The 115,093-nt window shown below is 40.7% G+C and carries 121 protein-coding genes and 1 pseudogene (1 of these 122 cut by a window edge); 57 read left to right on the plus strand and 65 right to left on the minus strand.

All coding sequences use genetic code 11. The features are described from left to right. The 14 genes and pseudogenes from CQA49_RS09940 to CQA49_RS00065 all read left to right on the plus strand — a co-directional run. Positions 1–714, plus strand: a pseudogene (locus CQA49_RS09940) (hypothetical protein); the annotation flags it as partial. A 102-nt stretch (positions 715–816) separates the two neighbouring features. Further along, positions 817–1,317 (plus strand): Panacea domain-containing protein, encoded by a 501-nt coding sequence (locus tag CQA49_RS00010; RefSeq protein ID WP_115573916.1) that lies wholly within the window; start codon positions 817–819, stop codon positions 1,315–1,317. Beyond that, a complete protein-coding gene (locus CQA49_RS00015) occupies positions 1,307–1,579 on the plus strand; it encodes a hypothetical protein (RefSeq protein ID WP_115573917.1) in 273 nt (90 codons plus the stop codon). Before CQA49_RS00010 ends, CQA49_RS00015 begins: the two co-directional genes overlap by 11 nt. A gap of 105 nt (positions 1,580–1,684) precedes the next feature. Next, positions 1,685–2,779: a DUF3519 domain-containing protein gene (locus CQA49_RS00020; RefSeq protein ID WP_115573918.1), complete on the plus strand. Its 1,095-nt coding sequence runs from the start codon at positions 1,685–1,687 to the stop codon at positions 2,777–2,779. Between the two features lie 45 nt (positions 2,780–2,824). Next, positions 2,825–4,816 carry an LPD23 domain-containing protein gene (locus CQA49_RS00025; protein ID WP_115573919.1) on the plus strand — a complete coding sequence of 664 codons (1,992 nt, stop codon included), beginning with the start codon at positions 2,825–2,827 and terminating at the stop codon, positions 4,814–4,816. Positions 4,817–5,105: 289 nt separating this feature from the next. Continuing rightward, on the plus strand, positions 5,106–5,420 hold the full coding sequence (locus tag CQA49_RS00030; protein ID WP_115573920.1) for a hypothetical protein: 315 nt from the start codon (positions 5,106–5,108) through the stop codon (positions 5,418–5,420). Then, positions 5,417–6,268: a site-specific DNA-methyltransferase gene (locus tag CQA49_RS00035; RefSeq protein ID WP_115573921.1), complete on the plus strand. Its 852-nt coding sequence runs from the start codon at positions 5,417–5,419 to the stop codon at positions 6,266–6,268. Before CQA49_RS00030 ends, CQA49_RS00035 begins: the two co-directional genes overlap by 4 nt. Before the next feature lie 65 nt (positions 6,269–6,333). Next, complete coding sequence (locus CQA49_RS00040) at positions 6,334–6,750, plus strand: hypothetical protein (RefSeq protein ID WP_115573922.1); 417 nt, start codon at positions 6,334–6,336, stop codon at positions 6,748–6,750. Positions 6,751–6,758: 8 nt separating this feature from the next. Beyond that, positions 6,759–7,211 carry a hypothetical protein gene (locus tag CQA49_RS00045; protein ID WP_115573923.1) on the plus strand — a complete coding sequence of 151 codons (453 nt, stop codon included), beginning with the start codon at positions 6,759–6,761 and terminating at the stop codon, positions 7,209–7,211. Between the two features lie 9 nt (positions 7,212–7,220). Next, on the plus strand, positions 7,221–7,415 hold the full coding sequence (locus tag CQA49_RS00050) for a hypothetical protein (RefSeq protein ID WP_115573924.1): 195 nt from the start codon (positions 7,221–7,223) through the stop codon (positions 7,413–7,415). A 12-nt stretch (positions 7,416–7,427) separates the two neighbouring features. After that, positions 7,428–7,862 (plus strand): hypothetical protein, encoded by a 435-nt coding sequence (locus tag CQA49_RS00055; RefSeq protein WP_115573925.1) that lies wholly within the window; start codon positions 7,428–7,430, stop codon positions 7,860–7,862. 8 nt (positions 7,863–7,870) lie between these two features. After that, positions 7,871–8,020 carry a hypothetical protein gene (locus tag CQA49_RS09945; protein WP_181882560.1) on the plus strand — a complete coding sequence of 50 codons (150 nt, stop codon included), beginning with the start codon at positions 7,871–7,873 and terminating at the stop codon, positions 8,018–8,020. A 173-nt stretch (positions 8,021–8,193) separates the two neighbouring features. Continuing rightward, positions 8,194–8,436, plus strand: coding sequence for a hypothetical protein (locus tag CQA49_RS00060; RefSeq protein WP_115573926.1), 243 nt, complete (start codon positions 8,194–8,196; stop codon positions 8,434–8,436). A 28-nt stretch (positions 8,437–8,464) separates the two neighbouring features. Next, on the plus strand, positions 8,465–10,102 hold the full coding sequence (locus tag CQA49_RS00065) for a hypothetical protein (protein WP_115573927.1): 1,638 nt from the start codon (positions 8,465–8,467) through the stop codon (positions 10,100–10,102). A 1-nt stretch (position 10,103) separates the two neighbouring features. Here the strand turns inward: CQA49_RS00065 and CQA49_RS00070 are convergent, their stop codons facing one another. After that, entirely contained in the window at positions 10,104–10,379 is a 276-nt protein-coding gene (locus tag CQA49_RS00070; protein WP_115573928.1) for a hypothetical protein, read from the minus strand. Further along, positions 10,376–10,810 carry a hypothetical protein gene (locus CQA49_RS00075; RefSeq protein ID WP_115573929.1) on the minus strand — a complete coding sequence of 145 codons (435 nt, stop codon included), beginning with the start codon at positions 10,808–10,810 and terminating at the stop codon, positions 10,376–10,378. Before CQA49_RS00075 ends, CQA49_RS00070 begins: the two co-directional genes overlap by 4 nt. Positions 10,811–10,946: 136 nt before the next feature. On the opposite strand from CQA49_RS00075, the gene CQA49_RS00080 reads away from it, so the two are divergent. The 5 genes from CQA49_RS00080 to CQA49_RS00100 all read left to right on the plus strand — a co-directional run bounded on the left by CQA49_RS00080 (position 10,947) and on the right by CQA49_RS00100 (position 16,145). Beyond that, on the plus strand, positions 10,947–12,599 hold the full coding sequence (locus CQA49_RS00080) for a hypothetical protein (RefSeq protein WP_115573930.1): 1,653 nt from the start codon (positions 10,947–10,949) through the stop codon (positions 12,597–12,599). A gap of 12 nt (positions 12,600–12,611) precedes the next feature. Then, complete coding sequence (locus CQA49_RS00085) at positions 12,612–13,184, plus strand: hypothetical protein (protein WP_115573931.1); 573 nt, start codon at positions 12,612–12,614, stop codon at positions 13,182–13,184. Continuing rightward, positions 13,177–13,602 (plus strand): hypothetical protein, encoded by a 426-nt coding sequence (locus tag CQA49_RS00090; protein WP_115573932.1) that lies wholly within the window; start codon positions 13,177–13,179, stop codon positions 13,600–13,602. Before CQA49_RS00085 ends, CQA49_RS00090 begins: the two co-directional genes overlap by 8 nt. A 10-nt stretch (positions 13,603–13,612) precedes the next feature. Next, the gene (locus CQA49_RS00095; protein ID WP_115573933.1) at positions 13,613–14,155 is read left to right on the plus strand and encodes a hypothetical protein; all 543 of its coding nucleotides are present in this window, start codon (positions 13,613–13,615) and stop codon (positions 14,153–14,155) included. 256 nt (positions 14,156–14,411) lie between these two features. Then, positions 14,412–16,145 (plus strand): portal protein, encoded by a 1,734-nt coding sequence (locus tag CQA49_RS00100; RefSeq protein ID WP_115573934.1) that lies wholly within the window; start codon positions 14,412–14,414, stop codon positions 16,143–16,145. A gap of 153 nt (positions 16,146–16,298) precedes the next feature. On the opposite strand, the gene CQA49_RS00105 is transcribed toward CQA49_RS00100, so the two are convergent. Beyond that, positions 16,299–16,904: a hypothetical protein gene (locus CQA49_RS00105; RefSeq protein ID WP_115573935.1), complete on the minus strand. Its 606-nt coding sequence runs from the start codon at positions 16,902–16,904 to the stop codon at positions 16,299–16,301. Positions 16,905–17,846: 942 nt separating this feature from the next. Between CQA49_RS00105 and CQA49_RS00115 the strand changes: the two genes are divergently transcribed. The 3 genes from CQA49_RS00115 to CQA49_RS00125 are packed head-to-tail and all read left to right on the plus strand — an operon-like array spanning position 17,847 to position 20,491. Further along, a complete protein-coding gene (locus CQA49_RS00115; protein WP_115573937.1) occupies positions 17,847–18,842 on the plus strand; it encodes an iron ABC transporter permease in 996 nt (331 codons plus the stop codon). Positions 18,843–18,851: 9 nt separating this feature from the next. Beyond that, complete coding sequence (locus tag CQA49_RS00120) at positions 18,852–19,610, plus strand: ABC transporter ATP-binding protein (RefSeq protein ID WP_115573938.1); 759 nt, start codon at positions 18,852–18,854, stop codon at positions 19,608–19,610. Beyond that, complete coding sequence (locus tag CQA49_RS00125; RefSeq protein WP_147288636.1) at positions 19,589–20,491, plus strand: energy transducer TonB; 903 nt, start codon at positions 19,589–19,591, stop codon at positions 20,489–20,491. Before CQA49_RS00120 ends, CQA49_RS00125 begins: the two co-directional genes overlap by 22 nt. A gap of 26 nt (positions 20,492–20,517) precedes the next feature. On the opposite strand, the gene CQA49_RS00130 is transcribed toward CQA49_RS00125, so the two are convergent. Both CQA49_RS00130 and CQA49_RS00135 read right to left on the minus strand, forming a co-directional pair. Further along, positions 20,518–20,832 (minus strand): competence protein TfoX, encoded by a 315-nt coding sequence (locus CQA49_RS00130; RefSeq protein ID WP_115573940.1) that lies wholly within the window; start codon positions 20,830–20,832, stop codon positions 20,518–20,520. Between the two features lie 58 nt (positions 20,833–20,890). Beyond that, positions 20,891–22,276: an NTP/NDP exchange transporter gene (locus CQA49_RS00135; protein WP_115573941.1), complete on the minus strand. Its 1,386-nt coding sequence runs from the start codon at positions 22,274–22,276 to the stop codon at positions 20,891–20,893. A 162-nt stretch (positions 22,277–22,438) separates the two neighbouring features. Between CQA49_RS00135 and CQA49_RS00140 the strand changes: the two genes are divergently transcribed. Continuing rightward, positions 22,439–23,071 carry a superoxide dismutase gene (locus CQA49_RS00140; protein ID WP_115573942.1) on the plus strand — a complete coding sequence of 211 codons (633 nt, stop codon included), beginning with the start codon at positions 22,439–22,441 and terminating at the stop codon, positions 23,069–23,071. 108 nt (positions 23,072–23,179) lie between these two features. On the opposite strand, the gene selD is transcribed toward CQA49_RS00140, so the two are convergent. The 7 genes from selD to CQA49_RS09950 form a co-directional block, all read right to left on the minus strand. Further along, positions 23,180–24,247, minus strand: coding sequence for a selenide, water dikinase SelD (gene selD / locus CQA49_RS00145; protein WP_115573943.1), 1,068 nt, complete (start codon positions 24,245–24,247; stop codon positions 23,180–23,182). Between the two features lie 73 nt (positions 24,248–24,320). After that, positions 24,321–24,614, minus strand: a complete 294-nt coding sequence (locus CQA49_RS00150) for a DUF3240 family protein (protein ID WP_115573944.1) — start codon at positions 24,612–24,614, stop codon at positions 24,321–24,323. 25 nt (positions 24,615–24,639) lie between these two features. Next, complete coding sequence (locus tag CQA49_RS00155) at positions 24,640–27,699, minus strand: efflux RND transporter permease subunit (protein ID WP_115573945.1); 3,060 nt, start codon at positions 27,697–27,699, stop codon at positions 24,640–24,642. Next, complete coding sequence (locus CQA49_RS00160) at positions 27,689–28,783, minus strand: efflux RND transporter periplasmic adaptor subunit (RefSeq protein ID WP_115573946.1); 1,095 nt, start codon at positions 28,781–28,783, stop codon at positions 27,689–27,691. Before CQA49_RS00160 ends, CQA49_RS00155 begins: the two co-directional genes overlap by 11 nt. A gap of 13 nt (positions 28,784–28,796) precedes the next feature. Continuing rightward, positions 28,797–30,128, minus strand: a complete 1,332-nt coding sequence (locus CQA49_RS00165; protein WP_115573947.1) for a TolC family protein — start codon at positions 30,126–30,128, stop codon at positions 28,797–28,799. 28 nt (positions 30,129–30,156) lie between these two features. After that, positions 30,157–30,627: an RNA pyrophosphohydrolase gene (locus CQA49_RS00170; protein ID WP_115573948.1), complete on the minus strand. Its 471-nt coding sequence runs from the start codon at positions 30,625–30,627 to the stop codon at positions 30,157–30,159. Between the two features lie 35 nt (positions 30,628–30,662). Next, on the minus strand, positions 30,663–30,812 hold the full coding sequence (locus CQA49_RS09950) for a hypothetical protein (protein ID WP_181882561.1): 150 nt from the start codon (positions 30,810–30,812) through the stop codon (positions 30,663–30,665). Between the two features lie 37 nt (positions 30,813–30,849). Here CQA49_RS09950 and hemW point away from each other — a divergent pair, with 37 nt between their 5' ends. After that, a complete protein-coding gene (gene hemW / locus CQA49_RS00175; RefSeq protein ID WP_115574057.1) occupies positions 30,850–31,938 on the plus strand; it encodes a radical SAM family heme chaperone HemW in 1,089 nt (362 codons plus the stop codon). A gap of 18 nt (positions 31,939–31,956) precedes the next feature. On the opposite strand, the gene fliR is transcribed toward hemW, so the two are convergent. Genes fliR through pyrH form a run of 5 tightly spaced genes read right to left on the minus strand, consistent with a single transcriptional unit; the run spans position 31,957 to position 36,626 of the window. Then, positions 31,957–32,730 carry a flagellar biosynthetic protein FliR gene (fliR, locus tag CQA49_RS00180; RefSeq protein WP_115573949.1) on the minus strand — a complete coding sequence of 258 codons (774 nt, stop codon included), beginning with the start codon at positions 32,728–32,730 and terminating at the stop codon, positions 31,957–31,959. Between the two features lie 19 nt (positions 32,731–32,749). After that, positions 32,750–33,028: an exodeoxyribonuclease VII small subunit gene (xseB, locus tag CQA49_RS00185; protein ID WP_181882562.1), complete on the minus strand. Its 279-nt coding sequence runs from the start codon at positions 33,026–33,028 to the stop codon at positions 32,750–32,752. Next, positions 33,021–34,466 (minus strand): IMP dehydrogenase, encoded by a 1,446-nt coding sequence (guaB, locus tag CQA49_RS00190; protein WP_115573951.1) that lies wholly within the window; start codon positions 34,464–34,466, stop codon positions 33,021–33,023. Before guaB ends, xseB begins: the two co-directional genes overlap by 8 nt. Before the next feature lie 33 nt (positions 34,467–34,499). Next, positions 34,500–35,855 carry an Asp-tRNA(Asn)/Glu-tRNA(Gln) amidotransferase subunit GatA gene (gatA, locus tag CQA49_RS00195; RefSeq protein ID WP_115573952.1) on the minus strand — a complete coding sequence of 452 codons (1,356 nt, stop codon included), beginning with the start codon at positions 35,853–35,855 and terminating at the stop codon, positions 34,500–34,502. 60 nt (positions 35,856–35,915) lie between these two features. Continuing rightward, positions 35,916–36,626, minus strand: a complete 711-nt coding sequence (gene pyrH, locus CQA49_RS00200; RefSeq protein WP_115573953.1) for a UMP kinase — start codon at positions 36,624–36,626, stop codon at positions 35,916–35,918. 228 nt (positions 36,627–36,854) lie between these two features. On the opposite strand from pyrH, the gene CQA49_RS00205 reads away from it, so the two are divergent. Next, the gene (locus CQA49_RS00205) at positions 36,855–38,093 is read left to right on the plus strand and encodes an ammonium transporter (protein WP_115573954.1); all 1,239 of its coding nucleotides are present in this window, start codon (positions 36,855–36,857) and stop codon (positions 38,091–38,093) included. A 117-nt stretch (positions 38,094–38,210) separates the two neighbouring features. Here CQA49_RS00205 and CQA49_RS00210 read toward each other — a convergent pair whose 3' ends face one another. The 9 genes from CQA49_RS00210 to CQA49_RS00245 all read right to left on the minus strand — a co-directional run bounded on the left by CQA49_RS00210 (position 38,211) and on the right by CQA49_RS00245 (position 46,173). After that, positions 38,211–38,405: a hypothetical protein gene (locus CQA49_RS00210; protein ID WP_115573955.1), complete on the minus strand. Its 195-nt coding sequence runs from the start codon at positions 38,403–38,405 to the stop codon at positions 38,211–38,213. 37 nt (positions 38,406–38,442) lie between these two features. Further along, the gene (gene rimO / locus CQA49_RS00215) at positions 38,443–39,807 is read right to left on the minus strand and encodes a 30S ribosomal protein S12 methylthiotransferase RimO (RefSeq protein ID WP_115574058.1); all 1,365 of its coding nucleotides are present in this window, start codon (positions 39,805–39,807) and stop codon (positions 38,443–38,445) included. 44 nt (positions 39,808–39,851) lie between these two features. After that, the gene (fabI, locus tag CQA49_RS00220; protein ID WP_115573956.1) at positions 39,852–40,676 is read right to left on the minus strand and encodes an enoyl-ACP reductase FabI; all 825 of its coding nucleotides are present in this window, start codon (positions 40,674–40,676) and stop codon (positions 39,852–39,854) included. Positions 40,677–40,766: 90 nt separating this feature from the next. Continuing rightward, the gene (locus CQA49_RS00225; protein ID WP_408938893.1) at positions 40,767–41,849 is read right to left on the minus strand and encodes an NAD(P)-dependent alcohol dehydrogenase; all 1,083 of its coding nucleotides are present in this window, start codon (positions 41,847–41,849) and stop codon (positions 40,767–40,769) included. Between the two features lie 335 nt (positions 41,850–42,184). Further along, complete coding sequence (locus tag CQA49_RS10350) at positions 42,185–42,616, minus strand: class I SAM-dependent methyltransferase (RefSeq protein WP_309544502.1); 432 nt, start codon at positions 42,614–42,616, stop codon at positions 42,185–42,187. Between the two features lies 1 nt (position 42,617). Next, positions 42,618–43,079, minus strand: coding sequence for a class I SAM-dependent methyltransferase (locus tag CQA49_RS10355; protein WP_258864124.1), 462 nt, complete (start codon positions 43,077–43,079; stop codon positions 42,618–42,620). 10 nt (positions 43,080–43,089) lie between these two features. Then, positions 43,090–44,715 carry an aldolase catalytic domain-containing protein gene (locus CQA49_RS00235; RefSeq protein WP_181882563.1) on the minus strand — a complete coding sequence of 542 codons (1,626 nt, stop codon included), beginning with the start codon at positions 44,713–44,715 and terminating at the stop codon, positions 43,090–43,092. Next, a complete protein-coding gene (locus CQA49_RS00240; RefSeq protein WP_220271715.1) occupies positions 44,699–45,367 on the minus strand; it encodes a cytidylyltransferase domain-containing protein in 669 nt (222 codons plus the stop codon). The genes CQA49_RS00235 and CQA49_RS00240 overlap by 17 nt, the downstream gene beginning before the upstream one ends. Then, entirely contained in the window at positions 45,364–46,173 is an 810-nt protein-coding gene (locus tag CQA49_RS00245; protein WP_115573960.1) for a cytidylyltransferase domain-containing protein, read from the minus strand. The genes CQA49_RS00240 and CQA49_RS00245 overlap by 4 nt, the downstream gene beginning before the upstream one ends. A gap of 191 nt (positions 46,174–46,364) precedes the next feature. Between CQA49_RS00245 and CQA49_RS00250 the strand changes: the two genes are divergently transcribed. The 7 genes from CQA49_RS00250 to CQA49_RS00280 all read left to right on the plus strand — a co-directional run bounded on the left by CQA49_RS00250 (position 46,365) and on the right by CQA49_RS00280 (position 53,350). Further along, the gene (locus tag CQA49_RS00250; RefSeq protein ID WP_115573961.1) at positions 46,365–47,153 is read left to right on the plus strand and encodes a cytidylyltransferase domain-containing protein; all 789 of its coding nucleotides are present in this window, start codon (positions 46,365–46,367) and stop codon (positions 47,151–47,153) included. After that, a complete protein-coding gene (locus CQA49_RS00255) occupies positions 47,150–48,847 on the plus strand; it encodes an aldolase catalytic domain-containing protein (protein ID WP_115573962.1) in 1,698 nt (565 codons plus the stop codon). Before CQA49_RS00250 ends, CQA49_RS00255 begins: the two co-directional genes overlap by 4 nt. Then, entirely contained in the window at positions 48,844–50,130 is a 1,287-nt protein-coding gene (locus CQA49_RS00260) for an HAD-IA family hydrolase (protein ID WP_115573963.1), read from the plus strand. Before CQA49_RS00255 ends, CQA49_RS00260 begins: the two co-directional genes overlap by 4 nt. Positions 50,131–50,144: 14 nt before the next feature. Further along, positions 50,145–50,918 carry a cytidylyltransferase domain-containing protein gene (locus CQA49_RS00265; RefSeq protein ID WP_115573964.1) on the plus strand — a complete coding sequence of 258 codons (774 nt, stop codon included), beginning with the start codon at positions 50,145–50,147 and terminating at the stop codon, positions 50,916–50,918. Next, a complete protein-coding gene (locus tag CQA49_RS00270; RefSeq protein WP_115573965.1) occupies positions 50,915–51,649 on the plus strand; it encodes a cytidylyltransferase domain-containing protein in 735 nt (244 codons plus the stop codon). Before CQA49_RS00265 ends, CQA49_RS00270 begins: the two co-directional genes overlap by 4 nt. After that, the gene (locus CQA49_RS00275; protein WP_115573966.1) at positions 51,646–52,398 is read left to right on the plus strand and encodes a 3-deoxy-manno-octulosonate cytidylyltransferase; all 753 of its coding nucleotides are present in this window, start codon (positions 51,646–51,648) and stop codon (positions 52,396–52,398) included. Before CQA49_RS00270 ends, CQA49_RS00275 begins: the two co-directional genes overlap by 4 nt. A 139-nt stretch (positions 52,399–52,537) precedes the next feature. Further along, complete coding sequence (locus CQA49_RS00280) at positions 52,538–53,350, plus strand: TylF/MycF/NovP-related O-methyltransferase (protein WP_115573967.1); 813 nt, start codon at positions 52,538–52,540, stop codon at positions 53,348–53,350. A 94-nt stretch (positions 53,351–53,444) separates the two neighbouring features. On the opposite strand, the gene CQA49_RS00285 is transcribed toward CQA49_RS00280, so the two are convergent. The 4 genes from CQA49_RS00285 to CQA49_RS00300 all read right to left on the minus strand — a co-directional run bounded on the left by CQA49_RS00285 (position 53,445) and on the right by CQA49_RS00300 (position 62,351). Continuing rightward, a complete protein-coding gene (locus CQA49_RS00285) occupies positions 53,445–54,890 on the minus strand; it encodes a hypothetical protein (protein WP_115573968.1) in 1,446 nt (481 codons plus the stop codon). Positions 54,891–54,972: 82 nt separating this feature from the next. Continuing rightward, positions 54,973–55,857: a hypothetical protein gene (locus CQA49_RS00290; protein WP_115573969.1), complete on the minus strand. Its 885-nt coding sequence runs from the start codon at positions 55,855–55,857 to the stop codon at positions 54,973–54,975. Between the two features lie 135 nt (positions 55,858–55,992). Continuing rightward, the gene (locus CQA49_RS00295) at positions 55,993–56,877 is read right to left on the minus strand and encodes a hypothetical protein (protein ID WP_258864125.1); all 885 of its coding nucleotides are present in this window, start codon (positions 56,875–56,877) and stop codon (positions 55,993–55,995) included. Positions 56,878–57,059: 182 nt separating this feature from the next. Next, the gene (locus CQA49_RS00300) at positions 57,060–62,351 is read right to left on the minus strand and encodes an autotransporter outer membrane beta-barrel domain-containing protein (protein ID WP_181882564.1); all 5,292 of its coding nucleotides are present in this window, start codon (positions 62,349–62,351) and stop codon (positions 57,060–57,062) included. A gap of 295 nt (positions 62,352–62,646) precedes the next feature. Between CQA49_RS00300 and CQA49_RS10360 the strand changes: the two genes are divergently transcribed. Next, positions 62,647–62,781 carry a hypothetical protein gene (locus tag CQA49_RS10360; protein WP_258864126.1) on the plus strand — a complete coding sequence of 45 codons (135 nt, stop codon included), beginning with the start codon at positions 62,647–62,649 and terminating at the stop codon, positions 62,779–62,781. A gap of 237 nt (positions 62,782–63,018) precedes the next feature. Here CQA49_RS10360 and dcd read toward each other — a convergent pair whose 3' ends face one another. Continuing rightward, on the minus strand, positions 63,019–63,591 hold the full coding sequence (dcd, locus tag CQA49_RS00305) for a dCTP deaminase (protein ID WP_115573971.1): 573 nt from the start codon (positions 63,589–63,591) through the stop codon (positions 63,019–63,021). 97 nt (positions 63,592–63,688) lie between these two features. Between dcd and accB the strand changes: the two genes are divergently transcribed. The 14 genes from accB to CQA49_RS00375 all read left to right on the plus strand — a co-directional run bounded on the left by accB (position 63,689) and on the right by CQA49_RS00375 (position 78,214). Continuing rightward, on the plus strand, positions 63,689–64,165 hold the full coding sequence (gene accB / locus CQA49_RS00310; RefSeq protein WP_115573972.1) for an acetyl-CoA carboxylase biotin carboxyl carrier protein: 477 nt from the start codon (positions 63,689–63,691) through the stop codon (positions 64,163–64,165). Between the two features lie 44 nt (positions 64,166–64,209). Further along, on the plus strand, positions 64,210–65,574 hold the full coding sequence (locus tag CQA49_RS00315; protein WP_115573973.1) for an acetyl-CoA carboxylase biotin carboxylase subunit: 1,365 nt from the start codon (positions 64,210–64,212) through the stop codon (positions 65,572–65,574). A gap of 55 nt (positions 65,575–65,629) precedes the next feature. Then, complete coding sequence (locus CQA49_RS00320) at positions 65,630–66,301, plus strand: hypothetical protein (protein ID WP_115573974.1); 672 nt, start codon at positions 65,630–65,632, stop codon at positions 66,299–66,301. Between the two features lie 170 nt (positions 66,302–66,471). After that, a complete protein-coding gene (pseC, locus tag CQA49_RS00325; RefSeq protein ID WP_115573975.1) occupies positions 66,472–67,623 on the plus strand; it encodes a UDP-4-amino-4,6-dideoxy-N-acetyl-beta-L-altrosamine transaminase in 1,152 nt (383 codons plus the stop codon). 34 nt (positions 67,624–67,657) lie between these two features. Then, positions 67,658–68,533, plus strand: coding sequence for a hypothetical protein (locus CQA49_RS00330; protein WP_115573976.1), 876 nt, complete (start codon positions 67,658–67,660; stop codon positions 68,531–68,533). A gap of 351 nt (positions 68,534–68,884) precedes the next feature. Next, on the plus strand, positions 68,885–71,677 hold the full coding sequence (gene napA / locus CQA49_RS00335; RefSeq protein ID WP_115574060.1) for a nitrate reductase catalytic subunit NapA: 2,793 nt from the start codon (positions 68,885–68,887) through the stop codon (positions 71,675–71,677). A 5-nt stretch (positions 71,678–71,682) separates the two neighbouring features. Continuing rightward, entirely contained in the window at positions 71,683–72,432 is a 750-nt protein-coding gene (gene napG / locus CQA49_RS00340; protein ID WP_115573977.1) for a ferredoxin-type protein NapG, read from the plus strand. Then, a complete protein-coding gene (gene napH, locus CQA49_RS00345; RefSeq protein WP_115573978.1) occupies positions 72,432–73,355 on the plus strand; it encodes a quinol dehydrogenase ferredoxin subunit NapH in 924 nt (307 codons plus the stop codon). Before napG ends, napH begins: the two co-directional genes overlap by 1 nt. Continuing rightward, positions 73,352–73,855 carry a nitrate reductase cytochrome c-type subunit gene (locus CQA49_RS00350; RefSeq protein WP_115573979.1) on the plus strand — a complete coding sequence of 168 codons (504 nt, stop codon included), beginning with the start codon at positions 73,352–73,354 and terminating at the stop codon, positions 73,853–73,855. Before napH ends, CQA49_RS00350 begins: the two co-directional genes overlap by 4 nt. Before the next feature lie 78 nt (positions 73,856–73,933). Continuing rightward, positions 73,934–74,920: a WD40 repeat domain-containing protein gene (locus tag CQA49_RS00355; protein ID WP_115573980.1), complete on the plus strand. Its 987-nt coding sequence runs from the start codon at positions 73,934–73,936 to the stop codon at positions 74,918–74,920. Continuing rightward, positions 74,917–75,258 carry a chaperone NapD gene (locus tag CQA49_RS00360; protein WP_115573981.1) on the plus strand — a complete coding sequence of 114 codons (342 nt, stop codon included), beginning with the start codon at positions 74,917–74,919 and terminating at the stop codon, positions 75,256–75,258. The genes CQA49_RS00355 and CQA49_RS00360 overlap by 4 nt, the downstream gene beginning before the upstream one ends. Before the next feature lie 74 nt (positions 75,259–75,332). After that, a complete protein-coding gene (locus CQA49_RS00365) occupies positions 75,333–76,313 on the plus strand; it encodes a lipid A biosynthesis lauroyl acyltransferase (protein ID WP_115574061.1) in 981 nt (326 codons plus the stop codon). Between the two features lie 3 nt (positions 76,314–76,316). Continuing rightward, a complete protein-coding gene (locus tag CQA49_RS00370) occupies positions 76,317–77,447 on the plus strand; it encodes an ABC transporter permease (protein WP_258864128.1) in 1,131 nt (376 codons plus the stop codon). A gap of 2 nt (positions 77,448–77,449) precedes the next feature. Then, positions 77,450–78,214 (plus strand): ABC transporter ATP-binding protein, encoded by a 765-nt coding sequence (locus CQA49_RS00375; RefSeq protein WP_115573982.1) that lies wholly within the window; start codon positions 77,450–77,452, stop codon positions 78,212–78,214. Between the two features lie 4 nt (positions 78,215–78,218). Here the strand turns inward: CQA49_RS00375 and CQA49_RS00380 are convergent, their stop codons facing one another. From CQA49_RS00380 to CQA49_RS00390, 3 genes are all read right to left on the minus strand, one after another. Next, positions 78,219–78,794, minus strand: a complete 576-nt coding sequence (locus CQA49_RS00380) for a DedA family protein (RefSeq protein WP_115573983.1) — start codon at positions 78,792–78,794, stop codon at positions 78,219–78,221. A 12-nt stretch (positions 78,795–78,806) separates the two neighbouring features. Continuing rightward, positions 78,807–80,111 carry a hypothetical protein gene (locus CQA49_RS00385; protein WP_115573984.1) on the minus strand — a complete coding sequence of 435 codons (1,305 nt, stop codon included), beginning with the start codon at positions 80,109–80,111 and terminating at the stop codon, positions 78,807–78,809. A 287-nt stretch (positions 80,112–80,398) separates the two neighbouring features. After that, entirely contained in the window at positions 80,399–81,331 is a 933-nt protein-coding gene (locus tag CQA49_RS00390) for a D-2-hydroxyacid dehydrogenase (protein ID WP_115573985.1), read from the minus strand. Positions 81,332–81,437: 106 nt separating this feature from the next. Here CQA49_RS00390 and argB point away from each other — a divergent pair, with 106 nt between their 5' ends. After that, positions 81,438–82,301, plus strand: a complete 864-nt coding sequence (gene argB, locus CQA49_RS00395) for an acetylglutamate kinase (protein ID WP_115573986.1) — start codon at positions 81,438–81,440, stop codon at positions 82,299–82,301. Positions 82,302–82,332: 31 nt separating this feature from the next. Here the strand turns inward: argB and CQA49_RS00400 are convergent, their stop codons facing one another. The 4 genes from CQA49_RS00400 to ileS are packed head-to-tail and all read right to left on the minus strand — an operon-like array spanning position 82,333 to position 87,520. Then, entirely contained in the window at positions 82,333–84,117 is a 1,785-nt protein-coding gene (locus tag CQA49_RS00400; protein ID WP_115573987.1) for a VWA domain-containing protein, read from the minus strand. Beyond that, complete coding sequence (locus CQA49_RS00405; protein ID WP_115573988.1) at positions 84,114–84,461, minus strand: hypothetical protein; 348 nt, start codon at positions 84,459–84,461, stop codon at positions 84,114–84,116. Before CQA49_RS00405 ends, CQA49_RS00400 begins: the two co-directional genes overlap by 4 nt. Then, a complete protein-coding gene (locus tag CQA49_RS00410; protein ID WP_115573989.1) occupies positions 84,449–84,679 on the minus strand; it encodes a hypothetical protein in 231 nt (76 codons plus the stop codon). The genes CQA49_RS00405 and CQA49_RS00410 overlap by 13 nt, the downstream gene beginning before the upstream one ends. A 30-nt stretch (positions 84,680–84,709) precedes the next feature. Then, the gene (ileS, locus tag CQA49_RS00415; protein WP_115573990.1) at positions 84,710–87,520 is read right to left on the minus strand and encodes an isoleucine--tRNA ligase; all 2,811 of its coding nucleotides are present in this window, start codon (positions 87,518–87,520) and stop codon (positions 84,710–84,712) included. A gap of 124 nt (positions 87,521–87,644) precedes the next feature. Between ileS and CQA49_RS00420 the strand changes: the two genes are divergently transcribed. After that, positions 87,645–88,493: a hypothetical protein gene (locus CQA49_RS00420; RefSeq protein ID WP_115573991.1), complete on the plus strand. Its 849-nt coding sequence runs from the start codon at positions 87,645–87,647 to the stop codon at positions 88,491–88,493. Between the two features lie 96 nt (positions 88,494–88,589). Here CQA49_RS00420 and obgE read toward each other — a convergent pair whose 3' ends face one another. The 4 genes from obgE to rplU all read right to left on the minus strand — a co-directional run bounded on the left by obgE (position 88,590) and on the right by rplU (position 90,885). After that, a complete protein-coding gene (gene obgE / locus CQA49_RS00425; protein ID WP_115573992.1) occupies positions 88,590–89,588 on the minus strand; it encodes a GTPase ObgE in 999 nt (332 codons plus the stop codon). A gap of 11 nt (positions 89,589–89,599) precedes the next feature. After that, the gene (locus CQA49_RS00430) at positions 89,600–90,217 is read right to left on the minus strand and encodes a hypothetical protein (RefSeq protein WP_115573993.1); all 618 of its coding nucleotides are present in this window, start codon (positions 90,215–90,217) and stop codon (positions 89,600–89,602) included. Between the two features lie 67 nt (positions 90,218–90,284). Next, complete coding sequence (gene rpmA / locus CQA49_RS00435) at positions 90,285–90,542, minus strand: 50S ribosomal protein L27 (RefSeq protein WP_115573994.1); 258 nt, start codon at positions 90,540–90,542, stop codon at positions 90,285–90,287. A gap of 28 nt (positions 90,543–90,570) precedes the next feature. Continuing rightward, positions 90,571–90,885 (minus strand): 50S ribosomal protein L21, encoded by a 315-nt coding sequence (gene rplU, locus CQA49_RS00440; protein WP_115573995.1) that lies wholly within the window; start codon positions 90,883–90,885, stop codon positions 90,571–90,573. 316 nt (positions 90,886–91,201) lie between these two features. On the opposite strand from rplU, the gene CQA49_RS00445 reads away from it, so the two are divergent. From CQA49_RS00445 to CQA49_RS00455, 3 genes are all read left to right on the plus strand, one after another. After that, positions 91,202–91,633: a MarR family winged helix-turn-helix transcriptional regulator gene (locus CQA49_RS00445; protein WP_115573996.1), complete on the plus strand. Its 432-nt coding sequence runs from the start codon at positions 91,202–91,204 to the stop codon at positions 91,631–91,633. Between the two features lie 17 nt (positions 91,634–91,650). Continuing rightward, complete coding sequence (locus tag CQA49_RS00450; RefSeq protein WP_115573997.1) at positions 91,651–92,214, plus strand: YceI family protein; 564 nt, start codon at positions 91,651–91,653, stop codon at positions 92,212–92,214. A gap of 177 nt (positions 92,215–92,391) precedes the next feature. Further along, on the plus strand, positions 92,392–92,670 hold the full coding sequence (locus CQA49_RS00455; protein ID WP_115573998.1) for a putative Se/S carrier-like protein: 279 nt from the start codon (positions 92,392–92,394) through the stop codon (positions 92,668–92,670). Between the two features lie 75 nt (positions 92,671–92,745). Here the strand turns inward: CQA49_RS00455 and CQA49_RS00460 are convergent, their stop codons facing one another. After that, positions 92,746–94,419: a lactate permease LctP family transporter gene (locus tag CQA49_RS00460; RefSeq protein ID WP_115573999.1), complete on the minus strand. Its 1,674-nt coding sequence runs from the start codon at positions 94,417–94,419 to the stop codon at positions 92,746–92,748. Between the two features lie 313 nt (positions 94,420–94,732). Between CQA49_RS00460 and CQA49_RS00470 the strand changes: the two genes are divergently transcribed. Together CQA49_RS00470 and CQA49_RS00475 are read left to right on the plus strand one after the other, a co-directional pair. After that, complete coding sequence (locus CQA49_RS00470) at positions 94,733–95,995, plus strand: ABC transporter permease (RefSeq protein ID WP_115574001.1); 1,263 nt, start codon at positions 94,733–94,735, stop codon at positions 95,993–95,995. A gap of 150 nt (positions 95,996–96,145) precedes the next feature. After that, on the plus strand, positions 96,146–96,391 hold the full coding sequence (locus CQA49_RS00475; RefSeq protein WP_115574063.1) for an RNA-binding protein: 246 nt from the start codon (positions 96,146–96,148) through the stop codon (positions 96,389–96,391). 166 nt (positions 96,392–96,557) lie between these two features. Here the strand turns inward: CQA49_RS00475 and trpS are convergent, their stop codons facing one another. The 7 genes from trpS to CQA49_RS00510 form a co-directional block, all read right to left on the minus strand. Beyond that, positions 96,558–97,586: a tryptophan--tRNA ligase gene (trpS, locus tag CQA49_RS00480; protein ID WP_115574002.1), complete on the minus strand. Its 1,029-nt coding sequence runs from the start codon at positions 97,584–97,586 to the stop codon at positions 96,558–96,560. 26 nt (positions 97,587–97,612) lie between these two features. Continuing rightward, positions 97,613–97,984 carry a holo-ACP synthase gene (gene acpS, locus CQA49_RS00485; protein WP_115574003.1) on the minus strand — a complete coding sequence of 124 codons (372 nt, stop codon included), beginning with the start codon at positions 97,982–97,984 and terminating at the stop codon, positions 97,613–97,615. A 38-nt stretch (positions 97,985–98,022) separates the two neighbouring features. Continuing rightward, complete coding sequence (gene fliL / locus CQA49_RS00490; protein WP_115574004.1) at positions 98,023–98,583, minus strand: flagellar basal body-associated protein FliL; 561 nt, start codon at positions 98,581–98,583, stop codon at positions 98,023–98,025. Next, a complete protein-coding gene (gene rsmD, locus CQA49_RS00495; RefSeq protein WP_181882565.1) occupies positions 98,576–99,211 on the minus strand; it encodes a 16S rRNA (guanine(966)-N(2))-methyltransferase RsmD in 636 nt (211 codons plus the stop codon). Before rsmD ends, fliL begins: the two co-directional genes overlap by 8 nt. A gap of 11 nt (positions 99,212–99,222) precedes the next feature. Beyond that, complete coding sequence (locus tag CQA49_RS00500) at positions 99,223–99,555, minus strand: hypothetical protein (RefSeq protein ID WP_115574006.1); 333 nt, start codon at positions 99,553–99,555, stop codon at positions 99,223–99,225. A gap of 91 nt (positions 99,556–99,646) precedes the next feature. Further along, on the minus strand, positions 99,647–100,534 hold the full coding sequence (prmC, locus tag CQA49_RS00505; protein ID WP_115574007.1) for a peptide chain release factor N(5)-glutamine methyltransferase: 888 nt from the start codon (positions 100,532–100,534) through the stop codon (positions 99,647–99,649). A gap of 12 nt (positions 100,535–100,546) precedes the next feature. Then, positions 100,547–101,761 carry a M48 family metallopeptidase gene (locus tag CQA49_RS00510; protein ID WP_115574008.1) on the minus strand — a complete coding sequence of 405 codons (1,215 nt, stop codon included), beginning with the start codon at positions 101,759–101,761 and terminating at the stop codon, positions 100,547–100,549. Between the two features lie 183 nt (positions 101,762–101,944). On the opposite strand from CQA49_RS00510, the gene pyrG reads away from it, so the two are divergent. The 3 genes from pyrG to infB all read left to right on the plus strand — a co-directional run bounded on the left by pyrG (position 101,945) and on the right by infB (position 106,498). Further along, a complete protein-coding gene (gene pyrG / locus CQA49_RS00515; protein ID WP_115574009.1) occupies positions 101,945–103,621 on the plus strand; it encodes a glutamine hydrolyzing CTP synthase in 1,677 nt (558 codons plus the stop codon). 61 nt (positions 103,622–103,682) lie between these two features. Then, positions 103,683–103,916, plus strand: a complete 234-nt coding sequence (locus CQA49_RS00520; RefSeq protein WP_115574010.1) for a DUF448 domain-containing protein — start codon at positions 103,683–103,685, stop codon at positions 103,914–103,916. Next, a complete protein-coding gene (gene infB / locus CQA49_RS00525; protein ID WP_115574011.1) occupies positions 103,904–106,498 on the plus strand; it encodes a translation initiation factor IF-2 in 2,595 nt (864 codons plus the stop codon). Before CQA49_RS00520 ends, infB begins: the two co-directional genes overlap by 13 nt. An 81-nt stretch (positions 106,499–106,579) precedes the next feature. Here the strand turns inward: infB and CQA49_RS00530 are convergent, their stop codons facing one another. From CQA49_RS00530 to ccoN, 15 genes are all read right to left on the minus strand, one after another. Then, positions 106,580–107,299: a triose-phosphate isomerase gene (locus tag CQA49_RS00530; RefSeq protein ID WP_115574012.1), complete on the minus strand. Its 720-nt coding sequence runs from the start codon at positions 107,297–107,299 to the stop codon at positions 106,580–106,582. 66 nt (positions 107,300–107,365) lie between these two features. Continuing rightward, positions 107,366–108,196, minus strand: coding sequence for a tetratricopeptide repeat protein (locus tag CQA49_RS00535; RefSeq protein ID WP_181882566.1), 831 nt, complete (start codon positions 108,194–108,196; stop codon positions 107,366–107,368). Continuing rightward, positions 108,126–108,860 carry a uracil-DNA glycosylase gene (ung, locus tag CQA49_RS00540; protein ID WP_115574014.1) on the minus strand — a complete coding sequence of 245 codons (735 nt, stop codon included), beginning with the start codon at positions 108,858–108,860 and terminating at the stop codon, positions 108,126–108,128. Before ung ends, CQA49_RS00535 begins: the two co-directional genes overlap by 71 nt. Next, on the minus strand, positions 108,838–109,134 hold the full coding sequence (gene gatC / locus CQA49_RS00545; RefSeq protein ID WP_115574015.1) for an Asp-tRNA(Asn)/Glu-tRNA(Gln) amidotransferase subunit GatC: 297 nt from the start codon (positions 109,132–109,134) through the stop codon (positions 108,838–108,840). Before gatC ends, ung begins: the two co-directional genes overlap by 23 nt. Positions 109,135–109,138: 4 nt before the next feature. Beyond that, a complete protein-coding gene (locus tag CQA49_RS00550; protein ID WP_115574016.1) occupies positions 109,139–109,366 on the minus strand; it encodes a YdcH family protein in 228 nt (75 codons plus the stop codon). Between the two features lie 65 nt (positions 109,367–109,431). Further along, positions 109,432–109,803: a hypothetical protein gene (locus CQA49_RS00555; RefSeq protein WP_115574017.1), complete on the minus strand. Its 372-nt coding sequence runs from the start codon at positions 109,801–109,803 to the stop codon at positions 109,432–109,434. Next, positions 109,804–110,559 carry a hypothetical protein gene (locus CQA49_RS00560; RefSeq protein WP_115574018.1) on the minus strand — a complete coding sequence of 252 codons (756 nt, stop codon included), beginning with the start codon at positions 110,557–110,559 and terminating at the stop codon, positions 109,804–109,806. 41 nt (positions 110,560–110,600) lie between these two features. Further along, positions 110,601–110,903, minus strand: a complete 303-nt coding sequence (locus CQA49_RS00565; protein WP_115574019.1) for a hypothetical protein — start codon at positions 110,901–110,903, stop codon at positions 110,601–110,603. Next, entirely contained in the window at positions 110,866–111,459 is a 594-nt protein-coding gene (locus CQA49_RS00570) for a hypothetical protein (protein WP_115574020.1), read from the minus strand. Before CQA49_RS00570 ends, CQA49_RS00565 begins: the two co-directional genes overlap by 38 nt. A gap of 8 nt (positions 111,460–111,467) precedes the next feature. Further along, on the minus strand, positions 111,468–112,316 hold the full coding sequence (locus CQA49_RS00575; protein WP_115574021.1) for a hypothetical protein: 849 nt from the start codon (positions 112,314–112,316) through the stop codon (positions 111,468–111,470). Positions 112,317–112,439: 123 nt separating this feature from the next. Then, the gene (locus CQA49_RS00580; RefSeq protein WP_066387173.1) at positions 112,440–112,640 is read right to left on the minus strand and encodes a DUF4006 family protein; all 201 of its coding nucleotides are present in this window, start codon (positions 112,638–112,640) and stop codon (positions 112,440–112,442) included. Between the two features lie 10 nt (positions 112,641–112,650). Next, a complete protein-coding gene (gene ccoP / locus CQA49_RS00585) occupies positions 112,651–113,517 on the minus strand; it encodes a cytochrome-c oxidase, cbb3-type subunit III (protein ID WP_115574022.1) in 867 nt (288 codons plus the stop codon). 16 nt (positions 113,518–113,533) lie between these two features. Continuing rightward, positions 113,534–113,773: a cytochrome c oxidase, cbb3-type, CcoQ subunit gene (locus CQA49_RS00590; protein WP_408938891.1), complete on the minus strand. Its 240-nt coding sequence runs from the start codon at positions 113,771–113,773 to the stop codon at positions 113,534–113,536. 20 nt (positions 113,774–113,793) lie between these two features. Further along, the gene (gene ccoO / locus CQA49_RS00595) at positions 113,794–114,516 is read right to left on the minus strand and encodes a cytochrome-c oxidase, cbb3-type subunit II (RefSeq protein ID WP_115574023.1); all 723 of its coding nucleotides are present in this window, start codon (positions 114,514–114,516) and stop codon (positions 113,794–113,796) included. A gap of 15 nt (positions 114,517–114,531) precedes the next feature. Beyond that, a protein-coding gene (gene ccoN, locus CQA49_RS00600) for a cytochrome-c oxidase, cbb3-type subunit I (protein WP_115574024.1) crosses the window boundary here: on the minus strand, positions 114,532–115,093 show its 3' end. It continues 902 nt past the right edge of the window; only the last 562 of its 1,464 coding nucleotides appear in the window; its start codon lies beyond the right edge, outside the window; it ends in the stop codon at positions 114,532–114,534.

The raw sequence follows: 115,093 nt of genomic DNA on the forward strand, positions 1-115,093 counted from the left end.
CTTTTTAGCGCACATGCAAGAAAAATCCTAGAAACAAAAGCGCTAAGCCAAACAGAACGCCAAGAGTTAGTAAATCTTAGCAATGAATATCTCAAAGAATTCCCGCTAGCAATTGAGGGCAAAAGCGACAAAATGAGCGGGATTGTAGAATCCTTTAACAATGCGCTAGAAAAGTATAAAAGCTACGCTGATAAAGCAAAGGAAAATCCCCTTGTTAAAGATATGAAAATACAAAAAATAGATTTTGAGCAGGCTTTAAAACAAATAAATACTATCACACCAGCTTCAATGCCACAAAAGCTAGATGAAAAAGAGCTTTTAGAGGGATTCCAAAGTTTTGTAAATATAGAGGATTTTTTAAAGCATTTGCATAAAAAAGAGGATTCTAGGATTAAATATTTAAAGCTGGCGCAACCAACTTATGACTTACCCGACTTGACACTAACAAAAGGGGATAAAATAAGCTATTTAAAAGCTTTTAAAAACTATAACAAAACACTTTTTTACATGCTCATTACACGAGAAAAAGACAAACTGCTAATAAGTGGCTATCCAATTAATAAAATAGGGGAAGTAAGGCGGATTCTAAGAAATGCTGATGGAATATACAATGGGCGTGCTACTGATACTCTCGCAACAGCCTCCGAGAAAGGTGTATCATCTCTTGGTAGCAATTCTACCATAAAAGAACAAAATAAACAGGGTTTTGATTAATTTTTTAGCATTTTATGTTATTATAAGATAAGATGAACGGGTTCTAAACCAGCATTAAAAGAAATCTTTTCGCAAAATCAGAAAAGGGACAAAGGGCACAAAATGAACAAGACAAAAGAGGCGATTATTTACATCATTGATTATTTTCAAAAAAATTTCGCCCCAAAAGATTTAGGCAAGGTAAAACTAAATAAAATTTTATGGTTTGCAAATCGTGCCTATATGTATAAGCATTATGAAACAATTACGCCGAATGATTTTATTAAAAATCCACGAGGACCTGTTGTAAAAGGGCTTGATAAGATTTTAAAAGAGCTTGAGGCAAATGGGGAAATTCATAGTTTTAACATACAAAAGGGTGATTTTATCCAGCAAAGTTTTACGACTGCAAGAGAGGCAAATTTAAATATTTTTACTGCTGCTGAGATAAGCGTTATTGACGAGACGATTAATCAATACGCTAAAAGCACAGCAAAAGATTTAAGCGATGAAAGCCATGATGAAAGTTGGGAAGCCACAAAAGATGGTGATGTTTTGCTTGTAGAAAGTGTTTTTCTGCAAGATATACAAAAAGCTACACTGGACAATATAGATGCAAATTAAAACACCTGACGATCTAGTTAAAATTCATAATCTAAATGGTGAATTAAAGACTAAGGTTAATCAATATTTTAATGCTTATAAAAATGATTTTTTAATGCCATGCAATGCCTACTTGCACGCTATCAAGCAACAACTTCAAAATATTTTGAATAATGAGCTAGAACACCCAAAAGGCACTTTTTATGTAAAAACAGATACGCTAAAAATAACATATAAAAAAGAGCCTTTTGAAATAATTGATATTAATTTTAAAAAGAGATAAAAACTTAGAGCAAACTACAAAGCCTACTATGACGCCCACCCCGAGCTTATCAACAAATACCTAGAAAATAAAATTATCAATTGGGACGCATATAGGCTAGAGGATTTGGCGGACGAAGGCTTTCTTTTTAGCGCACATGCAAGAAAAATCCTAGAAACAAAAGCGCTAAGCCAAACAGAACGCCAAGAGTTAGTAAATCTTAGCAATGAATATCTCAAAGAATTCCCGCTAGCAATTGAGGGCAAAAGCGACAAAATGAGCGGGATTGTAGAATCCTTTAACAATGCGCTAGAAAAATACAAAGGCTATCCCGATAAAGCGCCTAGCCTAAAATCCACCATACAAAAGCCACTAAGCAAAGATGAGATTTTAGAGACTATCTCAAAATGGGATTTAAATGCACCAAACAAGCAAAAGCTACTTATTGCAAAAGTAGAGGGCGCGGAGCTAGAGCAACTTAAAAAGGAGTTTGATTTTAAAGGAAATTATGAAATTGCCCGAGAGATTGATAGCGACAAGATAGCCCACACGCTAAAACAGCATGGCAACCAAGCACGCGAAGCAGAGCGAGGACAAGTAGCAGTGGGGCTTGATGATATTGCCAATTATGAAAATATTGTCAAAAACTATGATTTGCGAGTGGTGCAAGATAATAACAGAATCCTTTATGCAAAGCAAGTAAATGGCTTTTATGCAGTGATAGAGGAAGTGCTAACAGGTAGAAATAAACTTGAATATTTCGATATGTGGAAAGGTGCAGGGAAGCTAAATAAAGAGGTTTTGCTATCCCACAGCCAACGCCCTAACACGAGTGCGAACCATATTCCGCCTGCTGATATGCCTAGCAAAACTGCCAAAGATTTTACTACAAAAGACCCTCAAAGTCAAATAAACCTCTACCAACAAAAGCTAGGGCTTGATGAAAGTAGCGCAAAGAATCTCTATGAGTGGCACAAAGACAGCGATAAAATCACTAAAAACGCCGATGGCACACCAAAGGTGTTTTATCATCAAACAGGTGCTGACTTTGAAACTTTTGATATTAAACATAAAGGTGCTGGAACTGCTGATTTTCTTACACCTTTTGGCGTGTTTTTAAAGCCGACAAACAAAGATATAGGCTTGCAAGGTAAAAAACAAATGGAACTTTATGTAAATATAGAGAATCCTATACACTTTGCTAATAGAGCGCAATTGTAAAATTATCTTAATCGTAACGAACATATAAGCGCACTTAAAAATAAGTTGGACACTATAGATAAAACCTACAAAGCTAAAATTGACAAAATAGATGATGATTTAGCAGAGGAGCGCATAGTCAAAGAATGGAATCAAGCTTATAAAACACAAGCTTTAGAGCTAAAAGAGGCAATAAGTGAGCATTTTAAAAATAAAGGTATAGATGGCGTTATACTAGATGCAGATAGCGGCTCTTTTGGGCGCGAAACACAAGCTATAATTGCCCTAAACCCAAACCAAATAAAAAGCATAAATAACAAAGGCACATTTGATTCTAGCAATCCAAATATTATGTATTCTAGCCCAACAGGAGGCAGCGGACTGCTTGGCGGAATGGTAGCAGGAATCGAGCAAGATGAAAATGGCAACTACACATTTAACCCACAAAACTTCATTCTAGGATTTTTAGGCGGTGCAGCAGCGAGTAAGGCAGTAACCAAAGGCTTAGAAATTAAAGCCAAAAAGCTAGCAAAAAGCTATCCGCAAATGATAAAAGACAATCCCGCACTTTTTAATCAAATCTTTGAGCGCACACTAAAAAGCGAAGTGCTAAAAGGCGTGCATAACTCTATCACGCAGTTTTTAAACAAAAACAAGATTTTTGATTTAAACAAGCAGATTCTAGCAGGGGAAAAGGCACTTTTGAGCCAAACCTACGCGCCACAAAAGGCAAAGCTAGAGCATGCAAAAGCCCTGCAAATAGAGGGTAAAAGTGCAGCAGAGATTTGGGAAAATACAGGCTGGTATCAAGACATAGATAAAAATTGGAAGTTTGAGATAAACCCGCAAGGCGGAGAGCTGGAATTTAAGCCTTTTATGGATATGTTTCACGGAGAGTATTTGAGAAAAGAGAGCGTAAGGCTTGGCGAGATTTTAAAAGATGAAAAGCTTTTTAGTGCATATCCACAGCTAAAAGATATGCGCGTATCTCTAAAGACTATGGATTCAGATGGGAGATATACACCACAAAAGGGGATCTTTCTAAATTACCGCCAAATAAAAGAAGCAAAAGCCCTCATAGACAATGAAAAAAACGCAAAAGAAATCACACAGGATATAAGAAGCACACTTTACCACGAGATACAGCACGCAGTGCAAGATATAGAAGGCTTTGATTATGCTAATGCAAGATTTTTAAAATCAAAAACAGGCAACCAAGAGGATTACCTAAAAGCACAAGGTGAAGTAGAGGCTAGAAATGTGCAAACAAGGCTACAAAATAAAGCAGAAATAAGGAATCCACTAACAATAATCGAGGATGGCGCGCTGATTGATGATGAAGTGTATAAAACATATCAGCAAATAGCAAAAGTCCAAGATAACTTGCGCGAGCTACAATCACAAGGCAGACACTCACAAGAGCTAGAAAACTACGAAAAAGAACTGCAAGCCAAAGTAGATAAACTACAGCAAAAGCGACTAGAAAGCCTGCTAGCACAAAAAAGAGTGATAGACAATCCCAGCTCACTGCACCCGCACGAGACGATAGACATTCCGCTAGACCAAATTCACAAAGGCGCAAAGATTGGGGATATAACAGCAAAAAGCCAGAGGCAGGGGGAATTTGGTATAATGGCAAAAAATACACAAGGAAGCCGCATAGTGGAATTGAGAAAAAACTTAAAAGAAAAATTGTCTAAAATTTTCAACAAAGACATAATCAATGATGAAACAGGTATAAGTGCTAGAATATCAGTAACTGGTTTTAACAAAATCGCAAGCTCTAAGGCAGTAAGCAAAAGTGTAAAAAATGGCTGGAGTCGTGATGAGCATTTTTTGGTAGCGCAAAACTTAGAGCAACTCTATAAAATAGCGCATTTAAGAAAAAGCGCACCAGATAAAAAAGGAAGCGCAGATATCAAAGCCATACATAGATTTGAAGCGCCGATAAGATTAAATGATAAAGTCGGAAACGCACTTTTAACAATAAAAGAAAGTGTAGAGCATGGAAATAGAATCTATTCGCTGGAGCTAGAGGAAATATCCCCACCTCTTTAAGTCTGACGCATACCTATCAAACAAAGTGGGGTAATTACCATCACACTAGGTAGCCGATATGCAACGCTACGCATATTTGGTAATCACCTAGCATAATACGCCTATTTTCTTAAAAAGTCAAGTTTGGCTAATTAGTATCTACCTTTTAACCCTTTTTTTATCCCGCACTAGATTCTATACTGCGCCTATCTAAGAACTTTGCCTCGTGAGTGAGGCTTGCTTGCTTTAAAAGGCAAGAGGGTATCTTAGATACTAAACTTCAAACAAAACACACCAAAAAGGCTTATAAATGGAATACGCATTTGCTTTCAGCGTTTTTTTCTTACTCATTGCTTGCGTTGTGATAACTTGTTGCATTAGTTTTCGCTATGGAATGCTTGCTTTTGTTGATTTTTTACAATTTATAGGCAAAAAATTGGGGCTAGATTGGTATAGAAACTTTTTTCTTTTGGGGCTTGCAAGCTTTGTGCTTTGCGGAATGATTTTTCTTTTTGCAGGTGTTAATTTTATAAGCGAAGTATTGTTTTATGCTGGATTTGTATTTTTTGGATTGATGGCAATCGTAGGTGCTTTAGAATTTCTAAAGGCAGACAAACATAAATGACACCAAAAATTGCCAAACAAATCACGCAAGAAGTCCTAAAAGAAATACAAAGCGAGCAAAAAATAATTTTTGTGCCAAGAGAAGTTTCTTTAGAAAGTGAGCCTATGAGCCAGCCTACCCAAAGTCAATCTATCCAAAATCTTTTAGGCTTGCACCACTATGAAGCGCTAGAATTTGCCAAAACAATCCCAAATGATAGCATCGATTTAATCATAACCGATCCACCCTATGACTTCTCGGATTCAAACACACGAGGTGGCAAACTTGTTACTAAAAAACCCTATTGGAAAAATATCACTAGCAAAGCTAAAAATCTCACTTTTGGCTTTGATTTTGCGCTTTTAGATGAGTTTGAGAGAATCCAAAAATCACGCAATTTGTATATTTTTTGCAATGCACGCCTTTTGCAAAGGCTTTTAAGCTATTATCAGAATCTTGGCGTTTATCATATCGATGTGCTAATTTATCACAAGACAAACCCACTTCCTGCGTTTAAATACCACTATTTGCAGGATTTGGAATATATCCTTTTTGTTTGTGATGATAAATCGAGTATGAACAACACTTTTGAGACAAGCTCAAAGCTTTATAGCGACAAGATTCTAAGCAAGGCTGAACGCTACACCACGCACCCAACCGAAAAGCCTCTAAAGCTTATTGAAAATCTGATTTTAAATAGCTCTAAACAAGGGCAAATAATCTATGATCCTTTTAGTGGTGGTGGCACGACAGCGCACGCGTGCAAGAGTTTAAATCGTAGGTTTATCGGCACTGAAATTGATTGGGATTTTATCAAGCAAAGTGAGCAAAGACTAGCAAATAAAGTCAGCGCGAGTTTGTTTGTGTGAGCTTTTTTAAGCCTTTAATTTTTGCTTGCAAGATTCTACACTTAAACCCAAAAAAGAGGTGAAAAATGTTTAATGGAAACCTAAGTCAAAATTATTTTAGCGCATCAAAGCTTGATTTGCCAAGTCTTCAAGGATTTGGGAAAGCTAACTCAGGTTTAAAAATTGATACAAGCTCGATTTTAAAAAACAATACCGATGATGTCGCAAATGCTGCGGGAAAAGCAGCGGGAAGTGGCTTTTCAAACTACGCAAGCGGAATCGCTGCAGGTGTTGGAGCAGCATTAGATATTTATCAAGGTTTTATGAGCTATCAAAACTACAGGCTGAATAAAGACGCCCAAGAAAAAGCTTCCGCGCAGCTTGATATTGAAAATGACCGCTACAATAAGCAAATGAAAAGAAATATAAATTACGCCAACGAAGTAAATGACTCCGCAGACGACTACAAAGCACCAAGCCCACTCCCTACAGAAAGACACTAAGGCGATAAATGAAAGAAAAATTTAAAGAATATTTTGAACTTGCAAAAGAATGCCTAGAGCAAGTTAATTTTAGCGGGCAAGAACTCGCCCAAGTCTCAAGCGAGCTAGCCTTAAAGCTTTTAGAAGCAGAATTTGCGCAAAAGCGTTTAAATGCTGAACTTGAATTGCAAAAAAGACAGCAAAAGCAAGCTGAAGCTGAAGCCTTAAAATCAATCGTCCAAGCAGAATCAATGATACGCTCGGTGCGTGATAATGCGCTTATTTCAAAAGCAAATGCGTATGTTGGATTTCTCAATGTAATGCTCAATGCCACAAACATTGATGGAGATAAAAATGTCGGGGGCTCAAATCACTCAAGCAATGTGATTAAAACCATTAGCGCGGTTGATGACAGCCCTCTAAGCAACTACAGCCAAAGCCTAGAAGAGCTTAAAAAAGACATCTTAGAACTTGCAAAATAGGAGGAAATCTTGGAAACCAAACAACAAGAACGAAGCATAAAATCTCACCAACCAAAAAAGCTTGTGTCTGCACGCGAAGCTGGAGACAAAGCGGAATTCACTTCCGCGAAGTCGGAAGCGGAGCGGAGCTTTGGCGTTAGCCAAAGTGATAGTCCCAAAGGAATGGGCGAAGCGGAATTCACTTCCGCGAGACGATATAATTGAAAGGAACCCACAATGCCAAGACCACCAATAAACGCAGGAAGTGGCGCACTAGGCGCAATACTTGCAGCAAATGAAGCTCTGAATAAAAGTGCTAAAGATATAGGCATGCACACTGCCAACGCATTGCTAGGCTACAATAACTATCTTGCATTTAAAGAGCAAGAAGCACAAAAACAACGCACAAACAATCGCGAGGATATGCAAGATGATATGAATAAACGCACGCTTGAGCTTAATGAAAAAAATTCCCAAGCTCAAAGGGCGCAAACTTACGCACAAGCTAATAGGATAAACCAAGATACCAAAAACGAGCAAGAGGATAGAAAGTGGCTCAAAAACGCAAGAATGCAAGAGGAAAATGAGCGTAAAGCCAGACAAAAGGCGCAAAACCAAAGCTCTGCGGTAAGCGGCAAAGCCCTTGCAAGCTCACCACTGCCACTAGGTTAAGGCTTGCAATGACGAAAATCGCGCCACCGAAAAGTGTTGTGTATGAACGCGAAGCGGAGTATAAATCTCATCAACCAAAAAAGGTTGTGTATGCTCGCGAAGCTGGAGACAAAGCGGAATTCACTTCCGCGAAGGCAAAAGCGGAGGCGGAGCTTTGAGTAATTTAGAAAATTCTAACATTGCGCGTAAGATTTTTGCAAAGGTGAGAAAAGTCCGCACCCAGCAAAAAGGTAGCGAGTGTGCGCGAAAGCGAAGTGAAACGAAGTGAAGCGGAGGCGAAGTGCGATTTACTCGCACGAGACGATACAATTTAAAGGAATAGGAGGAAAAAATGATACTAATTAACTGCGTAAGATTCCGCTACATTGGCAAAACACCTATGGTGGTGCGTGATGAGCTAGGCTATAGCTACCCACTCAATCCAAATGATGATTTTATCTGCCCAAAAGGAAGCCTTTCGCGTGGCTTTGCTTACAAAAAGACACTTTTTGAACCACTGCCACTCACAGATGATAAGAAAAAGAATGCAAAAAAGCCTCAATCCCAAAGCCAAGAGGGCGCGTTGATAAGCTAAAAAGTTGAATTTACCTTGAAGGGAGCACATGGCTTGGTATGATGGAATCACTGGCAAAAAACAGCATAATAGATTCCGCGAGCAAAAAAAGCAAAAATTCCGCGAAATAAGCGCAAAATACGAGCTGGGTTTAAGTGATGATGACTTCAAAGATGACGCGCAAGCCCTAGCTGATGCTAAATACTCCCATAGGCTTTATATCGGAGGTTGGAAGGTATTAGGTAACTATATGATAGTGCTTATTACAAGTGTCGTTGCAATCATTATGGGCGTAGCAACTCTAGGCTCTAGCGCACCGCTAAGTGCTGCAATGATAGTTTCGGCTGTTGGTGGGATTGTCGGGGGCGTGGTTGGGATTGTCACAGCAAGCCTAGAAAACTTTCACTTTAAGCCGCAAAACTCTATCACAAACTTTAAAACCCTCACCCTTTCACTAGAAAGAAGCGCGCTTGAGATGAAAAACAAAGAACAAGAAATGCGCCTTACGCATTCAATCATCTTTGGCAAATATGAAATCTATGCGAGCAACTCTACTTATTTGCTAGGGCGTGCGGGGAGTGAGGACTTTAGCCCAACTTGCGCCTTTGATAGCACGCGCGGACTTCGTGGGGAAAAAATAGGCGATGAAATTACCCAAGTCATTAATAAAAAATCCCACACCACCCTTGCAGGCAATAAAAACTATCTGCAGAATCTCACACAATCTGAAATCCCTATAAAAACGCAAGGACTTGAAACCGAGCTTATCGCTCAAACGCGTCAATACCAGCTAAAATCTCGCCTAAAGCAAATCAATCAAGGCGCGCAAGAGCTAGTGAGCGAGGGCTTTGGCACAGCAGATTCTAATAGAGCAAATAATGTTATAAAGCGCGTAAGTGATAAGGCTACAAATTTGTATAAAACCCAAATCCGCACGCTTGATACTTTGGAAAAATTAAAGAATTACTCACTCGGACTTCGCGCGGACTTTGATTTTGTAAGCTTTAGTGAGCAAACTTCTGAAAACACCGCAAAATCTAAGCTTAACTACTTCCTTGAAATGGTGGGACATTGGGATAAACAAGAGCAAATACAAAAGCGCGATACAATGCCACTTGATGAATTAGCAAAGGTGGTGCTACAGTGCCAAATCGCACAAATGGAAGTTTTTAGCGGAAGTGAGTGTAATAAAATCGAACACCTTGAAACTTGGGAGCGTTGGGAAAATCGCGGGCAAAGAGATGAAAAATTGCTACATACTTGGGTAACAGGGTATCGTAGCACTCAATTTCAAATTTCCTACAATACCTACAATCCTAATGATTCAAATGACGCTCCAATTTATACCCAAACACTGCCCTTTGATTTTGAAAATGCAAACACGCCCAAAGAGTTTGCAGAGCTTTACAAGCTTATGCAGCAATATCTTGCTTTTGCAAAAACCTACAGGGAGGATAAATCGCTTATATTTCACCACGAGTGGCGTCCAAGACACAAAGGACGCTATATTAAATATTTTTCAAGTCGAACGCTTTATGAAGTAAATATCCGCTTTTTTAAAGCCAAACGCAATTTAGAAAACGAACTTATTGACTTTTTGCTAAAAGATTTTAACCACGAGCGATTGAAAGACTATGACTATTCTCAATGGGAGAGTTTAGAATCTATGCCTGAAATGAGCGAGTGATTTATATTTTTTCACTTAGACAGGCTTTGGTCGCTTCTTTTCCTGTTAGATTCTTGTATTCCTCAAGCTTAGTGAGATATTTATGCAAAGATTGTAAATCTAGGCACAAATACACACTTAAGAAGTTTTCTATACTTACTTTCTTATTTAAATATTCCAAGCCCTTAAGTATATCGTCCCATTGCCACAAGATAAGAGTGCAAAGGATTTGTTGGGCTGTATGATTGTTTTTTAATCCAAGTGTAATTTCCTCTTTTAATTTAAGCAAATATATCAAGCTAAACCCTTGCCAAAGCCCAAAAAATCTTGTGGCATTTTGTAGCCACCCGTAAGAGCAAAAAATTCATCATCAAGCAAAGCTTCTAAAATATGAGAACTTGCAAGCAGACTATAATATACATTTTTATCACATTCTAGGTTATTTTTTTGTATGCGCTTTTTGGCTACAGCTTTAGCCTGTTTTAGAGTGTTTAAAAAATCTTGGAATTCTTTTTTTTCATAATCTTGCAATTGCGTTGTAATATGCGTAATTTGATAAGTTGCAAGCTTTAAAAAATAACATACATTATAGCTAAGTTGTTCATAATCTAACTTCTTGCTTGAAGCAGTAATATTTGTTTTTTCCCAATTCTGCATGAGCTCAATTGCAGCTGGTGTCTGTGATAAAAAAAACGAAGTTGCAACAGAAACAGCAAGCTTAGCAAACATAACAACTCCTAAAAATAAATTTTTGAAGGTGGGATTGTAGCATATTTTAAGCAACAAAGCTCTTTGATTTTCTAGCCCTTTTATTTGGTGCAAGATTCTAGCAAAATGTGCCAAAAATCAAAAAAAAGGGGAGACAATGCCAAATACAAATCAATCCACCCAAGAAAATACACAAACACAAGAAAACACCCAAACACAAGAAAATACACAAAACCAAGAAAACACCCAAAAAGATACAACTACGCAAGAACAAAACCAAAACGATACAGCACAAGAGAATACAAATAAAAATACGCAGGATTCTCAAACACAAGAAAATACACAAAGCCAAGAAAACACCCAAAAAGATACAAGCACGCAAGAAAACCAAGAGGAGGCGCAAAAAGAACAAGCGCAAAACCAAACACAAGAAAACACACAAAACCAATCCCAAATAATGGACTTGCAAGCCCAAATCAAAGAACTTCTGGCACAAAATGACGCGTGGAAAGAGCAAATCGCACTGACTTTAAGCATTAATGGTGATTTAAGCGTGGCGCTGACTTTACTAGAGGACACTTACCAAAGCGCGCTTGCTGGAATGGTAGAAGATAGAGAAGAGATTAAAGCCTTGCAAAGCACGCTAAAAAGCACTTATGAGGAGTTTTTAACTAAAAAGCAACGCTTTGAAGAAGATCTCACCACCCAAAGCCAAAGCTTAGATGAGCTTGAAGCGCGCGTGCAAAGCCTTGCAAATGACGCGCAAAGTGCATTGACAGGCAGCGAAGCCGCACGCGATGCCATTGAGATTAAATCGGTGGAATTGCTTAGCTTACGCGATGAAATCACTGAGATTTTAGCAAAGCTCAACGCACTAGAAAATCAAAAAAACGAGCTAATAGCCCTAAGGAATCAATGTGTAGCAAGCATAGCTAAATTTGAAGAGCTAAAGGCGCAAATCACAACTGAACAAGAAGCTTTTAAAACTGAATTTAACCAAATCAAGCAGGATTCTAAAGATGAGCTAAGCGCGCACAAGGCTACTATAAAAACCGAGCTTACAACGCATAAGGACAATTTGGAATCTGAACTCACAAGACATAAAGAAATCATTGATGCTGAGCTAAGCACGCTACAGACAAACACAGAAAGCAAGCTAGAAGAGCTAGAGCAAAGCTTTGTAACCAAACAAGCGCTTATCAATGAGACAAAAACGCTTATTGTCGAGCAAAATGCAGAATTTAGCGCGAAAAAAACAAGTGCCTTAGAGGAATTAACAAACAAGAAAAATGAACTTAGCACAAGCTTGCAAAATGAAACACAAACACATCTTTCCACGCTCACTACACACAAAGACACCTTACAAAATCAACTAAGCGCGCAAAACTCAAACTATCTCAATGAAATGCGCTCAACAAAAGATGAATTTTTAACACAAATTAATGCGCCTGTTTCTACACAAGTAGCTGCACTTACGCAGCTTACAAATGAGATTAAAAATTCCCAGCAAAGTTTAGGAAATAACTTTAGAAATCAAACCTTCCAAAGATCTGGGACTTTTACCCCACCAAATGGCGTGAATAGCTTTTTTGTCTTTTTGCGTGGAGGCACTGGAGGCACAAACTCAAGCACAGCTGGAGGGGTTACGAGCTTAGGAATAGTGCTAAGTGCTAGTGGTGGTGCTGGCAATCCTAATGGGAATGGACAAAGAGGCGAGGCAAAAGGCGCATTTGTAACCTTTAGCGGGAATCAAAGCGTTACTGTCTCAAATGGCGGGATTTGTATTATTAGCTGGGGACAAAAAGCATAAAAAGGAGAAAAAATGACTGCAAAACCAAATACTAAGTATGCATTACTTGATGCAAATGATACTATTGCTCGTATTTTTGATAGTGCTGAGCTTTCAGAATGGAATGAAGAGCAAGTAAGCGTGGTGGAAATCACACAAGAGCTAGAATCTGTGCGCGAGGGCTTAAAGTATGATAGGCTCACAAACTCTATTATTTTGCCTTCTTTGAGTGAGGAAAAGGAGTTAAAAATCGCCTTTATCAATGCAAATTTAGAGGTTGAGCTTTCTTCCTTGAAGCAAGGTTGCTCGGAAAGTGAAGTTTTAAGCTGGGATTTGCAAAAGCAAGAAGCTAACGCGTTTTTAAGCTCAAAAGATCCTTTAAGCGCACCTTTTTTAAATAAAATTGCCACTGTGCGCGAACTTTCTTTAGAGGACTTAGCAAATAAAGTTATCCAAAAAAACACACAATACAACGAAGAACTAAGCACTTTGCTTGCAAATGCGCAAATTTTACGCAAGGAAATAGACAGCGCGACAACGCTCAAAGAGCTTGAAGCTATCACCTATACTTCACCTTTTGCAAAAAAAGGACAAGAAAATGTATGAAATATGTCAATTTGAAGGGGTGAAGTTTGCAAAGATTACAGACTTTAGCCAAACAAGCGCGCAAAGTTATAAATTAGTAGCGCAAAACTTCGCGCGGGATTTAGGCTTAGAAGCAGTAGAAAATCCTTTGATTTTTGTAAATGATACTTCTGAAATGCTAGGCAATGATGTTGATTATATTTTCGTGTTTCAAAGAGTGCCTTTTGTGAATTTAGGTTGCTGTATCTTTAGGCTTGAGGATATAAAAAATAAGGGCGAAGAGTCTGCGCTTAGATTATTAGAAAGCCTTTATAGTCAAATTTTTTCTATGCAGCCACGCGAAATGCAAAAATACGCAAAGGCATGTGTGCGAAAAAAGAATGAAGCCTATGAAAAAGTAGCACAAGATATGCTTTCAAACCCAGAAAATTACAAGTAAAGGGGAAAATATGCCAACAATCACGCAAACAGGAAAAACTCTCCTTGCTCAAAACGCAAAACAAATGAGCATTTGGAATCATTCCCAAAGGTTTGGCAATGCAAATGCTTCAGTAGAAATTCATAATCCTAATGCTTATGCCATAGAAGTATGCGTGAGTTTGCAAGCAGGAAGTGGGGATTATAATAATGCAACTTACCACGATGGCGATGGATGGCAAAGATTTCACAATGGCAGGAAAGGCAATAGCTTAAGTGCGCGTATCCAAACACCACGAGGCGATGTAATGCTAACCGCAGAGGGTGGCGCACCAAATATCCCACGCTCAAACTATAAAGGCTCAAATGTCTATGGAGAGCGCACTTGGAATGGGGATTCTAAAGGTTGGGGAGATTGGCATTATTATGCGCAGTGGAAAGTGTGTCAAAGTGGGGATAGCGCAATAGGAATTTATACGCTTAAGCCAAATGGGCGTATTAACATTACTTGCACAAATTTTGGCGCGCAAAATTCTAGTTTTCATGGAAGCATTACCATAAGTGCAATAATTTAAAAAAAGGTTTTGTCTGCACGCGCAGGCGATAGAATTTGAAAGAAAAGGTAATGTATGAACGCGAAGCGGAGCAATGGCTTACTTGTTTGGCAAAGTGATACAATCAAAAGCAGAAGGAGAAAACCTTGCCAACCAAACAACAAGAACGAAGTATAAAATCTCATCAACCAAAAAAAGTCGTGTATGAACGCGAAGCGGAGCTTACAAGGGCTTTGCTCTTGTAAGTGATACAATTTAAAGGAATAGGAGGATTCACATGCTACGCATTGATGAGATACAAGAGATTTTTAATGCTGACTGCAGATTTAACGCCCTAAGCTTGAGGGAATATAAAGAAGCTAAAAAATACTATCATGGCGATCAACTTCCCCCTGAAGTCTTATCAGTGTTAGGTGAGCGCGGACAACCGCCAATCTATGAAAATCTCTATAAAATGATAATCAACAAGATTTTAGGCTATAAAATCCAAAATATCCAAGAAATCAAAGTGAGCGGGCGACAAGAGGAAGATAAACACTTAAGCAATCTTTTACAAGATTTGGTGCGCGTGTTTTCTCAAAGCAAAAATTATGACAAAGAAATTACAAAGCGTGATTTAGAGCTTATTTTTGGGCTTAGTGTTGTGGAACTTTGGGTGAGTGAAAACGAAAAAAATACACAAGTAACGATTAAAACACTGCCAACTGAAAGTTTTATCATTGATAAATATTCTACAGATTTAAATGCAAATGACGCAAGGAGGTTTCATAAAGTCCTAAACTTAGACGCGGCGTATGCAAAAGAGCTTTTTAAGAATAAGGTTATTATCACTAAAAATACCACGACAGATTCGCGCGTGAGTGTGATTGAGAGCTGGTTTTTAGAAAAAGAGGGCTGGAATCGCTATATTTGGCAAAATGAAGGCAATATTTGCTCTTATGAAGTCACACCTTTCAAAAATAAATCCCACCCCTTTATCATTGCAAAATTTGCGATTGATCATGATGGCAAATGGTATGGGCTTTTTAGGGACATTAAACCTTTGCAAGATTATATCAACTTCGCAGAAAACAAAGTAAGCAATATGCTTGGGAGCTTTAAGGCGTTTTTTGAAGAAAGTGCAGTGCTAGACGCGCAGGAATTTAGCCAAAATGCAAGTATTGATAATGCTATTGTAAAGGTGAGCGATGGTGCATTGAAAGAAAATAAAATTCACTTTGTGCAACACCACGCTGATATTGCTGCGCTTAGTCAAAAAATCAATGAAACGCGCAATGTGCTTAAAATAATAAGCGGGCTTAATGATGAAAGCTTAGGAATGGCAATCAATCGTCAAAGTGGCGTAGCAATCTCTCAAAGGCGTGAAATCGGGCTTATGGGCTTAAATATGTATGTAAAAATCGGCGATGATATGGATAGGCTTATTTTTGAAAAGGCACTTGATTTGATACAGCATTATTTTACTAAAGAGCAAACTTTCCGCATTGTGGATAAGAAAGTAGGCGAGCGGTATTTTTCAATCAATGGTAATGAGCGCGATAAAATCCAAATTGGGAAGTTTGATTTGATTTTAAATGTTACGCCAAAAATGAGCGGGCGTGAGGAACGATTTGCACATTGGAGCGAGCTATTAAAGACGATTGCGAGTGTGCGCCCTGATATTGTGCCTGATTTATTGCCTTTAATGTTAAAAGACACTGATAGTCCGATTGTCGCAGAGATTGAGGAAGTGCTGGCGCTAAAAGAACAAAGCGCACAAGAGCAAGCACAAGCACAAGCACCACTACAAGAACAAATGCAAGGGCTTGAAATGCAAGAAAAACAAGCAAATATCGCACAAAAACAAGCACAAGCGCAAAAATATGCCGCACAAAGCTTAGTAGCAAGCACACAAGCCCAAAGTCTCAACGCGCAGAATCTTGGCGCGCGCGATGTTAATCCCGCACAAAGTGGCATGCCAAATGTCGCTAAACAAACAAGGGACTTTAAAAACGATAGTGTGAAAAAGTGAGAAATAAATCTTGTCAATTTAAAAAGGTCGTGTATGAACGCGAAGCGGAGCTTTGGCTTACTTGTTCGCCAAAGTGATACAATTAAAAGGAATAGGAAGCGGAGGCGAAGTGCGATTCACTCGCACGAGACGATACAATCAAGGGAATAGCGTTTATTCCTTTTCATTCCCAAGCATTGCGAGCAGTTCTTGCGTGCTTAATTTTGTGAGATCTACATTTTGAGAATCTGCAGGGCGTAAGAGTGGCTCTTTGCCATAAATTGAGCTTTGCATATCGCTAAAGAGCTTTGCCACCTTTTCAGCACAGGCGATAAAAAGAGGGTCGGGCTTGTCATCTTTGCGTAAGCGTGTCATTTTTAAAAGCTCATCTTTGGCTAGGATTGCAGAAAGCGCGATATTTTTTTGAATAAAATTAAGCTCCATAGCTTTGAGCAAAATCTCATCGGTGCTTGTTTCGAGCATATTGTTTGCAACAATAGCATCAATATCATAAAAGTAGCTTGGGAGATTTTGTTTGATTTCTTGCTTGATATTTTTATGCGTAGCATCAATGATGGTAGCAAACTCACGCGAAACGAGGTTGTTTTGTATGGTTTTTGGATTGACAGAATTGAGCGCTGCGCCTTTTTGCCAATTTTCTGCCTTTATCCAATGTGCAAGCGTGCGATAGGGAATGTCAAAGATTTTTGCGACTTCCTTTGGGCTTGCGTTGTGTGTTTCAAAATAAAGGCGGATTTCGTTTTTGTTTTTTATTGCCATTGCTTGCCTTTGCGTTGGGATTGTGCTTGTATTTACAAAAGTGCAAAAATTTACTTAAAAATGCAAAGAGTAAAAAGGGTTAGGAATTAGATTCCTTGTGCTATTTTTTTAAAGATTCTACTTTGGAATGTAGCTTATATTCTACCAAAACTTACGCGTTAAACACTGCTTTTGGTGGTTTAAGGCTATGTTTGCTTGGTTTGGCTTACAAACACACAACATTTTGAGCTTAGCTTTAATCCACCGCATATTTTGCCACTCGAGATTCTAGCACTTGCCACATTCGCAAACGCATCTTCATTGGTTTATCTTCGCATTCACAGCGCCCACAATTCAACGCCCACATTTTGGGTATTCCCCACACTTCCCACCCTCTCGCATTTACGCATTCATGCATTCACATTCCCGCCCCACACTTTGAGCGCGCCAAAACCTTACCACACAATCGCCCCCACACTTTGAGCGCGCGCAATTTTTGGGAATTACTTTCTTTTAAATTAGATTTATTTTGTGTTTTTTATCAAAGATTTGCAGAGAAATTTTCTTTAATAGTTTTTTGGAATGCGTGCAAAAATAAAGTGCAAAACAAGCATAAAAATACGCTAAAAAAGCACGCAAAATAGGGAATATTCAAAACTTGACAAAAAAGATAAAAAATGCAAAAATGTAGCCATAACTTTGTAAAAATGTTCTTTTGTGTGGAAAATTTGAAAAAAGTGTGGAAAAAGTGTGGAAAATAGAGCGCGAAACCGCCCTTTTTGTAGTGGTGTAGAAATCTTAGATTCTCATATTTTAAAAATTAATCCGCCCCTTATTTTCCCACACTGATAAAATTTAGGAAAATCACTAACGCTATAAAAATAAATATAGTATTATTTCGTTTTGTGTATAGTAGCGCAGGTTGCAAGTGGGCTAAAAATTGGTTAAAAATTGGGGGAAAAGTTGAAGATTCTAAGTATTTTTGGCGTGTTTGTGGTGCTGGTGATTATGGCGGTGAGCGCGCTTAGCTTTGGTGGGCTGGATATTGAGTTTAAACGCGCGGTGTGGCTACTTTTTGAAAATTGCCAAAACACGCAGTTTGTGACTGAATGCTACATTATACAAGAGAGCAGATTCCCGCGCATTGTGGCGGCAATCGTCATTGGTGGCGCGCTCGCACTAAGTGGCGCGCTCTATCAAGGCATAATCGGAAATCCGCTCGTCTCGCCCGGAATCCTAGGCGTGCTAAATGGCGCGAGCTTTGGCGCGGCGTTAGCGATGATTTTAGGATTTGGGATTTTAGGGATTGAGATTATGTGCTTTATTTTTGGAATCCTTGCCATGGGCGTGGCGCTGTTGCTTTGCTTTTTGTTTGATGGGTATAAAAGCGTGCTTATGCTGATTTTAGGTGGTATGATTAGCTCATCGTTTTTTGGCGCGGGCGTGAGCGTGCTAAAGATTCTCGCTGATCCTTACAATACCTTGCCAAATATCGTCTTTTGGCTCATGGGCTCGCTTGCGTATGTGCAGGGAATGCCACTTTTGGTGGTGAGCGTGGTTTTTGTGGTGAGTTTTATTGGCTCGATTTTGCTTTCGCGCCAAATTGATATTATCAACCTTGATGATGAAAGCGCGAACACGCTAGGCATTGATGTGCGGAAAATGCGCCTTATTTTTGTGCTCATTGCCACGCTTTTGGCAAGCTCAAGTGTCGCGCTTGGCGGGCTTATTGGCTGGGTTGGGCTGGTAATCCCGCATATTGCGCGCTTTTGTATCGGGGCAAATCACCGCTACATGCTGCCTTTTTGTGTGATTTTTGGCGCGCTGTTTTTACTTTTATGCGACACGCTTTCGCGCAGTTTTGCAAGCACGGAAATTCCTATCGGGATTCTCACAAGCATCTTTGGAATCCCCATTTTTGCCCTTGTGCTTTTCATCAACAAAAAACGCGTGAAATAAGGAAGTAGCATGCCTCTTGTGTCTGTGGAAAATTTGAGTGTGAGTATCGGAAAAAAGCGCATTGTAAGGGATATGAGTTTTGCGCTGGAAAAGGGTGAAATTCTGTGTATTTTAGGCAAAAATGGCAGTGGGAAAAGCACGTTACTAAAAGCGATTTTAGGAATCTTAGAATACAGCGGGAGTTTGAGGCTTCAAGGCAAGGAATGCAAGGAGTATTCAAACCATGCGCGCTCGCTCGTGCTTTCCTATGTCCCGCAAATTGAGCAATCGCGCTTTAATTTTAGTTTGCTTGAAGTCGTGCTAATGGGGCGTTTTGCGCGTAGCTCGTTTTTTAACTATTCAAAAGCTGACAAAAACAAGGCGCTTGAAATCTTAGAACGCCTAAATCTTGCCACTTTCGCACATGAAAATTTTGCAACCCTTAGTGGCGGGCAAAAACAGCTAGGGCTTATTGCGCGCGCACTCGCGCAGGATTCTGAAATCCTTGTGCTTGATGAACCTGTGAGCGCGCTTGATATTTCGTATTCTTTCAAGCTTTTAGAAATTATCAAATCGCTTCAAAAAACCATCATTCTCACTTCGCATCACCCCGAGCAGTGCTTTATCGCGGATAAAATTTTGATGATAAAAAATGGTGCAAAAATCTGCTTTGATTCTATGCAAAATGCGCTCACTGAAGAAAAAATCAATCAACTTTATGATATTTCCACAACCTGCGTGATTTTGCCAAATAGCGGAAGATATTTTTGCCAAACATTCACATGCTAGCACACAAAGATTCTACAACTTCCAAACCGCATTGCAGAATCCAAAAATCTCATCAATTAGAAAAGGTAGAATATGAATGCGAAGCGGAGGCGAAGTGCGATTTATCCCAGCGAGACGATACAATTAATGGAATAAAATCTACAAATCCCACGCGTTTGCACGCCCACACAAAGCACACAGAGGAAAAAAGGCGCTTGCTCTTTTCTTTTATTTGCGCGCTTATTGTGTATGGCGCGCTTTTTGCGTGGATTTTTTACAAAAAAGATTTGCTAAATATTCAAATTAGCACGCCTTCAAAAGATACGCTCACCATCGCGCTTTCTGCCCTGCAAAGTGAGAATCCACAAGCAGAACTTCCAAAAAAGCCAAAGCCCAAAAAGATACAAAAACCTAAGCCAAAACAGCCTCAAACAAAGCTAGAACCCAAAAAAGATCTTCAAAAAATACAAGAAAATGTCGCGCCAACGCAAAGCGTTGAAAAAATACAAGAAAAGCAAGAGATACAAGAAGCGCAAGAGAAAGAGACACAAGAAAAGGACACGCGAGAAGAAACGAGCGATTCAAGCACTGCAAGCACCGCGCGCGTGCAAAATAACACTGCCATTGATGATGCTTTTAGCCTTGAGGTGAAGCGCATTATTTTAAGCTACCACAAATACCCCTCAAATCTGCGTAGCATGGGGATTAAAGGCGATGTGTCGTTAGAATTTAGCATTTCAGTTAGTGGCGGATTAGAATCTTATAAAATCCTCCAAACAAGTGGCGTGCAAGCCTTAGATTCTCTCGCGCTCAAAACGCTCACAAAGGCTTCTAAAAAATTCCCAAAACCACAAACCCCCCGCACACTCACTATCACGCTTAGCTATAATACAAGGCGTTAATTTTGCCAAAACATAGAATCTACAATTTATAAAATCATCTCTAGGATTTGCAAAACCTCTTTCAAAGTCTCTCTATCCTCAGGATCAAGCACATACCATAACCTTGCTTTTGGGAAGGGCGGGGCTTTTTCATTATTTGCAAGCAATGCCTCAAGCTCCTTGTGCGTCTTGACAAAAAGCCTATCATCACAAAGCAAAAAGCAAGGCTTTGGCTTATCAAGCCCGTTTGAAAAATACAAGCAGTATTCTCCAAACATTTTTCTTTCGCTAAAATAAAGCCCGCTTTCACATGATTGCAAACATTCTAAGACAAAGTCCTTAAATCCCGCACTGCTCGCCATTTTCGCTCCTCTTTTTTGCTAAAAAATTGTAGCAAAATCTTAAAAAAGAGAATCCAAACTAGCGCTTTTCTTTCTCATATCTTTTTCCCAAATACCAGCCAAGTGCGCTCCACGCAAGGCTCACTCCAGCACCAACAAATAACACACCCACGACACTAACTTTTGCTATTGCGCCTTCAACCTGCGCACTTAGAGAATCCCCAGCTCGATACACCACCGTATCGATGAAATTTTTCACCTTATATTTAGATTCAGAATCTAGCGGGACAAAGAGCATTTCCCTGCCCGGGCGGATAAGCGCGTATTCACCGATACGGCGTATCGACATCACCACAGCTATTGGCAAGAAATCAAGGTAAAGAGTGAAATCCATACCAAAAATACTAAGAATATAAGGCTCAGCAGGCGGGAATGGCGTAGAATGCACAAAAGCAAGCCATACAAATCCAAACGCAATCACCACTCCAAGGCTTGAAAGCAGCCATTTAAGCCCAATATATTTCACAATGCGCGAGGTGAGGAAAAATTGTATAACAAAGCTCACGCTCTGCACAATAAAATCAATACTCGCAAATATCGAAGCGCGCATTTCTTTATAGCCTTCCATATTTTTTGGGAAAAGCTCTTCAATCACCCTGCTTTGCTCAAGGTATAAAAAAGTGCTCACACTTGTCAGAAGCAATATAAAGCCCATAAATGTCATCAAATAAGGACTTTTGATAATAAGGCTAAAGCCAGCAAGTGGATTTTTTGAACCAATGGGCTTTGAAAAACGCTCCCTTAGCGCGCCTAAAGGATTACTAGAATCATCACTTTTGCTAAGCAGCTTAAAAGTCGCGCTTACGATAAAATGCTTAAATACCAGCGCTAGGGCTAAAAGTAGCATTGAGATAAGGATAAAATTATGAATTTGTAAATTAAATTTTGTAAGCAAATTTACCGCTGAAGCACCCGCAATCCCGCCTAAACTCACACCCGCGATGATAATGCCAAAAAGCCGCTGCGAGCGCTCCTTGCTATAAAGATCCACAAGCAAACTCCACGCGCTTGAGATAATAAAAAGGCTAAAAACACTCACCCACACATAAAACACAGAACTTAGATGGATAAAATATGGGCTCGTGTCAGAAATAGCGCGCATAGCCACATAAAAGCAAAGCAAATTGAGCGTGAAAAACACAAATATGCAGTCAATGTAAAGCTTGCGCTTCACAAAGCCACTAAGCCACATTGCAAGCAATGAAAAGACAATCATCGTCACAAAAGTAGCCAAAAACAGCCATTTGAGATTTTCGCTCCCATTCTCTAACCCCAGCGCATCACGCACAGGACGCAAGATTCCATAACTTGCAAAGATTAAAAACATAAAAATAAACGAACATAAAAGCAAGACAAACTCGCCTTTTTGAAGGTTTAGCATTTTGTAAAAAGCATTTCTTAGCATTGGTGTCCTTTGAAATTTTTTTGGAATTTAACATTATAAATGCTAACACTTGGTGTCTGTCAAGGGTTTTTGCAAAATTTTCTCTTTTTGTTGTGTGAAAAATTCCACAAAAAAATCTGCTATAATTGCGCCTTTCACAACAACAACATTTAAGGAGAAAATATGTTTCAACTACGCAAATTACCTTACGAGCCTACAGAGTTTGGCGATTTTTTAAGCCCTGAGGCGTTTAGCTACCACTATGGCAAGCATCACAACACTTATATAACCAACCTTAACAATCTCATTGCAAACACTGATTTTGCAAATAAAGATTTGTTTGATATTATCCAAAGTGCGAGCGGTGGGCTTTTCAACAACGCAGCGCAAGTGTATAACCATGATTTTTATTGGGATTGCATTACGCCAAAATCAAGCGAAATGAGTGCAGAGCTTAAAAATGCGCTTGTAGAAAACTTTGGCTCGCTAGAATCTTTTAAAGAAAAATTCCTTGCTTCAAGCACCACGCTTTTTGGCTCTGGGTGGAATTGGCTTGTGCTAAATCCAAAGGACAAAAAGCTTGAAATCGTACAAACTTCTAACGCCGCTACGCCGGTGAGTGAATCTAAGATTCCATTGCTTGTGGTAGATGTGTGGGAGCATGCGTATTATATCGATCATAGAAACGCGCGCCCAGCGTATTTAGAGAAGTTTTATGCGCATATCAATTGGCATTTTGTCTCTCAAGCCTATGAATGGGGGCTTAAAAATGGTATGGAATCTGTGAGATTCTATATAAACGAGCTTCACAAATAGCACTTCTTAAATAGCACTTTTTAGCCCCATTTACTTGCAAAAATGCGTGGTAAGGGGCTAAGCTACTTATTTGACTTTCAACAAAAACTAAATTTAAGGCAGACTTTGTTAGCCCAAAATTATTGCAGATTGCTTTCTAGGGATTACTTCGCCAATGATTGCACTTGCCTCATAGCCTGCTTTGTGCAAATCACTCACAAGATTTTGCGCCTGCAAAAAAGGCAAGGCAAAAAGCAAGCCCCCGCTTGTCTGCACATCATAAAAAAGCATTTCATTTTCCACACTGCACGCAGTTTCTACAAAGCGCTCAAAACTCTCTCTATTCTTGTAACTTCCGCCCGGCACAAAGCCTTCATTTGCAAGCCTTAGCGTTTCTGGGAAAAGCGCAATATTTTGCGTGTGAAGCAAAATACTTTTTGTAAAATTTTCCTTCCCGCACATCTCAAAACAATGCCCAATAAGCCCAAAGCCCGTAATATCCGTGCAGGCGTGGATTTCATATTTATGCGCCTGCAGGCTTGCATTCCAATTTAGCATACTCAAAGAGCGCAGAAAAAAGTCTGTGTTAAATTTTTCACCAGCTTTTAGCGCAGTGCTAAGAATCCCAGAGCCAAGCGGTTTGCACAACACCAACGCATCGCTAATATGCGCGCTGTCATTGCGCCAGAGTTTGCTTTTTTGCACGATTCCATTTACACTCAAGCCATATTTCATTTCAGAATCTGCTGTGGTATGTCCACCCAAAAGCACCGCGCCGCATTCAGTGATTTTTTCAAGCCCGCCACGCAGGATTTCGCGCGCATACTTTGCCTCGACATGCGCACTATCCCACATAAAGAGATTTAGCGCACTTAGCGCCTTCCCACCACAGGCAAAAATATCGCTTAGCGAGTTTGCCGCAGCAATAGCGCCATACATGTAAGGATCATCAACAATTGGTGTGATAAAATCCACGCTTGAAAGCAAAATAGGCTCATCTGCGCTTGTCAAATCTGTGCTATCATCTTGAATCTGCCCCATTTGCGCGCGGTTTTTAGCCAAAGTGCGCTCTTGTGAAAGGATATTTTCAAGCCTTAAAGCACCGCAATCCTCACTTGTTTCAAAACCGATAAGTAGATTCTCATTCTTTGGCTGGTGAAGCGCGCAAGTGATTTGTTTGAGATCCTCCGGACCCACTTTAGCCGCTCAGCCAGCGCAAGAGACAAATTGCGTTAGTTTGGGATTTTCTTGCATACCACTCCTTAAAAGTCTAAAGCTCAAAGCGCTCTAATCGCGCCTTGAAAAGCTTAATATCCTCTGTCCCAAAGGCTTGCAAGAATTTGTTTGCTAAGAATTTCGCACGCTCATCATTTAAGCAGATTCTAAAAAGTCCATATTCTTGCCTCCCGCTCACCTGTTCCTTGGGGCTTGTAAGCAATGAGCTAGAAGCATATTTAGAGCATTTGTGATAAAAAAAATCATCAAATCCATCTTCTAGCAACATATCCACGAGAGAATCTTTTAAATTATGCTTGAAATAAATTTCTAAAATAAGCTCTTCCATTTTCCCTCCTTTGCTTTAAAAAGCGCTATACAACATGAAACTTGCGCGCGACAAATCTAAAAAGCGGTGGCAACATCACAAGCGTAAGGAAGCTAGAAGTCACAAGCCCGCCTAAAACCACAATCGCCAAAGGCTTTTGCACCTCACTTCCCACACCGCTTGAAAGAAGCATCGGCACAAGCCCAAGCCCCGCGATACACGCCGTCATCAATACCGGGCGCAATCTTCGTTTCGCGCCTATCACCACGCATTCATCTAAGCTCATACCTTGCTTTAAAAGTTGCAAAAAGTAGCCAATCATCACCACGCCATTTAACACCGCGATACCAAAAAGCGCGATAAAGCCAACAGAAGCTGGCACAGAGATATACTCCCCAGAGATGAAAAGCGATATAAGCCCACCTGTCACGGCAAATGGGATATTGAGCAAAATTAAAAGCGCCAAAGGAATGGATTTGAAAGTGAAAAACAAAATAAAGAAAATCGCCAAAATGCTAAGTGGGATAACAGTCGCAAAGCGCTTGTTTGCGCGCTGTTGATTCTCAAACTGCCCGCCATAAACAATGCTATATCCATCAGGTAAGCTCACTTCCGCAGCGATGCGCTCTTGCGCCTCTTGCACGAAGCTTCCTAAGTCGCGATTGCGCACATTTGTGCGCACGACATTATAGCGCTGTGCGCCCTCGCGCTGCACTTGCACTGGTCCATCGACTTCTCTAATATCCGCAATCGAGCTAATAGGCGTTGGTGCGCCATTTTGCGAACTCATCTCAAGACTTTTTAGCTTTGTAATATCGCTTGCGATTTCTTTATTTTGGCGGATAATGACGGGGATTCTAGCGATTCCTTGCGGGATATATTCCACCATCACACCTTCAAGCGAGCTTTTCATAAAGCGCGCAAACTCATCGCTTGAAATGCCTGTGTTTGCCATAATTGCAGAATGTGGCGTGATATGAAGGTAACTTACACCTTGATTAAGCGTTGTAAAAGTCTCTTCGGCGCCTTGAATACTTTTTAGAATCTCCACAATTTGCGCACTTAGTTCATTGAGCTCATCAATTTCCACGCCAAAAATCTTAATCGCCAAATCCCCGCGCACACCTGTAAGCATTTCTGAGATTCTCATATCAATTGGCTGTAAAATCGCAAGGTTCGCGCCTTTGATATCTTGCAATACCTCGCGAATTTGACTACGAATCTCGTCCAAATCCTTTGCCTGCCATGTATCTTGCGGCTTAAAAGAAATAAAAGCATCAGATTGATTTGGACCTGATGGATCAAGCCCCACTTCATCAGAGCCTATGCGCGTCACCACACTTTTGATATCTGGCACGCGCGCCAAAAGCTCGCGTTGCAAGATAAGCATCAATTCCTTGCTCTGCTCTAGCGAAATAGATGGCGGACTTTCGACATTGATGACGATATCGCCCTCATTGAGCGTAGGCATAAAGGCACTTCCGATAAATGGAAAAAGCGAAAAGCTAAGGAACAAAAAGGCTATCGCGCTTAAAAACACGACTTTGAAGCGCTTGAGCGAAAAATTGAGAATAGGTTCATACATTTTGTGGAGGAATCTTGTCAGCATCGTTTCTTTGTGATCTTTGACTTTCAGCACAAAAGAGCTGATAACTGGAATAACCGTCATTGAAAGGATAAGCGAGCCAAGGAGCGCAAAAACAATGGTTTGTGCTAAGGGAATAAAAAACTTGCCTTCCAATCCCTGTAAAGTAAGAATAGGCACAAAGAAAATGATGATGATGAGAATCCCGCTAAACACCGAGACAGAAATTTCATTGCACGCGCGATAGACGCTGTGAAGCTTTGGCGCGTTTTTGTTAAAACTTAGGCGCTCAAAGGCATTTTCCACCATCACCACCGCGGAATCCACTAAGATTCCAATAGCAATTGCTAGCCCGCCTAAGCTCATGAGGTTTGCGGAGATTCCATATTGTCGCATCATCACAAACGCCACAGAAATCGCCAGCGGTAAAATCACGCTCACCGCCACCGCCGCGCGCACATCGCCTAGGAACAAAAAGAGCGTGATAACAATGAGAATCACCGCTTCGCTTAGCACTTTAATGACATTATTTACCGCTTTTTGTGTAAGCTCGGATCTATCATAAAACACACGCAATTCCACACCTTCAGGGAGATTTGGCTTGAGCTCTTCCATTTTTTTCTTAATCTCTACAATCGCATCGCGTGCATTTGCACCTTTGAGCGAAAGCACAAGCCCTTGCGTCGTCTCGCCCACACCATCAATCACCACAAGTCCTAAGCGCGTCATGTGAGATTCTATCACATCGCAGAAGTTACCAACCTTGACATAACCCGTTTTTGTGATAACAGGGATTTCTTTAATTTTATCAATGCTAAGCGAAGCGGTTTGAATCTTTACCAAAAATGTCTGTCCGTCCCTATCCACGCGCCCAGCGCCATCGTTTTTGAGATTTGCGCTCAACGCCTCTTCAAGGTGAGAAATACTAATGCCAAGGCGCGCCATATTATCAAAATCTGGCACCACCGCAATAGCGCGCGCATAGCCACCTAGGCGATTGACATCTGCCACGCCTTTGGTGTTTCTAAGAATGGGGCGAATGGTAAAATCAAGCAATTGACGCTTTTCAACCTCACTAATATTGCCCTCAATGGTAAACATAAACATATCGCTAAGCGGCGTTACAATCGGCGCTAGCCCGCCACTTACTTCGGAGGGCAAATCCGCCATCGCCATTGTGAGCTTTTCATTCACCATATTACGCGCAAGGTAGATATCTGTGCCATCGTTAAAATCGATGGTAATGTCTGCGATTCCATATTTTGAAAGGCTACGCAGGGATTTTTGATTAGGCAAGCCCAAAAGCTCTAGCTCTAGCGGGCGCACGACACGATTTTCCACTTCCTCTGGCGCCATACCCGGGGCTTTGAGGATTATCTTTACTTGCGTGGAAGAAATATCTGGGAAAGCATCAACAGGAATGGTAAAAAAGCTATACCCGCCAAAAAACACCAACGCAAGCGCGCAGATAATCACCATCAAACGCTGGCGCAGGGAAAATTCAATAATCTTAGTGAGCATGCCCGCCGCCTTCACTTGTGCCTAAGCCACTTAGCATACCTTGCAAGATGATGATTGAGCCTGTGGCGATTTGCATATTTGGCTTTAGCACACCTTTTTTGATAGCAAAGCTATTGTCGCGCTCCTCAGTTACTTCTATTTTCATTGGTAAAAATCCATTCTTTGTGCGTACAAAGGTTACATAGTCATTGCCTATTTTTAGCACCGCGGATGATGGGATAAGCATGCTGTTTTCTGGCAAGCCCCCGCCGATATACACTTCGACTAGCTCGCCGACTTTGAAGTCATTTGCTGTGATTTTGGCAGTGGCTAAAATCGTGTTGGTGTCTTTATCAATCACCACAGAAATGGTATCAATAAAGCCTATTTCCTTGCCTTTTTCATCATACAGCACATCGCCTTTTTCAATCGTGTGGGCTAAATGCACCGGCACGCGTATGCGCCCGAGCAAATCGCTATTTTTAAGCGAGATTCTCACATAAGGCGTAAAAGCATTGATTTTCTGTCCGCTTTGGCGTGGCGCGACTGAAAGCACCCCGCTAGCCTTTGCCACAATTGGGAATCCATACTGCCCTTGCTTGCCAGATTCCATAAATGCCTTACTCACGCCTAGCAAATCAAGCTTTGCAAAGGTTTCGTTGTATTTGAGCTTAAGCTCATTCATCGTAAGGTAGCTTAGCTGATACTCGCGCTTTGAGATGACACCGCTTTCATAGAGCATCTTATCTTTTGCCTCATTTTCAGAGGCGATTTTTAGCCTATCGCGCGTGTTTTTAAACTCAAAAAACAGCGTGCTAAGCTCATTTGAGCTAATATCGCAAATCAAATCGCCCTTTTTGACATACTCGCCCTCGCGCTTATAGATATTCACCACCACCGTCTCAAAGCTCGAGCTCTGCGCCACAGAAGTTTTATCATCAAAGTCAATGAGCGCATTAAAGGGCATTCCTTTAGAATCGATATCCTTGCTACTGACGCTAATGACTTTTATCCCATTTGTTCTAATTTCAGATTCACTAATAATAATTTCATCATATCCCCACAAACAGGCACATAGCAGGTAAAATATCGCAAGTTTTCTCATCATTTCTCCTTCTTTATTTTTGCGCTTTTTGATCTTGTGAGTGAGGAAGTGCCAGCACAAGCGCCAAGCTCTCTTCAAGCAAAGCTAAGGTGTTGGCATAATCCTTTTTCGCCTCGATTGTTGTAATCATAGAATCTAGATGGTTGTTTTTTGTTGTGAGATATTCAAAAACGCTCGTTTTTCCCGCTTCATAGCCGATACGGCTAATCTCTGCAAGCGCGCGTTTATTCTCCTCATCACTCCTTGCAAGCGCGATTGCATTGCGTTTGAGTTCTAATTGCGAAAGGAAAGAAAGCGCATTACTCTGCAAGCTTTCTTGCAAAATCTCACTTTCGCGCAATGAGCCGCTTTGCAAGGCTAAATACATTGCTTTTTGGTTGCCATATTTTGTAGTAAGTGGGAATGGGATTTTTAGCTTCACGCCCGCACCTGTGGTAGATTCCGCCACACTTGCACCCACGCCAATTTCTACAGAATCAAAGCGACTCCTTGAAGCAAACTTCGCGCTATTGCTATAATCCTCTATATCCAAACCCACTATTTCAAGGTAGAGCGAGTTTTTGAGGTATTCTTTTACATCCTCTTGCTTCAAGTTTAGGTAGGTAAATTCCAGATTCTCCACCACAATATCATCACTCTCTCCAACTATACCCAGCGCGACTTTGAGCGCATTGAGCGTATTTGCGAGAATCTTCTTGCTATTTTGCACCAAAAACTGCACGCTTAGATAATCGCTCTTAAAAAAGAGATACTGCGATTTTGAGATTCTCCCCGCGTTGTAGCGCACTTCAGCGATGTCAAGCTGTTCTTTAGCATTTTTTAGCCTGTCCTCAAAAACGCTTAACTGCTCCTTTTGCGCGAGATATTCCAAATACAAACGCTTTGAACTAATGATGCTTAGGCGCTTTGTAAGCTCGTAACTTTTATCTTGACGCTTTTGGCGCGTTTGATACATTTGCGAAAGGATGCTACTCACCCACGGCAGGCGCGGTGCAAGCATCAAATACACTTCACTCTCTAGCTCTTTCCCGCCACTTGGCGAGCTTGTTTGCTGCGTTTGCAAATCAATATATGGGCTATTCCACGCCCTTTGCGCCTTGCCCTCATACACAAGCGCCTTCCCATAGGCTTTTGACTTTGCAAGCGCGATTGAGTTATGCTCGATTCTTTGGATGAATTCATCCACCGACATAACGCTTGGATTTTTCGCCTGCGTTGTGCTTGGGGCTTGCTTAGCGTTATTTGGTGTGGTGAGATTTTGATTTTTCTTTGGATTCTGAAGTTTTTGAGAATCCGCACCAAAAGCCACCATGCTAAAAAGTAATAAAAAATAAAAAAGTTTCATTGTTTTGTGATTTGCGCCTTAAAATTATTTATAAGAATCCCTCTTGTTTAAAGTATCTTAAAATATTTTTATAAACATTCTTCTTAAAATGCGTCACATGCTGGAAAATTTCTTGATACGCGACAAATTTATACGCGTCAAACTCCGGCTCTAGTGTGCTTAGATTGATTTTTGCTTGAGGCTTTAGGCGGACGAGAAAATACTTTTGAATCTGCCCATCAAAAGGATACATTTTTTTGCTTATCGTTTCTGGGAAGTCGTATTTTATCCACTCTGGGCATTCTGAAAGGATTTCAACTTCGCTTGTGCCGATCTCTTCTTGCAATTCCCTAAAGAGCGCATCTTTTGGATCTTCGCCCTCATCAATCCCACCTTGCGGGAATTGCCACGCACCTTTAATATCATTGCGCTGGGCGATAAAATACTCGCAAACATTTGGATACCTTGGCGAAAGTATCACAGCTGCGACATTTGGACGATATTTTTTCTCACTCATTATGCTGCCTTCAAAAGTGGGCTTGTTATAAAATTTGGTTAAGATTCCATTCCATCCATTGTATCGTCTCGCGGGAGTAAATCCCGCTTCGCCTCCGCTTCGCGTTCATACTCAAGTTTTTTTGGCTGATAAGATTGCGAGATTTTTTGGCGTTGGTTGGAATCTAAGATTCTTGCAAAAAATTGCAACGATTATAACAAATTTTTTTCACAAAAAAGGATTTTCTTGCTTTTGTATATTCATATTCCATTTTGTGCGAGCAAATGTGGCTACTGCGCGTTTAATTCCTATGTCGGCGAAAAAAACCTCCACAAGCCCTACATTGACGCGCTTTGTAAGGATTTAAAACATTCTTTAAGCGCGCAAAATTACCCCAAAATCTCTAGCGTCTTTTTTGGTGGTGGCACGCCAAACTTGCTAGATTCTGCGCTTTTTGAGCCTGTGTTTGAAATTTTTATGCCACATATTCAAAAAAATTGTGAAATCACAATGGAAGGCAATGTTAATCTCCTTTCTCCCTCGTGGTGTGCGCATATGCGGTCCCTTGGGGTAAATCGCCTAAGCATTGGCGTGCAGAGTTTTTTAGAATCCAAGCTTAAATTTTTAGAGCGCGAACACTCACAAAAAGATATTTTCAAAGCCTTTGATTTTGCGCTAGGTGCGGGATTTGAAAATTTGAGCTGTGATATTATCACAGGCACGCCACAAGATTGTGAACTTTCCTTAGAATCTGAATTTCAAAACCTTGCAAAGCTCCCATTACAGCATATTTCAGCTTATAGTTTAAGCATTGATGAAGGCTCGCGATTTGCCAAAAACACTGCCAAAGCACGCTCTTTGCCTCCGCAAGATTTAAGCACCCTTGTGCGCGCGCATTTGCAAGCGCTAGGATTTAGCCAATATGAAGTCTCAAATTATGCAAAAAATGAGAATTTTTGCAGGCATAATTTGGGTTATTGGGAAGCTAAGGAATACATAGGGTGCGGGGCTGGGGCGTTTTCGCGCGTTGGAAGTGAGCGCACAAATGCGCTTAAAGGACTCAAAGAATATATAACAAATCCACATTTTAGGGAAGTCGAGCCTTTAAGTGCGGAAGATTTGCGCACAGAAGAGATTATGCTAGGGCTTAGGTGCAAAAGTGGCGTGCGCGTGGAATTGTTAGATTCTAAAAAATGCGCAGACTTACTAGAATCTAACAAGGCGCATATCCAAACGCGTGATTTCCCCACACAAACAAACGCGCAGGCAAAGCGTGATTTTCTTGTTTCAAATGACTTTTTCCTTGCAGATTCTCTAGCACTTTATTTATTGTAATATCTAAAGCGTCATTAATCAAAGCTTTAAGAGCTCGCTAACAGCAAGAAGTGCGTCGTTTAGCTCGCTTTTAAAATGTGTAAAAATCGATGGAATAGCAATGATGAGCACCACAAAGGCAATGGCGATTTTCACTGGGAATCCGATAGCTAGGAGGTTGAACTGCGGGTGCGTTTTCATAATCATACCAAAAATGATATCCGAAAAAAGGATAATCGCTAAAATCGGAAAAGCCATACAAAAGCCCACCACAAAGAGATTCCCAAAGGCTTTGACAAAATATCCCACACTTTTGCCATCAAAAATAAAACTTCCCAAAGGGACAGAATCTAGGCTATGTGCCACAAGCATAAAAACCACATGATGAAAATCTAACCCCAGCGCAAGTAATATCGCAAGCAGGCTTAAAAGCTGCGCGACAATGGGCTTTTGCGTGCCAGAGACAGGATCATACGCGCTTGCCATCGTAAGCCCCATCGAAAAGCTAATCATCTCCCCGCTAAAACTCACCATACTAAACACAATCTGCAAGCAAAGCCCCGCCAAAAAGCCCAGCATAAGCTCAAAAAGCCCCGCTATCATAAGCTCAATAAGTGTGATTTGCCCGAGATTATAATGCGCGATTGGGAAAAAAATAAGTGCCATAAAAAAAATCATCGCGCCTCGGATACTCGGGGAAATAAGTTGATTTTCAAAAAATGGAAAAAACGCAAACACGCCCGCAAAACGCATAATAAGGAGCAAAAATGTCAGCACACTCGCTTCGTTGGTGAGATAAGGGACTATTTGCATAAGCGCGCTTCAAAGCCCTTTAAGAGCTTGATTTGGTTGGATTTTGAAGTGTTTCATATTCAAGCTTTGCAGATTCCAAAAGCTTTTGAGCTTGGAAAAGCATCGTAGCACCTTGCTTATAAAGCGCAAGAGAATCTTTTAGGCTGATATCTTGGCTATTTAGCTGATTTAGCACTTCGCGCGTGGATTCTAAAAGCTCTTCAAAACTTTGAGAATCTGCGCTATTTTGAGAATCTAGCTCTTGTGAAGGCGTAGTTTGCGAAGGCGCGCTTTTAGCTTGAAACAAATCACTAGCCATGGTAGTTTGGCGCCTCTTTGGTAATATCGACATCATGCACATGAGATTCTTTTAGCCCTGCGGTGGTGATTTCTACAATCTGCGCATTTTGTTGCAATGTCGGAATATCCTTGCTTCCCAAATAGCCCATAGATGAGCAAAGCCCGCCGATGAGCTGATGCACGACATCGCCCACTTTCCCGCGATATGGCACACGCCCTTCAATGCCTTCTGGCACGAGTTTATCCTGCGCTGTGCCCTCTTGGAAATACCTATCCGCGCTTCCTTTTGTCATCGCGCCGATGCTTCCCATACCGCGATAGCTCTTATACTGCCTGCCTTGGTAAATCATCAAATCACCCGGCGACTCCTCTGTGCCTGCCAAAAGCGAGCCTATCATAACGCTTGTAGCACCTACTGCTAAGGCTTTTGCGATATCGCCAGAATATTTTATCCCGCCATCGGCGATAATTGGGATTCCGCTTTTTTGCGCTTCATTCGCGCAACCTTCAATCGCGCTCACCTGTGGCATTCCCACACCCGCAACAATGCGCGTGGTGCAAATACTGCCCGGTCCTATGCCGACTTTTATCCCATCTGCACCAGAATCTATCAAATCCCTTGTCGCACGCGCGGTGACGACATTCCCCACGATGACATCAACACTTAGCTTACTTTTAATCTCTTTAAGCGTTTTTATGACATTGAGCGAGTGTCCATGCGCAGAGTCTAGCACAAGCACATCTACGCCCGCATCTACAAGCGCGCTCGCCCTATCAAACTGAAACACGCCAACCGCCGCGCCCACGCGCAAACGCCCAAAATCATCTTTATTAGAATCTGGATATTCTATGCGCTTTTGGATATCCTTAATTGTGATAAGCCCCTTTAGCGTGTCGTTTTTATCGACAATGGGAAGCTTTTCGATTCTATGTTTATGCATGATTTCGCGCGCCTGCTCCAAAGTCGTGCCAACTTCAGCTGTGATAAGCGGGGCTTTTGTCATCACATCGCCGACTTTTTTATTAAGGTTTGTTTCAAAGCGCACATCGCGATTTGTTAGAATTCCAATAAGTTTGCCATAGCTATCAACCACCGGCACGCCAGAGATTTTATAATTATCCGTAATCTCCTTTGCCTCTGCAAGTGTGGCGTCTGCGAGAATATAGATAGGATCGACTATCACGCCACTTTCACTTTTTTTCACCTTTTTGACTTGCTCGACTTGAGATTCTATATCCATATTTTTGTGGATTATCCCAATGCCCCCAAGGCGCGCCATCGCAATAGCTGTGCGGTATTCTGTCACCGTGTCCATCGCAGCAGAGATAATGGGGATATTGAGCGAGATATTTTTGCTTAAACGCGTCTTTAAACTCACCTCTTTAGGCAATACTTCAGAATACGAAGGGACAAGCAGTATATCCTCAAAAGTGAGCGCTTTTTGTAAGATTTTCATTCTCTTTCCTCCTTTATTTTTGTAGATAAAGCCTTAAGAATTTCCTAACTCTTTTTCTAGCCCATATGCCGCATTTAGCACTTTTTGCTCTTCGCAAGAATTCCCGATAAACTGCACGCCAAAAGGCAGTCCCTGCAAGCCTTTGAGGCTAATTGATGGAATACAAATCGCAGGCAAACCAGCAAGATTCACACCAATTGTATAAATATCACTTAGATACATTTCAAGTGGCGATGCGCTTGCGCCAAACTTAGGCGCGAGATTTGGCGCGATGGGGGAGAGCAAAACATCGCATTGCATAAATAAATTATCATATTGCGCTTTTATCAATTCGCGCACCTTTTGGGCTTTGAGATAATACGCGTCATAATAGCCACTACTTAGCACAAAATTCCCAAGCATGATTCTGCGCTTCACCTCATCGCCAAAGCCTTGCGTGCGCGTTTTTATGTAGAGTTCTTTGAGATTTGAGCTTTGCGCGCGATTGCCATAGCGCACACCATCAAAGCGCGCGAGATTTGAGCTGGCTTCCGCGGTGCAGAGGATATAATAAGCTGAAATGTGATAGCTCACATCAAGCATTTCTACTTCTACAAGGCTATGTCCCATGGATTCTAGGATTTTCGCGCATTCGTGGTAGTTTTGCGCGACTTCTTTGCTTGCAGATTCTAAGAATCCTTGCGGGATTCCAATTTTGTAGCGCACATTGCTGTCTAAATTGTCAAAAGTGCTTGTTGGTGGGAGTTTCAAAGAAGTAGAATCTTTTGCGTCATGCCCGCTAATAGCATCAAGCAATAAGCTTGCATCCTCGACATTTTGCGTGATTGGTCCGATTTGATCCAAACTTGAGCTATAGGCTACAAGTCCATATCTACTCACGCGCCCATAAGTTGGCTTCAATCCCACACAGCCACAATATCCCGCTGGCTGGCGGATAGAGCCACCTGTATCACTACCTAAAGACGCGATGGCTAAGCCCCCAGCCACCGCCGCAGCGCTTCCACCGCTTGAGCCACCGGGCACGCGTGAAGTATCGCGCGGATTTTTGGTGCGTCCATACGCGCTAGATTCTGTCGTGCTTCCCATGGCAAATTCGTCCATATTCGCGCGCCCAAAGCCACACATGCCGTTTTTATGGAGATTCTCAATCACACTTGCATTGTATGGTGCGACATAGCCTTTTAAGATATTCGAGCCACAGGTAATTTCCCAGCCTTTGACATTAATATTATCTTTGATTAAAATCGGCACGCCAGATTCACTTGAGCTTTCAAGCGCGCCGATGTAGGCGTTTAGCTCGATATTTTCTTGTGCTTTTTTGATGATTTCAGATTTTATCTCTTTGAGTTGTTCCTCTTTGAGACTTAATGCTTGTTTTAAAGTTATCATACAAACCTCTTAAAGTGAAAATTTCGCGCGCATTATAATGCCTTTTGGCTTAGTGGCATATTATTTCACTATAGAATACACGCCCTTATTTTTGGTGAGAATCTCAAGCAGATTCCCGCTTTTAAACATATTGCAAATCAAAATTGGTAGTTTATTTTCCTTCGCAAGTGCGATGGCAGTGTCATCCATCACTTTAATATGATCGCGCAATGCTTCATCATAGCTCACAATATCAAGCATTTTTGCATCGCTAAATTTCTTTGGATCCTTATCATACACGCCATCTACCTTTGTAGCCTTGATGATGACGCCAGCACCTATTTCTACTGCGCGCAAAGTCGCCGCGCTATCGGTGGTAAAGAATGGATTCCCAGTCCCAGCGGCAAAAATCACCACGCGCCCTTTTTCCAAATGCCTAATCGCGCGCCTGTGGATATAGCTTTCACACACTTCTCTAATCTCAATCGCGCTTTGCACCCTCACATCAATCCCTAAATGCTCTAGCGCCTCTTGCATCGCCACAGCGTTAATAACCGTCGCAAGCATCCCCATATAATCCCCGCTTGTGCGGCGTATAAGCCCACCTTGCGCGGCGCTCACGCCTCGTATGATATTGCCCCCGCCGATGACTAGCCCGATTTCTAAGCCAGATTCTCTAAGCATTTTGATTTCTCTTGCGATGTATTCCAAAACGCCAATATCAATGCCAAAACCGCTCTCCCCGCTCAATGCCTCGCCTGAAAATTTGATTAAAACGCGCTTGTAGTTCATAGAATCTCCTTAAAAGTTTAGATTTGCAGTTTGGGTTTGTGTGAAAAATTACATGCAATGGTATCTAAGGCTTACTAATATTCTTATTAAAGAGTTGTTTAAAGTTTTTCGTATTACAATGCGCGCGGGATTTTTGAAAGCTTAATTTTAGCTTAATGATACCCACGCTTTTAGGCAAAGATTCTCTAAGATTTTAAGAATCTTTGCACTCAAAACAAGGAATGCCCTATGAATGCTATCAATACGACTTTTATTATGCTGTGTAGCTTGCTTGTGTTATTGATGACGCCAGCGCTTGCGATGTTTTATTCTGGTATGGTGAAAAGCAAAAATGTGCTAAACACTATAATGAATGGCTTTATCGTCTTTGGCGTGATTACTTTGCAGTGGATTTTTATTGGCTTTAGCCTGTCTTTTAGCGAGGATAGCGGGGCTGGGATTATTGGGGGCTTTGCGAACTTCGCGCTCAATGGAATTACAGGCTATAATAATTCTGGTGTGCCAAATATTTTGTATGTTATTTTTCAGATGATGTTTGCGCTTATCGCCTCAGCCATTATCACAGGCTCGCTTGTTGGGCGCATTAAGCTTGGTGTGCTGGTGGTGTTTTTGCTCTTTTGGAGCACTTTAGTATATGATGTGCTTGCGCATATGATTTGGAGTAGTGAAGGATTCTTGCTTTCACGCGGAGGGCTAGATTTTGCCGGTGGGGGCGTGGTGCATATTAGCTCGGGTGTAGCGGGGCTTATTGGTGCGCTTATGGTGGGCGCGAGAAAAGAGGCAGTTTCGCACATGCAAGGTGGCGCGTCCTCTGTGCCTTATGCGTTTTTGGGCGCGATTTTGCTCTTCATCGGCTGGCTAGGATTTAACGCCGGAAGTGCAGGCGAAGTCAATGATATCGCCGTAAATGCCTTTGTTGTGACGATCATTTCTGCAGCAAGCGGATTTTTAATCTGGGTGCTTTTAGAGTGGAGCATACACAAGCGCCCCACACTTTTAGGAAGCCTAAGCGGGCTTGTGAGCGGGCTTGTAGGCATTACGCCAGCATGCGGGTATGTGGGGATTTTTTCCGCGATTATTATTGGTGGATTATGCGCGCTGTTTTGCTACATGGGGCTAAGCTTTATCAAATACAAGCTTAAGTGGGACGATTCGCTTGATGCGTTTTCACTGCATGGCATTGGCGGTGTGTGGGGCGGTATCGCCACAGGGCTTTTTGCAAGCGCGGAAGTTAATCCAGCCGCAGCGGGTGAGGGCACTTTGGGCGAAGGGCTATTTATTAGCGGGAATATGCATTTATTCCTTGAGCAACTCCTTGGCGTGGTGATTTGCATTGGTTTATCAGCGGTGGTAAGCTTTGTGATTTTTAAGATTATCTCGCTTTTTACGGATTTGCGCGTGAAGGAAGAAATCGAGGATCAAGGGCTAGATAGCGCATTGCATGGGGAAAATGCGTATAATCTATAAAAAATGTATCGCTTTGTCGAGTAAAACTTGCCAAAGCTCCGCTACGCTTCCAACTGCGCGGGAATAAATCCCGCTTTGTTTTTAGCTTCGCGCACATACTCTACCTTTTCTAATTGTTTAGATTTGCAGATTCTGTAACGCGGTTTGGCGATTTTTAGAATCTTTATGGATTGCTCCGCTACCTATTCCTTTGGATGTATCACTTGTGCGAACAAAGTCCGCACAAGCTCCGCTTCGCGCACATATACAACCATTTTTAATTGATAAGATTTCAAGATTCTTTAACGCTATTTTGGCACTTTGCAAATCCATAGCAATGGTTAAAGCTTTTAGAATCCCATTAAAAACCTTACAGGCGCTCTAGCAATTTTCCAAAAACAAAATTATCTTTTACCTGCGTGATTTGGCAAAGATACGCGCCAGAAGCAAGATTTTGGTTAGAATCTAACAAAGACACGTCATTTAAATCCGTATCATTAATAAGAATCTCCCCATCAATCTCACGCGCCCAAAGCCTAGAACGCGCGCTGTAAAAATACGGGCTAATCTCAGATTTCCCCTCAACAATCACTTCGATATTTTTACCTAGCATTGCGTGAAAATGTGCTTTTTGCTGTTTTGCTAAAATCTTATTTAAGCACTTGATACGCGCGCTTGTAAGCTTTTTCTCCACTTGTGGAAGAGCAAAACTCTGCGTATTTTCCTGCGGGGAATATTCAAAAATATTCACCCTATCAAAGTTAAACTCCTCCACAAACGCACACAACTCTTCAAACTCCGCCTCGCCTTCGCCCGGGTGTCCTAGAATAAAGCTCGTGCGCACAAAGGAATTTGGAATTTCGCGCATTTGTTTGAGAAGCTTTAAATGATAAGCTTTATTCGCGCCGCGATTCATAATTTTTAGCATAGAATCCGCAATATGCTGCAGTGGCATATCAAAATAAGGCAAAAATGTAGATGAGCGCGCGATAGATTCTATCAACGCGGGCGTGGTGGTACTAGGATAGAGATACAAAATGCGCGCAGTGATTGGAAGATTTAGCTTATCAATTGCTTCAATTAGCGCGATAAGTCCATCCTTTTGCCCCCTATCGCGCAAAAATGAGCTAGAATCTTGCGCAATAAAACTAAAGTCCCTAAAGCCCCTGTTATAAAGACTTTCAAGCTCTTTTATCACAGAATCTAGCGTGCGCGAAAAGAGCTTCCCCTTAAAATGCGGTATCGCGCAGAAACTGCATTGCTGATTGCAACCCTCACTCAATTTGATATACGCATGAAAGGTGGAATTAACAATGACGCGCTCACTCCCCTCATCTGCCAAAAAAACCTTTTTGGAATGCAAGCCTCTTTTTTGCTCAAGCATCACATCGATTTTGTCATAATCCCCAACGCCAGTGATTATATCAATCTCTGGAATCTGCGCTTTTAGCTCATCATAATAGCGCTCGCTCAAGCACCCGCTCACCACAAGCATTGCGTCATTTTTGCGCTTATTTGAGGCTTCAAAAATTGTCGCGATACTCTCTTGCTTTGCAGATTCTATAAATCCGCAAGTATTGATAATGATGACATCGGCACTCTCCACATCTTGCGTGATTTCATATTCTTTCAAGCGCCCAAGCATCACTTCAGAATCTACAAGATTTTTCGTGCAACCAAGCGAGATAATATGAAGTTTTTTTGCGTCCGTTTTTCCCTCCGCCTTTAGCTCCATTTTAGATTCTGTGGTGCATTGCATAGATTCCAAAATTTGCGCCTTTATTTTGTAAGCAATTCCCAACGAGGCACAAGCTTGCCCTCAACCTCATCAGTAGCGCACATTCCCATAATATTATACCCGCCATCTACATAGTGAATCTCCCCTGTCACGCCGCTTGAAAGCTCGCTTAAGAGATACATCGCAGAATTTCCAACCTGTGTAATGCTGACATTTTCGCGCAATGGCGCATTTGCCTCATTCCACTTTAGCATAATGTTAAAATCGCTAATCCCGCTTGCTGCAAGCGTTTTGATAGGTCCAGCAGAGATGGCATTGACGCGGATATTTTTCTTACCCAAATCATAGGCAAGATAGCGCACGCTAGATTCTAGCGCAGCCTTCGCCACGCCCATAATGTTGTAGTTTGTCACATATTTGACACTGCCTAAATAAGTAAGTGTGAGAATCGATGCGCCCGGATTAAGCAAAGGTGCGAGCTCACGCGCAAGCTCGATGAGAGAATACACGGAGATTTCCATCGCCACATTAAAGGCTTCTTTTGTAGTGTCTAAAAAATTGCCTTCCAGCGCCTCTTTGTTTGCAAACGCCACAGAATGCACGATGAAATCAAGATTCCCAAAATCTTTTTTGATGCTTTCAAAAAGCGCCTTAAAATGCTCTGGCTTAGACACATCTAACTCATACACAAAATTTTTAGAATCTAGCTCCTCGGCAATTGGACGCACGCGCTTTTCCAGCGTTTCATTAAGGAATGTAAAAGCAAGCTCCGCACCCTGCTCTTTGCACGCTTTGGCGATTCCATACGCGATTGATCGATTATTAGCCACGCCTACGATGAGACCTTTTTTACCCTTCATAACCATTTGTTTGCTCCTTATTTTTTATAGAATCCGCTTTTTTCAAGGCGAAATTATAAAAAAGCTTGGCTTAAAAGAAGCAAACTAAGGCGAAGTTTATGCGAAAGATTTTTTCATATCAATCACATAGCGGAATTTTGCCTTTCCCGTAGTGAGATTCTCATACGCTTCATCGATTTTATCAGCAGTGATGATTTCAGTTTCAGGGTAGATTTTGTGTTTGAGTGAAAAATCTAGCATTTCTTGCGTCTCCTTCATACCGCCTATAAGCGAGCCATAGACTTTTTTGCCCGCTTTGAAAATGAAAGTATCAGTATTAAGCGTTGGCATAGAATCTTGTGGTGGGCGTCCCACAATCGCAAGCTCCCCGCCGTATTTCAAAAGCTCAACATATTGCGCCAAATCATATTTTGTCGGAATTGTTGAAATAATCAAATCAAAGCGCTCTTTGACCTCGTTTGGATCAGTCGTTGTGTAGAGCTTTTTAGCACCCATCGCAAGGGCTTCTTTTTCTTTTTTGTTGTTTCTTGCAAATACGCTTACTTCCGCACCCATTTGCACTGCGTATTTTACCGCCATTGAGCCAAGCCCGCCAAAGCCCGCAACTGCGACTTTGCTACCTTTTTTCACCTTGCTAAATTTAAGCGGGGAATAAGTCGTAATGCCCGCGCAAAGCAAAGGCGCGACTTTATCAAGTGGTGCGTCTTTTGGCACGGTTACAGCAAATTTTTCGCTCACAACGATATTGCTTGAGTACCCACCGCGCGTGATTTCATCATTATGGAAGAAATCTTTGCTGTTATAGGTGAAGACGGTTTTTTTGTTGTCACAAAATTGCTCATGTCCGCTTTTGCACGCCTCGCATTCTCCGCAGGAATTTACCATACAGCCCACGCCTGCGTAATCACCGACTTTGAATTTTTTCACATTTTTGCCCACGGCTATCACGCGCCCTGCGATCTCATGTCCGGGCACTAGCGGATAGGTGGTGCCTTCCCACTCGTCTTTGACATAGTGAATATCGCTGTGGCAGATCCCAGAAAACAGAATCTCTATGACGATGTCATTTGCGCCCATTGGGTGGCGAGAGAAGGTCATGGATTTGAATTTTGACTTGCTAGATTCTACGCCAAAGCCTTTGGCGGGGATTCTCTCTCCATTGCTAATGGCATTTTTTATAAGATCTTGTTCATTACGCCCTTGCGTGCTTTGCGCATTTTGTGCGCCTTGTGCGCTTAGAGGTGAGAGGATCGCGCTCCCAGCTAAGGCTAATGCGCCAAATCTCCCTGCAGTTTTCACAAACTCTCTTCTGTCTTTGTTTGTCATGTTTTGTCCTTTGTTTTAAGATTGAAAAATGAAATTATAAAAGATGACACTTGGTGTCTGTCAAGGGGTTTTGTGAAAATTTATGAGGAAAATTGAGGAAAGCTTATTTTTGTTGGGGAAAATATTTGGAAATAGAATTATGAGATTCTGTAAAATCAAGTGGAGTTTTAGAATCTCATTGCGAGATTCTAGGCTTTACTAAATTGCGCAATAAGTGTGTCTGTCGCACCTAAACTTGCTAAGGTGTTTTCATAAGCTTGCTGCAAAATAGGATTGTCTAAAAAATTTCCCCAAACTTTTTGCCCGGCAGGCTTACCAAAAGAAAGCCAATAGAGTGTATTTGAGAGTGGGTAACGCTGGATTCCCTTTACAAAATCAACATGCAAACCTGCTTTTTGAGCGAGCATAGTCAAAGTAGCAGGAGTAAAATAATATAAATGGGCGCTCCAGTAAATAAATTCAGAATATGCTTTATTTTTAAAGAGAGTGAGCAATGCATCACTACCAGTCGGTACTTCAACTATTATCTTAGATTGACTATCTCTCATTCTTTCTTTTAATTGTTTTAAAATATTAATAGGGTCTTTTAGGTGCTCTAAAACATGAAAAGCAGTTATAATATCATATACCCCCCCCCCCTAGATCAGCTATACTCCTTGCTAATCGGATATCATTTTCTTTGTAAATAGTTTCCACTTGCTCTTCTATTTCTACACCCACGACTGACTTTGCAAATTCTTTTGCCATAATTAAAAACTCTGCTCTGCCACTACCAAAGTCAAGCAAATCCTTACCAATAATTGTATTTTGCACAAATTCCAAACGCCTTTTGATTTGACTTTCTCTATCTTTTGAGAGTATTCTTATTGCTTGTTGAGTATCAGTTCCGTAATCTCTTTGGGCAAATTTAAAAAAATCTGCATCATTCATTTTGTTATGCTTATAAAACTCTTCATCTGCTTCGTTAGTATTCAAAAATACCAAACCGCAATTGCTGCACTCCAAAATTTTTATATTTGGATTATCTCTAACTTTTCCATCTCTTTGAAAATTCTCAACAGAATCGCACAAATAACAATTCATTGTTTCCTCCCTATTTTTGAAATTGAGATTCTGTGATAAACTCTATAGGAAAATCACTATTTCTCGTTCTTATATAATCCTCAAACATAGACTTGATTTCCTGATTTAATTGCAAAACTTTTGTTGAGCTAACTTGCACTTCCAATTCTTCGTCAAAGTAATTTTCTGTCAAACTATAACCATCAAACCCAGCTAAACCTATAGAGTTAATCGGAAACATATCAAGTAATCTTAACAATAAAATGACAGAATTGTCAAGATTGTTCCAACCCTGCTTTATAACCCTATTAATATCAATAATAAAATTATTAGGCTTTGTATCTTCCTGCTTAATGTTGGAAAGGAGAATTTTTGGATATTTTTGAAATTCCAAATCATTCTCCCAGTATTCATAACGCTTAATATTACTCATATAGACAAAATCAGATTTGAATTTTTTGTCTATAAAATTAACACTAATTACTAGCGAATTGGCTTTTTCACAATAGGATAAAACCTTGCTACTCTGTTTGAATAAAGATTTTCCGGGGATCAGTATTACAATATCTTTAAATTTAAGATATGCTTCTAATTTTTCAATATCATCCTGCATACAATACTTTGTTGTCATATATTCAAGATATAAATTTTCAAGTAAATTATAGTCATAACGTTTGCGCTTTTGAGCGTCAAGCATACTAAGAATATTCATTAAATCTTTGGAAGATATATTACTTTTTTCCAAAAGATATAAAATATTATTTGTGTGCGCGTGATATGCACCAGTAATAAAATAAGGGATCGCATATCCCCAATCACACTTAGAACGTAGGCCACTTATATAAATATCAATAGAATCCAAAATAGCTTCCATCTGATAGCTATATGCAAGTTTGGCATTCATATAGAGAGCTATAAGTTCTGTTGGTGTATTCCCAGCTCCTCTTCCCATACCATTTAGTGTTGTATCTATTACAACTTCTCTTTCCAATTGGGCTATTTTTAAAAAATATTGTGCCAAAGCGCTAGACATTTGTAGATTATTGTGCGAGTGAAACCCCATTTTACATTGTTTGTAGAGATTATGATTGACTAAGGTAAAGATTCTCTGCAAATCTTCTAGATACATTGAGCCGAAAGTATCCACGATAGAAAATAAATATGGTTTTATTTCATTTGAGAGTAAGATTACTTCCAATAATTCTTGATCACTATACCCTAACACATCCACAGGCTGAATACAAACTCTATATCCCTTATCAACAATATCTTTTGCGATTCTTAATGCCTCATAACGCTCATGTTTAAAAAAGCAGAGCCTGATAATTTCTATACTTTGATGATCTTGATATTTTTCTAGATTTTCAAAATTATATCTACTGAAATCAGCCATAAGCGCAAATTTTGAGTATTTTCTATGCTGTGGAATGTATTTATTTGCATCACTCGGTGTTCGAAAAACAACCACTCCTTCACCAAAACCATCATTTTGCAAAAAGCCAATTTCTATAATATCAATTTTTGCTTCGACAAGAGATTTTATAACTCCCCTTATTGTTTTATCTCCAAAAGTTTTATTAACTAGATACGCACCATCACGCAATGTACAATCTAGTAATTGTGCTTGTTTTACTCCTCCCTTACCAAAATTGCTCATTTTTAATAAACCTCCTGTATAAAATATCCGCAACTTCAAAATCTTCATGGTAATCTATATCTATAGTTTCCAATAAGCTACCCTCATGAATATACGGATTTTCACTTGTCCTCCCATGATATTTTTTAAAAACATCTTTTGTGAATACATAAGGAGAAGATAATTCATAAAATATTGGTTGCATATCTTGCGTTCTAGGTGCTTTATCTAGTGTAAAATTTAAAGGCGCATTTTTATACCATACAAATTTCTGCATTTTACCGCCAGCAAAAGCAGAGTCAAAATTCCCAAGTTTTACAGTATTGATGCATTCTTGATATGTTTTAAGTTTTACAAAAGGAGAGGTAGCGCATGCTAAAATATAGATATCAGAATCTATCGCATCGCTAAATGCTTGGATTAAGTCAGCAGCCAAGGTTTCCTTTGTGTCAAGATTTGTTGGTCTTTGCAAAAATTTTATGCCATCCAATATATAAGGTTTAATGGCTTCATCACTACAAAATATATAAATATCATCTACTTCTTTACACTTTAAAAGAGTTTTTTGCACAAAATGTATCAAAGGCGTACCATCAAAAAAACACTTTATATTTTTATTAGGAAAACGCTCATTATTAAGCTTAATTGGGATAAATGCTACAACTTTCATCATGCCACCCCCAACAGAGAGTGTGGTATAGCAGGCGTATAAAGTCCCAAATGATATGTAAAAGCTAACGAAGGTGAATTTTTTAGATTTAAAAAACATCTATTTACCCCCCCCCTTTTTTTACATAACGCTAATTGTCGAGTTCCGATATGATATTTTTTATACAAAAACTCCGCAATTTCAAAATCTAATTCATTATCGATATCTATACTTTCGACTAATGGAATTATCTCAAAATAAGGCTTGTATCCAACCACATCGCATTTTCTTATAGTTAAATCCCTAGAAATAATATAAAGCGCACTATTTAACACTAAAATATCTGGTAGATCCTGGCTTCTTGGCTTATGTTTTGGATCATAATTAAGAGGTTTTTGATTCAAATACAAAAATTCCTTGCATAAATGGGCGGTAGCAAGGCTATCATAGGAGCCAATATTTTTTTTATAAGTTTTAAGGCAAGTGATAATTGTAGAATCAGTGATCATGGGGCTTGTTGCGTTAGAAAGAATCATGGTATCACTATTAATATTTTGAGCCAAATTCACCACAACTTCATTAATAGAAACTTCGCTTGTCGCAAAATATTCATCTCGCTTAACTACATTTACTCCAAGTTTTACGGCAATTTCTAACATTTCATCAGAGTTGGAATTTACTACAATTTCATCGATAAAACCTAGTGACTTAATTCTTTTCATTTGCAAAATTTTTACTTCCAGAAGACTGCTATTAGCAAAAGAGCGTAAATTTTTATTTTTTACTCGTTGAGAGCCAGAGCGAACAGGTATCACTGCTGTAAATTTCATAGTGTTATCCTTGTATTATTTATGAAAATATGCATTTTCATAAATAATACTTACGCGTATTATGGGGCTTTGCAAAAAATTAATTATCATAAACTCACTTTTAAAAATTTTCTGCTACAATACACGCCTTATATAGTTAAGAAATCTATTTATGAAAATGCATATTTTCATAAATAGCAAGGATAAAATTTATGGAAACAACTGCTGTGATTGTCGCCAGAAAAGGCTCGGTAAGGATAAAATCAAAATCTTTACTTACGCTTAATGGACAAAGTCTCATTGAACGCAAAATCACTCAATTGCAAAACTGCAAACATATCGATCGTATTGTATTTGGTTCAGATTGCGAGATTATGCTTCAAAAAGCCAAGAATTGTGGCGCTGAAGTTGTAGAACGCCCAGAGTACTACTGTGATGAAAAGAAGGCAAGTGCAAATGAAATGATAGCTAATATGCTAGAGCTTATTAACACAGATGTTGTGGTATGGGCGCACTGTACAAATCCGCTTATAAGTCCAAACACCTATGACAAGGCCTTGCAGATATTTTTTGAGAATCTACAAAACGGAAGTCATGATAGCCTACTTTCTGTAGTAGAGCTTAGAGAGCACTTATGGAATAGCGATAAATGCACTGCGCTCAATTACAATCCCTATGCACTAAGACACACACCTGCCAAAGAATTAACTCCATTTTTTATGCAAGATGGTGGAATTTTTATCCAGCCTTATACACAAATGAAGCAAAATAGTTACTTTTTTGGCAAGCGTCCATATTTATTTGAGATTCCAAAAGATGAGTTTTTAGATATCAATGATATGCGAGATTATCTTCTTGCAAAAGCTCTTGTAGAATCCTATAAGGGGGGGGGGTATAAAAGACTCCACACTCAAACTAGCCGCTTAAATCCTTACTGTAAAATATATTCCACTTTCACACACTCTTTTTCTTCTTCACTCTCAACAAAGCATGCTGCATGAGTAATATCAAAATCTTAGATTGCACTTTGCGCGATGGTGGATATATCAATAATTGGGAATTTAAAGATTCTCATATTATAAAGATTCTCAATGCCTTAAGTCTTGCAAAGATTGACATTATCGAATGTGGTTATCTAAGTAATAAAACTATAAAAACGCGTGATTGCACGCTTTTTCAAAATTTACAATTACTTGGAAAGTTTTCAAAGAATATTCCCCTAGATTCCAAAAAAGTTGCAATGATAAATTTGGGTGATTTTGATACAAGCTCCCTCCCTAAGAGAGATAAATCTATAATTGATGGCATAAGGTTGGCATTTCACAAAGAACATTTACAAAATGCACTCACTCAGGCACAAATTCTAAAAAATCTCGACTATGAGGTTTTCTTTCAACCTATGATCACTAAACGTTATAGTGATTTAGAGTTTTTACATATGATTGAGGAAGTTAATAAATTGGGTATATACGCTTTTTATCTTGTTGATAGTTTTGGATCAATGAGCCTAAAAGAATTTATGCGCTACTTTATTCTTGCTGATAGCAATCTTAATAAAAATATCGCGTTAGGCTATCACTCGCACAATAATATGCAGCTCGCCTTTTCAAATGCAATTTTTCTCTGCTCACAAAATCTCAAAAGGGAAATTATTATAGATTCTAGCATTTATGGTATCGGTCGTGGTGCTGGAAATCTTAATACTGAGCTAATTGCAGATTTTTGCAATAAAGAGCTAGAAGCACATTATGATATAATGCCTCTTTTAGAGATTATTGATACTCTTTTACAATCCCTTATGTCAAAGCATTCATGGGGATTTTCTCCATCTCAATATCTCTCTGCTTCACTTAATTTACACCCAAATTACGCAAGCTACCTCACAAGAAAAAATGCAAATAATGTCACGACCTTAAAGCGGATTCTAGAAAAAATCCCAGAATCTAAAAAATCAAGCTTCGATAAAAATCTAATACAAAAACTATACGCGGATTTTTTGCTAGAATGCGCTACTCCAATTAAAAAAGAATTCTCTCTCCCAAAAGATAAAAAGATTTTGCTTATAGCACCGGGCAAGAGCACTAGTGAATACAAAGATCTTATAAATCAAAAAATACAAAGCAATAAATATCATGTAATAGCACTTAATCATATTTCAAAATTCCCTTGTAATTATTATTTTTTCAGCAATCAAAAGCGCTATGATGAGTTTAGCACTTCTTTACAACCACATAAAACACTAATTACAAACAATCTTAAAGCACATATTCCTAGCAATGAGTTGGGTGGTATTTTAGATTTTGCAAAACTTGCATTTATAGGAGATGAGTTTTTCTCAAATGTGAGTGTAATAATGCTAAATTTCTTAATTTCACAAGGTTTTGAAAGTGTAGAATTTGCTGGACTTGATGGATATAAGCTTGTGGAGGAAAATTATAGCTATGATGAATATGATGTGCAAATAACACTCGAAAACATACAAGAACAAAATACATTAATAGAAAATGCGCTACGCCTTCTAAAGCCAAAAATTAATATTTCTTTTATTACACCAAGTATTTTTGAAAAAAATACATTTAAATGTGCACTTGAGAATAAAATCTTAATAGGGGGGGGGGGGGTAATATGTAATTGTAATATTTTAAATAAAAAATTACCTCTTGCACACTTCTTAGGCAAAAGGAGTGTAGCGTGAAATTTAGCGCTGTTGTTCCTTTCAAGACAAGCTCAAATATGAAAGAAAACTTTTTGCTTTTAAATAATAAACCATTGTTTTTGTATATATTTGAGACTTTGCTTGCTACGCCTATGATTGATGAGGTAATTTGTTATTGTGAAAATGAACTAGTAAGGGATTTTTTACCAAAAAATGTGCGTTTCTTAAAGCGTGAAAAATACTTAGATTCAGAATCTATAAAGCCTTATGAGATTCTCAAAGATTTAAGCACAAAGCTTGAGACGCAGTATTTTGTGTTATGCGCCATAACAAGTCCTTTTATCAAAAGTCTTTCTATTGTTAAGGGTATAGAAGCAATTTTAGAGGGTAAGTTTGATTGTGCTTTTTCAGTACAAAAAGTTAAGCGCTATGCGTGGTTTTTAGATAAACCTATTAACTATTCTTTAGCAGAAAAAAATGCCACAAAGAATCTTACTCCTCTTTACATAGAAACAAAAGGTTTTTATATTTTTGAGCGTGCCTTGGCGTTGCAATATGGCAGGGATATAGGTTTTAATCCTTGTAAAATTGAAGTAAGCGATATTGAAGCTATTAATATAAAGGAGGAAAATGATTTAGAACTAGCCCAAATAGTTAGCAAGTTTATAAACACACAAACGCACACGCCCTATTTTCTACTCTCAAAACTTTGCAAACATATTATTTTAGATATGGATGGGGTTTTGATAGATTCTGAATATCTTATGTCTAAGGCATGGGAAAATTCTGGCGGAAGTGAGTTTGCGCCATTTAGTGAGTATAAAAAACTTGTCGGCTTGCCATTTGATGATATTTGCTTAAAACTTGGTGTTCCAATGCTTGAAATTAAATCACTCAAAAAGAGCTACTTTAATTTTTCGCAACAGCATGTAAATGAGGTAAGGCTTTTCCCAAATGTTAAAGAAACACTTGAATTTTTTGTCCAAAAAGGTGTGAAAATTAGCATAGTAACCTCAAAAAACTATGAAGCAGCACAAAATATTTTGCAGTATTTTGAGCTAAAGGTTGATCTTCTTGTAGCACCTAATTTAAAGTTATATGAGGGGCGCAATAAGCCTTTCGGCGATCCACTTTTATATGCTTGTTTTAAAAATGGTGTAAAGCCTGAAGAAAGTGTATACGTAGGAGATATGTTGAGCGATTATCAAGCAGCAAAAGAAGCACAAATTGATTTTATTTTGGCAAGTTATGGTTATGGGAGTTTGGAAATAAGCGCTAATAAAATTAAAGATTTTTCACAGCTTAAGCTTATGTTTTTATAAATTAAGGAGAAAAAATGAAAATATCCGTATTTTTACCATGTAGAAAAGGCTCACAAAGAGTTATTAATAAAAATACACGCCCTTTTGGAAATTTTAAATTTGGACTTTTGCAAATAAAACTACAGCAACTTCTAAGCGCTGCAAATATAGACAGAATCTATTTAAGCTCAGATGATGAAGTGATTTTAGATTTTGCAAAAAAATTAAAGAATGAAAAAATAGTTATCCATAAAAGAAATGAGTTTTTAAGCTCGAATTCTGCAAGTGCTGATATGCTCGTTAATCATGCACTTGATCTTATACAAGAAGGTGTCATCTTATGGACACATGTTACCTCTCCATTCTTTACACAAAAAGAATATGAAAATGCTATTACACTTTACAAAGAAAATCTCCCTAAATTTGATTCTCTAATGAGTGTCACGGCATTAAAAGGATTCTTTTGGGATAAAAATGGAGCAATAAACTATGATAGAAGCCTAATGAGATGGCCACCTACACAAGATACAAATATTTTATATGAAATAAATAGTGCGTGTTTTATTGCTGGGGTTGATATCTATAAAAACGGAGATAGAATCGGACAAAACCCCTATCTTTACGCTATAGATAAGATTAAAGGTGTAGATATAGATTACGAGGAGGATTTTTTCATGGCACAAAGTTTATTTAAAAGCAATCCTTTGCTAATAGGGGGGGGGGGCAGATATAATTTAAGACAGAGCGTATATTTTTTATCGCATATCGATACATTTTATGCTAGCCTCCCTGCAAGGAGCGTAGCATGATAATCAAAGCTTTGATCCCTGTGCGTTCTGGAAGCGAAAGGGTAAAAAATAAAAATATCAAACCTTTCGCGGGAAGCTCATTACTTGAAATCAAAATAAAACAACTTAAACGCATAAATGAAATTGATAGTATAGTAGTCAATTCAAACTGCGATGAAATGCTAGCAATGGCTAAAAATTTAGGTGTAGAAACCATAAAAAGAGATGAATATTTTGCTCTTTCTTTAACACCAAATGAAGAAATTTATGCAAATTATGCAAAAAATATTGATTGCGATGTAGTACTTTTTGCTGATGTTACAAATCCTTTGCTTGGTGACGAAAGCATAAAAAAGGCTCTGCAAACCTATAAAGATTTAGACTCAAAATATGATTCTTTAGTTAGCGTTAATGCAGTGCGATTATTTATGTGGCAAAATGGAATCCCACTCAATTATGATGAATCTAAAAAACCAAGAAGTCAAGATTTACCAGAAATTTTTGCCCTAAATTATGCTGTGCATATTTTCCCGCACGAGATTTTAAAAAGCGGCAGGATAGTAGGGCAAAAGCCATTCTTATTTGAACTAAGTAAATTTGAAGCTCTAGACATTGATGAACCACTTGATTTTGAGATTGCAGAGTTTCTCTATAAGAAATATTGCTTAGCAAGGGGGGGGGTAAGTAATAAACTCCTTTTTATTATTTTCTTTAAAACAAATACCACACTTCAAACAAGAGGTGCGGCATGAGAGTACTTGGCGTAATCCCAGCTAGATTTAAATCAAGCAGATTCCCCGGCAAACCTTTGGTAAAAATTTTAGGTGTAGAAATGATAAAACGCACCTATATGCAAGCAAAAAATGCAAAAACTCTCAATAAGCTTGTAATTGCTACTGACGATAAGCGTATTTTTGATTTTTGCAAACAGGAGAATTTAGAAGTTGTAATAACTTCAGAATCTCATCTCACAGGCACAGATAGAATCGCTGAAGTTGCACATAAAATCCATGCAGATTTTTATGTAAATATACAAGGTGATGAGCCAATTATCGATCCTAAAAGTATAGATGAAATCGTAAATTTTGCGCTAGATTCTCATAAAAAAGGCAAAAAATACGAAGTTTTTAATCTCTATAAAAATATAAGCCCGAAGGAAGCGCAACGAAATAGTATAGTAAAAGTTGTGATTAATGAAAATAATGAGCTTATTTTTATGTCTCGTTTTCCTATACCTTTTAGCAAAAGCAATGAAAATCCAAATTACAAAAAACAAGTGGCAGTTTATGTTTTTAGTGCTTATGCCCTAAAGCTCTTTGAGCAAAGCTTTAAAATGCATGGAAAAGGCGTCAATGAGCGTTTTGAAGATATAGAAATTTTACGCTTTATTGATATGGGAGAAAAAGTAAAAATGCTTGAGTGTTTTTATGATTCTATATCCGTTGATGAGCCTTGTGATGTGGAGTTGGTAAAAAAGTGGCTTGTCGGTAATAAAAAATAATCTTTAAATTTTGATTTATTCTTAAATAAAATAATGTATAATCAGAGTTCAAAATACTTTAAGGAGTTCAATATGACGAAAGTTGTTATTTTTGGTAGTGAAAGCACTGGCATGGCATTAGCTCAAAAAACACTAGAAAATGCTTACGAGGGGGGGGGGTATAGAAATACTTTGTTGTGTAGATAATAATCCTAAACGCTGGGAGCAATCTATCCAAATCCCCACAAGTAAAGGTATAAAAACACTAGAAATTAAGAATCCAGAAATTCTAAAAACTACTTATTTCGACAAGATTCTCATCGCCTCCCTTAGCGGATATGAAGCAATTCCAAAACAATTAGAATCAGACTTTAAAATTCCTAAAGAAAAAATTGATACCTCTTACTGCATGCTTTGCGTAGAGGCTCGACTTACTTTTTTGGAATATTTTTCAAAAATCGTAAAAAATTTAAATCTAGGCGGGGCAGTGGCAGAACTTGGTGTGTTTCAAGGAGATTTTGCAAAAAAGATTAATGGGTTTTTTCCAAATAAAAAGCTTTATTTGTTTGATACTTTTGAAGGTTTTGATGCAAGAGATTTACACAATGAAGCACAAAGCGTGCAAACTCTAGGTTCTCATTTAACAAATACTTCTATTGATCTTGTTTTAAACAAAATGCCTATTCCAGAAATGGTTGCAGTCAAACAGGGATGGTTTCCAGAAAGCGCCAAAGGTATGGAAAAAGAGATTTTTTGTTTTGTGAATATTGATACGGATTTATATGATTCCATTTTAAGTGGATTAGAATTTTTCTATCCAAAAATGTGTAAAGGTGGCGTCATATTAATACATGATTATTTTTCATTAGGATATATCGGTGTCAAAAAAGCCGTTGATATTTTTGCAAACAAAAATAATTTATACATTTTACCGATAGGAGATGGCATAAGCGTAGCGATTATGAAAGTTTGAGCAACTTTCGCGCTATGCGCTTGAGTTTGTTACATACTCTTATGTGAATAATGGTAGCGCACAAAGGGGGTAAAAAATCTTAATTTCCAAAGAATTATGCTTTTAATCTTTGAGTCAAGCTCACACTAAGATTTTTTTGCTTACATAAGTCATTTCTAAAATCAGTAGAAATATAATATTCAATTGATTCAATAATATTGTAAATTTTATGTGGAGATTCATCCCATATTGCATGTTGTTTGATAAATTTACGCAAATCATCAATCTGCGCGCTATTGTCAAACTCATGCGGATCAGAATTCAGTCTTGCTATATCCTCTTTAAGCTTTTTAAAATTCTTTACATAAATAATATTTTTTGCACCTTGCAACATGATATTTTGTCCGCCAAATACTATACAAGGACGATTCGCAAAAGTAGATTCAAAATGAACGGTGCCGTTAATAGTGGCTACCGCAAAGGCATTGTCTATAAGCTCTTTTGAAGACATTTCCAAAGATGCAAACTCAACGTTCGGCAACTTTTGTAATTCTTTATAGAAACTAATATCTTTGAAATAGGTAAAATTATAAAGATAATAAAACATTCTAGGTTGATTAAGCATAAATTGTAATGGATGCTCTTTTATTATCAACTTACATCCTTCAGGTAAAGCTTTTGAAAGCATTTGTATAACAGTGAGCTGATTTTGCAATGGCACACAAACATTGGTATTTCCTTCTGGTTCAAAATGAATAGCATAAAAAATATATTTTTGTTTCAGATTGGGCTTATGGGAAATCTTTTTGTAGTAACGCTTCATTTTCTTAAGGCGCAAAAAATAATAAAAATGCGCCCAAAATCTCCCAGCTTTCTTAAATCTTATACATTTAGATACATATGAGACAAAATCTAAAAGCAATGGACCACCTAGTTTAAAAAGTAGCTTTATAAACATATTGATATATTTAGAATGTGCAAGATAAAATGGCGGTATCCACCCTAAATCAAATTTAAAATAAAAGTTTTGTTCCAACTCTTCATCATTAATATATCCATGCATAAAACGCAAATATACATTTGTATTAAAACAAAATAACGAAGGAGCAAAAAATAATCTTGGTGGAGATGTAAAAACAGGAATATCCCTCCTTTGCGCTACTTCCATGCATAATTCACAAAGCTGTTTATGCTCAACACCATTGACAAATACAAAATCTATCTTGTGTGTATCAAAAATATGATTCCACCAAAATAATGCATTAAAATATTGATTGCTTAAAACCATATTATCAAGTGTTTCTCTATGGTAGCTAAAATCAATCTTGCGTTGAGCGTCTCTAAACTCATCAATAATCTCAAAATCTAAATATGTAATACCCTCAAGTTTTTCAAACCCAAAACGCCAAGTGATATGCAAAATTTTTGTTTCGTCATATTTTGCTCTAAATGTTTTAATATCCTGTTCGCTTTCTACGACAAGAACAATAATTCTATAGCCTTTTTCAAAAAAACCATCAATATTTTGACATTGCCTATTTACTACAACAACATTTTTCATAGGCTTTCCTTACGGAATCTATAAAATTTTGTATAAAAATAAAGTAGTAGAAAATAAATTTGCAGTAAATAGAAGTATAAGATTAAATCTCTATTGCCCCCCCCCCAAGGACTTTTGCTAGACTAACACGCGGGAACGCGTCAATATATGAAACTGAAGCACAATTTACAATTCTATTAGTAAATAGATCATTTATTATACGATAGGATCTAAAAACCTCAGAATCTGCATAAAGAGAATCTGCAATATTTGTACGCTCAAGTTCATAGCTTGTATCTTTCTCTTTGTAAAAATGTTTATATTCCATTCTAAGAGTATTATTGCAATCTACTTCGTATCCCTTAAATGCACTTTGCTCACAACCTAAAAGATAAATTTTTTTATATCCTAATCGCAACGCACAAATAATTGATGGAATTAACACACAAGAATGCGAAGGCACAGCAAATGCACGAGAAAAAAGAAATTTTTGAAGCCATCGAAAACCTTCAAATTTAAAAACACCATAAGTCTGCAATGTAATATTTGGATTACAAATTTTGAGCTTATCTTTCCAAATAGAAGGTATAAAAAGAGTTAGCGTATGATTTGTATGTTTCAAAGTATCTAGTGTTTTTTCAAAAATCTCTTTTTGAGATGCAAAAGTTCTATCTGAAGTAACTTGATAAGCATTCCCGACAAAATATGCAGAATCCATAAGTACATAATATTTGGGCTTCAGTGTTTCAAAAATTGGTTGCAATATTGAATTATTAAGCATTAGCACATCTTTTTGCGCTAAAAATTCTTCAAAGCCCTTTATATCTTGCTGTAAGCTTGGAGCATTTGCTATGATAAAAAGCTCATCATTTTGTGTGTCTTTAGAAGATTTGATATTTGGCAGGGCATGAAGATTCCAAAGTAGGGTCTTTATAAAAGCAAGTGTCTCGATAGAGTTAAAAGAAAATTTTTTAAATCCAATTCCCATTAGGCAGTCCTTAAATGAGAATCGCGAGAACAATATAAAGATGAATTGAGAGTTCTCGAAACTTTAAAAGTATTTCTCTTCGGTAATTGAAAAAATATGCTATGCAGCGCTCTAAAAAAGACTACATTAAAGTCTCTATTTGCCCCCCCCCCCAAGGACTTTTTCTAAACTAATACGCGGGAACGCGTCAATCATAGATTCTGAAGTGCAATTTGTTATACCAAAAGACATTTTTCCTAACTCCTCGTAGGCTCTAAAAGCCTGAGTGATATTTTTAAACACAAAAGCTACAGTATAATTACTAAATACTTTTTCAGGCACTCCACCATCATAGTAGTGTGCATCATAAGTATAAAGATGATTCTGAGAATCCACTGAAAGCTGCTTATGCCAATCACTATTTGCGCCCAATAAATAAATTTCCTTATATCCCAAAACTACTCCACAAGAAAGTGCTGCTATAAGCACATTTATGCCGCTAGGGATAGCAAAATTATGTCTATAGAAAAATTTTTGCAAGGATTTAAAACTATATAATTCAAGCGCATTGAAAGTACAAATCTTTATAAAATTATTCTCTACTTCTATACATCTTCCATTTATACGCTTTTTATAGTGTATATGTGATACAAATAGATACATTTCCCAATCCACTTTTACAAATGCTTCATTTAATGCATCTACACGACTTTTAAAATCAATCCCAGCCTTTTCATCATAAATCCCCATATAAAAAGGATCCATCAGTACATAATATTTTGGCTTAATTTGAAAAGCTAATGGACTAGTAAGTGCTTGATTCACCATTATCACATCTTCGCGCGAAAGAGAATCCTCAAGTCCAGCAATATCCACATTGACGCTGGGACCATTCCCAATAACAAAAAGCCTCTTTTTATCTGATGGCGCAACTTGCTTAATAGTAGGAAATAAAGTGCCAAATCTAAGCGCATTCACACACCACCATGCAAGATTCGCGAAATTTATACAAGAGCTTTTAATCTTTTGCTTGTAAGTCAATGTTTCCCCTAAAAACTTAAATTTTTCAAATAAACAACCATTTTGGTGGTTTTATTTATCCTCAAAAATTTGAGATTATACTAAAAAAATTCTATTTTTTCCTTAAACCCCTCCGCTTATTTCCCCTATTTCCTCCGCGATAAAAAACCGCGGGGGCGGTGTTTGGATTTCTACGCTATGAATCAAGGCAAATACTGCTGGCTTGGGTATTGGATATATTGCTGGTTGTAAAAATTTGGCTGTGAAGCATCGCGCCTTTGGGGTGTCGCGCCAAAGTTATAGCGCACGCCCGCACTCATCACATAGTCCATATTGTAAGTCCCAAAGAAGCTTTTATCCACCTCAAAGTAGATTCTCGTATTTTGCGAAACACGCATATCAAGCCCGAGAGAGAGCACCGCGCGGAAGTCTGAATCTATTTTTTTGCTCCTATCCGCGGTTTTAGCAATATCATCGCGCACAATCATTTCTCCACGATTGCCAAAGTCTTTTACCAAGCTCCCGCCAACGCGCCAATATCCCCCAGCATTGCCGATCTTAAAGGCATTTAGCATATCCGCGCCCACGCGTGCAATCGCCATGAAATTTGCCTTGCTATCGACAAAAAGCGTGCTTCCCACACTGCGGAAGGTGAGATTCTGCGCGCCAATGTAGCCTAAAATCACCTCAGCTTGCGGTTGGAAATAGAATCCACGCATTGACTTAATCCCAAGTCTCCTGCCATACTCCGCGCTCACATAGCCCGAGCTAACCCCCGCCGTGTCCCTACCTGCGAAGCTTAGCGAGCTTGCGGTATATTCATTGCGCGAGTAGATGTATTTGCCCACAATGTCTAAATAGCTCAAATCCGCAAAAAGTGCCGAGCGGTAAAAACCAATCGCAAAGCTATCACTGCGCGCATTTAGCGAGTTTCCAGCGCCACTTCCCCATGAGCTTGTAAAACTCCCAACCAAGCCTAAATACACCTTCGCGCCTTGATATTGCGTAACCTTATCAAAGCCCCCTTGCAAGCCAAAATTATGCCCATAGTAGCCATTTTGCCCCTCAATCCCGCCTTTGATGACTTTCGCCCACATGCCCGAGCTATCATTCCCGCCACGCACTTCGCCTAGGCGCTTTGCCATGTTATTAGTTTCTGCATAAAGGTTGAAATACGGATTTAGCACCGCGCCTTCAAGCGGTGTGAAAACCTCACGCTCCAAAAGCCCATCATCAATGCTTTCAATCGTTACAGAATCTATATACCACTGCTTGCCATTGTGCTGTCCGCCAGTCGTGCCAAGTGATGGATCATTGTCAAAATAGCTATTTTCTAGCTGCGTATCCCCATCAGTCTTTAGCTCCGTGCGGAAAACGCCTAAGCCCATATATTGCTCTGTGGCGCGGAAAGCGTTGTCATCAATGGCATAGGAATTTGTAGAATCCACCACGCTTGCGACATAGATTTTTTCACCTCCTGCGGTGTATTGATAATCGCTCGCTGTGCTTGCATCTTGTATAAGTTGCAAATAAGTTGTCCCGCTAAGGGCGTTTGTTGTGAGGATTACTTTTATCTCATCTGCGGCGTTATTTGCGCTTTGTGTGAGGTTCAGCCCTAAGCGAAACAAGCCATTTTCTGAGCTAAAAAGTGAGTTATAAGTCGGTGCTCCACCACCTGCATTTGCCATTGCTGAAGGCGCGATTGTAAGCGTTTTTTTACTAAACCCCGCACCCAAAGGACGCGCGATAACTTCGTAATAATCATAGTCTGTGCTATCAACCGGCGTCACGCAAGTGCTCGCATTTGTGGTAGCATTACGCGTGCAACCACGCCAATTATACGAGCTCAAATCCACAATCGCAAGCGCATTCCCAAGCGTAGCCCCGCGCGTAGAGCCATTTGTGATAAGCGTGCTGTCGTTGCTAAGGCGCAGAGAATCTATCTTGCTAGATTCTGGCACAAACCACTGCCCGCCAGAGCCCTGCAGATTCCCGCTGAAGCTTATTTGATTAGCAGAGATGGAATCCGTCCCAATCACGCTATTTTCAAAAGTCCCTATAATGCTTGTAAGCCCATTTAGCCCGCTGATTGTGCCATGTAAATAATCCGTGCCTGCGCTTATGGTGTTATTTGTCGTATTCACGCGCGCAGATTCTGCGAAATTTAGCTTTACTGCAATAAGCCCATTGTTTGAGAGTGAAAAATCATAAGTTGAAGCCGAGTTCCCGCCATTTATCACCACAGATGAGCCACGCGCAAAAAGCGCATTTTTAGTGATATTCCCACTTAGCGTGCCTTGCATATACACGCCTTGGCTAAATTCGCTTAGCGTGCTGTTGGCAGAATTTGTGCCAAGATTAATGCTTTCACTCGCGCTGATTGTCCCGCCAGCTCCCGCTGTAAGTGTTTTGCTAATATTTGCCAAAATGCTTGTGCTACCATCAAAGTTAAAGCTCCCGCTTGAAGTGAGATTTGTAGGTGTCGTGGCGGTAGAATCTGTCGCGTTGATGATTTTATTTATCATCTCTTGTCCTAGATTCCCAACGCTATAAAAACTATACACAGAATCGCTCGTCCCACCGCTAATAAGCAAATTATTATCAAATGAGCCAGAACCTATAAAAGTAATGCGCTTCCTAGAAGCCCCGCCTATCGTGCCACTGAGACTCGAAGTGCGTGAGGGGGCGCCGGATTCTATCACGGAGACGCGATTCCCGCTTGTGTCGATGTAAGTGCGCTCGCTCAAACTTGAAGTGCTATTAAACACCGCTTCGATATTGAAGTCATCATCGCTTAGCGCGCCTTTTATGCTGACATCTCTAAAGCCGATAGTCGCGCCCGCACCAGTGCCTACATTCCCATTGATTCCATATTTTGTAGAATCCACATAAAAATTTATCCCCTTACTAATAAGGTAGCTTTGGATATTTGAGGCTGTATTAAAGGTGATTGTTTTATCGATTAATCCATCGCCATTGCTATCAAAGCTCGCGGTGTAACCACTTGGCGTTGAAATATTCTCGCTAAAATCGAGCACCCCACCAATATTGCTAAAGGTATAAATACTATCTTTTGTGCCCTCCACTATGGAGCCATTGTGGAAATTTGAGTAGTTCGATCCGGGATCATCTCCGCCAAAATTTAGCACCACATCTTTTTTAGTTTCGCCATAGATATGATTGCCAAAAAAGCCCTGCGGTTGGAATCTGTTCGCATAAGAAACATCTAAAGTCCCGCTAAAGCTCACGCCGATATTATTACGCACATAGGAATTCCCAGCAAGCGCGATTGTGGCTTGTCCATACGCGCTTGCAATACCTGTGGCATCGTCCAAATCAAATTCGCCAAAATCCACAAAAGTATAGGTGTAGTTGTTGCTATTTGCGCCTGATAGGTTGGCATTTGCGCCAAGTGCATTTGCGCCCACAAAGACAAAGTTCGAGCCATCTAGCCCTGTGCCTAGCGTGCCTTCAAAGCTAGTTGTCGTGCTTAAATCGCTCACGCTCCAATTTGTAAGCCCACCGCTTGCGTTGTTAAAATCGCTTAGAATCTCATTTATCGCATTTTGCCCACTTTGAGAAAGCGTAGTGCTCAGGTTGCTCCCAAGCCCATTAAAAATATGTGTGTAGCGCGCCAAAGTCCCGCCTGTTATGCTTGTAGCGCCTGCATTTGTGGAAAGATTGCTATTGATGACAAGCGCTTGTCCGCGAAATTGTTTTATAGAATCAAAATTTAGCACGCCAGCGCCGCCTGAAGTGGTGATGTTATTAAACACCACGACAGAATCTATACTTCCACCACTTAGCGTATTTGTGTCTGAAAAGCCATGCGCGCCAGCGCCTAAAAAGACAAGATTTGCGCGGACATTTTGCCCTAAAGTCGCGCTTCCTGTAAGTGCGGAGTTTTCAAGGTTAAGACTTTGAAAATATGGCGCTAAGTTTGAATTTAGAGAATCCCAAGTGTTTGCCCCGCTCTGCGTGCTTTGCGCACTTGATTGCGCGTTAAAAACAGCGTTTAGCGTGTTGTAGTTTGTGGTGGCGTTTGCCCCTCCTGTGCCTGCGGTGTCCGAAACATTAAGATTATTTACACTTGTGCCAAAAAGTGTAAAATTGATTTTTGAGTTTCCATTAGCTGCGGCATTTGTGGTTGTGGTGAAAATGCCACCATCAAGCGTGCCAGCGTTTAAGAAAAGTACATTACTTGTATTGCCTGTGGTTGTGGCTGTATCGCCGGTAAATTGAAAAGAATCTTGCGCAGTTGTGCCACCGAATCGATGGGAATTTGCACCGATAAAGCTCACTTGCGCGCTGTCATTTATGCCGATAGTCCCGCTCGCACCATTCGCCCCGCCCAAATAGGCAGAATCTGCGAAAATACTGCTTAAACTTTGTGTCGTATTTGTCGCGCTCGTGCTTGTCTGCGTGGCAAGTGGGGCAAGTGTGATATTTTGGCTTGCTGTGGGGCTTGCAAAGATGAGATTTAGGCTTGAGTTTGCGTTGGCATAGAGCAGATTCCCAGCAATTGAGCTTGCGCGAGAATCTAGATTAAGAATTGAAGTAGCGGTAAGATTGCTAAAATACAGCGACTTCGTCCCTAAGTCAAAAAGTGAAATATTTGTCGTGCCAGTGCCGATTCTAAATTCAACTTGATTGCTCGCGTTTTCAATAGCATTTGCACCATTAAAAACAAGATTTTGGGTGTTGGCGTTGGGAGCTGTAGGCGTATTTGCCGGCTGTCCTGTCGTAGGATCATAATACCCACCGCTAAAATCTATCACACTTCCTTTAAACACCGCACTATTCACCCTCACGCCGAAATTTTCAGAATCTAGCGCATTGCCAAAAAGCATATCATTGGAAAAATAAGGCTGAAGCATATCATCATTGACATCTACACCGCGAAAAACCATCGTGGAATTTGTCGCGCTTACTTGTGCGCAAGTATTTGGCGTGGTGCATTCTGTGATATTTGGTCCCGTTGTCGCACCTGTGAGAATCCCCAAAATATTATAAAGCACCGCTCCATAAGGATTTGTCGGATTATAATACACGCCCCGCGCGATTTGCCCGGTGTTATCTCTATATTGCAGGTTTAAGATTACATACTCATTGCTTTGATTTGTCGCACCATCGCGCAAGTTTAGCCCGATAGCATCAAATCTCTGCGTATTTGAACTAAAATCAAGCAAAACCCTGCGTGTCGCGTTAGTCGCGCCAGCGCCGATAATCCAAATATTACTATTATCTAAACGCGTCCCGCTCGCGTAGTCAAAAACGCTATCTCCTGCAAATCGGAATCCCACGCCGAGATTCCCGGTGATATTACCAGCTGCAGCTTGGTTGTAAAGATAGTAGCTTGTAGGGGAAGGCGCAGTGCCAATTGAAGGTGCAGGAAGTGGCGTGAGCTGGAAATTTGTCGCATTAAAATCATAAGCATTTAGCGCGCTAAAAAGCGCAAATACGCACAATGCCTTAGTAAAATTCCTTCTTTTCACGCACATTCCCTTGTTTTGCAAATTTTCTCTTTGCTAAAGCAATGTGTATTCCATAAAATGGAATTAAGGAATTCAAGTTACGCATTGAAAATGCGTAACCCTTACTCTCGCCCCTTGCGTGGTGAAAAAAAGCGGTGATTTAGCATTAGCAGAAGTGCTAATGCCCGATTTTTTTCTAGCAAGGGAAATAGCGAGGCTCTCCCCCCGAGAGAAGAAAAGCGCGGAGCTTTTCTGGCGCGGGGGAGTGAGGAGGGGGTAAACCCCTTTTTCTTTTGCGTGAAAGATTCTAAGAAATTTGGGAATCTTGAGAAGTGAAAGCAAAGAGATTCTGAAAGATTATGTCATTGCGAGCGCAAGCGAAGCAATCCATTATTTTAACTTTAGAATCTTGCAAGATTTTTGCAATGACTTAGATTCTACAAGATTCTAATTTTTTTAGAGTTTTCAGAATCTTGTTTATATTTTAATTCCTTTAAAAGATTCTATTTTTCAAAATCCTCTAATTTAACTCAATCCCACTTAGATTCTTAAGAGTTTCTTTTTGCAGGGGGACAAGGGGGCTTGAATTGCGAAGTCGCTCCCCTCCCCCTTATCAATCCCCCACCCCCGACAACGCTTTTTAATGGTGCGTGCCGCACACTGCATTTGGATTCTAAATTGCAAAATTTTAAGATTCTAAAATCCTAGGCAATGTAATGCCGCGCTGTCCTTGGTATTTCCCGCCTCTGTCTTTGTAGCTCACTTCACACACACTATCACCTTGTAGGAATAGAACCTGCGCGATTCCCTCATTTGCATAAATTTTTGCCGGTAGTGGCGTGGTGTTGCTAATCTCAATGGTGATATGCCCCTCAAACTCCGGCTCAAAAGGCGTTACATTGACAATAATCCCACATCTCGCATAAGTGCTTTTCCCCAAACAAATCGCCAGCACATCGCGGGGCATTTTAAAATACTCAATGCTGTGCGCAAGCGCGAAAGAGTTTGGCGGGATAATGCAAAACTGCCCGTCCTTGACATTTTTCACCACGACATTTTCTTCTTTGAAGTTTTTTGGATCGACAAGCGCTGCGCCAATATTGCTAAAAATCATAAATTCCTCACCCACCCTAATATCATATCCATAGCTTGAAAGCCCGTAGCTTATAGTGTTTTTGCCGACTTGCTTTTCACAAAATGGCTCTATCATTTTATGCTTTAAGCTCATCTCTCTAATCCAGCTATCTGCTTTTAATCCCATAACGACACACTCCTTTAGTTATAATTTATGGTATTATAACAAATTAAATTCTTTGGCTAGCCCAAACCACACCACTGATTACGAAAGGCAGGTTACTATGAATCTACAAGAAATCAAAAAACTTATGGAGCTTTTTAGCAGTAGCGAAATCGCAAAACTCAATCTCAAAAATGGTGAATTTGAAATCAAACTAGAAAAATATGGCGCAAGTGTCGTTGCAAGCGCGCCTGTGGCAAGTATGCCGGTTATTAGCGCGCCAGCAGCACAAATTACACAAAACACAGAATCTACCCAAGCTCAAAGCGCGCCTACAGCAAGTGCGCCTGTGGCAAGCGGGGATTTTATCACTTCTCCAATGGTAGGGACATTCTACCGCTCACCAAGCCCGGGCGCTGCGCCGTATGTCAATGTCGGCGATACAATTAAAAAAGGACAGACGATAGGCATTATCGAAGCGATGAAGATTATGAATGAGATTGAAGCGGAATGCGATTGTAAGATTCTCTCCATTGAAGTTGATGACGCGACACCTGTGGAATTTAGCACAAACCTCGTGCGAATCCAAAAACTCTAAGCGCCAAGCTTAGGGATTTATGGACTTTGGGACAAGGGGTAAAAATGAAAACAAAAAAACTCAGTAAGATTCTCATCGCTAACCGCGGAGAAATAGCCCTGCGCGCGATAAGGACAATCCAAGAGATGGGCAAGCAGGCTATTGCGATTTATTCTACTGCGGACAAAAACACCTACTATCTTGATGTGGCTGACGCTAAAGTGTGCGTAGGCGCGGAAAAATCCTCTCAAAGCTACCTTAACATTCCGGCTATTATGAGTGCGGCGGAGCTTTTTGGCGCGGACGCGATTTTCCCTGGATATGGATTTTTGAGTGAAAATCAAAACTTTGTAGAAATCTGCGCACATCACAATATCGAGTTTATCGGACCTACGGCAGAAGTGATGGTATTAATGAGTGATAAATCTAAGGCAAAAGATGTGATGAAAGAAGCAGGCGTGCCGGTGATTATGGGAAGTGATGGCGCGCTAAAGGACTTTAAAGAAGCGCAAAAAATCGCTGAAGAAATCGGCTATCCTGTGATTCTCAAAGCTGCAGCAGGTGGGGGCGGACGCGGAATGCGCGTGGTGGAAAAGCCAGAAGTGCTTAAAAATCTCTATCTCGCAGCAGAATCTGAAGCGCTGAGCGCCTTTGGCGATGGCACGATTTATATGGAAAAATTTATCCGCAATCCAAAGCATATCGAAGTGCAGATTCTAGCTGATAAACATGGAAATGTCCTACATATAGGAGAGCGCGACTGCTCGGCGCAAAGACGCCAGCAAAAGCTCATCGAAGAATCCCCAGCAGTCGTACTAAGCGAGAGTGTGCGCAAAAAGCTTCTTGATACTGCTGTCAAAGCTGCAAAGCACATTGGTTATGTAGGTGCGGGGACTTTTGAATTTTTGCTTGATGCAAATTATAAAGATTTTTATTTTATGGAGATGAACACGCGCTTGCAAGTGGAGCACTGCGTGAGTGAGATGGTGAGCGGGCTTGATTTGGTGGAGTGGATGATACGCATAGCCGAGGGCGAAAAGCTTCCTAGTCAGGATTCTATCACTTTCAAAGGGCATTCTATCGAATGTCGTATCACAGCCGAAGATCCGCAAAAATTCTACCCATGCCCGGGCAAAATCACAAGGTGGATTAGCCCCGGTGGCGCGAATGTGCGCCTTGATAGCCATGCGTATGCGGGCTACACCGTGCCTATGCATTATGATTCTATGATTGGCAAACTCATTGTTTGGGGCAAGGATAGAGACGAGGCGATAAGGCGCATGCACCGCGCGCTTAGGGAGTTTTGCATTGAGGGCATTAAGACGACTATTCCTTTTCATATTAAAATGATGGAAAATAGCGACTTCCACCAAAGCAAGATTCACACAAAATACCTCGAGCAGACTTTTTTACCGCAAAATGAAGGCTAAATTGCGGTGATTGGCGCTTTTTAGGGGAAATTTATTTTAAGGAGGCTTTAAGGTTATGAAAATATCAAACTTGCAAGCTAGGGATTCTTCAAACATTGCTTTGCAAAAGGCAAACACACAAGGGCTAAAATCCTCTGCAAAGACAAAAGAAGCCCAAAGCACGAAAACAGCGAGCTTAGGAAACCTTAAAAATGAAAATATCAAAGAAACCAACTTAAATATTGGCAAATTGCAAGTTTTACAAAAATCCCTAGATTCCCTTGAAAGCCCCTTGCGTAAGGCGCAAAAAGCACTTAGCACAGATTCCAAAGAGCAAATCGCTGAAGCGCGCGAGCAGGCGGAGAAAATCATCAAATCAAGTACTTTCAATGGGCAAAAAGTCTTTGGCGTGAGCGTGAAAGATTCTAAAAATAATGTCGTGCTAGAGCCCGTGGTGGTGGATACTTCATTTATTAGCGCGGATAAACGCGAGCTTGAAATTTTTAGCAAAAACATTCAAGAATCTAAAGCGCAGGTAAAAGAGGCGCTAAGCGCGCTTTCAAAAGATGCACAAGAAAATATCCAAACGCTTAGCAAAGTAAAGAATCTACCAGAGAAAGACACAATAACAAATGAGCAAGATTCTGGCAAAATCGCTAGTTTTTTCAAAAAATTTGGCGACTTTTTGCGTGGCGCGCAAGCAAGTCAAAAAGTCGATAGCGAACGCGTCTCGCAGCTTTTGACATAAAGGCAAACGCCAAATGTGGCATAGAAACAAGACTTTGTTTATAGAATCTTTTAAACTTCTTACATTAAAAAAGGCAGAGTATGTGCGCGAAAGCGCAGGCGAAACGAAGCTGAAGCGGAGCTTATAAGAGCTTTGCTCTTGCAAGTGTCATAAAAAGGAATAGAGTCGCTATGCCTAACTTTTACCCCTACAGCACACAGCTTATTGATGAATCTGACAAAAAAGCTTTGCTTAGTGCGCTTGAAAGCACACATTTGACGCAAGGGCAAAGGGTTGTGGAGTTTGAAAAAGCTTTAGCAGAGTTTTGCGGGGTGAAATACGCGCTTTGTCTCAATTCCGCTACTTCCGCACTGTATGTGGTTTATCATTGGTTTAAAGCACAAAATCCAGATTCTCAAATCTATGCCATCACTACGCCCATTAGCTTTGTAGCAACTTGCAATATGATGCTTGTAAATGGCATTACACCGCTATTTGCGGAGGTTTTGCCAAATGGGAATATTAATCCAAAAAGCGTGCGTGAGATTCTCAACACTCACAAAAACAAAGAATCTATCAAATTACTTGTAAGCGTGGATTACGCGGGCTTAAGCGTGGAATGCGAGGAATTAGAAAAAATAGCGCAAGAATTTAATTTGCTGTGGATTTCTGATAGCTCGCATGCTTTTGGCGCAAGCTATAAGAGCGCAAAAATTGGCTCACTAGCGCATGCAAGCATTTTTAGCTTCCATGCTATTAAGCCTATCACAACTGCTGAAGGTGGCGCACTGCTGACAAATGATGAAAGCCTTTATGCACACGCACAAGCCATTTTGAGCCATGGCATCATCAAAGGTAGGGCGTGGAATTATGATTGTATCGACATTGGGTTTAATTTCCGAATGAATGAGCTAAGCGCGGCGCTTGGGCTTTCACAATTGCCAAAAATTGAGCACTTTATTTCTGCGCGCGAAGAAATCGCAAGATTCTATGATGAAACTTTTGCCAAAAATCCCTATTTTAGCACCATTGCACGCCCTTCGTATATGCAAAGCAGCCATCATCTTTACCCGATTTTACTTTTCCCAAACCTGTGGTGCGCTAAGGAAGATATTTTTAACGCCCTTTTAGCGCGAGGTATCGGCGCGCAGGTGCATTATAAGCCTATTTATCAATTTAGTTTGTATAAAAAACTTTTTGGCGAAATGCGCGTTGAAAGCGCAGAATCTTTCTATCTTTCCGAGCTTTCAATCCCTTGCGCGCAAAATATGGGCTTAAAAGATGCTAAAGAAGTGGCGCGCATTCTCCTAGAGGTATTAGAATCTAGCGCATGCGCGAGATAAAGTAAGACAAAATGAAACTTAAAAGGTTTTAAAAATGAAAAAAATTTTTCGCTTAATTTATTTAGCAAGCTTTTTTTGCCTGCCGCAAGGCTTTGGCGCGGAATGCTATGAAAATGCGGATTTTTATTTTAAGGTTGAGACAAATTGCAATGAAGAGCTTTGTAACACTACGCTCATGCTGCTTGATAAGAAAAAGCCAAATTCTTTTTTGCTGCTAGATTCTCAAGTCGGGGAGAAAAACACTACTTTTACGGGCGAAAATGCGACTTACATTTTGGAGCAAAAGGCGTTGTATATGCTAGATTCTCAAAATATTACAGAATCTAGCACGCAAGAAAACGCGCAAGGAGCACAAAAAATACAAGAGACAAAAGATTCTCAACCGCAAGATTTGGCAGATTTTAAATCCCTCGCACAAAGCGCGCCTAATGCAGAAAATCCCATCTCAAAAGCAAAAAAGCTAGATTCTATTGCGTGCGTGTATGCTGATGGGCTTAGTTTTAATGCGTTTTGGCAGGATTTAGGCAAGGGGCAGTATCAATTTATCAAGCAAAAAACGCAAAATAATAGCGATGGCACGGACAAAGAGGGGGATTTTTTTAGCATTTATCAAAATGGAGACAAGCTCACTTTTGAATCGCTAGAACTTCGCATTGATAGCAGTGGCGCGGAAAGTCAAAGTCGCATTACGCAAGATTTTTTGCTTAAGCCTTTAAGTAAAAATCAAGCCTACATCACTTCCTTGCAAAACAAAGCTTGCGGTGTGCTGGTGGAGAAAAAAGAAGATGAAAATGGTGCGCAGATTCTCAAAGTTGGCTCATTTGCAAATAAAAGCGTGTGCGATTTTCTACGCAAGCCAAATGGGGAATATCTCATTACTGAAACCTACACCAAAAAAGCTCAAAATTAAGCCCTCTTCTTCCACCTTGCAAAAATCGCAAAACTGCGATTGTATCTCATTATCCGCCACTTTTATAAAACTTTTTTAGAAAAATACTTCCCTTTTGTGTAAATTTGTAGCGTTTTGCTTTAAAAATGAGAATCTCGCATTAAATAGCCCCAAAACGCCTTGTGTTGGGATTGATACCCTATTTTTAAACGAAAAGTAAATATATATAAAAAATAATATATATTTACTTACAGCACGCGCAAGAGTAGAATTATCACCGAATCCACAAATCCCGCGATTCAATGGAAGGAGGTTTTGCGTTACAAGCAAAAAAGCATTACAATCTTAAGAACTAAACAAGGGGGAAACAATATGCAACCAAACTTAAATCGCCGTGAGTTTATCAAAAATGCGGCAGTGGTTTCAGCAGCTTCAGCTGTTGGGTTAAGCGTGCCAAGTGCTGCGCTAGCAAAAGCGCAAGACGCACAGAAATCATGGAAATGGGATAAATCTGTTTGTAGATTCTGTGGAACAGGCTGTGGGATTATGGTAGCAACAAAAGACGGGCAAATTGTCGCGGTGAAAGGCGACCCAGAAGCACCGGTAAATAGAGGGATTAACTGCATTAAGGGGTATTTTTGCGCCAAAATTATGTATGGACAAGATCGCTTGACACAGCCACTTTTGCGCGTCAATAGCAAAGGCGAGTTTGACAAAAAAGGCAAATTTGCGCCTGTAAGCTGGAAGCGCGCCTTTGATGAGATGGAAAAGCAATTTAAAAAAGCTTACAACACACTAGGGCCAACAAGCGTGGCGATTATGGGAAGCGGGCAATACACCGTGCAAGAAGGCTACGCAGCAGTGAAGCTTATGAAAGGTGGATTCCGCTCAAATAACATTGATCCAAACGCAAGACATTGTATGGCAAGTGCGGTGGTGGCATTTATGCAAACCTTTGGTGTAGATGAACCAGCGGGCTGCTATGATGATATTGAGCTAACTGATACAATCATCACTTGGGGCGCAAATATGGCTGAAATGCACCCGGTATTGTGGTCGCGCGTCACTGATAGGAAGCTCACAAATGCTAATAAAGTAAAAATCATCAACCTTTCAACTTTCACAAATAGAACTTCAGACATTGCGGATATGGAGATTATCTTCAAACCACAAACTGACTTGGCTATTTGGAACTATATTGCAAGGGAAATTGTGTATAACAGACCAGAATCTATGGATAAAAAATTTATAGATAATCACTGCGTCTTTAGCACAGGTTGGGTAAATATCGGCTATGGTATGCGCAATAATCCAAACCACAAAAGCTTCTCAAAAGCTGAAAAAGACATCGTAGCAAAAGAAAACAGCAAGATTCTTAGCAAAGATGAAGGCGTAACGCTACAATATCTTGGACTAAAAGCTGGTGATGAGCTAAAAATGGAAAAATCTGGCGTAGCTGATGCGCATTGGCAAATTAGCTTTGAAGATTTCAAAAAAGCGCTCGCTCCTTACACGCTTGATTTTGTAGCACAGCTTGCAAAAGGCGATGACAGCGAAAGCTTAGAATCTTTCAAAGCAAAATTGCAACAGCTTGCAAATTATTACATTGAAAAAAATCGTAAGGTTGTGAGCTTCTGGACGATGGGATTCAATCAACACCAAAGAGGCACTTGGGTAAATGAGCAAAGCTACATGGTGCATATGCTCCTTGGTAAGCAAGCAAAGCCCGGAAGTGGCGCATTCTCACTCACAGGACAGCCTAGTGCATGTGGCACAGCGCGCGAAGTTGGGACATTCTCTCACCGCTTGCCAGCAGATATGGTCGTGGCTAATCCAAAACATAGAGAAATCACTGAAAAAATTTGGAATCTTCCAGCAGGCACGCTTAATGGCAAGCCCGGATTCCCATATCTTGGAATCTTAAGAAACCTAGAAGATGAAAAAGTGAAATGGGTGTGGGTGCAAGTCAATAACCCTTGGCAAAACACAGCAAACGCAAATCACTGGATTAAAGCAGCGCGCGAGTTGGATAACTTTATCGTGGTAAGCGATAGCTATCCGGGTATCACAGCTAAAATCGCGGATTTGATTTTGCCTTGTGCGATGATTTATGAAAAATGGGGCGCGTATGGAAATGCAGAGCGCAGAACGCAGCATTGGAAGCAACAAGTTTTGCCACAAGGAAACTCAATGAGCGATACTTGGCAGATACTTGAGTTTGCAAAACGCTTTACACTCAAAGAAGTTTGGGGCAAAGATTACCCAGATTTGGGACTTAAAAGCGTGCTAGAAGAGGCTAAAAAAATGGGTTATAACGAAAATACCACACTTTTTGAATACCTCTTTGCAAATGCAAAAGCGAAGAAATTTAGCGCAAATGATGCGATGCTTAAAAACAAACCGCTTAACTCTGAAGTCTTTGGCGATAGCAGAAAGGTAGAAGGAAGCGATGGCAAGGTGTTTAATGGCTATGGATTCTTCGTGCAAAAATACCTTTGGGAAGAATACCGCCTCTTTGGTGTAGGACATGGGCATGACTTGGCAGAATTTGATGTGTATCATAAGGTGCGAGGATTGCGCTGGCCTGTGGTTGATGGCAAAGAAACACAATGGCGCTTTAACTCAAAATACGATCCTTATGCGCGCAAAGAAGCTGGGGGTAAAGAATTTGCATTCTATGGAAACAAAGGCGCAGCACTGCCTGTTGGCGATCTAAGCAAACCTGCGGGCGAAGAGAAAAAACCTCTTGCAAATAGAGCAAAAATCTTCTTCCGCCCTTATATGGAGCCTTGCGAAATGCCTGACAAGGAATATCCATTGTGGCTTTCAACCGGGCGTGTGCTAGAGCATTGGCATAGCGGAACGATGACTATGCGTGTGCCTGAGCTTTATCGTGCTGTGCCTGAAGCGCTTTGCTACATAAGCGAGGCTGACGCGCAAGATAAAAAACTCAAACAAGGTGATCAAGTATGGGTAGAATCTAGACGCGGAAAAGTCAAAGCACGCGTAGAAATAAATGGCAGAAATCGCCCGCCAAAAGGCTTGGTGTATGTGCCATGGTTTGATGAAAATGTGTTTATTAATAAAGTTTGTTTGGACGCGACTTGTCCGCTTTCAAAACAAACTGACTTTAAAAAATGTGCCGTGAAGGTTTATAAGGCGTAGATTCTATGGATAAACAACGCAGAAAGGCTTTAAATTCAATCGCGCAAACTATGGGCTTAGTAGCGCTTGGCGGACTTACTTGGGGTGCATTTGTAGCCGAAGCTAAGTCAAATCCGCTTTGGCTCTATCCGCCCGGAGCGCGGGAGAACTTCGCAAATAGTTGCATTCGTTGCGGACTTTGTGTAGAAGCCTGCCCATTTTATACACTAAGCCTTTCAAAAGAAGGCACAAAAGGCTTGCCGGTGTTTGTCCCACGCGAGATTCCCTGCTTTATGTGCGAGGATATCCCTTGTGTGCCTGTATGCCCTACTGATGCGCTAGATGTTAATCTTGTCAGCACAAATGGCAAGCTTGACATTGCAAAAGCGCGCATGGGCGTGGCGGTGGTAGATACACTTAATTGTATCGCGTATGCTGGCATACAATGCGATGCGTGCTACCGCGCTTGTCCGCTTATTGATGAGGCGATTTATTTAGAATACAAATCTAATGAGCGCACAGGCAAGCACACGATGATTTTGCCTATGGTTGCAAATGACATTTGCACAGGTTGCGGGAAATGTGAAAAAGCCTGCGTCACAGAACTTGCAGCAATCCGCGTGCTCCCACGAGAAGCGGTATTAGGTAAAATGGGGACAAACTATATCAAAGGCTGGGAAGAACAAGATGAAAAACGCTTAGAATCTGCCAAAACACATAAAAAGACAGAATCTAAAGCTCAAACGCTTGATTATCTTAATAGTGAGGATTTGTGATGTTAGCCTATCTTGCAAAGCGCAAATATTTGCTACTACGAAGATTCTCGCAAATTGGAATCTTGGTGCTGTTTTTTTTAGCAAATTGCTCGCTTATAAGCATTAATGGCACGCAATTTTTTGTGACGCAAGGAGATATTACGAAGTTTGAAAAAAACGAGCGTAATTTAGCCATTGCAAACACAAAAGAGGATTTGCTCTCTTTCAAACTTTTGGAAGGCAACTTAAGCGCGTCTAAAATCGCGGAAGTCGTGCCGATGAGTGATCCTTTGGCGTTTTTACAAATCTTTTTGGCAGGAGGAGCGATAAGCGCGGATTTAGCGCTTGGGGTGGTTGTCGTGTTGCTCATATATGGGGTATTTTTGGGAAGAGGTTATTGCGCATTTGTCTGCCCGATAAACCTCATCACTGATTTTGCCGCCTATGCGCGCAGGAAGCTTAAGATTGAAAATATCAAATTTCTTTCAATCCCTAGGAATGCGCGGTTTGCGATGCTTGCCTTAAGCTTATTGCTCTCTTTTTTCTTTGGTGCTCTTGCTTGGGAGATGATAAGCCCTATTTCGATATTGCATAGAGGCATCGTCTTTGGCATGGGCGTTGGAGCGTTTGGAATCTTGGCGGTATTCTTATTTGACTTATTTGCGCTCAAAAATGGCTTTTGCGCTCATTTGTGTCCTTTGGGCGCGACTTATAGCCTCATTGGCGCAAAAGCATTACTCAAAGTCAAACATAAAGTAGAAAACTGCACCAAATGTATGGAATGCGTGAGAATCTGCCCAGAATCTCAAGTCCTAGATATGGTAGGCAAGCGCAGTGATGCGGTAAAAAATATCGCGTGTATAAAATGCGGTCGTTGTATTGAAGTGTGTAATGATGATGCGCTAGGTTTTAGCATACTAAACTACAAAAAGGAGAGAGAATGAAAAAGTTGTTATTAGTTGCCTTGGCATTTTTTGGCGCGTGGCTTTATGCAAAAAGCGTAAGCGATACAGAAATCGGGCTTAGGAAAGTTCCGCTTGAGAGCGAAAATGTGAAGTTGCAGGATTTTAAATTTAACGACGCCCCAGCGGGTGAAAGTCAAAAAATTGAGCGTGCATTTGAAAATGCCCCACCTCTTATCCCGCATGATATAGAAGGCATGACGCCGCTCACACAGCAGGATAATCAATGTATCACCTGCCATGATCCAGCAGTGGCAAAAGATATGGGCGCAACCCCTGTACCTAGCTCGCATATGTTTGACTTGCGCGCTTCCAAAAAGATGAGCACGATTTCAGATTCACGCTTTAACTGCACGCAGTGCCATGTCCCACAAGCAAATGCAAAGCCTGTAGTGGATAATAATTTCAAGCCTGTTTTCACAAATGAAAAGCAAAAACATCAATCAAACTTGCTTGATGTGCTCAATCAAGGCGTGAAATAAACTCTTCAATGTTAGATTCTATTTTTTTGATAGAATCTAACAAATTCCAACACAATCTCAATTTGAAGGCATAAGATTTTGCGGATTCTTACAATTTGTTTTTTGCTACCTTTTTTGCTTACGCTAGGTTTTGGCGCGCCGTTAGAGTTGCAACCAAAATTAGAGCTAAAAATAGAGCATGAAATCTCTTCGCTTGAATTACAAGAAGATACTCTATTTGTCTCAACCACGCAAGGTGCGCTTTTAGTGTATGATATTAAGAATCCACAAAGTCCTATTTTGCGCCAAACAATCACGCTCCCTTCTTATAAAGATTTTTTTGATAATTCTTATAAGCCAAAAATTTATAACACCGCGACAAACGCGCAAGGGGAAACTCTCATCATCGCGGCAAATGGCAATTCCACGCGCGATATCTTTTTGCAAAAAAATGGCAAATTAGAGCTTTTGCTTGAGGATCAAAATGTCGCAAAAGCTGTGTGGATTTCCCCCACAGAAGCTATTTTTGGATTCTTAAGCCATGAAATCGCGCTTTTTAATGTAGCGACAAAAACGCTTATTTATCAAAACCAAATCACAAACTCAAGCTTTAGCGATATGCTTTACAACGCCAAAGATAGGATTCTCTACACTACAGGGGAATCTGGCGCGATTTATATCATCAATCCAGAATCTGGCGCGTTGGTAGAAAAAATTAGCAATATCAATAAAGACAGGGTTTTTCAAATCGCCTTTGGTGGCGATAAGCTCGTAAGTGCTGGGAATGACAGGCGCGTGGGCGTTTATACCTTAGAATCTGGCACAAAGCTCGCGCGCACAGATATTCTTAAAACAAGCTTTTTAGTCTATAGCGTTGGCATTAGCCAAAATGGCGAAAGTATCGCGTATATGAGCGATGAGTTTGGCGACATTACTATCGCAGATTCCCATAATCTCAATGCGCCAAAAATAACGCTAAAAGGCATTAATGGCGTGGCAAATAGCATCTTTTTTTACAAAGATTTTGTCATCGTTGGTTGCGATGGCGATGCCATCTACTTTTTTTCATTGGGAGGTCAAAAATGAATATCTCAAGTATCATTATCCGCGCGAAAAGCGCAAATTGGCAGAATCTGTTAGAGCAAATTAACAAAATTGCTTATACAGAAGTCGCACTTGAAGATTCTCAAAAAGGCATTATTATCGCCACCATTCAAGCCCCTGATACGGGCAAAGATATCGCCTCATTAAAAGAAATTAGCCAGCTTAAAGGCGTGCTGAGTGCTGATATGCACCTAACTTATAGCGAAGAGGAATTTAAGGGTTGCGAAATAAATATGAATGAAGTTGCTGAACTCATCGATACCACGCCCGTTGAAGAGATGAAATATAATGGCGATGTTAATAATCTTATGAAAGAATAGCCCAAAAATAGCGCCAAAAGACGCGCTTTTTTTAAGCACAAAAATTGTAAAATGCCTTTTTGCTTTTGCGCGCAATGCGGATTCTTACATTACGCACAAAACACAAAACCTGCAAGAGAAGGTGTCAAGTGACAGCATTTAATACTTTTTTTATCAAGTGCTTAAGCAATGCGCTTGGCTTTTTTTTAGCAAAAATCCCGCATGCTTTTTTTCTTTTGCATGTGAAAGCCTTGAGCGCGCTTTTTTGCTTCCTTGATAAGCGCAGATTTAATGACGCTCTTGCAAATCTAAATTTTGTCTATGGAGATTCTCTTTCTCAAGCGCAAAAAGAAGCCATTATCAAGCGCGCTTATAAAAACTTTGCCTTTGTGCTTTTGGAATCTGTGCGCGTGGTGTTTTTAAATAAGAAAAAATACGCGGCGCGCTTTAGCTTTGAGAATGAACATTTCATCACGGATTCCATCGCCAAAGATGGCGGCGCGGTGCTTATAAGCGCACATTATGGCTATTGGGAGGCGATGGCTAGCATTCTGCCACCACGCTATAGAATGTGTCAAATGGCTTCCCTTGGGCGCTTGACAGAATATCCGAGTATTAATCATATGATTATCAAACGGCGCGAGGCGCAGGGTGTGAAGATGATTGATAAAAAAGGTGCGTTTAAGCATTTGTTAAAAATGTATAATGAAAAAAATGCACTTGTTGGAATCCTCGTCGATCAAAATATCGGGCTCAATGAAGGCGTAGAAGTGCAATTTTTTGGCAAAAGAGCCACGCACACTACAATTGCTTCAATCCTTTCAAGGCGCTTTAATGTGGCGATTGTGCCGGTGTTTATTGATTTTAATGAGGATTATTCACGCTTTATTGTGCGCTTTTTTGAGCCTATTAGAGCGCAAAACTCAAATGACAGCAACGCAGATATTTTGCATGCCACCCAAATGCAGGCAAATATCACCGAGGAAGTTATCCGCGCGCACCCAAGCAGTTGGTTTTGGTTTCATAAACGCTTTAAGATTTTTTACCCGCAAATTTATACGCGAAAAAAGGCTTAATCTATGAAATTTTTTACGCACAAGCTAACGCCTCAAGCAAATTTTTTTATCTCGCAATCCCACCCAACGCTTAAAATCAAGCTAAGTGGCGAGTGGAGCTACACCACGCCAAAAGCAAAGCTCAAAGCCCTGCGCGCGAGTTTGCAAAAAGCAAATGTGCCAATCGAGCTAGAATTTGATTCTAACCTTGAAATGGATTTCGCGCTTTGTGCGTTGCTTAAGTCATTTTTAGAATCAAAGTCCTATACTTTGGGTGAAAATCAAAATATCATTGAAATGTTCGCACTGCTTGAAAACTACCCACAAGCCTACCCTATTCCGCATAAGCCAAACTCGCTTCTTACTTCTTTCCAAGAGCTAGGCGAAGGGGTAAAGAGCTTTTTTACAAATATGATTGATTTTATCAACTTTTTTGGTATGTGTATTTTCTATCTCTTTTTAAGCCTCTTAAATCCTAAGCGCTTTAAAATCGCCTCGATTTTCTATCACATTTCAGAATCTGGGCTTAAAGCCATGCCTGTGGTGCTTATAACAAGCTTTATTGTGAGTTATGCAATCGCCATGCAAGGCGTGATACAGCTAGATAAAATGGGCGTGCCAATCCTTAGCGTGGAGATTATCGCAAAGCTTTCTTTGCGCGAATTAGGACCTTTTGTTTTAGCGCTTGTGGTGGCTGGGCGCTCGGCTTCAGCCTACAGCGCGCAAATTGGCGTGATGAATCTTGCCGAAGAAAATGACGCGCTTAAAACCATGGGCTTTAGCGTCATTGATTTTTTGGTAACGCCTAGAATCTTAGCGCTTGTCATCACTATGCCTTTGCTTGTGTTTTTGGCAGATATTGTAAGCCTGCTTTCTGGCATGCTTGCTATTAACGCGCAGGCTGGCATTAGCTTCACGCAATATTGGGAGCGCTTTTATGAGTATGTCAGTATCACGCATTTTTTAGTCGGCATGGCAAAGGCGCCCTTTTTTGGCTTAGCTATTGCACTAGTTGGCTGTTATCGGGGATTAAAGGTGCATGGCGATACAGAATCTTTAGGCAAAGAAACGACTTTAAGCGTGGTAAATGCGATATTTTGGGTGATTGTGATCAACGCGATATTTTCATTTTTCACCACAGCGCTTGGAGTGTGAAAATGCAAAAAAACATCCAAAAAAACATTATAGAGGTAGAAAATCTCTGCACACGCTATGGGGAAGTGACAATCCATGACAACATAAGCTTTGTTGTTAAAGAACTTGAAATCTTTGCAATCCTAGGTGGCAGTGGAAGCGGGAAAAGCACGCTGCTGCATAATATGCTTTATTTGCAAAAGCCTTATGCTGGGAGTATCAAGTTTTTTTCACGCGATATTTGGAGTGTGGAAGATTCTAGACGCAGGGAAATTTTGGATTATATTAGCATTATGTTTCAGTTTGGCGCGCTTTTTAGCTCTATGAATATTTTAGATAATGTCGTAATGCCACTTTCACAAAAAGGTGCTTTTCCACAAAAGACAGCCGAACAGCTCGCGCTATTTTGGATTGAGCGCGTGGGATTGCCAATGCAAAGCGCATATAAATATCCTCACGAACTAAGTGGCGGTATGAAAAAGCGTGCTGCACTAGCGCGCGCACTTATCACAAGCCCAAAGATTCTCTTTTTAGATGAGCCTACAAGCGGACTTGATCCAAAAAGCGCGCAGGGCTTTGATGAGCTTATTCTTTCCTTGCGCGAAATTGCAAAAACCACCATTGTGATGGTAACGCATGATTTAGATTCTATACGCGATAGCGTGGATAGATTTATTTTATTAGAAAACAAAAAAATCGCATTTTGTGGGAATCTGCAAGAGCTAAAAGAAAGTGGTTTGAAGACGGATATTTTTTCAGGCTCAAGGGGCGAGCGCATAATGTCCTAAAATTTTAAAGATTTTTCTTTATTCTCCTACTAAGTCGCCTTGTCAAAAGCACGATAAACACAATCCACGCAAGCATAATCACAGGGAATATAAATGGATTGACATTAAATTTCTCTAAAATCTCCAAAACAAGATTACTTGCAAAAAAGGTGCTAAAGCCAACCACAATCGCCCACAACAGGCATGCAAACATATTTTGTAAAAGAAAATTTCTAAAATTATAACGACTAATGCCAATGCTTAGAGGAATGATAAAGCGCACAATATGGATATATTTGCTAATAAAAATGCTTATTTTGCCATATCTTTTAATCCAAATTTGCGCGAGTGCCATTTGGCGCGAATATTTTGAGAAAAAAGGCAGAATCTCTTTTTTATAATGGCGTGCAAGATAGGCTGTTAGAGAGCTACCAATAGTATTTGCCACAAAAGCAATAAGCACACAAAGGGTAATGTCCATTTTCCCAAGTGAGCTCATCGTCGCAGCAGCTATAAGCCCCACATACCCGCCATAAAGGCAGTATGCAAAAAGGAGCAAATAGCCCCAAGTCTCTAAATTATCCAGCACATCTTGTAGCAAGAGCTTTCCTTTTTAGTAAGCAAATCTCACAAATACAAGGAAATTATTTGAAGAGCCGATGCGCCCTGATGCAATAGTGTTTGTCAATGGACTCCAAGTGCCACCATTAGCTGTATAGCTTACAAAACCGCCACCTACTTCTAGGCTCATATTTGCTTGATTCCAAACTGTGCCTTGCGCCATAAGGTGGTATTCTTGATAGTCTAAGAATGAAGCCAGCGCGTGGATTTTCACTCTTTTCCAATCCATTCCAGCATACACATACGCAGTTAGCGTGTTATTAAGGAAGTAAGGCGCTACGCCTGTAAGCATATTGCTACCAAGTCCTAGCGTATTGCCATAATAGCGCGTAGAATCTGTAATCGCCCAAATCCCGCCAGCACCTTCTCTACCACCTACATAATGCGCTCCAAAGCCCACATAAAAATCATTCATAATAGTGATTTTCTCATCACCCCACACAAGGAAGCTAATGTCTTCGCCTGTTCTTTGGATATCTTGAGAATCTGTATTTCCATACTGGAATAACCCGCGCAAAGTTGTTTTTGCATTGAAATTTTTTGCAAGATTTATACGAAGGCTTGCTGTAATACCACCTTGCGCGAGAATAGAGCCATTTTGATTTCTGCTTTGAACAGTTGCTGGTGTTTGGTTATTATAGACAAGCACGCCACCGGGCAATTTTGAGTTAAACAATCCAAACGCATCAATAAGCCATTTTGAACGATCTGTAAAGCTAAAGCCACCAAGCAAGACTTCTCCGCCGATAAAAGCGTTTTTATAATTTTGGCTATAAGGCGTCACGCCCGCTAGTTGTGTCCCGTTTCTCGCACCAATTTGCCCTTTTTTATACCCAGTGCCAAGCATAGAATTCACCCACGCACCATAAATATCAAAGCGATTTGACACAGAGTAGCGCGCCGCAATCCCTTGCATATTTCCATCTAACCAATCATTCATAATAAAATCACTATTAAAGCGCCCAACTGCTGCTTCTAGCGTTTCTCTCACCTTGTCATCTTTATCTCTCGTGCTGCGCTTATATTTCAAATACGCATCAGAGATATCGCCCACACTGCTTGAGGGACCACTGCCTGTTGGGATATTCCACGCGCCAATCGCGCCAAGTCCGGCATAAAAGCCACTTCTATTAAAGTTAAATTCCGCCCCACTGCGCACATGGAATCCAAATGCGCTGGGCTGTGAGTTAAACATTCCTGTAAGATAGCCAAATGGATTGATATTAATCTCCACTGCTGATGCGCTTGAAGCGACGAGCAAACTGCCTAGTGTTAAAGACGCTAGAGCCTTCTTCATTGATTCTCCTTATTTTGTTTTTTTGTATGAAGGCACGCATTGTATCTTTTTTGTCCTTAAAAATTTGCATTTTTTAAGAATTTTTATCAAAAAGAATTTTCTTCAATTCCTTTTGTATTGTATCGTCTCGTGCGAATGAATCGCACTTCGCCTCCGCTCCAGCAACGCTTCCGCGCACATACTTGACCTTTTTTTAATTGTTTAGATTCTATAGATTCTCTAACGCGTTTTGGTAGTTCAGAGAGAGAATCTTTGTGGATTGCTTCACTATCGCTTGGCTTAAATCTTTAGATTCCAAAGCTCTTAATATTTGCTACAACGCCTTCAATGAGCCTTACTCGCGCTTTGTCATACGCCCAAGCGATATGCGGGGTGAGTAGGATTTTATGCGCGATTTTGGGATTTAAAAGCGGGTGATTTGGCTTCATAGGCTCATTTTCTAGCACATCTGCACCAAAATAAAGCTCCCTAGATTCCAACTCCTTTGCGATATCCTCTTCATTCACAATGCCCCCGCGTCCCATATTTAGCAAAATTGCATGTTTTTTGAGAAGCTTTAGATTCCCACTATTTAGCAGATTTTTTGTAGCCGAGTTAAGCGGTGCATGGATAGAAATCACATCGCTTGTGCTTAGAATCTCCTCTAGGCTTTTTTGCGGATAAGTAGCATTGCTATTTTTCCCGCTAGTTGAAAAGTAGCTTACTTTCGCGCCAAAGGCACTTGCTAGTTTAGCCACACGATTCCCAATACTTCCTAGCCCGATAATCCCCCACTGCAGGCAATCAAGCTCCAAAAGCGGATCTTTTATATGTGTGAAAGTTTGGCTTTTCACCCATTCGCCATTTTTGCAATAGCGCTCATAATAGGGCAGATTCCCCAAAAAGCTAAGCGCTAGCATGAGCGTGTGTTGCGCCACAGCATTAGTTGAGTAGCCCGCGACATTTTTTACTGCAATGCCCTTTGCCTTCGCGCATTCCAAATCCACATTATTCATACCTGTCGCCACGATGCAGATAAGCTTTAGATTCGGAAGATTTTCTAAAATTTGAGAATCTAGCACGACTTTATTTGTTAGCACGATTTGTGCTTCTTTAGCGCGCTCGATGACTTCATTTGGGCTTGTCACAGGATAATGCGTAAAATTCCCCAAGCTCTCAAACACACTCAAATCACATTCCCCAAGCGTTTGGGAATCCAAAAACACGATATTTGCTTTCATACTCGCTCCTTTAAGCTAGAAATATTGATGAAACCCAAACAATGGTATAATAACTATTCTAAACGCGCAGGCAACAATGCGTAAAATTCCACAAAAAGAAGTCATTATGCAAAATCTTTCCACTTTCAAAGCTCATACAAAAGTCGTGCAAACGCTTTTGGAATCTATCCCTTTTATACGCGAGTTTCGCGGGAATGTGATTGTTATCAAATATGGTGGCGCGGCGCAGATTACGCCAAAGTTGAAAGAGAGTTTCGCGCTTGATTTGGTGCTTTTGTATATGGTTGGCATAAAGCCTGTAATCGTGCATGGCGGGGGAAAAAGGATAGATTCTATGATTGCAAAATTAGGTATAGAATCTGAATTTAAAGACGGCTATCGCGTCACAAGCAAGGAATGTATGAATATCGTAGAAATGGTGCTAAGCGGTGAAATCAACAAAGAGCTAAGCGCGTTTTTAAACCTCCATGGCGCGCAGGCTGTGGGCTTAAGCGGGAAAGATAGCGCGATGCTAAAAGCGCGCCCAAAAGATAATGGCACTTTTGGTTACACTGGCGAAATTACTGAAGTTGATACGAGACTTTTAGAAAATCTTTTGAGTGAGGGATTTTTGCCTGTGATTGCGCCAATTGCGATGAGTGAAGATTCTATCGGGCTTAATATCAATGCAGACATCGCAGCGTGTGAAATCGCTAAAGCGCTCAAAGCGCAAAAAGTGATTTTTCTAACAGACACCGCTGGGGTGCTAGATTCCCAAGGTGAGCTTATAAGCTCGCTTAATCCTCAAAGCATTGCAAAGCTCAAAAAAGAAGGCGTGATTAGTGGCGGTATGATACCAAAGCTAGAGGCTTGCATCTCTTGCGTGGAATCTAGCGTGCAAAAAGCCCATATCATCGATGGAAGGATCGAGCATTCCCTTCTTTTAGAGCTTTTTACTAATCAAGGCATAGGCACGCAAATCACCAAATAACGCGCTTTGCGTAGATTTTTATGCGGGCTTTTCAAAGCTTTGCGCGCCAAAAGGCAATAAAAAGCGCAAACAATCCTAAAAGTAAGAAAATTAGAGAATCTGCGCTTTTATAAAGGAACGAAAAATCTTGCGTGTTTTTAAGAAACGCTAAAATCGCGCTTTCATCGCTTTCATCTAAGCTCGCCTGCACGCGCTCCCAAAAATGCGCCTTATATCCTTGCAAAGCGAAATCCTTTGGCGCGCTCACCACCACCCTATTTTGAGAATCCTTAACAAGCGCATTTTCAAACTCAATCACACTTCCTTGCATACTTGCAAACAGCCACAACAAAGCACTTTGCGTAGAATCTAGCCCTTTTGGCGTGGCAAAATCGCCATCGCTTAAAAGCACGATTTTCTCTCCATAAAACTTTGCCATCTCAAGCGCTAAATCCACATTGCTTGCGCCATTATCAAGCGCGCTTTTTTCAATATCTAAATTTTCCTCATAAGGCAAGGAAAGATTTTCCAAAAGCAAAGCCTGCGTGCTAAAATCACAGCTAAAAGGTGAAAGCAAATACGCGCTTTGCGAAAAAATGATGATACTTGAGCAAAGCTTATGTTTTCTAAGAATCTTTGCAAGCTTTGTGGTGGCAAATTTTAAACGCGTGGGGTAAAAGTCCTTTGCAAGCATTGATTTTGAGACATCAAGCACAAAAACTGCGTTTGAGCTCTTTGGTAAATTACTCTGTGTCAATGCAAGCGCGCACGCGATACAAAAGAAAACAAGTGCGAGAAAAGCAAAGATTCTAAAATCAAGCAAGGCTTTGAAGTTTTTTTGTAAAAAAAAGTTTTTTAACTTTGCAAAAATCCCTAAAATCCCGCTCCTAAAGCCATATTTAAGCACCCAATACGCAAGCAAAAAGATAATTCCAAACATAATAAAAAAAATCTGCAACGAGTAGCTATAAGGCACAACTACACTATGTGGGATAATCTCGCCAATGGCATCAAAAATAGAATCCAAACTTTTAGAATCTGTTGCCAAATACGCGCGCCCACCGCTTGTTTTTGCGATATATTCTAAGCTTGTTAAATCCGCGCCCTCACCAATGCTGATGGTAAAGATTCTTACATTTTTTTCAAGCGCTAGGTTAAGAAGCTCGCTTGTTTTCATCTTTGAATCCGTATCAAAACCATCGGTGAGCAAAATAATACTCTTTTGCGCGTTTGGGTGCGTGGGCGCACTGAGCGCAAAAATCGTGCGCGCTAATGCGTCATTTATCGCCGTTTTACCCCCAGCCATGCCAAGACTTAGGCTATCAATAAGCGCGCTCAAATACGCCCTGTCGCTACTTAGCGGGTTTAGCATAAGGCTGTGCTCGCCAAAAGGCACAAGCAAAATGCTATCATAGGGATTTTTAGCGATAAATTTTTTACTCACGCGCTTTAGCACCTCAAGGCGATTTGGGCTCTGCGCGCTTAGATTCTGCGAAGTTTTTGGATTTGTAGAATCTTTAAGATTCTCTTTTAATTCCTCGAAGTCATTTATGTCCCCAAAATCATTTATATCCATAGAATGGCTTGTGTCAAGCACCAGCGCGATTTGACTTTGCATTTTAGGAAAGGAAAATTCACCCAAAATAATATTTGGCTGTGCAAGCGCGCAAATAAGGCAAAGCGTGCCAAGAATCTTCAGCCATTCTACAAACTTCACACTTTTTTTTGCGCGCATCATCTGCGCATTTGCCACAATCTTTGGCACAAAACGCGTAAAGAAAAACAACGCCACAAAAGGCAAAAGGGCAAGAAAAGCTAAGGGCGCGCTAAAAATCATGCGCGCTCGCAGAGTTTTTGGTATTGAGCAAGGATTTCTTCACTTAGTGGCGGAGGCGTGGGGCTAAATTTATAAACCACAAGCTTAGATTCTAACTCTTTGGCATATTCAAATGCGGGGGAATTGTGCTTTAGCGCACGCGGATAAAGCGCGCTAAAATGAAAAGCAAAAGTTTTAGAATCTATGGTATCTAGGGATTTGAGCGCTTTTTTGTAAGGATTTTTGCGAAAAAAAATAATTGCACAAGCAACACAAATACACACGCACAGCGCACCTAGCCCGATATAAGCTAGAGAATGCGCCCAAAGCAATGAGGGCTCAAAAATATCGGCTAGCTCTTGCATTTTGGCTTAAAATGCCTTAGAAGCAAAAAGCTTATAAACGCTATTGCGCACACCATGCCAATGGTGCTAAACGCCTCGACATAGCCAAATGGCTGATACAAGTCAAAATAATGCTCCTTAGTTGTGTTTTGATCTCGCAAAGATTGTGGGATAAAAGGTTCGTTTCCAAAACCACACAATCTATTGTTATATTCTTCATTGAATTCTTCATTTTGCATTGATTCCACCTTAAAATTTTTCTTGTAATTTTATTGTAACTTTTCAAGGCAGGATTCACAGCGCGCGCAAGGTTTATCTATTGAAATAGAGACAAACTGCCAACAACGCGGGCATTTCTCACCTTTTGCGTATGTCAGCACAAACTCACAATCACTAGATTCCCCAACCTCAACACCTTCAATGCTAAACTTCCCTAGCACTTCTCTTGTCCCCTGCTCGCTTATATGCCCCTGCTCGCTTACAATCAGCCAACTTTTAAGCTCGCTAAATTCATCTTGCTTTGCGCTTAAAATGCAAAGCTCGAGGGAATTTTTCACTCTTTTTTCTTTTTTGAGAGTATCTAGCACCTCGCCAAATTTTTCCCTCACGCGCAATAAGCGCTTAAAGTTAAGCTTATTATAAGAATCTAGCGCGCGCTTTGTGATTGTGGCTTGAGAAAAAATATCGCAATTTCGCAGAGAAAAAATATCTTTCCCACCATCTTTTATCACCTCGCTTGCATTTGAAAACGCCTCATACACGGTGTAGGTGAGCGTTGGCGCGATTGCGAAAAGCACTTTTTTACAAATTAATGCCATCGTGGTTTGTATGCTAAGCCTGCGCGCAGAATCCACGCTATCGCAATACAAACTATCCTTGCATAAATCCATATAAATTCCGCTCAAAGTCGTGCTTAAAAAATTCATCAGCACGCCAAAGGCTTTGGCAAACTCATATTCGCCAAAAAGTTTTATCGCATTTTGGCATTCTTGTTCCGCGATTTTTAGCACCGCCACATCAAGCGCAGAATCTAGCGGGGCAAGGCTTTGCAAGCCCTCAGTATTAGCGAGCAAAAAGCGCAGGGTATTGCGGATTTTTTTATACTGCTCGGCGGTTTGGTTGAGGATTTCTGGCGAGATTCTTTGATCATTTTGATAATCGCTCATTGCCACCCAAAGACGCAAAATCTCGCTTCCATGCGTTTTTAGCACTTCTTGCGGGGCGATTGTGTTGCCCTTTGACTTGCTCATTTTCTCCCCATTGCCATCCATTGTGAATCCATGCGTCAAAAGTGCCTTGTATGGGGCTTTGTGATTTATCGCACAACTCAATAAAAGCGAGCTTTGAAACCACCCTCTGTGCTGATCGCTCCCTTCCAAATACATGCTCGCAGGATACGCGCCCGCGTCATAATTCCCACTTTGCAACACCGCATTCCAAGTGCTACCACTATCAAACCACACATCTAAAATATGCTTGCCTTTTTGCAAAAACTCCGCAAGGTGGGCAAACTTTGGCGGAAGTAAATCTTTTACTTCCCTCTCCCACCACGCATCACAGCCCTCTTTTTCAAAAATCTGCGCTACAAAATCAAGCACTTCAGGCTCTAGCAACACAGAATCATCACGCGTATCGGTAAAAAACGCTATCGGCACACCCCAATCGCGCTGGCGCGAAATGCACCAATCAGGGCGATTTTGTATCATTCCTTCAATCCTATTGCGCCCAGATTCTGGATAGAATCTCACATTTTTAAGCTCTTGCAACGCAATCTCGCGCAAAGTCTTACCCTCAAAAAAAGGCGTATCCATCATAATAAACCACTGCGTCGTCGCGCGGTAAATCACAGGCTCATGCGAGCGCCAGCAGTGCGGGTAGGAATGCGTGATTTTGCTAGCTTTCAAAAGATTTGTCCCCAAAAGCTCCAAAATGCGCGGTTGCGCTTTAAACACCTGCACGCCGATAAATTCTTTTGCATTTGGCAAAAGCCCTAGATTCTCCACAAGCGGGGAAAAACAGCCCTTATCATCAACAGGCATAATCACTTCCAAGCCATATTTTAGCCCGACATAATAGTCCTCTTCACCATGCCCGGGTGCTGTATGCACCGCTCCTGTGCCATCATTCAAACTCACATGCTCGCCTAAAATAATCACAGAATCTCGCCCATTGAGCGGATTTTTTGCCTTGAGATTTTCCAAACTTTGCGCGCTAAACTCCTTAATAATCGCGCTTAGATTTAGTTCAGAATCTAGCTTTTCAAAAAGGCTTTTTGCCACAATCGCGCCATTTTGACAAAGCACATAAGTTTCATCTGGGTTTATAGCAATGCCGACATTTGCAGGAAGCGTCCAAGGCGTAGTCGTCCAAATCACAAGCCCAGCGCTCACCGCGCTATCAATGCCAAGCGCATTTTTTGCGCTTTCCTGCAGATCAAACTTCACAAAAATAGAATCTGAAACCTTATCCTGATACTCCACTTCCGCATCTGCAAGCGCGCTCTCACACGCCCAACTCCAGTAAATGGGCTTTGAGCGCTGTGTAAGTAGTCCTTTTTTGGCAATCTCACAAAGAGATCGATAAATCTGCGCTTCAAAGGCAAAATCCATTGTTTTATAAGGATTTTCAAAATCCCCTAGCACGCCTAGCGCTTGAAATTCCTCACTTTGGATTTTCACAAAATCCCCTGCCCACTCACGACAAAGCTCCCTAATCTTTGTTTTTGGAAGCGTGTCCTTTTTTGCCTTTGTGATTTTCTCCTCAACTTTTTGCTCTATAGGCAGTCCGTGGCAGTCCCAGCCGGGCACATACGCGATATTTTCGCCTGCAAAAAAATGATATTTCACCACCATATCTTTTAAAATTTTATTTAGCGCATGCCCGATGTGTAAATGTCCATTTGCGTAAGGCGGTCCATCATGCAGGTTAAAGCTTGTTTTTGCGCCTGCATTGCGCGCTTTTATGTCTTTGTAGAGATGATTTTCCTGCCATTGTGCGTAAAGCTTTGGCTCATTTTGCGTGAGATTCCCACGCATGGGAAAAGGCGTATTTGGTAAAATAAGAGTGTCTTTGTAATCCATCGCACTACCTTTGAAAAATGATGATTGTTTGGGTTTTTAAGGCTATTTAAGAAGCGCGATTATAGCAAAAGAAAGTTTAAAGCTTTTGCTATAATCTCATATATTTTTGCGTAAGGAAATGTGCTTGCAAAAAGTGATTTTTGTGTGTGTTTTGCTAGGATCATTTGTGTTTGGGGATTCTGTAAATTCTGCAAAAAAAGTGCATAATTTTTCCATTCAGACAGGGGAAATTACCCCAACAGAATCTGCCAATGAAGAATCTAAAGATTCTAAAGAGGAGCAAGATTCACAAGCACCCAAAAAAGATACAGAAAAAGATTCAGAGTGGGAATCTTCTAGGATTTTTAGCCTCAATGCCTACTTTTCCGTGCATAATCTCGCGCACTTTTATTTCAATGGCGCTCCTACCACTCTTACAACCTCAACACTAGAACTTTTATTTAACTTCCGCACCTTAGGCAAAAATACCTATTCATCTTTTGAATTCCCAAATGGCTCAACCGTCCGCACTTTGAGTAAAAATCGCCCTTTGTTTTTTGACTATTTTGCAAAGCTTTCCTTCCTAGAGACAAATCTCCCAAATGGCTCAATCACCCGCACAAATAGTAGCACAAACACGCGCAGGCGCGTTCAAGACTATGTTTCAGACATTGGCATGGGCTTAGGCGGGCAAATTGGCTGGAAAAATACAAGTGAAACGCTTTTTGTCGCTTTGCAAATTGAGGGGAATAAATTTTTAATTCCCTTCAAAAGCCCGCTTATCGCAAGTGCTAGAGTTGGCGTGAGCGTGGAATATATCACAACAGATATGATTTTAAATTTTGGGCTTTTTTATGATGGCGTGCTGTATTATGGCGGGAGCGGGAGTAGCTACTATGAAGGCAGATACAAAAACTCTCGCATCAATCTTTCAGATACAAGCTACTACGCTGGAGGCATGGGCTTGAGCGTAGGCATTGGAATGAAGTTTTAAACAAAGTAAAACATACATAAGCAGGTGAAAAATAAGTAATTTAGACTGCCTTAATTTTGAGTTGCCCCAAGATGATAAATTTCTGAAATAATAAACTTAAGGGATAGCCTCTAGGAGCAAAAATTTGAGTTTCTCTGTGTTTGTATGCACAATGGAGGAGATTTCAAGGATAAAATGCGCGTTTGGCGCAAGTGTCAAAAGCTCTTCTTTTGTTTTTGCTAGAAACTCATCAGATTCTAGCACATCGGCTTTGCTTAGGGCGATTCCAAAGTCTCTAGTGCTAAGCTCTTTTGAAAAATTACCCAACTCAAATTTGAGATTCTCAAACTGCGCGCGCGGGGATAAATCACTACGCGTCAAATCCAGCACAAAAAGCAAAAACTTCACGCGCTCAATATGCTTTAAAAATTGCAGTCCCAATCCTTTGCCCTCACTTGCGCCCTCGATAATGCCCGGAATATCCGCCATCACAAAAGAGCGCAACATATCCACTTCCACCACGCCAAGATGGGGCGTAATCGTGGTAAATTCATAGTTTGCCACCTCTGGTTTGGCGTTTGAAAGTGTGGAAATAAGGCTTGATTTCCCCACATTTGGATAGCCCACAAGCCCCACATCAGCGATGAGTTTGAGCTCTAGGCGGATATGCAAACTTTCGCCATTGATGCCTTTTTGCGCGTAGGTTGGTGCTTGATTAGTCGCGCTTTTAAAGCGTGCGTTGCCAAGCCCGCCTTTCCCGCCATGCAAAAACACCACGCGAGAATCTAGCGTGTCTAAATCCACCAAAACTTCTTTGGTTTCAAAATTCAGAATCTGTGTGCCAAGCGGGACTTTAATAACCAAATCTTCCCCACTTTTCCCTGTGCAACGCCTAGCGCCACCGGGCGCGCCATTTTGCGCTTTGTGATGTTTCGTGCCACGGAATCTTGCGAGCGTGTTTAGCGCGGTATCCACTTCAAAGATGACATCGCCACCTTTGCCCCCATCGCCACCATCAGGTCCGCCTTGTATGACAAATTTTTCCCGCCGAAAGCTCACCGCTCCCGCGCCACCATTCCCAGAGCTTACAAAAATATCCGCACTATCGACAAACATCAACGCTCCTCTTAATAATCATCAGAAAAACGCACAAAAATGCCAAAGACAATCGCGCTATTTGGCTTTGCAGTGGGCAAGTCAGAATAAAGCACATAGCCAATCTTCCATGGCACACCTACACGAAAAGTCGTATAAACCTCGCTTTTTTCGTAAGCAGTGGCAATGTAATGTGTCGCACCAATGCCAAAGTAGGCATAATCACCCTCCCTGGCAAATGGCCTATCAACAATGCTTAATTCCACGCCCAAGGGCATATAAAAGCCAAAAGTGCCTCTGCCAAAACTCGTAGAATCCACCACGCGCCAAGAAGCCCCAAGCCCAATATGCGCGCTAAGTGAAAAATGTGCGCCCAAATAATAGCGTATCTGTTGCAAAATCGCTATTTCAGAAATATTTGAGTTGGTGTCAAACTTGCTAAATTGCAGTTGGAATCCATTCAAAAGCTCCATACGCGCAGTGGTGAAAAATGGCATTTTATGAGATTGTTGTGTTTGCGGTGGTGTTTGTGATGTGCTTTCTTGCTGTGTTGTGGAATAGTTAGAATCTACAGAATCTTGAGATTGCGCAAAAAGATAGCTATTTGTAAAAACTAGTATGCCTAGCACAAAAGAATAGAATCTGTTCATTATAGCTACTTAAAAATAAGGTATGCGTAAAAAGCGTGCAAACGCACGCCATATTAGGTTACGCTTTTTAAGACGCTGGGACTACAGAGACTTTTTTGCGCTCTTTTGATTTTTGTGTGAATTTCACCACACCATCAATAAGCGCGAAAATCGTATGATCTTTCCCCATACCTACATTATCGCCCGGATGCACTTTTGTGCCTCGCTGTCTGATGATAATATTTCCTGCACGCACAAACTGCGAACCGAATTTTTTCACACCTAAGCGGCGTCCCGCAGAATCGCGGTTATTTTGGGTGCTACCCTGACCTTTTTTGTGTGCCATATTTTGCTCCTTAAAGTTTTGCTAAAGCTTATTTTTCAGAGATTTTGAGGATTCTCACGCGTGTGAAATCTCTACGGAATCCGCGTTTAGTCTTGCTATCTTTGCGACGACGCTTTTTAAAAGTGATTACTTTTTTGCCTCTGCCTTCATTAATCACTTCAGCCTCTATTTTAGCCCCTGCGACAAGCGGAGTGCCGACACTCAGCTCGCTTCCATTATGCAGTGCCAAAACTTCATTAAACTCTACCTTTGACTTTGGCTCAAGGCTTAGCTTGTCAAGCAAAACAATGCTTCCCTCGCTTACCTTGTATTGTTTGCCTCCATTCTTAAATATTGCATACATCTGCATTCCTTAGAATTTAAAAGTTTTGTTTTTTGTGAAAACAAGACGCGGATTTTAGCTAAAAAATTTTTAATATAAGCTTTAATGCCTTATGAATCTTTGCGACAAAAGCCGGTGGAATAAAATATCTTTTAATGAAAATAATGAAAAATTACTATTTAAGTTTTATTTTAGATTAGATTCTGTAGTATTTCCTTGTCGATTATAGTAATTAAAAGTTATTATAATCGACTTTCCCACATGTCCCAAATGTAGAAAATTGTAAAATTACCCCAATAAGGCTACAATACGCCAAATAAAATTTTGAGGTGTGTCAATGTGTCCGAATATTCAGGAATGTGTCGGCTTCCTTGCGACAAGCATTTGTAAGATTCTCTCAAGCGAGTTTGACAAGCAGCTTGAGGAGTTTGGCATCACGCATAAGCAGGCGGGGATTCTTTGGAAGTGTTTTGATACTCCCACTTCTCAAACGCATCTTTGCGACATTGCGAATGCGGATAAAAACTATGTGCGGTTTTTCATCGATGATTTGGAGGCTAAAGGGCTTGTGACGCGCGTGAAAAATCCGCAAAATAGGCGCGAAAATATGATCCATTTGACAGAATCTGGCAAAGAGCTTGCGCTAAAAACTTATGAAATGCTTTTAAGATTTCAAGAAGGGGCGCTGTTAGAGCATATTTCAGAATCCGAATACGAAAGCATAAAGGGAATTTTAGAAAAAATCTACTTGGGACTTTACAAAAACTAAAAACTAAAGGAGCAAGTATGCAATTTTTTCAAAAATCACTTTTGGCAGGTGCGGCGTTTTGGCTAATTTTTGGCGCGAGTGGCGCATTTGGCATAGAGGAAAGCTATGGCATAGGGCAAGATTCTAAAATCGCTTTTCATGCGAAAAAGTTTGGCTTTGTGAGCGTTGATGGCGAGTTTAAGAAGTTTTCTGGAGATTTGCGCTTAGATGAAAATGTGATTGTCGCGCTTAGTGGCGTGGTCGAGCTAGAATCTGTTTTTAGCGATAGCAAGGGGCGCGATGAGCATTTGCTAAAAGAAGATTTTTTCGATACTGCGAACTTCAAGCAGGCGCATTTAAAAATGCTAAGTTATGAAGAAAAAGAGCAAAAAGATGGCAAGATTTTGGGTGTGATGAAGGTTTTGCTTGATTTACATGGCGTGCAAAAAGAGCTTGAGCTTACGACAGAATTGCAAAATGGCAAGGAGTTAGAGCTAACTTTGCGCGGGGAGCTTAATATCAAGGATTTTGGCATCGAAGGAAGCGCGATGAATAGTAATAGCGTGAAGCTAGAATTCCACACAATATGGGGAGCTATATAAAGCTAAAATAGAGGCGAGGCAGGAAAAATTAAAGAATAAATTAAAGAATCTGGGATTTTAAAAATCTTAATATTTGCGATAAGTCCGCGTTTAGAGTCTGTGTTTGGGGCTTTAGATTTTGCATCTTAGATTCTGGATTTAGATTTTGGGCTTTAATTGCATTTTTGAGGGGCGTGAATGATTTTTCAAGGCTATCTTATTTTCCCAACTACAAGCGCGGCATTTGTCGCAAGTAGGGCGCTTGCAAGTCCGAGCTTTGCAAAGTTTGGGCTTATCTTTGAGCATTGCCCCGCTCCACGCGAATATTCCCACGACTGCACGCTGGCAATCTACCTTGAAAGCACAAAAGAGGATTTTAGCAAAGAAGAGATTCTGTATTTAAGCACAGAATTTGAGAATCTTTTGGCACAAAAAGAAATCGCTTTTAAATTTGTCTGCACGAGCGAAAAGAGTTAGAGGATAAATTTTTAATAAAGATATTTGAAGATTTAAGAGAATCTTTATAGATTCTCTTAAATCTTAGAAAATCCCTTATGAAGGGATAATCCAAGTAAGATGGAAGGCGATGAGGTAGGTGAAAACTCCTACACCGATAACAAGTAAAATAGAGTATTTCACCGTGTATTTGAAAAGATCAGATTCTTTGCCAACCAAGCCAACCGCCGCGCACGCGATAGCGATACTTTGTGGGCTTATCATTTTCCCAACCACGCCACCTACAGAGTTTGCTGCAAGGAATAGCACTTCTGGTATGCCAAGCTCACGTGCTGTAAGCTGCTGCAAAGAGCCAAAGAGCAAGTTTGAGCTTGTATCGCTTCCTGTTAGGAATACACCAATCCAACCAACTATAGGTGAGAAGAACGCAAATGCGTTGCCTGTTTGTGCGAGTGCTTGCGCTATGGTAGCTGAAATACCGCTATAGTTTGAAATATATGCAAAGCCCACAACAAGCGAGATTGTGAGGATTGCGAATTTCATTTCATTGAGCGTTTCGCCAAAAGTGCGTACAGCTGTGGAAACCTTGACTTTAAGCATTACCATTGTGATGAGTGCGACGATAAGAATCGATGTCCCAACGGTGTTGATAAGCGGAACTTTAAAGACTGACGCAACTGAAACAGGCGCATGCTGTGCAAACTCCGCTAAAGAACTAAAACTAAACTTCAATACAAGTGCGCTTAAGATTCCCGCTTCTGTAGCGATAGTTTTACCATCAGAAAGCTTTTCTCCAGCTCCGACAAAAAGATCTTTAAACCAAGGTTGCGTCCAAATCACAATTATCCCGATGAGAATAACAAAAGGCATCCACGCCAAAACAATTTCTTGTGTGGAATGTTTTTTTACTTCAAGTTTTGCGCTGTTGCCAACTTCTTCATCGAATTTGAAAACATTTTTTGGCTTCCAAAAGCGCAAGAATACCGCCATACACGCAATTGAAACAACCGCTGAAGCAATATCTGGCAATTCTGGTCCAAATTGCGTCGCAGTGATAAATTGCACAATCGCAAAGCTCCCGCCTGCTACAAAACACGCTGGCCATGTTTCTTTCACACCTTTAAATCCATTCATCAAAAAAACTAGGAAAAATGGCACAAAAAGCGAAAGTGGCGGAAGCATATGTCCTGCCATTGCAGAAATTTTAATCGCATCCACATGCACAGCCCCAGCCATCGCAGTAATCGGAATTCCAACCGCGCCAAATGCCACAGGAGCAGTGTTTGCAATCATACAAAGTCCAGCTGCATAAAGCGGACGCAAACCTAGCCCCACAAGCAACGCTGCCGTAATCGCCACAGGTCCGCCAAATCCAATTGCACCTTCCAAAAACGCCCCAAAGCAAAATCCTATGAGAATCACTTGCAAGCGCTGATCTGGCGTGATAGCAATGATAGATTCACGCAAAATATCAAAATAGCCAGACTTCACCGTGAGCTTGTAGAGGAAAATCGCCGCGATGATAATCCACGCAATCGGCCAAAATCCATACAATGCCCCATACACAAAGCTCCACGCCATCGCATCAATAGGCATATTAAATGCCGCAACTGCGATAATTGCCGCACATACAACGGTCAAAAAGCCCGCTGTGTGCCCCTTTAACTTAAACACCACAAGAGAAACAAAGAAAAGCAAAATAGGCAAAAACGCCACAAACGCGCTTAGCCAAATGCTCTCAAATGGTTGGAAATTCTGAATCTGATCCATACGCACTCCTTCTTAAAGTTTGATTAAAAACAATCTATCCTAACAGCTTTTTTTAAAAATCAAAAATCGCTTTTGTAGAAAAATGCAATCTAAACGCTTTTTGTGTAGGAATTAAACACTCTTTAAAGAGAATCTCGCACTTTTGGCATTTTTGAGAGCCCAAAATAGCTCTAAAAACATTGCAATAAATTTTTCGCTCAAATCTTTGTCTATATTTATATAAAATGCTAGAATCCGCTTCAAAATTGCCTTTCAAAATTAAATGTGTAAATTTTACACAATCTTAAAACCTAAGCTCTAAGGATTCTCAAAAATGCGTGCGCGACCAAATTTGCGATTAAGTTTATATGTCCTGCCAAAATATTTGCGCTTTGATAAAAGCCAGCCTTTTATCAGTGTTACGGCGCTTTTGGCGTTTTTTGGCGTTGGCATTGGCGTGATGGTGCTGTGCGTGGCGATGGCGATAATGAATGGTATGAGCAAAGAGTTTGAGCGTAAGCTTTTTATTATGAATTATCCTTTAAGTATTTATGCAATGAGCTCAAAAGGCGTGAGTGAGGAGATTTTACAAGCTTTAAAAGTGCAGTTTCCTAATCTTTTATTTAGCCCATATTTGCGCGCAAATGCCCTAAGTCGCGCGGGAAATGATATGAATGCGGCGGTGGTGCTTGGCGTTGATATAGAGAGTGAAATCGCTCTTAATGAAGTGGTAAAAAAGGCGTATGAGGGGGAAAATGGCGCTTTAGATAAAGAGAAAATCGCGCAATTTAGGGAAAATGAGTTTTCCGCGCTCATTGGCAAAGAGCTAAGTTTGCGCTATTTTTTAGAATCTGGCGATAAGCTAAGTTTGTATTTTACAAACCTTGAGCCCAGCGCATTTGGGCTTTTCCCGCAAAGCAAGCGTTTTGAGGTGGCGGATGTGTTTGATTCTGGGCTTAGGGCGTATAATGAGGCGTATATTTATACGAATTTAAGCGCGTTACAGAAATTACGAAAGCTAGATTCTGGGCTCTATGATGGAATCCATGTTTTTAGCAAAGATGCTTTCAAGGACAAAGAGCTTTTGAAAGATTTTTTGCGCCAACATTTTAGCGAGCGTGTGGGCGTTGAAGGCTGGTGGGAGCAAAATGGGAATTTTTTTTCCGCGATGGAGCTAGAAAAGCGCGCGCTTTTTATCGTGCTGATGCTTATTATCCTTATGGCGAGTTTGAATATTATTAGCTCGCTTTTGATGGTTGTGATGACGCGCAGGCGCGAGATTGCGCTTATGCTCTCAATGGGTGCGAGCAAAAGAGAGATAAAGCAGAGCTTTTTTTTACTCGGTGTGGTGATTGGCGGGGGTGGCATTGTGCTTGGCGTGATTCTGACTTGCATTGCGCTTTTTGTGCTAAGTCATTTTCCTATCATTTCCCTGCCTGCTGATGTTTATGGCACAAGCACACTTCCGCTTGAGCTAAGCGCGATTGATTTTTTACTCACACTTTTTGGGGCGATTGTCATTGTGTGTGCATCATCGTATTACCCAGCTTATAAAGCCTCGCAAATTGACGCGCTTGCAGTTTTGCGTAATGAATAGCTTGCAAGGGCTTTGCAGGCATAATATTAAGCTGAGTTTAAGTTTTCTAAGAATAGAATGCTCAAACCTAAGCTTTAGCTTGCCCTCAAAAAAGATCTTTCCTTTTTGTTTGCAATCCAAAGTTTTAAGGAAAACACAAAGGAGTTTGGTTTGAAGACAATTTATGTAGGGAATTTGGTGTATTCTGCATCAAAAGAGAGCGTTAAGGAGCTTTTTTCGCAGTTCGGGGAAGTTTTTTCAGTAAAGCTGATTAATGACCATGAGAGTGGCAGACCAAAAGGCTTTGGTTTCGTGGAAATGGAAGATGCTGATGCACTCAAAGCCATTGAAGCGCTTAATGACAAAGACTTCCAAGGGCGCAATTTACGCGTAAATGAGGCAAAACCTCGCGCGTAAGCGACTTAAAAGACACTTTTTGTGTTTTTAATTTTGTGTCAGGCATACGCTTGACACGCCTTATCTTTCTTAATACTTCAAATATTTTTCATTAAATTTTCACATATAACTAAAATTTGCTAGGTAATTTACAGGGATTCTAATTATTTCTAATTTTTCTTAGAATCTACACCAATCCCACAAGTGTTTTTGCCTTTACATAAGTATCGCGGGCGATTTCGCGCACACGATTTGCACTAGAATCTAAAATCTGCTCGATATAGCCCTTTTCTGCCACAAGGCGCGTGTATTCCTCTCGTATCCCGCGCAGAGATTCTATCAACACTTCCGCTAAACGCGCCTTTAGCACGCCATAGCCTGCCCCTGCAAACTCCTGCTCGATTGCCTCGCGTGATTGCGCGCTAAAAATCTCATAAATACACAAAAGATTATAAAGCCCTGCGCGTGCGGGATCAAAGACAATGCCACTTTGAGAATCTGTGACTGCTTTTTTGCATTTACGCGTAATAATTTCTGGGCTATCAAGCAAAAAAATCGCGTGATTTTCGCCCTTAGCGGATTTGCTCATTTTAGATTCTGGATTATCAAAGCCCATGACGCGCGCACCAACCTTTGGAATGAGCGGTTTTGGAATCTTAAAGCACTCGCCAAAATCGCGGTTAAAGCGCTCCGCTACATCGCGCGTAAGCTCTAAATGCTGTTTTTGATCCTCGCCCACCGGCACAAAATCGGCTTGATAAAGCAAAATATCCGCCGCCATTAAAGCTGGATAGTTAAAAAGCCCGACGTTGATATTTTTTGGATTCTTACTTGATTTATCCTTAAACTGCGTCATACGGCTCATATCACCCATCGGAATATTGCAATCCAAAATCCACGCAAGCGCGGCATGCTCATCAATCTGGCTTTGGATAAAAAGGCTAGATTTTTGCATATCAATGCCACACGCCAAAAGCATCGCTGCTAGCTCATAAGTCTTTGCGCGTAAGATTTGTGGATCTTGACGCGTAGTGATGGCGTGGGAATTCACCACGCAAAAAATATTTTCATACAAATCTTGAGAATCTACCCAATTTTTCACCGCACCTAAATAATTGCCCAAATGTATATCGCCTGTTGGCTGGATCCCGGAAAATACACGGGGCTTGCACGAAGTTTGCGCTTGAAAAGTTTGAGAATCCTTAGAATCACTCATAAAAAATCCTTTATTTTGCAATGTTTTTATCTAAGCATCACGCATGCAATGGCAAACTCCCTCTCATGCGTAATACTTAGCGCGATGTGGGAAAAATGCTTTTGCGCTTGAAAATTACAAAGTTTTTGCGTGCTTAATGTGATATGTGGCGCGCCTTTAGAATCTAGGCTGATAGTCATATCCAAAAACCCAAGCTCCTTGCCAATCCCACAACCAAAAGCCTTGCTAAGCGCCTCTTTAGCCGCCCAAAATCCCGCTAAACGATGATAATTGAGCGATTCTTTTCTTTGACAAAGCGTAATTTCATCATTTGATAAAAAGCGCTGCATTGCCCTAATCCCAAATTTTTCCACAAATTCACGCATTCTAGGAATGCTCACCATATCAATGCCTAGCACTTCATTAAGCCCTTAAACCGCGTTAGAATCTGCCAATTTTAGCCAATAAGGAAGCTTGTGAAAAAGACATTTTTAATGCTGCCATCGATGAGGAATTCATTGAGCCTTTGGACGATTTCATCTTTCAGGCGATTTTTGCCCTTTGTGGTGGCGACTTCTTCAAGCGACTTTGATGCGAGGATTTCAATAATCGCATCAGTTAGCATCGGAAGCTTTGATTCTATCTCTGGTTGTGTTTCTGGCTTGTCAAGCTCGAGATTTATTTTTGTGATGAGAATTTTTTTACCCGTTTGCGTCATTAGATTAACGCGGAATTCCTCTGCGATGGGAAATATAGGTCCGACTTTCGCGTAATCAGTTGCGCGCGCGCTCACGGTGTTGCCAACGACAATCTTTGGCGTTTGTGGTTGGGCTGTTTGCTGCTGGACTTGAGCCTGCTGAGGCTGGGCTTCATTGCCATTTGAGCTTGTAAATACAAGCACGACAATCACCACCAGCAACAAAATAAGCAAAACGCCAACGCCAATAATCACAAATAAAATCGTCTTATTTTTCTTGTTTTCTGCGCTAGCTTGAGTGTTTTCTTGTTCTTCAGCCATGGAATTCTCCTTGTGTGTTTGAAAAATACGATATCGTGCTTTTTCCAAATTTTTTGTGTTTTATTTTAACAAAATTTCCAAGACTTTGAGGAATTTTCGCCTCGCTCATTCCTTCAAACGCACAAAGAAAAATATGGGGATTCTCAATCTGCGCGATAAACTCAAAACAGCGCACATACATATCCTCCATACCAGCGCGCACGAAAAATGGCGGGTCAAGATAGAGAATGCTTGCATTTTGTAAGCTCGCCAAAAGCGCGCTAGAGGTGAAAAAATCCTGCGCAAAAACTTTAAATTGCAATGCGCTATGACGCGCCTTTGCACGCGCGAGATTATGAGAGAGAATCTGTGCGTTTTGGAAATTAGATTCAAAAAATAGCGCTTCTTTTGCACCATGGCTAAGCGCTTCTATCCCCATAGAGCCGCTTCCGCCAAAAGCTTCAATAAAACTCGCTCCTTTAATCTGCACGCCGATGGAATTGAAAAAAGATTCTCTTACAATCGCCTTAGTTGGGCGAGTTTGGGATTTTTGCTCGATAAAAGGAAATTCTAATTTGAAACCTTTTAAAATCCCGCTGTTTATGCGGATAGCTGGGATTTTAGAATCTCTTGCGTGTGGCTTTTGCATTAGCATTCAAATTAGCGCTGTAAAAGAGCGATAAGTTTTTTGGTGTATTCTTGCATGAGCGCTTCTACTTCGCTTTGTAATGCTTGACTTTGCAGATTTGAGCCTGCAAGTTTGAGGCAATGCGTGTTGTAGAAAGTTTTTAAGCTTTGCATAAGGCTTTGCGGTGTGAAAGGCTGTAAAATATCGCAATCCTTGCTTCCTAGTAGGCAAAGTGGCTTTAGCGTGGGCTTTGGGATATCGCTTAGGACAAAATCACTCTGCGTTTCCTCGCAAATATAGTCTTTTAAAAAATATTCTAGCGTGCTTTGCAGAAGAAGATTCTCGCATTGTAGGGAAATTTTCATTTGCGTTCCTTAAAATTGAAAATATGGGGAGAATTTATGCGGGGATTCTAGCATTTTTTGTGCCTTTGCGCTTTTTGCGCGCACAAAAATCTTAAAAAAATTCCAGCACAAAGCCCCTATCAAACCCGCTCAAATCCTTATAAAACTCTAGCTTTTTATGCGCAATTCGCGCGATAAACGCGCTTAAAAATTCCTTTTGATCATAGCCCATTTCACACACCAGCGCCCTAGCGCCCACGCGCTTAGATTCTAAAATCAACGCTTCTAAAATCTCGCTGCCCCTTTCCCCGCCAAAAAGCGCATTTTGTGGCTCAAACTTAAGAGGCGTGCTTAGAGGATAATCGTTTGCGATGTAAGGCGGATTTGAAACAATAAGCGCGCCTTTAAGCTTTTGTGCGCCAAGATTTGTGATGAAAGGCTCTAGTAGCGAGCCAAAGAAAAGCGAAACTTGAGAATCTAGCCCAAAATGCGCGCAATTTTTTGCACTCAAAGCGAGGGCTTTTTGGTTAATATCGCTTGCGTAGATTCTAAGCTTTGGATTTAAGCGCGCGAGGGTTAGCGCGATAATGCCCGAGCCAACGCCAACTTCAAAGATTTCTTGTGCGTTAGTTTGCGTAAGCAATGCCTGCACTTTATCGATGAGAATCTCACTTTCCGTACGCGGGATAAGCACACCAGATTCTATAAAAAATTCCTCACCATAAAAACTCACTTTTCCTGTAAGATATTCGATAGGTTCGCCATTTGCGCGTCTTTTGATAAGTGCAAAAAATTCATTTTCTTGCTCCTTTGAAAGAGGCTTTTCGCCAAATGTATGCAAAAAGATTCTCTCTTCCCCCAAAATATGGCTTAATAAAAGTTCAGATTCTAAACTTACGCGGGGTTTTGGCAGTGTGGGATTTAAAGAAAGGTCTTTTTTGACAAAAGGCGCGTTATTTAAAAGCGCCCTAGCCTTTTCAAGCGCGCAAGCAATTGTCATTGATTCTAAAGCTTAGGCTTTTGCACTTACTTCATAATCAAGTGCTTTGAGGCGTTCCAAAAGTGGCGGATGCGAATAGTAAAAAAAGATATACAAAGGATGCGAGCTAGGGAATTCTTTATTTTCATTCACCAAGCGCACAAGCGCATTTGCAAGGTGGTTTTTGGATGACAAACTCGCGCCAAAGGCATCAGCGCCATATTCTGCCTTGCGTGAAAAATACCCCATAATCGGCAAAAACCAAAACGACAGCACAGGCTCTAGCAAAAGTAATAAGCTTAGCGTGCCAGCGCTATTTTGAGGCAATGCGCTTTGGGTGTAAAAAATCGCGGGGAAATGCGAAGCGATGAAAAAAAGCACAAATAAAAAGCTCCCAGCGATAAAAATATTTTTCAAAATATCCTTATGCTTGAAATGCCCCAACTCATGCCCCAAAATCGCCAAAAGCCCATCTTTGCTAATCTTATCAAGTAGCGTGTCAAAAAGCACCACGCGCTTTGTCCTACCAATGCCCCCAAAATACGCATTTAGTCGCCCATCTCTTTTGCTCGCGTCCATCACAAACACGCCAGAGCTTTTAAAGCCAACTTGTGAGAGTAAAGATTCTATGCGGTTTTTTAGCTCGATATCTTCTAATGGTGCAAACTTATTAAAAAGTGGCGCGATGAGCGTGGGATAAATGGCATTTGCCACGATGACAATGGCAAACACAAGGCAGAATCCAGCTATCCACCAATATTCAAAATTCCCAATCACCCACAATAAGCCATAAAAAATCGCTCCGCCGATAAGAATCCCAAGCACGCTAGATTTTAGCAAATCCACAAAAAAGAGCCCGACACTTTGCTTGCAGAATCCATATTTCTTATCAATGCCAAAGGTTTGATACAGCGAAAGCGGAAGCTTGATAAGCGCGCTTATCAAAAAAAGAAGCAAAAGGAAAATCACACCTTGCAAATAAAAATTTAGCCCAAAAGCGCTAAGATACGCCCAAAGTGCGCCAAGCCCAAAGCTAATCCACGCACAAAACACCACCGCATCGATGATTTTTTCTATGATTCCAAGGCGCAGGTTTGCTAGCGCATAATATCCAGCTTTCAAATAATCTTTAGAATCTAGCAAAATAGCCTCTTTGGTGAGAGCCTTTTTGATATGTGTGCATTGCAAAAGCGCTAAGATAATGCTAGGCAAACTATACAGCAATAAAAATAAAGCAATTAATAGCATGCTATTTGCTCCTTATGTGTTGTGGAAATTGAAAAGTTGTATAAAGGCGCAATCTTACAAGCTAAAAAATACAAAGTGGTAAATAATCTCATTGTAAAAGTAGAGAAATTCAAGGAATTTATAGAATTCGCGCTTTATAATTACGCAAAAATTTTCTCTCAAGTTTAAGTCAAAGGCAAAATTATGAAAAATCCATCTCATACAGAATCTAGCTCTAAAAAAGAGGTGAAGTATATCTTTGTAACCGGTGGCGTTTTAAGCTCGCTTGGTAAGGGAATCACCTCATCTTCGCTTGCGACACTTTTGCAACATAGCGGTTTTAATGTGAGTATTTTAAAGATTGATCCTTATATCAATGTCGATCCGGGCACGATGAGTCCGCTAGAGCATGGCGAAGTGTTTGTCACAAGCGATGGTGCGGAGACGGATTTAGACATAGGGCATTATGAGCGCTTTTTAAATAAAAATTTTTATAAGACAAATAACTTCACCACCGGGCAGGTGTATCTTTCAGTGATTGAAAATGAGCGCAAAGGCAAATATCTAGGCAAAACTATTCAAATCGTCCCGCATATCGTTGATGAGATAAAACATAGAATCCGCCTTGCAGGGATTAATCAAGCTGATGGAAGCGCGTATGATTTTCTCATCGTTGAGCTTGGCGGCACCGTTGGCGATATGGAAGGAATGCCATATTTAGAGGCGATGCGACAGATGAAACACGAACTAGGGTTAAAGCGCGTTGTGAGCGTGCATGTGACGCTTATCCCGCTTGTGCGTGCTGCTGGTGAGCTAAAGACAAAGCCAACACAGCACAGCGTGCAGGAATTGCGCAGAATTGGGATTTCACCGCAGATTCTTGTGGCGCGTAGTGAAAAAATGCTAAGCATTGATCTTAAGCGCAAACTCGCGCTAAGTTGCGATGTCGATGATGATAGCGTGATTGTGGCAAAAGATTCTCAAAGCATTTATCAATGCCCGCTAGATTTTTTACAAGAAGGTATTTTGGTGCCACTTGCGCGCATTTTTGACTTGGGAGAGTTAAGCCCAAATATGGACGAATGGGATATGCTTGTAAAAAAAATCATCTCGCCAAAAGACACCATAACCATTGGTTTTGTGGGTAAATATCTCTCTTTGAAAGAATCTTACAAATCCTTAATAGAAGCGCTTATCCACGCTGGAGCAAACACAAATACGCGCGTAAATATCAAGTGGATTGATAGTGAATTGCTAGAAGATAATATAAGTATTTTAGATGAAGTGGATTCTATCCTTATCCCCGGGGGCTTTGGGGAGCGTGGGATTGAAGGGAAGTTGCGCGCGATTACCTATGCGAGGGAAAACAAAATCCCTTTGCTTGGAATCTGCCTTGGCATGCAGCTTAGCATTATCGAGTATGCGCGCAATGTGCTAGGCATTAAGGAGGCAAATTCTAGCGAGTTTGACAAAGACACAAAAGAGCCTGTGATTTATTTAATCGAAGATTTTATAGATTCTCAAGGGAATAAACAGCTTAGAACGCACACTTCGCCTATGGGAGGCACGATGCGTTTGGGCGAATATGAATGCAAGATTAAAAAAGGCACAAAGCTTTATGATGCCTACAAACAAGAGCTTATCAAAGAGCGCCACCGCCACCGCTATGAGGCAAATCCAGCGTATAAAGAAGCTTTGCAAAAAGCAGGGCTTATTGTGAGTGGGGAAAGTAATGGGCTCATTGAAGCAATTGAATTAGAAAATCACCCGTGGTTTGTGGCGGTGCAATTCCACCCAGAATTTACCTCAAGGCTCAAAAATCCAAACCCGATTATTTTAGAGTTTCTTAAGCAAACGCTAGCTCACAAGCGCATACGATAGATTCTCTAAACTTAAAAAGGCATTTTAGAAATACATTTGCAAAGGGAGGAATTTTGGTATAATGCGCAATCCAAAGCAGACGAGAATGTGCATTGCTTGTAGAAAACGCTTCCACCAAAGCTTGATTTTGCGTCTTCAAGCTAGAGAAGCTGTGCTGTGCGTCTTTAGCGGGAGTGGCAGGAGCTTTTATGTATGCAAGGAATGTCAAGCAAATCCAAAAACATTAAAAAGTATTACAAAGCGCTATAAGATTTTGGAAGTTTCAGAAGGAGTAAATACAATATGGAAAAAATAAGAATAAGCGAAGTCGCAAAAGAATGCGCTAAAACACCAAAAGAGGCGCTGGAAAAAGCCCTGCAAATGGGATTAAATGTAAAATCTGTCTCTTCAAGTGTCACACAAGAAGAAGCTGGCTTGTTGTATCAATTTCTCACAACTGGCGAAAATCCAATCCCCCCAAAAGAAGAAAAAGAGCCAAAAGCGCCCAAAAAAACCACAAAAACTAAAGAATCTAAAGACACTAAAGAAAAAGCGCCCAAAAAAACCACCGCAAAAAAATCCACTAAAATACAGGAAACCCAAGATGGGGCGCAAGAAGCAGAATCTTTAAGCGCGCAAAATACTGCGCCACAAAATGAAATACAAACACAAGAAACTACAGAATCAAAAATGCCAATGCCTAAAAAAGGCTTGCGTATCGTGCGCAAAAACGAGCAGGAGGAAAAGCCAGCTACTACGCAAAAAAGCAAAACTTCGCATGTGCTAAGCGCGAGGGAATTATTCGCCCAAACACAAGATGAGGAATACAGCAGAGCTAAGCCCAAAAAAGCCACAATCAAGCCAAAAACCGCACCAAAGCACACTTCCCAGCAAAAAATGGATATTTTGGAGGATAGGGAATTTAACTTCGAGCGCGATTATGATGATGAGCAAGATGAAATCGTGCTTTTTGACTTAAATGAGCAAGAAATGCGCGATGAAGAGGAAGAAAATAGAATCAAACAAGCCATCACTGAAAGAGTGCAAGTCCATCGCAAAAGCCCATGGATGAGTGAAGGCTCGATAAAACGCGGTGGCAGAAGCAAGAAAAAATACGCACCAAAAGAAAGCGCAAAAGAGTTAAAAAGCGTTATCGCAATCCCTGAAGAAGTGCGCGTGTATGAGTTTGCAGATTTAAGCGGGAGAGAGCTAAAAGATGTCATCAAAGTGCTTTTCAATCTCGGCGTAATGGCAACAAAAAACGACTTTTTGGATAAAGATTCTATAGAGATTTTGGCTGAAGAATTTAAGATTCAAGTAGAGATTGTGGAGGATAAGAGCGAGCTAGAGGAGATTTACAAAGAGCAGGATAAGGAGTTTGCGCCAAAGGAGCGCCCAGCGGTGATTACCATTATGGGGCATGTGGATCATGGGAAAACTTCTTTGCTTGATTATATCCGCAACTCACGCATTGCCGCTAAAGAATCTGGCGGTATCACTCAGCACATCGGCGCGTATATGGTAGAAAAAAATGGCAAGATGATGAGCTTTATTGACACGCCCGGACATGAGGCTTTCACAAGCATGCGAAGCCGTGGCGCGCAAGTGACTGATATCGCAATCATCGTCATTGCCGCAGATGATGGCGTGAAACCCCAAACTATCGAAGCGCTCAATCACGCAAAGGCTGCAAATGTGCAAATCATCATCGCGATGAATAAAATGGATAAGGAAAATGCAAATCCTGATAAGCTCAAAGCCGAGTGTGCAGAGCTTGGATTTACGCCAAATGAGTGGGGCGGGGAATATGAGTTTATCCCTATTTCTGCAAAGACTGGTGAAGGCGTAGATTCTTTGCTTGAGACAATCCTTATACAAGCTGAATTGCTAGAGCTCAAAGCCCCTAGCGAAGGCAAGGCAAAAGCTGTGGTGCTAGAAGGAAGTTTGGAAAAAGGACGCGGTCCTGTGGCGACAATCATCGTGCAAAGTGGCACGCTTAAAATTGGGGATTCTGTCGTGGCAGGCACAGCATTTGGGAGAATCCGCGCAATGAGTGATGATATGGGCAAAAATATTAATGCGCTCACACCTTCTTTTGTCGCGCAAATTGTTGGTTTATCTGAAGTGCCTGATGCTGGAAGTGCACTTATTGCGGTGGATTCTGACACGCAAGCAAGGGAATTTGCACAAAAACGCGCACTTTACTTGCGCCAAAAAGAGCTAAGCAAAAGCACCAAAGTCACCTTTGAAGAGCTTGGCGATATGGTCGCGCAAGGTAATCTTAAAACCCTTCCGCTTATCATCAAAGCCGACACACAGGGAAGTTTGGAAGCGATTAAATCAAGCTTGGAAAAACTTAGCAATGATGAAGTGCGCGTAAATATCATCAGTTTTGGCGTGGGTGGCGTGAGTGAGAGCGATATCGACTTGTGCGCCACGAAGCAAAACTGCCTTATTTTGGGCTTTAATATCCGCCCAACTGGAAGCGTGAAAGCTAAGGCAAAAGAGCTTGGCGTGGAGATTAAGACTTATTCAATTATTTATGCGTTGCTTGATGAGATAAAAGGGCTTTTAAGCGGGCTTATGTCGCCAGTGATTGAAGAGGAAAACACCGGACAAGCGCAAGTGCGCGAGACTTTCAGTATTCCAAAAGTCGGCGTTGTGGCAGGGTGCATGGTGGTTGAAGGCACAATCCAGCGCGGAATCAAAGTGCGCCTTATCCGAGATGGCGTAGTCGTGCATACGGGGCAAATCACCTCGCTCAAGCGCTTTAAAGATGATGCTAAAGAAGTCAGCAAAGGCTATGAATGCGGGATTATGCTAGAAAATTTCAATGATATAAAAGTGGGTGATGTCTTTGAAACCTTTAGAGAAATCCACACACAGGCAAAAATCTAAATCCCTATCCGCCACGCTTTACCCCACGCGTGGCAACAATCCAGCTTTAAGTAATCTTTTTTAAGAATCCGCCTAAGATTCTTAAAAGACAGAATCTATAATTTGTAAAAATTTCTCTCTCTCTAAGCTCGCACTTCCTACCAGCACGCCATCGACATTTGGCAAAGACAAAATTTCTCTTGCATTTTTTTCATTCACGCTACCACCATAAAGTAGTGGCGCGCTTGAAAGGTTACGCAAAATTTCATGCGTATCTTGTATCTCTTTTAGGCTCGCACTCACCCCCGTGCCAATCGCCCAAATAGGCTCATACGCGATAATGAGATTTTTATACTTCACATCAATGCCTTCAAACTGACTTTGCAAAAATTCCGCAACTTTCCCATTCTGGCGCACTTCTAAACTCTCACCAATGCAGTAAAAAATACTAAAATTTTGCTCTTTGAAAAACGCAAACTTTTGCGCCACACTTTTTTGATTTTCGCCAAAAAGGCTTCTGCGCTCGCTATGCCCGATAAGAATGGTGTTAATGCCAAATTCTGCGAGTTGCTCTAAGCCAATTTCGCCCGTAAATGCGCCATTTTGCGCATTTATAGCATTTTGTGCGCCGATTGTGAGGGTGCGAAATTTATTTTCAAGCAAAGCACTTTGGTTAGGGAACACCACGACACGCGCCTTTGCCTTAGAATCCGTCTTAAAATCCCCAGTCAAAGTAGAATCCAGATTTTCAACATAGCTCTTTGTCTGTGCGCGCGTGAGGTTGCATTTGAAGTTCGCCGCGATGATTTTTGTTTGTCCCATATTCTCCCCTTAAAATTTTTTATATTATTACACAAAAGCGCTAAAACAAGCCTTTTGCGCTTAAGATTACCACGTCTCCAAAGTGGTTTTGTCAGAATCTTGTGGTATTTGGTGCAAGCCCTCTAAATTTGGCGCAAAAAACTTTGTGGCGTGAGAATCTGGTGTTTGTGAATGCTGAAAATCTCTTTTAAAAATTATTGCCTGCGATTGCTTTTTAGCAAGTATTTCATCGACATAGGCGATATTTTGCGCGCTTTGGGTGGTTTGATACAAGCTAAGGGCGTTTGTGTAAGCGATTTTGCTCTCACTCAAACGCTCCAGCATAAAAAGCGTATTGCCAAGATTATGCCAAATTTTGGCACGCTGAAGCCTAGAGCTTATTCCATTAGATGTATCACCTTCGCGGAAGTGAATTCCGCTCGGCTCCGCGAAAGCTTGTTTACACTTCGCTTGCGCGCACATACTCGGCGTTTTTTGATTGCTCTGATCTGTGGATTCTGCAATGTTGTTTGGTTGATGAGATTGTAAGATTCTATCCTGCTGGTTAGAATCTAACGCATTTTCCCCAGCACATGGCAACTCAAGCGCTTGTTTGTAAAATTTTAGCGCACTTGCAAAAGAATGCAGTTTGTAATGCGCATTTGCGAGGTTGTAGGCATTTTTGCAAGTTTTTGAGCGCGCATAAATATCATCATAGATTTTCAGCGCCTTTTCATAATGCCCGCTTTTATACGCCACATACGCATAAATGGCATCAAAATCAAGCGCGCCCAAAGGTGCAAAAGACACACAAAGCATAAGCAAAAAATAAGCGCGCCTCACTTTTTCACAAACTCCAATCAATGGGGCTTTGTCCGCACGCGATAAAATAGGCTTGTGCCTTTTCAAAAACGCCACTGCCTACAAATCCTTGCGCTAGCGGGCTTGGGTGCGGCGCGGTAAGAATGCAATGTTTTTTAGGATCGATTAAATGCGCCTTTTTCTTTGCATACGCGCCCCAAAGCATAAAAACAATGCCTTCAAAATGCCTAGAAAGCGCACTTATCACGCAATCGCTGAAATTTTCCCAGCCAAAGTCTTTGTGCGAAGTTGGTTTATTTGCCTCAACGCTTAAAATCGCATTGAGTAGCAACACGCCTCTTTCGCCCCACGCGCTCAAATCGCCGTGATTTGGCGGGATAAAAGAAGTCGTGCGCACAAGCTCTTTGTAAATATTTTTGAGTGAAGGTGGCGGGGGAAGCGGTCTTGGCACAGAAAAGCTTAGCCCCATGGCTTGAGGGATAAGGGTTTCTGCACCATTAGAATCTCTCACCCTAAGCGCGCCATGATAGGGATCTTGTCCCAAAATGACAACGCGTACATTTTGCGGAAGCGTGAGATAAAAAGCCTTGAAAAGTAATTTTGCAGGTGGATAGAGAATCTTGCCAGCTTTATACGCGCGCAAGTATTCTGCCCTGATGGAAGCAAAAGAAGGGCTTTGCAAAAAATCGCCCAAAAGCTCCTTCCATTCGTTTGGCAGCTTGATAGAATCTAGCGTGCTATTCGATGATTTTTGGCACAATAAAAAAGCCTTCTTCGCTCTGTGGTGCGTGCGCTAGGACATCTTTAGCGATATTGCTATCTATTGGCACATCTTTGCGCATTGGTGTTTTGAGTGTCTCTTTTTGGAAGCCATTTTGGGAGTCCTCGGGCATTTGGATATTGAGCGTTTCCAAATTTTCCACAAAGCCTAGAATCTCACTTAGTTCTATGGCGATTTGCTCCTTTTTTTCCGCGCTTAAATCTAGCATACTTAGGCGCTCAAGCTTTTCTAAAAGCTTAGAATCTATTTGCATAATCCTAGCCCTTGTGTGCTTTGCGGTATTCTAAAATCATCGCATACGCTTCATCTTTGAGCAAAAGTTTTTGTTTTTTCAACACTTCTAATTCCATATCAGAAAGCAATTCCTCGCCATCTTCGATACGCTTAATTCTATCATCTAACTCATTATGCTCTTCAAAAACTTTCGCAAAATGCGCGTTTTGCGTCTTTAGCGCGGTTACCTCATCTCTGTATTCGTGAAACATGCCAACTCCTTGTGTTTAAGTAAGCATGCATTATAAGATATTTTTCCTAAGAAAACATTAAGAGCTTACTTTTTCAATAGAATCTGACGCTTGGTGATACGCTGGGTGTTTGCGCTCACGGGATTTTTCACAAAACCACTAATATCGAGCATATAAAGAGAATCCTCCAAAGGATTTATGCGCGCGGTGAAAAAATAGCCCTTTTCAAATTGCGCCTCTAAAAGCCTGCATTCGTTTAATCCTAGCGTTTGCAGGCATTTTAGGGCAAGATTTTGCATACTTTTTGCATAGAGTTCAAGTTGAGTTTTTGCGTGGATATGGGCTTTTGGCGCGACTGGTGAAAAGGCAAAAAGATAACTTAGAGTAAGCGTAATAAAAATAAACAAAAACACGCTATAAAGTGTGCTAAAGGCGCGTGTTTTATAAAATTTTTGCATTTATGGAATCTCCACGACAAGCGCATTTGTATTCACAAACGCCCCACCTTCAAAACACAGAGAATCCCTACAAAAGCTAATAACAACAAACTCGCTCAAATCCTGCAAAAAGACTTGTTTCAATTCAAAACTCTGCACAGAATCTAGCAAAAGCTCGTTATTAAAAAAGAGTTTATTATCCACATACTGCAAGTGCATAGTCTCTTGCTCTAGGGGCAAAAGCGCCTTGCAGGCTTGCGGAGGGGTGGAATCTAGCGTGAGCTTATCTTGTGAAGCATTTGTAATCTTAGCAAGATTTGCCTGCGCGAGAACTTGCCCTTGCGCGTTTTGCTGCAGACAAAGAAGCGCTAGACTTTCGCCTGCAACAAAGCTTTGGGCTTGCAAATGTGAAGCAAGATGCAGGGTTTTACCTTGTGTGAAAAGGATTTCAAGCGGGACTTTTGGCAAAAGTAGTTCGCTATCTTGCGCGCTAAATCTTGGATTTGTGAAGTTTTTATCCCCAAAGCCAAAGAGCTTTTGCCTATCGATAAGATGAAATGTTACGCTTGTGGGGGAAAGTGTGAGGTTTATAGAATCTGAAAGGAGATTTTGTATTTTTAAAAGTGCGATGTGAGAATCTAGCGTGCGCGTGGGGGAGAGGCTAAAAAAATGCTTGCTAAATTGCAAGCTCGCGCTCACACACGCAATGCCAACCACGCCAAAAATCACAATGCTACATAAAAGCTCGATGCTCACACTCGCGCGGGATTCTCTCATTTTTTATCTTTCATTTTTCTAGCTCTCATTGTTTCTAGCTCTTATTTTCTAACCGCTTGGGCTTTGATATATTTAAGCGTGTAAGGCAAGGGCGCGGTGGTGTTATTGAAAGTGCAAGAATTAATGTCGTAAGTTTTGTTGTCAATTTTTAGCGTTTGAGGAGTGCAAGGAAGAGAATCTAGGGCTAAAATATCAGCAAGAGAGCTTGTTTGGGCGTATTGCAAAGAAAATCGATGAGAGCTAAAGCGCATAAGTGCGAAAAGCAAAAGCAACGCAAACGCGCACAAAAGCAGTGCATTCAGGCTTTCAATGAGGATAAATCCCCTTTTTTTGTTTGTAATCATGCGGCAACTCCCCGATAAAAACATCCTCTTCAAAATGCGCTTCTTTGGAATCTGCATATTTTACGCCAAAGCGCATTTTATAGCGCCCAGCTTTTGGCATGCTAAGCATTTCGCAAGGCTCAAAAATATTTGGCTTTGTTTGGCAAAGTTTTGGCGTGAGTGGCGGGATATTTTGCAAAAAAGATTCTATTGTGGCAGTTATTTCATTAATTGCAACTTCGTTAGCAGGATTAGTTTGCAATTCAAGCGCAAAGCTAAACGCGCTAGCATTGTTAAAATTGCTTTTTTCAAACGCGCGGGGTTTGTATTCATAAGGTGAAGTGAGGGCAAGATCTTTAGAATCTGTGTGTAAAATCACTTTTGTATGCGCTTCAAAATCGCGCTGTGAGTGCAAAAACTCATTTATGCGCTCATCAATCACGCGCTTTTTATCCCCAAAGCTTAGCTCATCTACTATGGGATTTTTCACCGCTATCACCACGCCAACGCAAATTATCACAATCCCAAAAAGGATAATCCCAACAATGGCTAGGGGCCAATAATTTTTATTTTTCATTTTTTGCCTTATTTCTTTTTAAATTTCGAGCTAAGGAATACAAAGCCTAGCACGCCAAAAATGCAAAAAAGCATAAAATACATACTAAACTTTACAAAGCCCTTGCCTCCGCTTTCATCGCGCGGGATATTGTTTGCAAGACTTGTATTAAAATGCGCGGCTATCAAGTCCGCAGCTTCGCTATAACCATTTAGCACCACGGCTGAAAGCCTATCGCTTTGCAATTCCTCATTTGGCTTTGGCAGCAAAGGCACCATATATTCAAAATACACACGCTCGGTATCAAACACGCCCTGTGCATTTTGGCTTAAGTCAATGTCGATTTTTTTCTCATTTGGATAGATGAAAATTGTAGCGTATAGCGGGGCGTTGTCAAGCTCTTCATTAATCCCCTCATTAATTCCATTTTGCACATTTAGGTTGGAAAGAGTATAGAGTTTTTCAAAACTTTTTAGATTCTGCTTAGAATCTGTGATTTTTTGCAAGCAATTTGGCAAAGTTAGCTCTAAAGTCGCGTTATTAACGCGGACTTTATTTAGGAGATTCTCACATTCTTTTTTAGAGTCTGCAATCACAGCGACAAAAAACGCAAAATGTGTCTTTTCATAAAGTTCTGCGCCAAGTATTTCAACAAATCCTTGCGTGTTTGGCTTGAGATAGAAATTATCATTTTGCAAGACAAATTTTGAGATTTTTGCAAAGGGAATCTGGGGTGCGTTTTGAGATTCTAAATTTGTATGAGCAGTGTTAGATAGAGAGCTAGATTCTGCATTATTTTGAGAATCTAGCGCGTTTGCGCCCGCAATTTGTGCATAAGCGCAAAAGAGGCAAAATCCAAAGACAATTCTTAACAGCATATTACACTAAATGCAAGAATAAATCCGGCACAAAAGGCATAGCGATTGTTGTAAGGATTGTAATGATGATAAGCGTGCCTAACACTTTTTCCATTGGTGTAAAGTTATTCATAATGTCCTCCTTTACTTCGCGTCTTTGAAATAAATAGAAGCATTTTCAACTTCTTGAGGAATGCTTTTTTGGTCTTCTATTTTGTAATAATTAGTCGCTTGCTCTTGCTGTGTCAAAATCGCGCAAGTGCCCAAAAACCCAACAACGCTCAAAAGCACAACCACAGCGAGCAAAAAGCCAGCTAATCCATTGATTCCAAACAATCTATCCATAACTTCCTCCTTATTCTTCAACGCTTAGAGAGCGGATATAGGCATTAAGCGCTTCTTCTTGAGTGGTAGCGAAATTTGCATAGTTAAATGAAGGCATGATTCCGATATGACCTTTTTTACCATGATCAAGCACGCGTTGCAAGAATGCTGTAGTGCCATAAAGGCTCAAATCTGCTGCCATTCCTTCTGAACCTTTGCCATCTTCGCCATGGCAAGCCACGCATTGATCAGCAAAGATTTCTCTACCTCTATCAACTTCATTTTCAAATTTAGTGCTTTTCACGCTAGAAACTTCTTTCATCACATATGCTGCGACTGCTCTTGCGTCATCATCGCTCATTTCAAGCGGATCCATTGCGCCCATTTCATAGCCTAAGCCATCACTTCCATTTTTGATAGTATCCATAATGCCTTCTTCTTTGCCCCAAAGCACGAGATTCTGTGCTTTACCTTCCATACCATCAGCGCTTGGTCCGTGGCATTGTGAGCATTGCACTTGAAAAATGCCTAATCCCATTGTTTCAAGTTGTTCTTGCGTGAGGCTTTCCCATGTTTTTTGGTAAGCTGCGTTGTAAGCTGCCACCTCTTTATTGTATTCACCAATTTGTGAGAAAGACTTCAATGGGTAACCTGCAAAGAAATACCAGAATCCCCAAATAATCACACCAGCAAAACATGCCAACCAACCTACAGGGACATTATTTGCAAACTCACCTATGCCATCCCACTCATGCTCAAGCTGTGTCTCACCCTCGCTTCTTGCGTTTTTCATCTTTTTGAGATACAACCCCATGATAAACGCTGTAAGGATGAGAATCACCACCGCGCCTAGCAATGCTAAAGCATTTACATTATCTGATAAATTTAACCATTGCATACCAACTCCTCCTTAATTATTTGCCTTTTCTCAAGGCTTTTTCATTCTCTAATGGCTCGATGAGCGCATCATTTAAATCATCTTTTAATGCCAAATCCGCGTATTTCTCATAATCGCGCTTGCCCTTTTGTTGCGAGGAATACAAATGGTAAATATAGCCATATAAAAAGACTACACACACAAGAGTGCAAAGGGTGTAAAGCCCGCTTGCATGCTCGCTAATAAATCTTACAATAAAAGCACCCATCTCGCTCATTTGTTTTCCTTTATGCGCAATTACTTAGCTTGTGGCACGCGGCGCTTTTGCCCTAGGCTTTCCATATAAGCAATAAGCGCAACAATCTCTTTTACTTCGCCTCTTTCAAATGCGTCTTTCACTTCTTTATTTGTCATTTTTGAAACAATCTCTTTTGCTTCGTCCATGAAAATTTGATGTGCTTTTGCTAGAGTTTGCTTATCGCCCTTTACATACTCATATGCGCCGATTTGCACGCCACCTTCTGTGTCATAAGGCACATTAAAGACAACTTTTTGTGTGTAAGCCTCTGCAAAGGCAGTTTCAAAATCCACATCTTTATCATAGAGATGTTTATATGCAGGCATAATCGAACCAGCTACGCGAGAAGTAGGCTCCCACATATGCCCATCATGCCAGTCGATTGAGCTTTTATCGCCGATTCTATGCAAATCTGGTCCTGTCCTTTTTGAGCCCCAAAGGAAAGGTCTATCATAAGCGTATTCTCCGCTATAGCTGTAACTTCCATATCTAGCAGTTTCAGCTTGGAATGGGCGGACAAGCTGAGAGTGACAGTTATAGCAACCCTCTGCGATATATACCTGCCTACCCGCAGTTTCTAATAAGCTATAAGGCTTTAATCCCTCAATCGGACGCGCAGTTTTCGCAAATCCGGGCAGAATCTCAACCAACCCGGCAATTGAAAACACAGCCAAAAAAGCAAGTGTGAAAAAGAATGGATTTCTTTCTAAAAAACTAAACATACCCTACCTCCTTATTTAAGCTGCCATTGGTGTAGCATTAGCAGGCTCTTTATCGAGGATTCTCCCTGAAGAGATAGTCATTAGAATGTTATAAATAAACAATATAAATCCTACCAAATAGAGCAATCCACCAATACCGCGAATGATATAGAATGGAATAATGTCTTTTACTGTGTCGATAAACACATAAATAAGACTACCATACTCATCTACTGCGCGCCACATCATACCTTGTGTGATACCTGCAATCCACATACTTGAGAAGTAAAGGATAATGCCTATAGTCATCACCCAGAATTGCGCGTCTATAATCTTTTTAGAGTAAATCTCTCGCTTAAAGATTCTAGGCACCATGTGATACACTGCCACGATAATCATAAAGCCAACCCAGCCAAGTGCCGCATCATGCACATGCCCGATAATCCAATCTGTAAAGTGCGCAAGGGCATTTACTGAACGAATTGATTGAATCGGTCCTTCAAGCGTTGTAAGCATATAGAATGTCGAAGCAAGGATTAAGAACTTGATCATCGGAGATTCTTTAATCTGATTCCACTCGCCGCGCATTGTTAAAAGC

The organism is Helicobacter sp. MIT 00-7814 (genome assembly GCF_003364115.1).
Classification (GTDB): domain Bacteria; phylum Campylobacterota; class Campylobacteria; order Campylobacterales; family Helicobacteraceae; genus Helicobacter_F.

Excerpts from the sequence above, each read along its gene's own strand:
- CQA49_RS00550 (WP_115574016.1), bottom strand. The coding sequence starts at position 109,366 with ATGTTTCACGAATACAGAGATGAGGTAACCGCGCTAAAGACGCAAAAC.
- CQA49_RS00555 (WP_115574017.1), bottom strand. The coding sequence starts at position 109,803 with ATGCAAAAATTTTATAAAACACGCGCCTTTAGCACACTTTATAGCGTG.
- CQA49_RS00015 (WP_115573917.1), top strand. The coding sequence starts at position 1,307 with ATGCAAATTAAAACACCTGACGATCTAGTTAAAATTCATAATCTAAAT.
- fliR (WP_115573949.1), bottom strand. The coding sequence starts at position 32,730 with ATGCAAATAGTCCCTTATCTCACCAACGAAGCGAGTGTGCTGACATTT.
- CQA49_RS00100 (WP_115573934.1), top strand. The coding sequence starts at position 14,412 with ATGCTACGCATTGATGAGATACAAGAGATTTTTAATGCTGACTGCAGA.
- CQA49_RS00245 (WP_115573960.1), bottom strand. The coding sequence starts at position 46,173 with ATGAAATTTACAGCAGTGATACCTGTTCGCTCTGGCTCTCAACGAGTA.
- infB (WP_115574011.1), top strand. The coding sequence starts at position 103,904 with ATGGAAAAAATAAGAATAAGCGAAGTCGCAAAAGAATGCGCTAAAACA.
- CQA49_RS00210 (WP_115573955.1), bottom strand. The coding sequence starts at position 38,405 with ATGGATTTGCAAAGTGCCAAAATAGCGTTAAAGAATCTTGAAATCTTA.
- CQA49_RS00575 (WP_115574021.1), bottom strand. The coding sequence starts at position 112,316 with ATGCTGTTAAGAATTGTCTTTGGATTTTGCCTCTTTTGCGCTTATGCA.
- CQA49_RS00375 (WP_115573982.1), top strand. The coding sequence starts at position 77,450 with ATGCAAAAAAACATCCAAAAAAACATTATAGAGGTAGAAAATCTCTGC.
- CQA49_RS00135 (WP_115573941.1), bottom strand. The coding sequence starts at position 22,276 with ATGCTAAGAAATGCTTTTTACAAAATGCTAAACCTTCAAAAAGGCGAG.
- CQA49_RS00430 (WP_115573993.1), bottom strand. The coding sequence starts at position 90,217 with ATGAACAGATTCTATTCTTTTGTGCTAGGCATACTAGTTTTTACAAAT.
- CQA49_RS10355 (WP_258864124.1), bottom strand. The coding sequence starts at position 43,079 with ATGAATTGTTATTTGTGCGATTCTGTTGAGAATTTTCAAAGAGATGGA.
- ccoP (WP_115574022.1), bottom strand. The coding sequence starts at position 113,517 with ATGCAATGGTTAAATTTATCAGATAATGTAAATGCTTTAGCATTGCTA.
- CQA49_RS00140 (WP_115573942.1), top strand. The coding sequence starts at position 22,439 with ATGTTTCAACTACGCAAATTACCTTACGAGCCTACAGAGTTTGGCGAT.
- pyrG (WP_115574009.1), top strand. The coding sequence starts at position 101,945 with ATGAAAAATCCATCTCATACAGAATCTAGCTCTAAAAAAGAGGTGAAG.
- CQA49_RS00455 (WP_115573998.1), top strand. The coding sequence starts at position 92,392 with ATGATTTTTCAAGGCTATCTTATTTTCCCAACTACAAGCGCGGCATTT.
- CQA49_RS00235 (WP_181882563.1), bottom strand. The coding sequence starts at position 44,715 with ATGAGCAATTTTGGTAAGGGAGGAGTAAAACAAGCACAATTACTAGAT.
- CQA49_RS00570 (WP_115574020.1), bottom strand. The coding sequence starts at position 111,459 with ATGAAAAATAAAAATTATTGGCCCCTAGCCATTGTTGGGATTATCCTT.
- CQA49_RS09945 (WP_181882560.1), top strand. The coding sequence starts at position 7,871 with ATGACGAAAATCGCGCCACCGAAAAGTGTTGTGTATGAACGCGAAGCG.
- CQA49_RS00470 (WP_115574001.1), top strand. The coding sequence starts at position 94,733 with ATGCGTGCGCGACCAAATTTGCGATTAAGTTTATATGTCCTGCCAAAA.
- fabI (WP_115573956.1), bottom strand. The coding sequence starts at position 40,676 with ATGGTTATGAAGGGTAAAAAAGGTCTCATCGTAGGCGTGGCTAATAAT.
- CQA49_RS00060 (WP_115573926.1), top strand. The coding sequence starts at position 8,194 with ATGATACTAATTAACTGCGTAAGATTCCGCTACATTGGCAAAACACCT.
- obgE (WP_115573992.1), bottom strand. The coding sequence starts at position 89,588 with ATGTTTGTCGATAGTGCGGATATTTTTGTAAGCTCTGGGAATGGTGGC.
- CQA49_RS00590 (WP_408938891.1), bottom strand. The coding sequence starts at position 113,773 with ATGAGCGAGATGGGTGCTTTTATTGTAAGATTTATTAGCGAGCATGCA.
- CQA49_RS00580 (WP_066387173.1), bottom strand. The coding sequence starts at position 112,640 with ATGGATAGATTGTTTGGAATCAATGGATTAGCTGGCTTTTTGCTCGCT.
- ccoO (WP_115574023.1), bottom strand. The coding sequence starts at position 114,516 with ATGTTTAGTTTTTTAGAAAGAAATCCATTCTTTTTCACACTTGCTTTT.
- pseC (WP_115573975.1), top strand. The coding sequence starts at position 66,472 with ATGCCTAACTTTTACCCCTACAGCACACAGCTTATTGATGAATCTGAC.
- CQA49_RS00370 (WP_258864128.1), top strand. The coding sequence starts at position 76,317 with ATGAAATTTTTTACGCACAAGCTAACGCCTCAAGCAAATTTTTTTATC.
- ileS (WP_115573990.1), bottom strand. The coding sequence starts at position 87,520 with ATGGATTACAAAGACACTCTTATTTTACCAAATACGCCTTTTCCCATG.
- CQA49_RS00275 (WP_115573966.1), top strand. The coding sequence starts at position 51,646 with ATGAGAGTACTTGGCGTAATCCCAGCTAGATTTAAATCAAGCAGATTC.
- CQA49_RS00160 (WP_115573946.1), bottom strand. The coding sequence starts at position 28,783 with ATGAGAAAACTTGCGATATTTTACCTGCTATGTGCCTGTTTGTGGGGA.
- CQA49_RS00500 (WP_115574006.1), bottom strand. The coding sequence starts at position 99,555 with ATGAAAATTTCCCTACAATGCGAGAATCTTCTTCTGCAAAGCACGCTA.
- CQA49_RS00265 (WP_115573964.1), top strand. The coding sequence starts at position 50,145 with ATGAAAATATCCGTATTTTTACCATGTAGAAAAGGCTCACAAAGAGTT.
- CQA49_RS00095 (WP_115573933.1), top strand. The coding sequence starts at position 13,613 with ATGCCAACAATCACGCAAACAGGAAAAACTCTCCTTGCTCAAAACGCA.
- CQA49_RS00330 (WP_115573976.1), top strand. The coding sequence starts at position 67,658 with ATGAAAAAAATTTTTCGCTTAATTTATTTAGCAAGCTTTTTTTGCCTG.
- CQA49_RS00205 (WP_115573954.1), top strand. The coding sequence starts at position 36,855 with ATGAATGCTATCAATACGACTTTTATTATGCTGTGTAGCTTGCTTGTG.
- napG (WP_115573977.1), top strand. The coding sequence starts at position 71,683 with ATGGATAAACAACGCAGAAAGGCTTTAAATTCAATCGCGCAAACTATG.
- CQA49_RS00045 (WP_115573923.1), top strand. The coding sequence starts at position 6,759 with ATGAAAGAAAAATTTAAAGAATATTTTGAACTTGCAAAAGAATGCCTA.
- trpS (WP_115574002.1), bottom strand. The coding sequence starts at position 97,586 with ATGAGTGATTCTAAGGATTCTCAAACTTTTCAAGCGCAAACTTCGTGC.
- CQA49_RS00390 (WP_115573985.1), bottom strand. The coding sequence starts at position 81,331 with ATGAAAGCAAATATCGTGTTTTTGGATTCCCAAACGCTTGGGGAATGT.
- CQA49_RS00530 (WP_115574012.1), bottom strand. The coding sequence starts at position 107,299 with ATGGGACAAACAAAAATCATCGCGGCGAACTTCAAATGCAACCTCACG.
- napA (WP_115574060.1), top strand. The coding sequence starts at position 68,885 with ATGCAACCAAACTTAAATCGCCGTGAGTTTATCAAAAATGCGGCAGTG.
- CQA49_RS00240 (WP_220271715.1), bottom strand. The coding sequence starts at position 45,367 with ATGATGAAAGTTGTAGCATTTATCCCAATTAAGCTTAATAATGAGCGT.
- CQA49_RS00385 (WP_115573984.1), bottom strand. The coding sequence starts at position 80,111 with ATGAAGAAGGCTCTAGCGTCTTTAACACTAGGCAGTTTGCTCGTCGCT.
- argB (WP_115573986.1), top strand. The coding sequence starts at position 81,438 with ATGCAAAATCTTTCCACTTTCAAAGCTCATACAAAAGTCGTGCAAACG.
- CQA49_RS00290 (WP_115573969.1), bottom strand. The coding sequence starts at position 55,857 with ATGGGAATTGGATTTAAAAAATTTTCTTTTAACTCTATCGAGACACTT.
- CQA49_RS00280 (WP_115573967.1), top strand. The coding sequence starts at position 52,538 with ATGCTTACGAGGGGGGGGGGTATAGAAATACTTTGTTGTGTAGATAAT.
- fliL (WP_115574004.1), bottom strand. The coding sequence starts at position 98,583 with ATGGCTGAAGAACAAGAAAACACTCAAGCTAGCGCAGAAAACAAGAAA.
- xseB (WP_181882562.1), bottom strand. The coding sequence starts at position 33,028 with ATGGCTAGTGATTTGTTTCAAGCTAAAAGCGCGCCTTCGCAAACTACG.
- rplU (WP_115573995.1), bottom strand. The coding sequence starts at position 90,885 with ATGTATGCAATATTTAAGAATGGAGGCAAACAATACAAGGTAAGCGAG.
- CQA49_RS00270 (WP_115573965.1), top strand. The coding sequence starts at position 50,915 with ATGATAATCAAAGCTTTGATCCCTGTGCGTTCTGGAAGCGAAAGGGTA.
- CQA49_RS00315 (WP_115573973.1), top strand. The coding sequence starts at position 64,210 with ATGAAAACAAAAAAACTCAGTAAGATTCTCATCGCTAACCGCGGAGAA.
- dcd (WP_115573971.1), bottom strand. The coding sequence starts at position 63,591 with ATGGGATTAAAAGCAGATAGCTGGATTAGAGAGATGAGCTTAAAGCAT.
- CQA49_RS00400 (WP_115573987.1), bottom strand. The coding sequence starts at position 84,117 with ATGATTTTTAGCGCGCCCTTAGCTTTTCTTGCCCTTTTGCCTTTTGTG.
- CQA49_RS00065 (WP_115573927.1), top strand. The coding sequence starts at position 8,465 with ATGGCTTGGTATGATGGAATCACTGGCAAAAAACAGCATAATAGATTC.
- CQA49_RS00560 (WP_115574018.1), bottom strand. The coding sequence starts at position 110,559 with ATGAGAGAATCCCGCGCGAGTGTGAGCATCGAGCTTTTATGTAGCATT.
- pyrH (WP_115573953.1), bottom strand. The coding sequence starts at position 36,626 with ATGAACTACAAGCGCGTTTTAATCAAATTTTCAGGCGAGGCATTGAGC.
- CQA49_RS00030 (WP_115573920.1), top strand. The coding sequence starts at position 5,106 with ATGGAATACGCATTTGCTTTCAGCGTTTTTTTCTTACTCATTGCTTGC.
- CQA49_RS00320 (WP_115573974.1), top strand. The coding sequence starts at position 65,630 with ATGAAAATATCAAACTTGCAAGCTAGGGATTCTTCAAACATTGCTTTG.
- CQA49_RS00010 (WP_115573916.1), top strand. The coding sequence starts at position 817 with ATGAACAAGACAAAAGAGGCGATTATTTACATCATTGATTATTTTCAA.
- CQA49_RS00255 (WP_115573962.1), top strand. The coding sequence starts at position 47,150 with ATGAGTAATATCAAAATCTTAGATTGCACTTTGCGCGATGGTGGATAT.
- CQA49_RS00350 (WP_115573979.1), top strand. The coding sequence starts at position 73,352 with ATGAAAAAGTTGTTATTAGTTGCCTTGGCATTTTTTGGCGCGTGGCTT.
- CQA49_RS00155 (WP_115573945.1), bottom strand. The coding sequence starts at position 27,699 with ATGCTCACTAAGATTATTGAATTTTCCCTGCGCCAGCGTTTGATGGTG.
- CQA49_RS00040 (WP_115573922.1), top strand. The coding sequence starts at position 6,334 with ATGTTTAATGGAAACCTAAGTCAAAATTATTTTAGCGCATCAAAGCTT.
- CQA49_RS00090 (WP_115573932.1), top strand. The coding sequence starts at position 13,177 with ATGTATGAAATATGTCAATTTGAAGGGGTGAAGTTTGCAAAGATTACA.
- napH (WP_115573978.1), top strand. The coding sequence starts at position 72,432 with ATGTTAGCCTATCTTGCAAAGCGCAAATATTTGCTACTACGAAGATTC.
- CQA49_RS00075 (WP_115573929.1), bottom strand. The coding sequence starts at position 10,810 with ATGTTTGCTAAGCTTGCTGTTTCTGTTGCAACTTCGTTTTTTTTATCA.
- CQA49_RS00055 (WP_115573925.1), top strand. The coding sequence starts at position 7,428 with ATGCCAAGACCACCAATAAACGCAGGAAGTGGCGCACTAGGCGCAATA.
- CQA49_RS00165 (WP_115573947.1), bottom strand. The coding sequence starts at position 30,128 with ATGAAACTTTTTTATTTTTTATTACTTTTTAGCATGGTGGCTTTTGGT.
- accB (WP_115573972.1), top strand. The coding sequence starts at position 63,689 with ATGAATCTACAAGAAATCAAAAAACTTATGGAGCTTTTTAGCAGTAGC.
- CQA49_RS00410 (WP_115573989.1), bottom strand. The coding sequence starts at position 84,679 with ATGCAAAATGAAGAATTCAATGAAGAATATAACAATAGATTGTGTGGT.
- CQA49_RS00150 (WP_115573944.1), bottom strand. The coding sequence starts at position 24,614 with ATGGAAGAGCTTATTTTAGAAATTTATTTCAAGCATAATTTAAAAGAT.
- CQA49_RS00520 (WP_115574010.1), top strand. The coding sequence starts at position 103,683 with ATGCGCAATCCAAAGCAGACGAGAATGTGCATTGCTTGTAGAAAACGC.
- CQA49_RS00130 (WP_115573940.1), bottom strand. The coding sequence starts at position 20,832 with ATGGCGAGCAGTGCGGGATTTAAGGACTTTGTCTTAGAATGTTTGCAA.
- prmC (WP_115574007.1), bottom strand. The coding sequence starts at position 100,534 with ATGACAATTGCTTGCGCGCTTGAAAAGGCTAGGGCGCTTTTAAATAAC.
- CQA49_RS00035 (WP_115573921.1), top strand. The coding sequence starts at position 5,417 with ATGACACCAAAAATTGCCAAACAAATCACGCAAGAAGTCCTAAAAGAA.
- rsmD (WP_181882565.1), bottom strand. The coding sequence starts at position 99,211 with ATGCAAAAGCCACACGCAAGAGATTCTAAAATCCCAGCTATCCGCATA.
- gatA (WP_115573952.1), bottom strand. The coding sequence starts at position 35,855 with ATGATAACTTTAAAACAAGCATTAAGTCTCAAAGAGGAACAACTCAAA.
- CQA49_RS00085 (WP_115573931.1), top strand. The coding sequence starts at position 12,612 with ATGACTGCAAAACCAAATACTAAGTATGCATTACTTGATGCAAATGAT.
- CQA49_RS00510 (WP_115574008.1), bottom strand. The coding sequence starts at position 101,761 with ATGCTATTAATTGCTTTATTTTTATTGCTGTATAGTTTGCCTAGCATT.
- gatC (WP_115574015.1), bottom strand. The coding sequence starts at position 109,134 with ATGCAAATAGATTCTAAGCTTTTAGAAAAGCTTGAGCGCCTAAGTATG.
- rpmA (WP_115573994.1), bottom strand. The coding sequence starts at position 90,542 with ATGGCACACAAAAAAGGTCAGGGTAGCACCCAAAATAACCGCGATTCT.
- CQA49_RS00250 (WP_115573961.1), top strand. The coding sequence starts at position 46,365 with ATGGAAACAACTGCTGTGATTGTCGCCAGAAAAGGCTCGGTAAGGATA.
- CQA49_RS00445 (WP_115573996.1), top strand. The coding sequence starts at position 91,202 with ATGTGTCCGAATATTCAGGAATGTGTCGGCTTCCTTGCGACAAGCATT.
- rimO (WP_115574058.1), bottom strand. The coding sequence starts at position 39,807 with ATGGAGCTAAAGGCGGAGGGAAAAACGGACGCAAAAAAACTTCATATT.
- CQA49_RS00365 (WP_115574061.1), top strand. The coding sequence starts at position 75,333 with ATGCGGATTCTTACATTACGCACAAAACACAAAACCTGCAAGAGAAGG.
- CQA49_RS00120 (WP_115573938.1), top strand. The coding sequence starts at position 18,852 with ATGCCTCTTGTGTCTGTGGAAAATTTGAGTGTGAGTATCGGAAAAAAG.
- CQA49_RS00460 (WP_115573999.1), bottom strand. The coding sequence starts at position 94,419 with ATGGATCAGATTCAGAATTTCCAACCATTTGAGAGCATTTGGCTAAGC.
- CQA49_RS00450 (WP_115573997.1), top strand. The coding sequence starts at position 91,651 with ATGCAATTTTTTCAAAAATCACTTTTGGCAGGTGCGGCGTTTTGGCTA.
- CQA49_RS00565 (WP_115574019.1), bottom strand. The coding sequence starts at position 110,903 with ATGATTACAAACAAAAAAAGGGGATTTATCCTCATTGAAAGCCTGAAT.
- CQA49_RS00405 (WP_115573988.1), bottom strand. The coding sequence starts at position 84,461 with ATGCAAGAGCTAGCCGATATTTTTGAGCCCTCATTGCTTTGGGCGCAT.
- CQA49_RS00285 (WP_115573968.1), bottom strand. The coding sequence starts at position 54,890 with ATGAAAAATGTTGTTGTAGTAAATAGGCAATGTCAAAATATTGATGGT.
- guaB (WP_115573951.1), bottom strand. The coding sequence starts at position 34,466 with ATGAAAATCTTACAAAAAGCGCTCACTTTTGAGGATATACTGCTTGTC.
- CQA49_RS00360 (WP_115573981.1), top strand. The coding sequence starts at position 74,917 with ATGAATATCTCAAGTATCATTATCCGCGCGAAAAGCGCAAATTGGCAG.
- CQA49_RS00105 (WP_115573935.1), bottom strand. The coding sequence starts at position 16,904 with ATGGCAATAAAAAACAAAAACGAAATCCGCCTTTATTTTGAAACACAC.
- CQA49_RS00080 (WP_115573930.1), top strand. The coding sequence starts at position 10,947 with ATGCCAAATACAAATCAATCCACCCAAGAAAATACACAAACACAAGAA.